Origin of the sequence: Paracoccus saliphilus (assembly GCF_028553805.1) — a bacterium.
Taxonomy (GTDB): domain Bacteria; phylum Pseudomonadota; class Alphaproteobacteria; order Rhodobacterales; family Rhodobacteraceae; genus Paracoccus; species Paracoccus saliphilus.
The window spans coordinates 4,160,001-4,273,005 of the sequence record NZ_CP067140.1 but is presented as its reverse complement, the minus strand read 5'-3'; the positions used below and the strand labels follow the sequence as shown (position 1 = coordinate 4,273,005).

At 60.2% G+C, this 113,005-nt stretch carries 108 protein-coding genes and 2 pseudogenes (2 of these 110 only partly in view); 75 read left to right on the top strand and 35 right to left on the bottom strand.

All coding sequences use genetic code 11. The annotated features are described in order from the left end of the window. A pseudogene (locus JHX88_RS22415) lies at positions 1 to 252 on the bottom strand (NAD-dependent epimerase/dehydratase family protein); its annotated part reaches 123 nt to the left of the window's first position; the annotation flags it as partial. 408 nt (positions 253 to 660) lie between these two features. Between JHX88_RS22415 and JHX88_RS20500 the strand changes: the two are divergent. The 5 genes from JHX88_RS20500 (at position 661) to glnT (ending at position 5,746) form a co-directional block, all read left to right on the top strand. Continuing rightward, positions 661 to 1,305, top strand: coding sequence for a helix-turn-helix domain-containing protein (locus JHX88_RS20500; RefSeq protein ID WP_076527748.1), 645 nt, complete (start codon positions 661 to 663; stop codon positions 1,303 to 1,305). Between the two features lie 155 nt (positions 1,306 to 1,460). Further along, entirely contained in the window at positions 1,461 to 2,348 is an 888-nt protein-coding gene (locus JHX88_RS20495) for a class II glutamine amidotransferase (RefSeq protein ID WP_076527747.1), read from the top strand. 1 nt (position 2,349) lies between these two features. Continuing rightward, a complete protein-coding gene (locus JHX88_RS20490; protein WP_076527745.1) occupies positions 2,350 to 3,033 on the top strand; it encodes a GltB/FmdC/FwdC-like GXGXG domain-containing protein in 684 nt (227 codons plus the stop codon). 12 nt (positions 3,034 to 3,045) lie between these two features. Continuing rightward, positions 3,046 to 4,371: an FMN-binding glutamate synthase family protein gene (locus tag JHX88_RS20485; protein WP_076527744.1), complete on the top strand. Its 1,326-nt coding sequence runs from the start codon at positions 3,046 to 3,048 to the stop codon at positions 4,369 to 4,371. Positions 4,372 to 4,438: 67 nt separating this feature from the next. Continuing rightward, positions 4,439 to 5,746 carry a type III glutamate--ammonia ligase gene (gene glnT, locus JHX88_RS20480; RefSeq protein ID WP_076527819.1) on the top strand — a complete coding sequence of 436 codons (1,308 nt, stop codon included), beginning with the start codon at positions 4,439 to 4,441 and terminating at the stop codon, positions 5,744 to 5,746. Positions 5,747 to 5,840: 94 nt separating this feature from the next. Here glnT and JHX88_RS20475 read toward each other — a convergent pair whose 3' ends face one another. Beyond that, entirely contained in the window at positions 5,841 to 6,830 is a 990-nt protein-coding gene (locus JHX88_RS20475) for a GlxA family transcriptional regulator (protein ID WP_272848129.1), read from the bottom strand. 223 nt (positions 6,831 to 7,053) lie between these two features. On the opposite strand from JHX88_RS20475, the gene folD reads away from it, so the two are divergent. From folD to JHX88_RS20460, 3 genes are all read left to right on the top strand, one after another. After that, positions 7,054 to 7,959, top strand: coding sequence for a bifunctional methylenetetrahydrofolate dehydrogenase/methenyltetrahydrofolate cyclohydrolase FolD (gene folD / locus JHX88_RS20470; protein ID WP_176011484.1), 906 nt, complete (start codon positions 7,054 to 7,056; stop codon positions 7,957 to 7,959). A 78-nt stretch (positions 7,960 to 8,037) separates the two neighbouring features. Then, positions 8,038 to 8,922 carry a formyltetrahydrofolate deformylase gene (purU, locus tag JHX88_RS20465; RefSeq protein ID WP_076527742.1) on the top strand — a complete coding sequence of 295 codons (885 nt, stop codon included), beginning with the start codon at positions 8,038 to 8,040 and terminating at the stop codon, positions 8,920 to 8,922. Positions 8,923 to 9,008: 86 nt separating this feature from the next. After that, the gene (locus JHX88_RS20460) at positions 9,009 to 9,734 is read left to right on the top strand and encodes a FadR/GntR family transcriptional regulator (RefSeq protein WP_084203263.1); all 726 of its coding nucleotides are present in this window, start codon (positions 9,009 to 9,011) and stop codon (positions 9,732 to 9,734) included. Here JHX88_RS20460 and JHX88_RS20455 read toward each other — a convergent pair. Next, complete coding sequence (locus JHX88_RS20455) at positions 9,682 to 10,995, bottom strand: ABC transporter substrate-binding protein (protein ID WP_076527740.1); 1,314 nt, start codon at positions 10,993 to 10,995, stop codon at positions 9,682 to 9,684. The genes JHX88_RS20460 and JHX88_RS20455 overlap by 53 nt on opposite strands. A gap of 171 nt (positions 10,996 to 11,166) precedes the next feature. On the opposite strand from JHX88_RS20455, the gene JHX88_RS20450 reads away from it, so the two are divergent. From JHX88_RS20450 to JHX88_RS20415, 9 genes are all read left to right on the top strand, one after another. Beyond that, positions 11,167 to 12,510, top strand: a complete 1,344-nt coding sequence (locus tag JHX88_RS20450) for an NAD(P)-binding domain-containing protein (RefSeq protein ID WP_076527738.1) — start codon at positions 11,167 to 11,169, stop codon at positions 12,508 to 12,510. Positions 12,511 to 12,572: 62 nt separating this feature from the next. Then, the gene (locus JHX88_RS20445) at positions 12,573 to 14,939 is read left to right on the top strand and encodes a trimethylamine N-oxide demethylase (protein ID WP_076527736.1); all 2,367 of its coding nucleotides are present in this window, start codon (positions 12,573 to 12,575) and stop codon (positions 14,937 to 14,939) included. 37 nt (positions 14,940 to 14,976) lie between these two features. Further along, on the top strand, positions 14,977 to 16,110 hold the full coding sequence (locus JHX88_RS20440; protein ID WP_076527734.1) for an aminomethyl transferase family protein: 1,134 nt from the start codon (positions 14,977 to 14,979) through the stop codon (positions 16,108 to 16,110). 66 nt (positions 16,111 to 16,176) lie between these two features. Beyond that, positions 16,177 to 16,779 carry a dimethylamine monooxygenase subunit DmmA family protein gene (locus tag JHX88_RS20435; RefSeq protein WP_076527732.1) on the top strand — a complete coding sequence of 201 codons (603 nt, stop codon included), beginning with the start codon at positions 16,177 to 16,179 and terminating at the stop codon, positions 16,777 to 16,779. After that, positions 16,776 to 17,723 carry a PDR/VanB family oxidoreductase gene (locus JHX88_RS20430; protein ID WP_076527730.1) on the top strand — a complete coding sequence of 316 codons (948 nt, stop codon included), beginning with the start codon at positions 16,776 to 16,778 and terminating at the stop codon, positions 17,721 to 17,723. Before JHX88_RS20435 ends, JHX88_RS20430 begins: the two co-directional genes overlap by 4 nt. Positions 17,724 to 17,828: 105 nt before the next feature. Then, entirely contained in the window at positions 17,829 to 18,872 is a 1,044-nt protein-coding gene (locus JHX88_RS20425; protein ID WP_076527728.1) for a heme-dependent oxidative N-demethylase family protein, read from the top strand. A gap of 79 nt (positions 18,873 to 18,951) precedes the next feature. Then, positions 18,952 to 20,586, top strand: coding sequence for a sodium:solute symporter family transporter (locus tag JHX88_RS20420; RefSeq protein ID WP_076527726.1), 1,635 nt, complete (start codon positions 18,952 to 18,954; stop codon positions 20,584 to 20,586). A 9-nt stretch (positions 20,587 to 20,595) separates the two neighbouring features. Next, on the top strand, positions 20,596 to 20,736 hold the full coding sequence (locus tag JHX88_RS22410) for a putative transporter small subunit (RefSeq protein WP_366928661.1): 141 nt from the start codon (positions 20,596 to 20,598) through the stop codon (positions 20,734 to 20,736). Between the two features lie 148 nt (positions 20,737 to 20,884). Continuing rightward, positions 20,885 to 22,282, top strand: coding sequence for an ammonium transporter family protein (locus tag JHX88_RS20415; RefSeq protein ID WP_084203262.1), 1,398 nt, complete (start codon positions 20,885 to 20,887; stop codon positions 22,280 to 22,282). A 63-nt stretch (positions 22,283 to 22,345) separates the two neighbouring features. Here the strand turns inward: JHX88_RS20415 and JHX88_RS20410 are convergent, their stop codons facing one another. After that, positions 22,346 to 23,113 (bottom strand): IclR family transcriptional regulator, encoded by a 768-nt coding sequence (locus tag JHX88_RS20410; protein ID WP_076527723.1) that lies wholly within the window; start codon positions 23,111 to 23,113, stop codon positions 22,346 to 22,348. A 176-nt stretch (positions 23,114 to 23,289) separates the two neighbouring features. Here JHX88_RS20410 and JHX88_RS20405 point away from each other — a divergent pair, with 176 nt between their 5' ends. The 8 genes from JHX88_RS20405 to JHX88_RS20370 are packed head-to-tail and all read left to right on the top strand — an operon-like array spanning position 23,290 to position 31,450. Beyond that, a complete protein-coding gene (locus JHX88_RS20405; RefSeq protein ID WP_076527812.1) occupies positions 23,290 to 24,819 on the top strand; it encodes an ABC transporter substrate-binding protein in 1,530 nt (509 codons plus the stop codon). 59 nt (positions 24,820 to 24,878) lie between these two features. Further along, complete coding sequence (locus tag JHX88_RS20400; protein WP_076527722.1) at positions 24,879 to 25,820, top strand: ABC transporter permease; 942 nt, start codon at positions 24,879 to 24,881, stop codon at positions 25,818 to 25,820. Between the two features lie 12 nt (positions 25,821 to 25,832). After that, positions 25,833 to 26,690, top strand: coding sequence for an ABC transporter permease (locus JHX88_RS20395; protein WP_076527720.1), 858 nt, complete (start codon positions 25,833 to 25,835; stop codon positions 26,688 to 26,690). 1 nt (position 26,691) lies between these two features. Then, positions 26,692 to 27,807, top strand: a complete 1,116-nt coding sequence (locus JHX88_RS20390; RefSeq protein WP_076527719.1) for an amidohydrolase/deacetylase family metallohydrolase — start codon at positions 26,692 to 26,694, stop codon at positions 27,805 to 27,807. Further along, positions 27,804 to 28,805, top strand: coding sequence for an ABC transporter ATP-binding protein (locus tag JHX88_RS20385; protein ID WP_076527717.1), 1,002 nt, complete (start codon positions 27,804 to 27,806; stop codon positions 28,803 to 28,805). Before JHX88_RS20390 ends, JHX88_RS20385 begins: the two co-directional genes overlap by 4 nt. Then, positions 28,798 to 29,763: an ABC transporter ATP-binding protein gene (locus JHX88_RS20380; RefSeq protein WP_076527715.1), complete on the top strand. Its 966-nt coding sequence runs from the start codon at positions 28,798 to 28,800 to the stop codon at positions 29,761 to 29,763. The genes JHX88_RS20385 and JHX88_RS20380 overlap by 8 nt, the downstream gene beginning before the upstream one ends. After that, the gene (locus JHX88_RS20375) at positions 29,750 to 30,241 is read left to right on the top strand and encodes a RidA family protein (RefSeq protein ID WP_076527713.1); all 492 of its coding nucleotides are present in this window, start codon (positions 29,750 to 29,752) and stop codon (positions 30,239 to 30,241) included. Before JHX88_RS20380 ends, JHX88_RS20375 begins: the two co-directional genes overlap by 14 nt. Positions 30,242 to 30,250: 9 nt before the next feature. Further along, positions 30,251 to 31,450 (top strand): aminotransferase class V-fold PLP-dependent enzyme, encoded by a 1,200-nt coding sequence (locus JHX88_RS20370; RefSeq protein WP_076527711.1) that lies wholly within the window; start codon positions 30,251 to 30,253, stop codon positions 31,448 to 31,450. Between the two features lie 80 nt (positions 31,451 to 31,530). Here the strand turns inward: JHX88_RS20370 and JHX88_RS20365 are convergent, their stop codons facing one another. From JHX88_RS20365 to JHX88_RS20355, 3 genes are all read right to left on the bottom strand, one after another. Continuing rightward, positions 31,531 to 32,772: a glycerate kinase type-2 family protein gene (locus JHX88_RS20365; protein WP_272848128.1), complete on the bottom strand. Its 1,242-nt coding sequence runs from the start codon at positions 32,770 to 32,772 to the stop codon at positions 31,531 to 31,533. 18 nt (positions 32,773 to 32,790) lie between these two features. Next, positions 32,791 to 33,765 (bottom strand): HpcH/HpaI aldolase/citrate lyase family protein, encoded by a 975-nt coding sequence (locus JHX88_RS20360; protein ID WP_076527707.1) that lies wholly within the window; start codon positions 33,763 to 33,765, stop codon positions 32,791 to 32,793. Between the two features lie 116 nt (positions 33,766 to 33,881). Next, positions 33,882 to 34,532, bottom strand: a complete 651-nt coding sequence (locus tag JHX88_RS20355; protein ID WP_272848127.1) for a response regulator transcription factor — start codon at positions 34,530 to 34,532, stop codon at positions 33,882 to 33,884. A 197-nt stretch (positions 34,533 to 34,729) separates the two neighbouring features. On the opposite strand from JHX88_RS20355, the gene JHX88_RS20350 reads away from it, so the two are divergent. From JHX88_RS20350 to glyA, 6 genes are read left to right on the top strand one after another with little or no spacing between them, the layout of a single operon-like run. After that, complete coding sequence (locus JHX88_RS20350) at positions 34,730 to 35,977, top strand: pyridoxal-phosphate-dependent aminotransferase family protein (protein ID WP_076527703.1); 1,248 nt, start codon at positions 34,730 to 34,732, stop codon at positions 35,975 to 35,977. Between the two features lie 23 nt (positions 35,978 to 36,000). Next, a complete protein-coding gene (locus tag JHX88_RS20345) occupies positions 36,001 to 37,200 on the top strand; it encodes a malate--CoA ligase subunit beta (protein WP_076527701.1) in 1,200 nt (399 codons plus the stop codon). Then, entirely contained in the window at positions 37,197 to 38,078 is an 882-nt protein-coding gene (sucD, locus tag JHX88_RS20340) for a succinate--CoA ligase subunit alpha (protein ID WP_076527699.1), read from the top strand. The genes JHX88_RS20345 and sucD overlap by 4 nt, the downstream gene beginning before the upstream one ends. A gap of 9 nt (positions 38,079 to 38,087) precedes the next feature. Next, positions 38,088 to 39,059, top strand: coding sequence for a 2-hydroxyacid dehydrogenase (locus JHX88_RS20335; protein ID WP_076527696.1), 972 nt, complete (start codon positions 38,088 to 38,090; stop codon positions 39,057 to 39,059). Next, on the top strand, positions 39,059 to 41,725 hold the full coding sequence (locus tag JHX88_RS20330; protein WP_076527694.1) for a phosphoenolpyruvate carboxylase: 2,667 nt from the start codon (positions 39,059 to 39,061) through the stop codon (positions 41,723 to 41,725). The genes JHX88_RS20335 and JHX88_RS20330 overlap by 1 nt, the downstream gene beginning before the upstream one ends. 20 nt (positions 41,726 to 41,745) lie before the next feature. Next, positions 41,746 to 43,041, top strand: coding sequence for a serine hydroxymethyltransferase (glyA, locus tag JHX88_RS20325; RefSeq protein WP_076527691.1), 1,296 nt, complete (start codon positions 41,746 to 41,748; stop codon positions 43,039 to 43,041). Here the strand turns inward: glyA and JHX88_RS20320 are convergent. From JHX88_RS20320 to JHX88_RS20290, 7 genes are read right to left on the bottom strand one after another with little or no spacing between them, the layout of a single operon-like run. Then, complete coding sequence (locus JHX88_RS20320) at positions 43,026 to 44,042, bottom strand: NAD(P)H-dependent flavin oxidoreductase (protein WP_076527689.1); 1,017 nt, start codon at positions 44,040 to 44,042, stop codon at positions 43,026 to 43,028. The two genes, glyA and JHX88_RS20320, sit on opposite strands and share 16 nt — an antisense overlap. Positions 44,043 to 44,057: 15 nt before the next feature. Next, positions 44,058 to 44,339 carry a hypothetical protein gene (locus JHX88_RS20315; RefSeq protein WP_076527687.1) on the bottom strand — a complete coding sequence of 94 codons (282 nt, stop codon included), beginning with the start codon at positions 44,337 to 44,339 and terminating at the stop codon, positions 44,058 to 44,060. Further along, complete coding sequence (locus JHX88_RS20310) at positions 44,336 to 45,031, bottom strand: hypothetical protein (RefSeq protein ID WP_076527685.1); 696 nt, start codon at positions 45,029 to 45,031, stop codon at positions 44,336 to 44,338. Before JHX88_RS20310 ends, JHX88_RS20315 begins: the two co-directional genes overlap by 4 nt. A gap of 57 nt (positions 45,032 to 45,088) precedes the next feature. Then, a complete protein-coding gene (locus tag JHX88_RS20305) occupies positions 45,089 to 46,510 on the bottom strand; it encodes an APC family permease (RefSeq protein WP_076527683.1) in 1,422 nt (473 codons plus the stop codon). Positions 46,511 to 46,521: 11 nt separating this feature from the next. Continuing rightward, positions 46,522 to 46,689, bottom strand: a complete 168-nt coding sequence (locus JHX88_RS20300; protein ID WP_176011483.1) for a hypothetical protein — start codon at positions 46,687 to 46,689, stop codon at positions 46,522 to 46,524. 9 nt (positions 46,690 to 46,698) lie between these two features. After that, entirely contained in the window at positions 46,699 to 47,079 is a 381-nt protein-coding gene (locus tag JHX88_RS20295) for a hypothetical protein (RefSeq protein WP_076527681.1), read from the bottom strand. A 1-nt stretch (position 47,080) separates the two neighbouring features. Beyond that, entirely contained in the window at positions 47,081 to 47,374 is a 294-nt protein-coding gene (locus tag JHX88_RS20290; RefSeq protein ID WP_076527678.1) for a hypothetical protein, read from the bottom strand. 407 nt (positions 47,375 to 47,781) lie between these two features. Between JHX88_RS20290 and JHX88_RS20285 the strand changes: the two genes are divergently transcribed. From JHX88_RS20285 to JHX88_RS20275, 3 genes are all read left to right on the top strand, one after another. Beyond that, complete coding sequence (locus tag JHX88_RS20285) at positions 47,782 to 48,186, top strand: group II truncated hemoglobin (protein ID WP_076527676.1); 405 nt, start codon at positions 47,782 to 47,784, stop codon at positions 48,184 to 48,186. Positions 48,187 to 48,279: 93 nt separating this feature from the next. Beyond that, the gene (locus JHX88_RS20280) at positions 48,280 to 48,984 is read left to right on the top strand and encodes an ABC transporter permease (RefSeq protein ID WP_076527674.1); all 705 of its coding nucleotides are present in this window, start codon (positions 48,280 to 48,282) and stop codon (positions 48,982 to 48,984) included. Then, positions 48,978 to 49,694 carry an ATP-binding cassette domain-containing protein gene (locus JHX88_RS20275; protein WP_076527672.1) on the top strand — a complete coding sequence of 239 codons (717 nt, stop codon included), beginning with the start codon at positions 48,978 to 48,980 and terminating at the stop codon, positions 49,692 to 49,694. Before JHX88_RS20280 ends, JHX88_RS20275 begins: the two co-directional genes overlap by 7 nt. A gap of 174 nt (positions 49,695 to 49,868) precedes the next feature. Here JHX88_RS20275 and JHX88_RS20270 read toward each other — a convergent pair whose 3' ends face one another. The 3 genes from JHX88_RS20270 to JHX88_RS20260 all read right to left on the bottom strand — a co-directional run bounded on the left by JHX88_RS20270 (position 49,869) and on the right by JHX88_RS20260 (position 55,146). Beyond that, a complete protein-coding gene (locus JHX88_RS20270) occupies positions 49,869 to 51,593 on the bottom strand; it encodes an OFA family MFS transporter (RefSeq protein WP_272848126.1) in 1,725 nt (574 codons plus the stop codon). Between the two features lie 229 nt (positions 51,594 to 51,822). Next, positions 51,823 to 53,790: a sensor histidine kinase gene (locus tag JHX88_RS20265; protein ID WP_076529182.1), complete on the bottom strand. Its 1,968-nt coding sequence runs from the start codon at positions 53,788 to 53,790 to the stop codon at positions 51,823 to 51,825. Positions 53,791 to 53,793: 3 nt separating this feature from the next. Beyond that, the gene (locus JHX88_RS20260) at positions 53,794 to 55,146 is read right to left on the bottom strand and encodes a sigma-54-dependent transcriptional regulator (RefSeq protein WP_076529184.1); all 1,353 of its coding nucleotides are present in this window, start codon (positions 55,144 to 55,146) and stop codon (positions 53,794 to 53,796) included. Between the two features lie 203 nt (positions 55,147 to 55,349). Between JHX88_RS20260 and JHX88_RS20255 the strand changes: the two genes are divergently transcribed. Further along, a complete protein-coding gene (locus JHX88_RS20255) occupies positions 55,350 to 56,507 on the top strand; it encodes an NAD-dependent epimerase/dehydratase family protein (protein WP_076528055.1) in 1,158 nt (385 codons plus the stop codon). Between the two features lie 45 nt (positions 56,508 to 56,552). Here the strand turns inward: JHX88_RS20255 and JHX88_RS20250 are convergent, their stop codons facing one another. Further along, positions 56,553 to 57,593 carry a LacI family DNA-binding transcriptional regulator gene (locus JHX88_RS20250; protein WP_076528053.1) on the bottom strand — a complete coding sequence of 347 codons (1,041 nt, stop codon included), beginning with the start codon at positions 57,591 to 57,593 and terminating at the stop codon, positions 56,553 to 56,555. Positions 57,594 to 57,697: 104 nt separating this feature from the next. Between JHX88_RS20250 and JHX88_RS20245 the strand changes: the two genes are divergently transcribed. From JHX88_RS20245 to serB, 6 genes are all read left to right on the top strand, one after another. Then, positions 57,698 to 58,753 carry a sugar phosphate isomerase/epimerase family protein gene (locus tag JHX88_RS20245; protein ID WP_076528051.1) on the top strand — a complete coding sequence of 352 codons (1,056 nt, stop codon included), beginning with the start codon at positions 57,698 to 57,700 and terminating at the stop codon, positions 58,751 to 58,753. Continuing rightward, the gene (locus tag JHX88_RS20240; RefSeq protein ID WP_076528049.1) at positions 58,750 to 59,847 is read left to right on the top strand and encodes a Gfo/Idh/MocA family protein; all 1,098 of its coding nucleotides are present in this window, start codon (positions 58,750 to 58,752) and stop codon (positions 59,845 to 59,847) included. The genes JHX88_RS20245 and JHX88_RS20240 overlap by 4 nt, the downstream gene beginning before the upstream one ends. After that, positions 59,844 to 61,328, top strand: a complete 1,485-nt coding sequence (locus tag JHX88_RS20235; protein ID WP_076528047.1) for a sugar ABC transporter ATP-binding protein — start codon at positions 59,844 to 59,846, stop codon at positions 61,326 to 61,328. Before JHX88_RS20240 ends, JHX88_RS20235 begins: the two co-directional genes overlap by 4 nt. Beyond that, entirely contained in the window at positions 61,325 to 62,296 is a 972-nt protein-coding gene (locus JHX88_RS20230) for an ABC transporter permease (RefSeq protein WP_076528045.1), read from the top strand. The genes JHX88_RS20235 and JHX88_RS20230 overlap by 4 nt, the downstream gene beginning before the upstream one ends. 18 nt (positions 62,297 to 62,314) lie before the next feature. Beyond that, entirely contained in the window at positions 62,315 to 63,280 is a 966-nt protein-coding gene (locus tag JHX88_RS20225) for an ABC transporter substrate-binding protein (RefSeq protein WP_076528043.1), read from the top strand. Positions 63,281 to 63,584: 304 nt separating this feature from the next. Continuing rightward, a complete protein-coding gene (gene serB, locus JHX88_RS20220; protein ID WP_076528040.1) occupies positions 63,585 to 64,463 on the top strand; it encodes a phosphoserine phosphatase SerB in 879 nt (292 codons plus the stop codon). On the opposite strand, the gene JHX88_RS20215 is transcribed toward serB, so the two are convergent. Then, positions 64,453 to 65,460, bottom strand: a complete 1,008-nt coding sequence (locus JHX88_RS20215; protein WP_076528038.1) for an NAD(P)H-dependent flavin oxidoreductase — start codon at positions 65,458 to 65,460, stop codon at positions 64,453 to 64,455. The genes serB and JHX88_RS20215 overlap by 11 nt on opposite strands. 142 nt (positions 65,461 to 65,602) lie before the next feature. Between JHX88_RS20215 and JHX88_RS20210 the strand changes: the two genes are divergently transcribed. Further along, positions 65,603 to 66,361, top strand: a complete 759-nt coding sequence (locus tag JHX88_RS20210; RefSeq protein WP_076528036.1) for a TSUP family transporter — start codon at positions 65,603 to 65,605, stop codon at positions 66,359 to 66,361. 170 nt (positions 66,362 to 66,531) lie between these two features. Here JHX88_RS20210 and JHX88_RS20205 read toward each other — a convergent pair whose 3' ends face one another. Beyond that, positions 66,532 to 67,518, bottom strand: a complete 987-nt coding sequence (locus JHX88_RS20205) for an asparaginase (protein ID WP_076528035.1) — start codon at positions 67,516 to 67,518, stop codon at positions 66,532 to 66,534. A gap of 154 nt (positions 67,519 to 67,672) precedes the next feature. On the opposite strand from JHX88_RS20205, the gene JHX88_RS20200 reads away from it, so the two are divergent. Both JHX88_RS20200 and rlmN read left to right on the top strand, forming a co-directional pair. Continuing rightward, on the top strand, positions 67,673 to 68,197 hold the full coding sequence (locus JHX88_RS20200) for an invasion associated locus B family protein (RefSeq protein WP_076528033.1): 525 nt from the start codon (positions 67,673 to 67,675) through the stop codon (positions 68,195 to 68,197). Between the two features lie 116 nt (positions 68,198 to 68,313). Continuing rightward, positions 68,314 to 69,486 carry a dual-specificity RNA methyltransferase RlmN gene (gene rlmN / locus JHX88_RS20195; RefSeq protein WP_076528031.1) on the top strand — a complete coding sequence of 391 codons (1,173 nt, stop codon included), beginning with the start codon at positions 68,314 to 68,316 and terminating at the stop codon, positions 69,484 to 69,486. 87 nt (positions 69,487 to 69,573) lie between these two features. On the opposite strand, the gene JHX88_RS20190 is transcribed toward rlmN, so the two are convergent. Together JHX88_RS20190 and JHX88_RS20185 are read right to left on the bottom strand one after the other, a co-directional pair. After that, positions 69,574 to 70,254, bottom strand: a complete 681-nt coding sequence (locus tag JHX88_RS20190; protein ID WP_076528030.1) for a ZinT family metal-binding protein — start codon at positions 70,252 to 70,254, stop codon at positions 69,574 to 69,576. 170 nt (positions 70,255 to 70,424) lie between these two features. After that, positions 70,425 to 71,252, bottom strand: coding sequence for an LOG family protein (locus JHX88_RS20185; RefSeq protein WP_076528071.1), 828 nt, complete (start codon positions 71,250 to 71,252; stop codon positions 70,425 to 70,427). A gap of 114 nt (positions 71,253 to 71,366) precedes the next feature. On the opposite strand from JHX88_RS20185, the gene dapD reads away from it, so the two are divergent. The 10 genes and pseudogenes from dapD to JHX88_RS20135 all read left to right on the top strand — a co-directional run bounded on the left by dapD (position 71,367) and on the right by JHX88_RS20135 (position 81,900). Then, a complete protein-coding gene (gene dapD, locus JHX88_RS20180) occupies positions 71,367 to 72,188 on the top strand; it encodes a 2,3,4,5-tetrahydropyridine-2,6-dicarboxylate N-succinyltransferase (RefSeq protein ID WP_076528028.1) in 822 nt (273 codons plus the stop codon). A gap of 30 nt (positions 72,189 to 72,218) precedes the next feature. Next, the gene (locus JHX88_RS20175) at positions 72,219 to 72,674 is read left to right on the top strand and encodes a YaiI/YqxD family protein (protein ID WP_076528026.1); all 456 of its coding nucleotides are present in this window, start codon (positions 72,219 to 72,221) and stop codon (positions 72,672 to 72,674) included. 264 nt (positions 72,675 to 72,938) lie between these two features. Beyond that, a complete protein-coding gene (gene cysQ / locus JHX88_RS20170; protein ID WP_076528024.1) occupies positions 72,939 to 73,736 on the top strand; it encodes a 3'(2'),5'-bisphosphate nucleotidase CysQ in 798 nt (265 codons plus the stop codon). 2 nt (positions 73,737 to 73,738) lie between these two features. Next, positions 73,739 to 74,539 (top strand): 3-deoxy-manno-octulosonate cytidylyltransferase, encoded by an 801-nt coding sequence (gene kdsB, locus JHX88_RS20165; RefSeq protein ID WP_076528022.1) that lies wholly within the window; start codon positions 73,739 to 73,741, stop codon positions 74,537 to 74,539. A 212-nt stretch (positions 74,540 to 74,751) separates the two neighbouring features. Further along, positions 74,752 to 75,648, top strand: coding sequence for a UTP--glucose-1-phosphate uridylyltransferase (locus JHX88_RS20160; protein ID WP_076528020.1), 897 nt, complete (start codon positions 74,752 to 74,754; stop codon positions 75,646 to 75,648). A 4-nt stretch (positions 75,649 to 75,652) separates the two neighbouring features. Next, a pseudogene (gene galE, locus JHX88_RS20155) lies at positions 75,653 to 76,640 on the top strand (UDP-glucose 4-epimerase GalE). 185 nt (positions 76,641 to 76,825) lie between these two features. After that, entirely contained in the window at positions 76,826 to 77,752 is a 927-nt protein-coding gene (locus JHX88_RS20150) for a glycosyltransferase family 2 protein (protein WP_336389962.1), read from the top strand. 133 nt (positions 77,753 to 77,885) lie between these two features. Beyond that, on the top strand, positions 77,886 to 78,815 hold the full coding sequence (locus tag JHX88_RS20145; RefSeq protein WP_272848125.1) for a glycosyltransferase family 2 protein: 930 nt from the start codon (positions 77,886 to 77,888) through the stop codon (positions 78,813 to 78,815). After that, the gene (locus JHX88_RS20140; protein WP_076528017.1) at positions 78,812 to 80,497 is read left to right on the top strand and encodes a DUF5927 domain-containing protein; all 1,686 of its coding nucleotides are present in this window, start codon (positions 78,812 to 78,814) and stop codon (positions 80,495 to 80,497) included. Before JHX88_RS20145 ends, JHX88_RS20140 begins: the two co-directional genes overlap by 4 nt. Beyond that, positions 80,497 to 81,900, top strand: a complete 1,404-nt coding sequence (locus JHX88_RS20135; RefSeq protein WP_076528015.1) for a sulfotransferase family 2 domain-containing protein — start codon at positions 80,497 to 80,499, stop codon at positions 81,898 to 81,900. The genes JHX88_RS20140 and JHX88_RS20135 overlap by 1 nt, the downstream gene beginning before the upstream one ends. Positions 81,901 to 81,936: 36 nt before the next feature. Here JHX88_RS20135 and JHX88_RS20130 read toward each other — a convergent pair whose 3' ends face one another. Beyond that, positions 81,937 to 83,328 carry a phosphohexomutase domain-containing protein gene (locus JHX88_RS20130; RefSeq protein ID WP_076528013.1) on the bottom strand — a complete coding sequence of 464 codons (1,392 nt, stop codon included), beginning with the start codon at positions 83,326 to 83,328 and terminating at the stop codon, positions 81,937 to 81,939. Positions 83,329 to 83,468: 140 nt separating this feature from the next. Between JHX88_RS20130 and JHX88_RS20125 the strand changes: the two genes are divergently transcribed. The 3 genes from JHX88_RS20125 to JHX88_RS20115 are packed head-to-tail and all read left to right on the top strand — an operon-like array spanning position 83,469 to position 85,308. Further along, positions 83,469 to 83,870, top strand: a complete 402-nt coding sequence (locus JHX88_RS20125) for a ketosteroid isomerase-related protein (RefSeq protein ID WP_076528011.1) — start codon at positions 83,469 to 83,471, stop codon at positions 83,868 to 83,870. After that, positions 83,867 to 84,451 (top strand): GNAT family N-acetyltransferase, encoded by a 585-nt coding sequence (locus JHX88_RS20120; RefSeq protein ID WP_076528009.1) that lies wholly within the window; start codon positions 83,867 to 83,869, stop codon positions 84,449 to 84,451. The genes JHX88_RS20125 and JHX88_RS20120 overlap by 4 nt, the downstream gene beginning before the upstream one ends. Then, positions 84,448 to 85,308, top strand: a complete 861-nt coding sequence (locus tag JHX88_RS20115; RefSeq protein ID WP_076528007.1) for a carbon-nitrogen hydrolase family protein — start codon at positions 84,448 to 84,450, stop codon at positions 85,306 to 85,308. Before JHX88_RS20120 ends, JHX88_RS20115 begins: the two co-directional genes overlap by 4 nt. A 31-nt stretch (positions 85,309 to 85,339) precedes the next feature. Here JHX88_RS20115 and JHX88_RS20110 read toward each other — a convergent pair whose 3' ends face one another. Continuing rightward, positions 85,340 to 85,759, bottom strand: coding sequence for a Fur family transcriptional regulator (locus tag JHX88_RS20110; protein ID WP_076528005.1), 420 nt, complete (start codon positions 85,757 to 85,759; stop codon positions 85,340 to 85,342). A gap of 145 nt (positions 85,760 to 85,904) precedes the next feature. Here JHX88_RS20110 and JHX88_RS20105 point away from each other — a divergent pair, with 145 nt between their 5' ends. The 4 genes from JHX88_RS20105 to JHX88_RS20090 are packed head-to-tail and all read left to right on the top strand — an operon-like array spanning position 85,905 to position 89,440. Next, on the top strand, positions 85,905 to 86,807 hold the full coding sequence (locus JHX88_RS20105; RefSeq protein WP_076528003.1) for a metal ABC transporter substrate-binding protein: 903 nt from the start codon (positions 85,905 to 85,907) through the stop codon (positions 86,805 to 86,807). A gap of 37 nt (positions 86,808 to 86,844) precedes the next feature. Further along, on the top strand, positions 86,845 to 87,738 hold the full coding sequence (locus tag JHX88_RS20100; RefSeq protein ID WP_076528067.1) for a manganese/iron ABC transporter ATP-binding protein: 894 nt from the start codon (positions 86,845 to 86,847) through the stop codon (positions 87,736 to 87,738). Beyond that, positions 87,735 to 88,601 (top strand): metal ABC transporter permease, encoded by an 867-nt coding sequence (locus JHX88_RS20095; RefSeq protein WP_076528001.1) that lies wholly within the window; start codon positions 87,735 to 87,737, stop codon positions 88,599 to 88,601. The genes JHX88_RS20100 and JHX88_RS20095 overlap by 4 nt, the downstream gene beginning before the upstream one ends. Further along, positions 88,598 to 89,440 (top strand): metal ABC transporter permease, encoded by an 843-nt coding sequence (locus JHX88_RS20090; protein WP_076527999.1) that lies wholly within the window; start codon positions 88,598 to 88,600, stop codon positions 89,438 to 89,440. Before JHX88_RS20095 ends, JHX88_RS20090 begins: the two co-directional genes overlap by 4 nt. An 11-nt stretch (positions 89,441 to 89,451) precedes the next feature. On the opposite strand, the gene JHX88_RS20085 is transcribed toward JHX88_RS20090, so the two are convergent. After that, positions 89,452 to 89,952 (bottom strand): MarR family winged helix-turn-helix transcriptional regulator, encoded by a 501-nt coding sequence (locus tag JHX88_RS20085; protein WP_076527998.1) that lies wholly within the window; start codon positions 89,950 to 89,952, stop codon positions 89,452 to 89,454. Between the two features lie 201 nt (positions 89,953 to 90,153). Between JHX88_RS20085 and JHX88_RS20080 the strand changes: the two genes are divergently transcribed. Both JHX88_RS20080 and JHX88_RS20075 read left to right on the top strand, forming a co-directional pair. Next, entirely contained in the window at positions 90,154 to 91,344 is a 1,191-nt protein-coding gene (locus JHX88_RS20080) for a hypothetical protein (protein WP_076527996.1), read from the top strand. Next, positions 91,344 to 92,579, top strand: coding sequence for a Zn-dependent hydrolase (locus tag JHX88_RS20075; RefSeq protein ID WP_076527994.1), 1,236 nt, complete (start codon positions 91,344 to 91,346; stop codon positions 92,577 to 92,579). Before JHX88_RS20080 ends, JHX88_RS20075 begins: the two co-directional genes overlap by 1 nt. Positions 92,580 to 92,603: 24 nt before the next feature. Here JHX88_RS20075 and JHX88_RS20070 read toward each other — a convergent pair whose 3' ends face one another. After that, positions 92,604 to 94,184, bottom strand: a complete 1,581-nt coding sequence (locus JHX88_RS20070; RefSeq protein ID WP_076527992.1) for an SEL1-like repeat protein — start codon at positions 94,182 to 94,184, stop codon at positions 92,604 to 92,606. 197 nt (positions 94,185 to 94,381) lie between these two features. Between JHX88_RS20070 and queC the strand changes: the two genes are divergently transcribed. The 6 genes from queC (at position 94,382) to JHX88_RS20040 (ending at position 99,204) form a co-directional block, all read left to right on the top strand. Then, on the top strand, positions 94,382 to 95,083 hold the full coding sequence (gene queC / locus JHX88_RS20065; RefSeq protein ID WP_076527991.1) for a 7-cyano-7-deazaguanine synthase QueC: 702 nt from the start codon (positions 94,382 to 94,384) through the stop codon (positions 95,081 to 95,083). After that, entirely contained in the window at positions 95,083 to 95,436 is a 354-nt protein-coding gene (locus JHX88_RS20060) for a 6-pyruvoyl trahydropterin synthase family protein (protein ID WP_076527989.1), read from the top strand. Before queC ends, JHX88_RS20060 begins: the two co-directional genes overlap by 1 nt. Next, the gene (gene queE, locus JHX88_RS20055; RefSeq protein ID WP_076527988.1) at positions 95,433 to 96,140 is read left to right on the top strand and encodes a 7-carboxy-7-deazaguanine synthase QueE; all 708 of its coding nucleotides are present in this window, start codon (positions 95,433 to 95,435) and stop codon (positions 96,138 to 96,140) included. The genes JHX88_RS20060 and queE overlap by 4 nt, the downstream gene beginning before the upstream one ends. Positions 96,141 to 96,341: 201 nt before the next feature. Then, entirely contained in the window at positions 96,342 to 97,322 is a 981-nt protein-coding gene (locus tag JHX88_RS20050) for a TRAP transporter substrate-binding protein (protein ID WP_084203280.1), read from the top strand. Positions 97,323 to 97,384: 62 nt separating this feature from the next. Further along, the gene (locus tag JHX88_RS20045) at positions 97,385 to 97,894 is read left to right on the top strand and encodes a TRAP transporter small permease (RefSeq protein ID WP_076527986.1); all 510 of its coding nucleotides are present in this window, start codon (positions 97,385 to 97,387) and stop codon (positions 97,892 to 97,894) included. 5 nt (positions 97,895 to 97,899) lie between these two features. Continuing rightward, positions 97,900 to 99,204 (top strand): TRAP transporter large permease, encoded by a 1,305-nt coding sequence (locus JHX88_RS20040; protein WP_076527985.1) that lies wholly within the window; start codon positions 97,900 to 97,902, stop codon positions 99,202 to 99,204. A 126-nt stretch (positions 99,205 to 99,330) separates the two neighbouring features. Here the strand turns inward: JHX88_RS20040 and bla are convergent, their stop codons facing one another. After that, positions 99,331 to 100,203, bottom strand: a complete 873-nt coding sequence (gene bla / locus JHX88_RS20035) for a class A beta-lactamase (protein ID WP_076527983.1) — start codon at positions 100,201 to 100,203, stop codon at positions 99,331 to 99,333. A 237-nt stretch (positions 100,204 to 100,440) separates the two neighbouring features. Between bla and JHX88_RS20030 the strand changes: the two genes are divergently transcribed. Next, positions 100,441 to 101,313, top strand: a complete 873-nt coding sequence (locus JHX88_RS20030) for a LysR family transcriptional regulator (protein ID WP_272848124.1) — start codon at positions 100,441 to 100,443, stop codon at positions 101,311 to 101,313. A 7-nt stretch (positions 101,314 to 101,320) separates the two neighbouring features. Here the strand turns inward: JHX88_RS20030 and JHX88_RS20025 are convergent, their stop codons facing one another. Further along, a complete protein-coding gene (locus tag JHX88_RS20025) occupies positions 101,321 to 101,677 on the bottom strand; it encodes a winged helix-turn-helix domain-containing protein (RefSeq protein WP_076528063.1) in 357 nt (118 codons plus the stop codon). Between the two features lie 131 nt (positions 101,678 to 101,808). Here JHX88_RS20025 and JHX88_RS20020 point away from each other — a divergent pair, with 131 nt between their 5' ends. Beyond that, positions 101,809 to 102,990: an acetyl-CoA C-acyltransferase family protein gene (locus tag JHX88_RS20020; protein ID WP_076527981.1), complete on the top strand. Its 1,182-nt coding sequence runs from the start codon at positions 101,809 to 101,811 to the stop codon at positions 102,988 to 102,990. 667 nt (positions 102,991 to 103,657) lie between these two features. Here the strand turns inward: JHX88_RS20020 and JHX88_RS20015 are convergent. The 5 genes from JHX88_RS20015 to JHX88_RS19995 all read right to left on the bottom strand — a co-directional run bounded on the left by JHX88_RS20015 (position 103,658) and on the right by JHX88_RS19995 (position 108,064). Then, positions 103,658 to 104,260 carry a queuosine precursor transporter gene (locus tag JHX88_RS20015; protein WP_076527980.1) on the bottom strand — a complete coding sequence of 201 codons (603 nt, stop codon included), beginning with the start codon at positions 104,258 to 104,260 and terminating at the stop codon, positions 103,658 to 103,660. 98 nt (positions 104,261 to 104,358) lie between these two features. Next, the gene (locus tag JHX88_RS20010) at positions 104,359 to 105,255 is read right to left on the bottom strand and encodes an esterase-like activity of phytase family protein (RefSeq protein WP_076527978.1); all 897 of its coding nucleotides are present in this window, start codon (positions 105,253 to 105,255) and stop codon (positions 104,359 to 104,361) included. Then, positions 105,228 to 106,091 (bottom strand): penicillin-insensitive murein endopeptidase, encoded by an 864-nt coding sequence (mepA, locus tag JHX88_RS20005; RefSeq protein ID WP_076527976.1) that lies wholly within the window; start codon positions 106,089 to 106,091, stop codon positions 105,228 to 105,230. Before mepA ends, JHX88_RS20010 begins: the two co-directional genes overlap by 28 nt. Then, the gene (locus tag JHX88_RS20000) at positions 106,088 to 107,458 is read right to left on the bottom strand and encodes an MFS transporter (RefSeq protein WP_076527974.1); all 1,371 of its coding nucleotides are present in this window, start codon (positions 107,456 to 107,458) and stop codon (positions 106,088 to 106,090) included. The genes mepA and JHX88_RS20000 overlap by 4 nt, the downstream gene beginning before the upstream one ends. A gap of 45 nt (positions 107,459 to 107,503) precedes the next feature. After that, positions 107,504 to 108,064: an acyl-CoA thioesterase gene (locus tag JHX88_RS19995; protein ID WP_076528059.1), complete on the bottom strand. Its 561-nt coding sequence runs from the start codon at positions 108,062 to 108,064 to the stop codon at positions 107,504 to 107,506. A gap of 134 nt (positions 108,065 to 108,198) precedes the next feature. Between JHX88_RS19995 and JHX88_RS19990 the strand changes: the two genes are divergently transcribed. Further along, on the top strand, positions 108,199 to 108,492 hold the full coding sequence (locus JHX88_RS19990; protein ID WP_076527971.1) for a YggT family protein: 294 nt from the start codon (positions 108,199 to 108,201) through the stop codon (positions 108,490 to 108,492). Next, the gene (gene recQ / locus JHX88_RS19985; RefSeq protein WP_076527969.1) at positions 108,492 to 110,525 is read left to right on the top strand and encodes a DNA helicase RecQ; all 2,034 of its coding nucleotides are present in this window, start codon (positions 108,492 to 108,494) and stop codon (positions 110,523 to 110,525) included. Before JHX88_RS19990 ends, recQ begins: the two co-directional genes overlap by 1 nt. A 2-nt stretch (positions 110,526 to 110,527) precedes the next feature. Here recQ and JHX88_RS19980 read toward each other — a convergent pair whose 3' ends face one another. Together JHX88_RS19980 and JHX88_RS19975 are read right to left on the bottom strand one after the other, a co-directional pair. Then, the gene (locus JHX88_RS19980) at positions 110,528 to 111,256 is read right to left on the bottom strand and encodes an alpha/beta hydrolase (RefSeq protein ID WP_076527967.1); all 729 of its coding nucleotides are present in this window, start codon (positions 111,254 to 111,256) and stop codon (positions 110,528 to 110,530) included. Between the two features lie 23 nt (positions 111,257 to 111,279). Beyond that, complete coding sequence (locus tag JHX88_RS19975; RefSeq protein ID WP_076528057.1) at positions 111,280 to 111,738, bottom strand: DUF302 domain-containing protein; 459 nt, start codon at positions 111,736 to 111,738, stop codon at positions 111,280 to 111,282. Positions 111,739 to 111,813: 75 nt separating this feature from the next. Between JHX88_RS19975 and msrP the strand changes: the two genes are divergently transcribed. Then, positions 111,814 to 112,710: a protein-methionine-sulfoxide reductase catalytic subunit MsrP gene (gene msrP / locus JHX88_RS19970; RefSeq protein ID WP_076527965.1), complete on the top strand. Its 897-nt coding sequence runs from the start codon at positions 111,814 to 111,816 to the stop codon at positions 112,708 to 112,710. Then, positions 112,710 to 113,005, top strand: the 5' end (the start) of a protein-coding gene (locus tag JHX88_RS19965) for a protein-methionine-sulfoxide reductase heme-binding subunit MsrQ (RefSeq protein WP_084203279.1). Its footprint extends 340 nt past the window's final position; 296 of the gene's 636 nt are visible here — the first part of the coding sequence; its start codon is at positions 112,710 to 112,712; the stop codon falls past the right edge of the window. Before msrP ends, JHX88_RS19965 begins: the two co-directional genes overlap by 1 nt.

The window sequence follows — 113,005 nt, the reverse complement described above, 5'->3', positions numbered from 1 at the left end:
CAGGAGCACACGCGATACGCCCGTGTCATGGGCGGCGCGCAGAATGGCTTCGGCCAGATCGCGGTTAAGGCGCAAATCCGATCCCGTGCCGGGCACTATGCCCGCAAGAACGATGAAGCATGAAAACGCGCCATGTTCTTGCGGAAAGGAAGACAGCAAGGGATCCCACCTCACTTCCGCCGGATCTCCCCGACTCTGCCGAACGAGTTCTGCCTGCTCGGGCGGGCATTCGTCCCAGTGGCGCGCCAGCATCCGGCCGACACGCCCTGTCGAACCGATCAGAAGCCAGCGATCAAGCACGGGTTGCCAAGAGGTCTGGGTCCATTGCCATCAGGATTGTGCCGGGAATACCGTTGTTACCAAATTTGGATGTGGATAATCAGCCCGGCCCCGACAGGCAAGAACTGAAAGACCGCAAGGTTGAACGATTGCCGCGCATAGCAGGTTACGGTTTTCGTAACCCCGGGAGTATGGCCTTCGCTTTTACGAATCGACCCACGTCTATAGGGTTCGAAAGACATGACGTCGCCTGTGCGTCGTTAGGTCATGTAATATCGGTGGTTTCTAAGCGCGGTGAAACCCCCCTATATTGAACCTGGATTCGGCTGTTTTTTGCCGAACCGCCATTTTGTGACCAGAGAGCGCGCAGGGAATAACAATATGACCAAGATCGTGAATCCCGAGATCAAGCTGACCCAGGATCCCCATGCCCTGCGCGAAAGCCGCGAAAAGAATCTCGAGGTCGCTATCGGCCGGCAGGTGCGCGAGTTGCGCAAGCGCCAGCGCATGACGGGATCAGAACTGGCCAATCAGGCCGGGCTGTCGGTCGGCATGTTGTCAAAGATCGAGAATGGGGTGATTTCGCCATCGCTGACGACATTGCAGACGCTTGCCAATGCCTTGCGGGTGCCACTGGTGCAGCTTTTTTCAGGATATGAAGAGCCGCGTGGGGCGATGCATGTAAAATCCGGCACTGCCGTCGAGGTGGAGCGGGCAGGGACCCGGTCGGGGCACCAGTACCACCTGCTGGGGCATATCGGATCGAATAATTCCGGCGTGGTGGTCGAACCCTATCTGATTGTTCTAAGTACGGAAAGTGACCGGTTTCCGACATTCCAGCATGAGGGGATCGAACTGATCTACATGCTGGAGGGGCATCTGGGCTATCGGCATGGCGACCGGCTTTACGATCTGGAACCCGGCGATAGCCTGCTTTTCGACGCTGATGCTCCGCACGGCCCTGAACAGATGCGCCAACTGCCGATTCGGTACCTGTCGATCATCACCTATCCTCAAGCAAAGTAGGGATGGCAAGACATCGCTCGGCAGGCTCTGCTTGAAAGCCGATAAGCAGGAAAAACGGGCGGAAAAGACAAAATTCAAAAAATATCTTGTCAGGCAATAAATTTTCCTATTAGTTAATCCGTGAAGGCTTTGAGCCAAGCTGAACGGAGGTGACTATGTGTGGCATTGTTGGCCTGTTCCTGAAGAAGGACGATTTACGTCCGCGTCTTGGGGATCTTCTGACGGATATGCTGATCACTATGACTGATCGTGGTCCGGACAGTGCCGGAATCGCGATCTACGGTGATGATGCCGATGGTCTGAAGATGACCATTCAATCCGCGACGCCGGATGAGGATTTCGATGGGCTGGAAGAAAACCTGACGGCGCTTTTGCGCGGTCCCGTCCGGATGCGGGTGATCGACACTCATGCTGTCCTGACCCTGCCCGAGGGTAGCGAAGCCGAGGTGCGGGCCTTCATGGCCGAAAAGGGCATCCGGGTGATGGGCGTCGGCAATTCGATGGAGATCTTCAAGGAGGTTGGCCTGCCCAAGGACGTGGCCTCCCGCTTCGGCATCCGTCAGATGGCCGGCAGTCATGGCATCGGCCATACCCGCATGGCGACGGAGAGCGCGGTAACCACTCTTGGCGCCCATCCTTTCTCGACCGATGGCGACCAGTGCCTTGTCCATAATGGTTCGCTGTCGAACCACAACCGGATGCGCCGGGAACTCGCGCGCAAGGGCTTTGCGCCGCAGACGCAGAACGATACCGAGGTTGCGGCCTGCTACATCTCGTCCCGTCTGGCCGAAGGCGCCAATCTGGGCGAGGCTCTAGACGGCACGCTACAGGATTTGGACGGTTTCTTTACCTTCGTCGTCGGCACAAAGAACGGTTTCGGCGTGGTGCGGGACCCGATCGCCTGTAAGCCAGCGGTCATGGCCGAGACAGACGATTATGTCGCATTCGGCTCGGAATACCGTGCGTTTGCCAACCTGCCTGGCATAGACAACGCCCGGGTCTGGGAGCCTGAGCCTGCAACCGTCTATTTCTGGGAGCGCTGATATGCAGACCATAGATATGGCTTCGACCGAACTGCGCGAGCTGAACAGCATGCTTCAATCGCAGGAAGGAAATGGCGGTGACGCCGAGTGGGTGATCGAGAATACACGCGGCTCGCATGCGCTGGCTGTGGGGCTGAACGCTCCGATCAAGGTGACCGTAAAGGGTTCGGCCGGCTATTACTGCGCAGGCATGAACAAGGAGGCCACCGTACATGTGACCGGCTCGGTCGGGCCGGGTGTGGCCGAGAATATGATTTCGGGCTCGGTGATCGTCGAAGGTGATGCCAGCCAATATGCCGGGGCGACCGGGCATGGCGGGCTTCTGGTCATCAAGGGCAATGCCAGTTCACGCTGCGGGATCTCCATGAAGGGGGTTGACATCGTGGTGCATGGCAATGTCGGTCACATGTCGGCCTTCATGGCGCAGTCGGGCAACCTAGTCATCCTGGGAGATGCCGGGGACGCCCTGGGCGACAGCCTTTACGAGGCACGGCTTTTCGTGCGCGGAAGTGTCAAATCCCTGGGCGCTGATTGCATCGAGAAAGAGATGCGTCCCGAACATCTGGAGCTGTTGGCCGATCTGCTTGAGCGCGCCGGAGCGGATGCCAGCCCGCAGGAATTCCGCCGCTATGGCTCGGCCCGCAAGCTTTACCATTTCAACGTCGATCACGCAGACGAATACTGAGGAGAGAAGGCGATGGACAAGACACCGCAAACCCTGCCTCGGCAGAACTGGACCTTCTCGAACGAGATCAATTCCGAGATTCGCCGTGCTGCCGCGACCGGTATCTACGATATTCGCGGCGGTGGGGCAAAACGCCGGGTGCCGCATTTCGACGATCTGCTGTTTCTTGGCGCCTCGATCAGCCGCTATCCGCTGGAAGGCTATCGCGAGAAATGCGACACTTCGGTCGTGCTTGGCACCCGCTTTGCCAAGAAGCCGATCGAGTTGAAGATTCCCATCACCATTGCCGGGATGTCCTTTGGCGCTCTTTCGGCCAATGCCAAGGAAGCGTTGGGGCGCGGGGCGACATTGTCGGGAACCTCGACCACGACCGGCGATGGCGGCATGACCGATGAAGAGCGTGGCCATTCCGAGAAACTGGTCTATCAGTATCTGCCGTCGCGCTATGGCATGAACCCCGACGATCTGCGCCGTGCGGATGCCATCGAGGTGGTGGTCGGACAGGGTGCCAAACCCGGCGGCGGCGGGATGCTGCTTGGGCAGAAGATCACGGAACGGGTTGCCGGTATGCGCAACCTGCCGGTAGGGATAGATCAGCGTTCGGCCTGCCGTCACCCGGATTGGACCGGACCTGACGATCTGGAAATCAAGCTTCTCGAAATACGCGAGATCACCAATTGGGAAAAGCCGATCTATATCAAGATCGGCGGTGCGCGCCCCTATTACGACACTGCTTTGGCGGTGAAGGCTGGGGCCGATGTGGTTGTTCTGGACGGGATGCAGGGTGGCACGGCGGCAACGCAGGACGTGTTCATCGAACATGTCGGCCAACCGACGCTGGCTTGCATCCGTCCGGCAGTGAAGGCGCTGCAGGATCTGGGCATGCATCGCAAGGTACAACTGGTCGTCTCGGGCGGGATCCGTGGCGGTGCCGATGTCGCCAAGGCGCTCGCGCTTGGTGCCGATGCGGTGGCCATCGGGACCGCGGCCTTGATCGCACTTGGCGACAACGATCCGCGTTGGGAAGAGGAATACCAGAAACTGGGCTCCACCACCGGCGCCTATGACGACTGGCACGAAGGGCGGGATCCTGCCGGGATCACCACGCAGGACCCGGAGCTGATGAAACGGCTTGATCCCATTGCGGCCGGACGCCGTCTCCGCAATTATCTTGCCGTCATGACATTGGAATGTCAGACGCTCGCTCGTGCCTGTGGCAAGAGCCATGTCCACAACCTCGAGCCTGAGGATCTTTGCGCGCTCACCATCGAGGCGGCGGCAATGGCTGGTGTACCGCTGGCAGGAAGCAACTGGATCCCCGGGCAATCCGGGTTCTGATCGTCACCCAGAAGGGCGGGGCACCGACCCCGCCCCGGGGATTCACATATACGCAACAGGGGAGCCGCTGATGACAAATCTTGCCGCCTTTGCCCGTGAAAACGGGATCAAGTATTTCATGATTTCCTACACCGATCTGTTCGGTAGCCAACGGACCAAGCTGGTGCCGGCAGCTGCGATTTCGGACATGCAGGAAGATGGCGCCGGTTTCGCGGGTTTCGCGACCTGGATGGATCTGACGCCCGCGCATCCCGACATGCTGGCCATGCCGGATGCTTCCTCGGTGATCCAGTTGCCATGGAAGAAGGAAGTGGCCTGGGTTCCCTCGAATTGCGTAATGGAGAACAAGGGGCTTGCCCAGGCTCCGCGTAACGTGCTGGCGCGGTTGGTTGACGAGGCTGCGCAGATGGGATTGACCGTCAAAACCGGCATCGAGGCAGAGTTTCATCTTCTGAATGCCGAGGGGACCGAGGTGGCCGATCCAGCGGATACGGCCGTCAAGCCCTGTTACGACCAGCTCGCCATTCTGCGCCGTTATGACATGATCGCCGAAATCTGCGATTACATGCTGGAACTGGGCTGGGAACCTTATCAGAACGACCACGAGGACGCGAACGGCCAGTTCGAGATGAACTGGAAATATGACGAAGCGATGGCCACGGCTGACAAGCACAGCTTCTTCAAGTTCATGGTCCGTGCGATCGCGGAAAAGCATGGGCTGCGCGCAACCTTCATGCCCAAACCCATCATGGGGCTGACCGGCAATGGCTGCCATGCCCATATTTCGGTTTGGGACAGCAAGACCGGTGAGAACGCCTTTGCCGATGACAGCAAAGAGCTGGGCCTGTCGGATCGTGGGCGGCATTTCCTGGGTGGAATCATGAAGCACGCCGAAGCGCTGGCGCTGATCACCAACCCTACGGTAAACAGCTACAAGCGGATCAACGCGCCGCGGACGACCTCGGGGGCGACCTGGGCACCGAACAGTGTCACATGGACCGGCAACAACCGCACCCATATGGTCCGCGTCCCCGGACCGGGCCGGTTCGAGCTGCGCCTGCCGGACGGGGCGGCAAACCCCTACCTGCTGCAAGCTGTCATCATCGCGGCTGGTCTGTCGGGACTGAAATCAGAAGCCGATCCCGGCCCGCGCCACGACATCGACATGTATGCCGAGGGTTACAAGGTCAAGGATGCGCCGAAACTGCCTCTGAACCTGCTCGACGCAATTCGGACCTATGATGCCGATGAAGAGCTGAAGGTCGCGATGGGAGAGGATTTTTCATCGGCCTATGTCAAGCTGAAGACTCAGGAGTGGAACAACTACTGTTCGCATCTTTCCGAATGGGAACGGGCCAACACTCTCGACATCTGAACGACGATCAAGCAATTCTCCTCTCTCCCCCAAAGCTTTGATCGTCTCTCAAATCCGCCGACCCTCTTTTCTTCCTGTCGGCGGATTTGGGCATTCATGATGCGATTTGATTTCTCTCTGGGCGGGGTTGGGTTCGCCGAGCCGATGGCGTCTGTCCGAATTGCTCTCGGAAGGTGCGGGAGAAATGGCTGCGGGAAGTAAAGCCCGTTGCCAGTGCGATTTCGGTCAGCGGCAGGCTGGACTGGGTGAGCAACTCATCGGCTTTTTCCAGCCGCAGGCGGCGATAAAGCTGCATGACGCTGTGACCCAGCCGCGCCTGCGTCAGCCTTTCCAGTTGCCGGGGGCCGATACCGCAAAGATGACCCAGATCATCGAGCCGCAGGGGATCGGCCAGGTGGCTGGTCATCAGATCGATCATTGCCACGAGTGCCGGATGATGCAGGTCATATTTCCGTGCCGGGTCGAGTTGCTGCGGGGCCTCTGCTTCGCGAATGCCGGTATGGATGAACCAGTCACTGACCGATCGCGCCAAGGCGGATCCGTGATCCGCTGCGATCAGCGCATGCATCATGTCCAGAGGCGCCATGCCGCCCGCGCAGGTGAAGCGGTCGCGATCGATGACGAAAAGCCGCCGTTCGATCAGTGCGTCGGGATAGGTTTCGCGCATCGCGTCGATATGCTGCCAGTGAATGGTAAAGCGGCGTGCGGTCATCACGCCCGCCGCCGCTAGGATCGCCGCCCCGCCCGAGATTCCGCCAAGGGACACGCCATGCCGGGCCAATCTTCGCAGGATGGCGAACACACGCTCGTCCCGTTGCGCTAGCGGATCTCCCCCGGCGACGACGAAAAGAATATCGAATTCCTCGGTGGCATCGGCAACAGGAACGGTATGGAATGCCCCCGCGCCGGAGCTTTGCATCCAGCCGCCGTGGACAGAGAGGAACCGAAGATCATACAGCACTCTTCCGCTGAGCAGATTCGCGGCCCGCAACGGTTCGATGGCCGAGGCAGTGGACATGAGCGCGTAATCCGGCAATAGCAGAAATCCATAACGCGCTGGGCGCTGCGGATCGGAAGCGGGCAAGGTGACATCCTCTTTCTGTGCATGTCGAGCCTGTCATGAATGACCTGTTTGAGCAATGGAATGTCGCATACAGGCACATTATTCGTCCGGTGCTGTGCCAGATTGAGCATTGAACAAGGAATACCGTGCGATGTTTTCCTCCGGTTCCGCACCATGGGCAACATCGCGATGAATTCTGGAGCGCGTGGAAGATTTCCGCAAAACGCCTGAAGGGAGAGTTGGAATGAGTGACTCAATCACCGACCGTGAAGCCTTGATCGACGGAAAGGCGTTTTCCGCGGATGTTCGGCAACGAGTTGCTGCACAGGTCGCCAAGCTGAAAGAACACGGGATTACCCCGGGTCTGGCGGTGGTATTGGTGGGCGAGGATCCGGCCAGCGAGGTTTATGTTCGCAACAAGGGCATTCAGACCCGCGAGGCGGGAATGAATTCGTACGAACATAAGTTGCCCGCCGATACCACGCAAGAAGCGTTGATGGCGCTGGTCGCTCAACTCAATGCCGATGAGGCGGTACATGGGATATTGGTGCAACTGCCGCTCCCTGGCCATCTGGATGCCGAGGCGGTGCTTAATGCGATCGAGCCGGCCAAGGATGTCGATGGTTTCCATATTCTTAATGTCGGGCTTTTGGCGACGGGGCAGAAAGCCATGGTGGCTTGCACGCCGCTCGGTTGCCTTATGATGCTGCGTGATCGTTTGGGCGACCTGACAGGGCTGAACGCGGTAATCGTGGGGCGCAGCAATATCGTCGGCAAACCGATGGCGCAGCTGTTGTTGCGCGATAGCTGCACCGTGACCGTTGCTCACAGCAAGACCAAAGACTTGGGCGAGGTCTGCCGCCGCGCGGATATCCTTATCGCCGCGGTGGGACGGCCACGGATGATCCCCGGTGACTGGATCAAGCCCGGTGCCACGGTGATCGATGTGGGCATCAACCGGATCGAAGAGGGCGGCAAGACTCGCCTTGTCGGTGATGTCGATTTCAACAGCGCCCGTGCCGTTGCCGGTGCGATCACTCCGGTGCCCGGCGGCGTGGGTCCAATGACCATCGCCTGCTTGTTGGCCAATACGCTGACCGCTTGCTGCCGCGCGGCGGGTTTGCCGGAACCCGAAGGGCTGACTGCCTGAGACCGAATTTCGGACAATAACATAGAGAAAATGGCGGGCTTGCGAGAACCTCCATCCCGCTCACGACAGGAGATGCAAATGACCAAATTCTGCCTAACAGTTGCCTGCGATTCCACGCGGGGTATCGTTGCCGCGATTTCCGGCTATCTCGCCGATCAGGGCTGCAACATCACCGCCAGTTCACAATTCGATGACCCGGAGACGGGCAAGTTCTTCATGCGCGTCAGCTTTGCCTCGGAAAAGGGCGCGACGCTGGACAAGCTGAACAAGGGCTTTGCCGAGACCGCGAAGACATGCGGGATGACATATCAATTCCACGATGAAGCGCGGAAGATGAAGGTCATCGTAATGGTTTCGGGCTTTGGACATTGCCTGAACGACTTGCTGTATCGCTGGCGTATCGGCGCGTTGCCGATCGACATCGTTGGTGTGATCTCGAACCACCTGACCTATCAGAAAGTGGTGGTGAATCACGATATTCCCTTCCACCACATCAAGGTCACGAAAGAGAACAAGCCCGAAGCCGAGGCCGCGCAGATGCGGATCGTCGAGGAGACCGGGGCAGAACTGGTCGTGCTGGCGCGCTACATGCAGGTGTTGTCGGACGAGATGTGCCAGAAGATGTCGGGGCGGATCATCAATATCCACCATTCATTCCTGCCCAGCTTCAAGGGCGCCAACCCCTACAAGCAGGCCTATGAGCGCGGCGTGAAGCTGATCGGGGCAACTTCGCATTACGTCACTGCCGACCTGGATGAAGGTCCGATCATCGAGCAGGACATTATCCGCGTGACGCATGGACAGTCGCCCGAAGACTATGTCAGCCTCGGGCGTGACGTGGAGAGCCAGGTTCTGGCGCGTGCGATCCATGCCCATGCCAACCATCGCGTGTTCCTGAACAACAACAAGACGGTGGTCTTCCCCGCTTCGCCGGGATCGTATTCAAGCGAGCGCATGGGATAGGACGCGGATTGACGGCTGGATTCTCCGGCGGCGGGTAAGCTATTCTTCCTTTGCCCGCATGAACGGGCGTATCGGAGGAGTACAAGGTGCCGCCTGCCAGCCATATCACTACGAATCCGGGACGGGCCGAGCCCGTCCTTGGCGCGACCGTTCAATATGTCATCGACACGCTGACGATGCGGATCGTGTCGCAGGAATACGGGCTGGACGAGCGCCTGCCATCCGAGCGGCAACTGGCGCAGGATTTGGGGGTCGCTCGTAATACCGTGCGCGAGGCCTTGGACATGATCGAGGCGCGCGGCATGATCCGTCGCCGCGCCGGGGCCGGTTCCTTCGTCATTTATGATCCGGACGGTGCAAGTGAATCGCTGGCGCCGGTCGCGGCTGAAACGGGTCCGCTGCAACTTCAGGTGATGCGCGGCATCATCGAGCCGGAGATGGTCCGGCTGGCCATCGTCAACATGTCGCCGCGTCAGATCGAGGCTCTCGGCAAGATCCTATCGCAGATGGAGGCGGTGCAGATCGATGCGATGGCTTTTGTCCGGCTGGAGGAGGAATTCCACCGCCAGATCGCAACGGGCACGGGAAATCCGTTGCTGATCGCTTGTTATAATCTGGTGATCGACGCTCGCCGCCAGGCATTTCGTGCGCCGATGTATCGCCGTCATCTGACGCCGAGTCGCATCGCCACCTATCAGCGTGGCTACAATTCTCTGTTCAACGCGATTGCCGCGCGCGATATCGACGAGGCCTGTGAGTTCATGAAGCTGTCCCTGATCGAAGATCAGAAGCTGTTGCTGCAGGATGGTTAAGCGGCTCGCCAAGCCGTTGGTGCCAGAGCTGGCCCAGATCCTCCAACTGCCGAACCAGCTTGTCACCATGCTTTTCGAGCCAGTCTGGAACCGAACCGAATTCCTGGATCCGGGCGCGACCTTCGCGGATCGCTACCACTGGCCAATCACCGACCAACGCGTTGTCGATTCCGAAAAGATCACGCCCGCTCCAGATCGCGGGGCCGAAGGCATGGGGCATTTGCTGGGCGTGTTTCATGGATGCAAGAACCGAAACCGGTTCGACCGTATCTGCGATTTCGACCGCGTTGTGCCACAGATCTAGGATCGAGGCGTATTCCCAGCTGACGGCGCTCCATTCCCCTGGAAAGCGCGTGTTGTAGGCGTCGAAGAAGGCGCGTGGCTGGCGAAAGAAAAAGGCGGTATCGGCCAGTTTCGGATCGTCGAAATCCGGAAACTGGAAGATGTAGCGCTCCATGAAGCCCGGCGAGGTGCGATCGATCATCTGTGGATAATCATCGGCCGTGCAGGCGAGTATATGACCATCAAAACCCAATCGGTATGCAGCTTCCGTCAAGGCAAGCATCATTGGCGGTGTGGAAGAGCACCAGCAAAGAACATCGGGCTTGTCGGCCATCATCGCGGTGACGATGGCTTCGGCATCGGTCTCGTCCGGGTCGTAGCGTAGTTCCTTGATGCGGGACCAGCCCACGACATCGAAAGCCGCGCGGTATACCGCGAGAGAGGGCAACCCCAGGCTGTCGCGCTGACTGCACAAGGCGACGCGGCGGGAGGGTGGCAATTGGCGGGCCAGGTATTCAACGCCGGTGACGTTGAACAGGGGGTGTACCTCGGCTGGCGCGATCAGGAATGGTGTGTCGGGGGTCAGATCCGAGGGTAACAGCGTGGCAACCAGCGCACGTCGTTCCATCAGATAGCGCAGGGCGGGGGCAAAACTGTCGCCGCCGAGGGTCAGGATCAGCCTCACATGAAGCCGCTCGATCATGTCGCGGGCGGCTTCCAGCGTTTGTTCGGCCCCTTGGGCGCTGTCGAATTCGACGATCTCGACGCGGTGACGTTTGCCCGACACCATCATGCCGCCACGGTCATTGATCCAATCCTCCCATATCCGGCAGCCGTCCAGACCGGGGCGCCCCCAATATTGTTCGGCTCCGGAAAGAGGGGTCAGGGCTCCGATCCGGACGGGAGAGCGATTCGTGGCGCCAAGGCGGGGTAAGGAACCGCTGACGGCTAGTCTTTGGGCAAAGGTCGATCTGTTCATGAAACCGCTTATAGCCTGATTCTCCCATGGAAATACGCAAGAAAATGCAAAATTAAATTCTTGTGAAGAAAAAATGTTGCTTAAACGAGTGATCCCATGTTTGTATAGGTTCAAACCGAATGAACCAGTTTCCAATACTGGTCTGACCGCAAATAGGGAGAAGCAAGGATCATGACCAAGCGTGTTGCCATTATCGGTGCGGGGCCCTCGGGGTTGGCGCAACTGCGGGCATTCCAGTCGGCCGCCAAGGAGGGCGCCGAGATCCCCGAGATCGTCTGTTTCGAGAAGCAGTCCAATTGGGGCGGGCTCTGGAACTACACTTGGCGCACCGGCGTCGATGAGAATGGCGATCCGGTTCACGGATCGATGTATCGCTATCTGTGGAGCAATGGTCCGAAAGAGGGATTGGAATTCGCCGACTATTCCTTTGAGGAGCATTTCGGCAAACAGATCGCATCGTATCCGCCGCGGGCCGTGCTGTTCGACTATATCGAGGGCCGGGTGCTCAAGGCCGGTGTGCGCGACTGGATTCGTTTCAGAAGCGTCATCCGCTGGATCGACTACGATCCCGGGACCGAGCAGTTTACCGTCACGGTCCATGACATGGCGAAGGACCATGTCTACAAGGAGCAGTTCGACTACGTGATCTGTGCCTCGGGCCATTTCTCGAGCCCGAACGTGCCGGAATATCCCGGTTTCACGCAGTTCAATGGCCGGATCGTTCATGCCCATGATTTCCGAGATGCCCGCGAGTTTGCCGGCAAGGATGTGCTGCTCATGGGGTCGTCATACTCGGCCGAAGATATTGGCTCGCAATGCTGGAAATACGGCGCGAAGTCGGTGACGACATCCTATCGAACCGCACCGATGGGGTTCAAATGGCCGGACAACTGGGAGGAACTACCCGCCCTGGAAAGTGTCGAGGGCCGGACTGCCTATTTCATCGACGGCACCAGCAAAGAGGTTGATGCGATCATTCTTTGCACCGGCTATCGGCATTATTTCCCGTTCCTGCCCGATGATCTGCGCCTGAAAACAGCCAACCGGCTGGCGACAGCCGATCTGTATAAGGGCGTCGTCTATGTTCACAATCCGAAGATGTTCTATCTGGGCATGCAGGATCAGTGGTTCACCTTCAACATGTTCGATGCGCAGGCATGGTGGGTGCGCGATGCAATCCTTGGCCGGATTGACCTGCCCACGGACAAGCAGGAGATGGTCGCCGATGTGGACGAGCGTGTTACACGTGAAGAAGCGTCAGATGATGCGAAATACGCGATCCAGTACCAGGGCGACTACATCAAGGAGCTGATCGCCGAGACGGATTATCCCAGCTTTGATGTCGATGGCGCCTGCGCGGCCTTCTTTGAATGGAAGAAGCACAAGGCCGAGAACATCATGACTTTCCGTGACAACAGCTATCGTTCGGTCATCACGGGTACGATGGCACCCGTTCACCATACGCCGTGGAAGGATGCGCTGGACGACAGCAAGGAAGTCTACCTGCAGAACTGACGATGAACAGCCGGAGGCGCCAGCCGGCGCCTCGGAACCTTTTTCTCAAGGTGAGGCGAAACATGTTGTCACTACCTCCAGAAAATCTGCTTCGGCCTGGACCGCCGACTGCCACGCGACCGCGCCGGGCGATGGGCTACAACCTTTCGTCCGCGACCGAGCGATATGCGATCCCCGGCAGCGGCGGCGTTCTGGTCCAGATTGCCGCCGGAGATCAGATCAAGATCGTGAATGACGAGGGCGGGCAGCATGCCGAACTACTGGCAGCGCATCGCGATGGCCGAGTGGATAGCCAGATCCTGGGGGTCAAGACGGATCAACCAGCAATGGGATTGCAGGCATTGCTCTCCTCGGACAACGCCGGACTGGCAGGCTTGCGCAAGGGGCTGGCCGCGCGCGGGATCACGGTTGAACGCTCGATCGGTTTGTTTGGTGCGGATTCTGCTCCGGGCGACGAGGCCGATTTCACCGCCACCACCGAGGGTTGGCTGGTGGTCGCGGCACCCGGATTGCCCATGGATTTCGAGCGACAGAATACCACCACGCCGCTGACTCTTTGCATCACCCGTGCCACGCCGCGCCGGAGTGCCGGATTCGACCTGCCCGATCCGCTGGCCGATCCGATCCTCGATCTGCGAGTAAAATCGTCAACCGCCGAAGCCTATCTGGTTCGCAAGGGCGAATTCATCCAGATCATCGATGTCGATGGCCGCCAATGCACCGATTTCCAGTGTTTCGACGCGCGCAAGCTGGATCGCGGCATTGCCCATCCGCTGGATGTGACGACGACCCGGACCTATCAGCACCACGCCTATCCCATGCCGGGGCTGCATGCGAAATATTTCGACCAGGACCTGACACCGCTGGTCGAGGTGATCCAGGATACCTGCGGGCGCCACGATGCCTTCGCCATGGCCTGCTCGGCCAAGTATTACGACGATATCGGCTATCCCGGCCATGTGAATTGCACCGACAATTTCAACGCGGCGCTGGCGCCCTATGGCGTGCCGGGACGGCCGGGTTGGATGGCGGCGAATTTCTTCTTCAACACCGAGATAGACGCGCATGGCGTCTTGTTTGTGGACGAGCCATGGTCACGGCCCGGCGACTACGTGCTGCTCAGGGCGCTGACCGACATCGTATGCGTATCGTCGGCCTGTCCCGATGATACGTCACCGGCCAATGGCTGGATGCTGACCGATATTCACATGCGCAGCTATGCCGCGACCGAGCGCCTTCAGCGCGCCGTCGCATGGCGAGCCACACCAGATTCGGAGCCGATCATGACGCGCGAAACCGCCTTTCATCAGAAATTCGCCGGAATGACCCGCGATTTCGTCGAGTATCGTGGCTTCTGGCTGCCGAACTCCTTTCCCGAATGCGATCCGGTAGAGAGTTACTGGGCCTGCCGCGACGGCGTCGTGGCGGTGGACTTGTCGGCGCTGCGCAAATTCGAGGTTACGGGGCCGGATGCCGAAGCCCTGCTGAACTGGGTTTTGACCCGCAATGTCAGCAAGCTGGGTCATGGGCAGGTCGTCTATACCGCGATGTGCTATCCCCATGGTGGCATGATCGATGACGGCACGCTGTTCCGCGTGGGCGAACAGAATTTCCGCTGGATCGGGGGCTCGGATGAGGGCGGCGTCTGGATGCGCGAAGAGGCCGCACGGCTTGGGCTGAACGTGATGATCCGCTCGTCCACCGACCAGATGCATAATCTGGCGGTGCAGGGGCCGAAATCGCGCGAATTGCTGTCGGATATCATCTGGACTCCCCCGCATCAGCCCGCCTTGCCCGAGCTTGGCTGGTTCCGTTTTGCCGTCGGCCGGATCGGCGGAGAACAAGGCGTGCCGGTTGTCGTCTCTCGCACCGGCTATACGGGAGAGTTGGGTTACGAAGTGTTCTGCCATCCGAAAGACGGCGAGGCTGTGTTCGACGCTGTCTGGCAGGCCGGGCAGCCCCTGGGGATAAGGCCAATGGGTCTGGCCGGGTTGGACCTGGTGCGGATCGAATCCGGGCTGATCTTTGCGGGTTATGATTTCGACGACCAGACCGATCCGTTCGAAGCGGGGGTCGGCTTTACCGTGCCGCTGAAATCCAAGACCGCAGATTTCGTCGGGCGCGATGCGCTGATCCGGCGCAAGGAACATCCTTCACGCAAATTCGTGGGGCTCGAGATCGACGGCCAGGAGCCGGTGGCGCATGGCGACTGCATCCGTATCGGCCGTGCGCAGGTGGGCGAGATCTGCTCGGCCATGCGGGTGCCTCGGACGGGGCAGATGATCGCATTGGCACGCGTGGATGTCGCCCATTCCGAACCGGGCACCGCCGTCGAGGTGGGCCGGCTGGACGGGCATCAGAAACGCATCGCGGCGAGGGTATCCACCTTCCCGCATTACGATCCCGAGAAGAAGCGGCCCCGGTCGTGACGGGATCAGGAATCAACAGGACAGGAGGACAGACATCATGACCGCATCATGGAGATTTTCGGCGCTGGCCGACCGGCACCGTGCGATGGGCTCGGAGCTCGAGGATTGGAGTGGCATGGGCACCGCGTGGAGTTATGACAAGGATCAGCTCGAGGAATACATGGCGATCCGCACCAAGGCGGGTGTCATGGACGTGTCTGGCCTGAAGAAGGTTCACGTGATCGGCCCTCATGCAAGCCATGTGATCGACCGGGCGGTGACCCGCGATATCGAAAAGCTGAAACCGGGCCGCTCGACCTATTGCTGCATGCTGAACGATGCGGGCAAGTTCGTGGATGATTGTGTGGTCTACCGGATGGGACCGCATAGCTTCATGGTCGTGCATGGCGCGGGCCAGGGCCATGAGCAGCTGACCATGGCGGCGACCGGGCGCAACGTGAACGTGCTGTTCGATGACGACCTGCACGACATCTCGCTGCAAGGACCGCTCGCGGTGGATTACCTGGAAAAGCACGTGCCGGGCATCCGCGATGTGGTCTATTTCAGCCATATTCACACCACGCTGTTTGGCAAGCCGGTGACCATCTCGCGTACCGGATATACCGGCGAGCGCGGCTACGAGATCTTCTGCCGCCGCCAGGACGCACCCGAGATCTGGGACACCATCGTGGCCGAGGGCCGGGAGATGGGCATCATCCCGACCCGTTTCACCACGCTGGACCTGCTCCGGTCGGAAAGCTACTTGCTGTTCTTCCCCTATGACAATTCCGAGATGTATCCGTTCGAGAACGAGTCCTGTGGTGACACGCTGTGGGAACTGGGTCTCGATTTCACTGTCTCAAAGGGCAAGACCGGTTTCCGTGGCGCCGAGGAGCATTACCGCCTGCAGGGCAAGGAGCGCTTCAAGATCTATGGCGTCAAGCTCGAGGGCACCGAAGCCGCCGAGGAAGGCGCGGCGATCCTCAAGGACGGCAAGGAGGTCGGCGTCGTCACCATCGGCTTCTACAGCCCGCTGAACGAGCACAATGTCGGCATCGCCCGGATGCCGGTCGATTGCGCGGTGGAGGGCACGAAGCTGACAATCCGCAACTCGGGCGGCGAGATCCGCGCCGTCGCCCATCCGATGCCCTTCTATGACCAGGACAAGAAGCGCCGCACCGCGAAGGGCTGAACCATATCCGGGCGAGAGGCGGCGTCAGATCGCCCCGCCCCCCGACCGACAGGGAAGATGTAGCCGATGTCTGCCACGAAATTTACCCCTTCAATTATCAGCCGCCCCGTTTATGGCGGGCTGAAGCCGCATGGTGCCGTGCCCTCGTTGATGCTGGCCAATGGTCCGGGCGGCGAAGCGCTGCTGGAACTGATCAAGGCCGATCCGACGATACCGGGCCAGGCCCATGTGATCTATATCCCAGAGGGCTGCGGCTTGGGAAAAACGCTCGAAACCAAGGGATTCGCCGGTTATTTCGAGGGTGCCAGCTATCCCTCGATCCTGCCGCGTTTTCGCAAGCTGCTGGCCGATGCCGGGATGAACACCCGGCTTTACCTTGCCGGAACCGAAGGGCTGATCGGTCAGGCGACCTCCGAGGCGCTGGCGGCGGGAATGCTGCCCGAGGCGATCGATGCCGAGCATCGCGGCAGCCTCGCGCGGCGGATGCAATGCGTCCACTGCAAGGGCATTACCGAGAACGTCATCACCGACCCGTTCACCTGCTTGCATTGCGGGCTGTCGCTGTTCGTGCGTGACCATTATTCGCACCGCCATGCCGCGTTCCAGGGCGTCTGCGTGGATGCCGAAGCTCCCGGCGAAATCCCCCCAAGGCAGGAGATCAAGGCATGAGCGCCCAGATGCTGCGAGTCACCGAGATCGAGGCGCTGTCGCCGCTGGTCAAGCGCTTCCGCTTCGAACACCCCAGGGGCGAGAAGTTGCCGTTATTCTCGGGCGGAGCGCATGTCGTGGTCGAGATGTCTGATGGCGATGCGCTGCGCCGCAACGCCTATTCGCTGATCTCCGATCCGCAGGACGGCTCGGGCTATGAGATCGCGGTGCGCCGCGAGGATGGCGGACGGGGCGGCTCGCGCTTCATGCATGCCTGCGTCAGGCAGGGCGACATGCTGCGCATCTCGACGCCCTTGAACCTGTTCTCGCTGGACATGCGGGCGCGCAAGCATGTGCTAATCGCGGGGGGAATCGGCATCACCCCGATCATCGCCCAGATGCAGCAGCTTCTGCGGATGCAAGGCCGGTTCGAGATACACTACGCCGCCCGTTCGCGCCGCGAGGCGGCCGGGCTGCGGCTATTGCCCAGCCTTCCGCATATCCATGCCCATATATCGGATGAGGGCAAGCGGATGGATTTGGGGGCTATCCTCGACCGCCAGCCGATCGGCACCCATGTCTATACCTGCGGCCCGGAAGGCCTGATCACCGCGGTGGCGCAATGCGCCGAGCGCTTGGGATGGCCGTGCGGCTCGTTGCATTCCGAGGTGTTCCTGGCTCCGCCGCCCGGCCGTGCCTTCGAGGTGACACTGGCGAAAACGGGGCAGCGCGTCTCGGTCAGCCCGCATCAGAGCCTGCTCGAAGCTCTCGAGGAGGCGCAGGTCGATATGGACTGGAGCTGCCGGGGCGGCGCCTGTGGGCGCTGCGAGACCGAGGTGGTCTCCTGCCATGGCCGGATCGAGCACAATGACCATTGGCTCTCAGAAGACGAACGCAGCTCACAGACGAAGATCATGCCCTGCGTCTCCCGATTCCGGGGCAAGGAACTGATACTCAACAGGTAATCCCATGTCCCGCAATCACCTGCCCCTTCTTCTTCATGCAAATATCCCGGGGTCCGGGGTGGAACCCCGGCTCTCACCTCACCTATTCCGATCCAGGAGGTTGCCATGACCATCCAGTTCAACGACGAGACCTTCCGCGACGACTACAGCTATCACAACTCGGCCGAGGCGATCCGGCGTTTTCCGTTTCCCTTTGACAAGGACGACTACATGTATGCGGTCAATATGGAGCCGCATGCCGGGGGCCGCGAGGGCAGCCCCTTCGAGAACCGCTTCGATGTCGATGAACACTACGTCGCCGAGATGCGGGACCGCGAGATCACCCTGAACGAGGATCCGCTGCGCTGTCAGTCTCTGCCGCATATGGAGCTGGCGGGTTGGGACTTGCTGGAACTGATCATGGTCTCGAAATCCGAGGACTATCCCGAGCTGTTCAGCCTGCACCGCGACGGCGATCGCTGGCATTGGATCAACCGTCCACTGGGGATCGACCACAAGTTCACCTTCCTCGACCCGACCACGCTGCCCTACGGACCGATGGAATACATCACCCGCCAGGCACAGGGCGATTTCGCGGTGCTCGATCAGCGCGAGGGCAATCTGTGGATGGAGGCCGGGATGGTGACCAGTCAGGCAGACTGGAGCCTGGATTTCGACATCGGGATGAATTTCTTCGAATGGCATGCGCCAGTGCCCAAGGCGCACGAGATGGGGATTTTCCAGCGGGCGCTGAAATTCCTGCTGGCGATACAGCAGGATTCCCCGTCGCGGCGGTTGAACTGGACGATGACGGTCAATCCGCGTCTGGATACAAGCCCCGAGAATTACCACAAATGGGGTCCGGAAAAGCGCACCCTGACCCCCGAGAATGTCGGCGAGAAGCAATATCTGCGCGTCGAACTACAGACCTTTTTCCGGCTGCCGCGCTCGAATGGGCTGGCCTTCCCGATCCGCTGCTACCTGATCTCGCTGCAGGATCTGGTAACGGTGCCGAAATGGGGCCGCCGCCTGCACCGCGTGATCCGTGATCTGCCCGACGAACTGGCCGACTACAAGGGCTTCGCCGTCAATCGTCAGCTTATCATCGACTACCTCGCGCAGTTCGATGATGGGAAGCCGACCTCACCGGGGATATTCCCCGACGAATAGGTAAGTATCCGCAAACCAAATGAGGCGTTCTTCGTAACTAACTGTCCGTGTCCCGTAACCTGATCATAGGATTTGACGAATGCAGCTACTGGAGCTTGGAACTACCCTGACGCTCGTGCTCTTGCTCGCCTTTTTCGGGGTGACGTTCCTGATATCGTTATCCATTAGCAAGAAGCATGAAAATGCCGACAGTTACATGAATGCCGGCAACAATGTCGGTTTCGGGATCTCGGCCGCGTCAATGACGGCCACATGGATCTGGGCGGCGTCGCTCTATGCCTCGGCAACCTCGGGTTATACCTATGGACTGTCCGGGCCGATCCATTATGGGCTTTGGGGAGCACTGATGATCCTGTTCATCTACCCCTTTGGCAAGCGTATAAGATCACTGGCGCCTAACGCTCATACGCTGGCAGAGATCCTGCATGCCCGGCATGGTCAGTCGAGTCAGCTGCTTCTCGCCGGATCGAACCTGCTCGGGAGTCTTCTCAGCCTGACATCGAATTTCATCGCCGGAGGCGCGTTGATCTCGATGATGTCGCCTCTATCCTTCTCGACCGGCATCCTACTGATCGCGGGGGGTGTCCTGATCTATACGCTCTGGTCGGGCATTCGGGCCTCGTTGTTGACGGATTTCATCCAGGTTTGCGCCATGCTGGGCGCGGTCATCATCGTTGTGCCGATGATCTTCTTCGCAGCGGGGGGAAGCTCGATCTTTGCCGATGGCGCACAAAACCTGACCGCCCAGCAACAGAGCTTTTTCTCGTCCGAAGCCTTCTTCAATCAGGGAGCGCCCTTCATCGCCGCTGTGCTGGCCTATGCAATCGGCAATCAGACAATTGCGCAGCGTCTTTTCGCCGTGCGCGAGGACATGATCAAGAAAACCTTCATTACCGCGACAGTGGGTTACGGCGCGACGGTAATCGGAATTGGGGTATTGGGCGTTCTTGCCCTCTATCTCGGGATCGAACCGGCAGATGGGGATGTGAACAACCTGATCCCGCAGCTTGCGGCAGGCTATCTGCCCTTGGGCCTCCTATGCGTGTTCTTCATCATGATCATCGGTTCGCTCGCCTCGACAGCGGATTCTGATCTGTCGGCCATGTCCTCCATCGTGATGACCGATATCTATGGCCGCAATATCGCGGGAGCAGCGGGCGCGAAGCCGCAGCTCATGCTGCTTATCGGTCGCGTCACGATGATCGCCGCAACCGGAATGGCGATGTATTTCGCCAGCAGCCGCTTTGATATTCTTGATCTTCTGGTGCTGGTTGGCGCGATCTGGGGCGCATTGGTCTTTCCTGTCATCGCCAGTTTCTACTGGAGCAAGGTCAACAATACCGGGTTTACCGTCTCGGTCGTCGCGGCATTGGTGGCATTCACCTTGGTTCGCACCGGCTGGTTGCCACTGGAGGGTATCGTTGCCGTTGTCAGCGACTTTCTATCCGTTGTCGGCATCGGTGTCATCGCCGGCTTGATGATCTTTGGGTTTTTCGGGGTGAGAGCCGGAGTGGCGGTGGCGCTGGCGGTAATGCTGATCACGCTGCCCTTCGCGATCGGTTTTCTGCATCTGTACCCGGTCCTGACCGCATCGCTTCTGGCCTATGCGGTTTCCACGATACTTTGCGTCGCGCTCTCCTGGTTCAACAAGGTTGAGTTCGATTTTGATCAGATCGCGCGTCATGCCGGCCAATTCGACACGCGAAACACCTGAGGGAAAGGAATGACGACCATGACCGAAATCCTTCTGAGCGCATATGTTCTTGTCTGGCCACTCATCGTTGCCTGTGTGTTTTTCGTTCTCGTTCGCGCATTCCTGCGAGAAATACGGGAGGCGCGAAGGAACGGAACGCCGATCATCTGATCCGGCGAAGCGAATAGCACCCCTTGAACCCCGGGACCGGTAAGCGAAGCCGGTCGATTGAGGGCTACGTAGCGAGACGAGTTCTCATCTGTTTCATGCAAAAGAAAGACCTCAACAAGCAACGAAACTTAATAACAGGGAGTAAGAAATGGAACACGCAGCCATGCTCTATCCAGAGCAAGTGACGCTGAATTCGCTTGTGCAGAACCTCGTGTATGGTTCGGGCACGGTCGGTGCCATCCTTGTCGTCGTCGGGCTTCTGATGATCGACGCTGGCACGACCCGCAGCGAGAATCTCTATAATTCCACCATTGAAAAGCTGGTGGGGTTTTTCCTTGGCTTTACCACCTATTTCGTCATCGGTTTCGGCTTCTGGGCGGCGCAATACTACATCATGGAAGGTGCGACGCTTGGCAATGCCATCAGTGACTGGTGGCTGGGCGGTGCGCTTGCCAACAGTCTGGCGCAGCATACCGATCCGGCGGTTTTTCCGGGGCTGAACAACTTTCAGATATTCGTGTTTTTCCTCGCTTGCTTTGCGGGGATCATCAACGTGCTGCTCCATTTCTCGGTATCCGAGCGAATGAAGGCGTCCGCCTACTACATCACCGCGGTCGTGGCTACTGTCGTGTCTTCGGCGTTAAGCTGGATGACCTGGGGTTCCGTCGGTCCGCTGACGAATGCCGGGTTCCATGACTTCTTCGGGGTCGGGTTCGTCTACTTGTTCCCGGCAGGGATGGCATTGGTCCTGGTGCCGAAACTGGGGCAGCGGCCAGGCATGTTCGAGCCTCATCCAAAGGTGCCGTCCTATAACGCGCCCAGCATTGGCCTTGCCGCGACCGGGCTGATCACGATCTTTGCCGGCTTGCCGATGGTGATCCTGTCCTGCCTGTTCTTCTTCGATCCCGAAGCTTTGGCTGTCAGCGTGACGATGGCCGATACCAGCGTTGGCATTGCCTTCAACAATTACGGTCTTGCTTGGGCTGGGGGAGCGGTCACCGGCGCCATCATATCCTACAGGACGAAGAACTACGCCTATCTGTTGCTTGGGCCGCTGGCGGGCTATGTCGCCATTGCATCCGGCTTTGACGTCTATCTGCCGTGGCAGGCATTCCTTGTGGCATTGTTCGCCCCCATCACCTCATGGGCCGTGTACGAGTTCACGCTGAAGCGTGGCATCGACGAACACAAGCTGTTCCCGCTGTTTATCGGCGCGGGCATATATGGCTTGATCATGGTCGGCTTGATCAAGGCGGGGACGCCTCGTGGCGGATACTTCGGCATCGAAGAGGGTGCGTTTGCTTTCCAGCATGGTCAGATCGGCATTGTCATGCAGCTTGCAGGCATTGCCGTTTGCATCGGAGCTGGCGCCCTGACCGCGGTCATTCTTGCCTTTGTGCTTGAGCGGACGGTGGGACTGCGCGTACCGGTCGAGGATCAAGCTTCCGGGCTGGACGAGCTTTACTGGGGCCTGCAATCCGATGAGAAGAAAGTCGGACAACCGGCGACCGAAATCCCTTCGGATTTGGCGGGATCACTCAAATAAGGCATCTCTCCCAGGGGTGCTTGCGCCTTCAGGGTGATTTCAGGGCAACGAGGGCAGGCGGGTTCAACCCCGCCTGCCCAATGCCGTTTCGATGGTTCTCGCAGAATTCTGCACCTCGCGAGTGAGTTCATCGTAAGCGGTGCGAGCGCGGGTTTCGGGGAGCACGATGGAGATGGTGGCGAGACAACTGCCATTTTCATCACAGATCGGAGCCGCGATACACGCAACCGCGAATTCAGACGCACTCATCTGCACCGCAAGCCGCGCCTCGAACTCTTTGCGTGCCTGCCGTGACAATACCGCCGGGTCTGTTTCGGCCTGTCCGGTCTCTGACGGCAGCGCACTCTGGGTGAAGATGCGCAGCCGCTCCTCGTCATCGAGATGCCCAAGCAAAAGCCTGCCCGACGCTGTCCAGTTGAGCGGGACCCGTGTGCCGACATCAGAGGCGACGTTGAAATGTCCGGCGGCGCGAGCCATGCCGATCACCGTCATCATGCCCTCGTCTCGGGCACAGATCTGTACCGTCTCGCCAAGATTTTCCGATAATCTGGTCATTTCGCGCCGTGCCTCGGCAAAGACATCCATGCGGGCGCGATAGGTAAGACCGTAGCGCATCAACCTTGGGCCCAGCCAGATGCCGTTTTCACCGATTCGCGACAGCATGGAGCGGTCAAGAAGCTCTTCCACGAGCTTGTAAATCGTCGAGACCGGTGCGCCTGTGCTGCGCGCCAGATCATAGGTTGTCATCGGTTGGTGACGCTCTGTCAAAAGATCGAGAATTTGCAGGCTGCGATCGATCGCGCCGACTCGTGTTCTGGTTTTGTCGGTCATATCAACATCCTATGGAATAACTTCTACAGTTATGGAAATGCTTATAATCCATTAACTAGGAGGGCAAGTCAGAAATGATCTGTCGTCGTTTGCGACGTATACGACATTATCTTGACATGTTTCTGCTCTAGGACTATCAAAGTAAAGGAATATATTACATAATAATGGAGGTATGGATGGAATCCCGGTTGCTCACGCGCGCTTCGCTGTTGGCTGCCTTTATGGCTGGTCCTGCCATGGCCGCCCCGCTTGCCGCGCAAACCACGCTCGACGTGGCTATCATTGGTGAGGCGGATACATTCGATCCGATGATGTCGACCAAAGATGTCGTTTCCATCGTGACCCAGCATTTCGTCGAAACGCTCTATACTTTCGACTCGGGTTGGAATGTCGCGCCACTGCTGGCCACGGAAATGCCGCAGATCAGCGATGACGGGTTGACCTATACGATTGGAATCCGTGAGGGTGTGACCTTCCATGACGGATCATCCATGGATGCCAAGGATGTCGTGGCGTCGCTGGAACGCTGGCTCGAAGTCGCTTCACGCGGGAAATTGGTGGCGGACAAGGTCGCCTCGATCGAGGCAACCGGCGATTACGAGGTCACGATCACCCTGACGGAAGCATATTCGCCGCTCCTCTCACTGTTGGCCTTTTCCAATTCTGCTGCTGCGATCTATCCTGAAGAGACCATTGCCGAGACAATCGATCCCGTCATCGGCACCGGACCCTACAAGATTGCCGAGCATGTGCCCGACCAGTATCTGCAACTGGTACGTTACGATGACTATAGCTCGCGCTCCGAGGAACCTGACGGCGCGGCAGGTGCACGCAATCAGATCGTTGACGAGATCCGCTTTGTTCCGGTGCCCGATCCCAATACCCGTGTCGAGGGGTTGCTTTCGGGGCAATTCGATTTCGCCGACGGGTTGCCAGCCGAAAGCTATGACCGGCTGGATTCCTCGGATGTTGCCGATCCGATGTTGCTGCAGCCTTTCGGTTGGCCGGTCTTTGCGATCAACCACAAGGAAGGGTTGTTGACCGACAAGACCACCCGCCAGGCTTTACAGGCTGCGCTTCCGATGGATGACATGCTGTTTGCAGCCTTCGGCGACGACAAGTTCTTCCTGACCGACGGGCCGCTTTATCCCGAAGGTTGGGCCTGGCGTAACGATGCCGGCGCCGAGCTGTTCAACCAGAACGATCAGGCACGAGCAGCCGAATTGCTGCAAGAGGCCGGTTATGACGGCACACCCTTGCGAATCCTAACCTCGCGGCAGTACGAGTTCCATTTCAAGATGGCCGAGGTGGCGCGGATGGCGCTTGAGGCGGCCGGGTTCACCGTGCAGATGGATGTGGTCGATTGGGCGACCTTGGGCGAGCGGCGCAACGATCCGGCGCTGTGGGACATCTATATCTCCCATTCGCCTTTCCTGCCCGAGCCCTCCCTGACCGACATGTATTCCAAGACCTCGCGCCTTGGCTGGTCGAATCCGGAAAAGGACGAAATCCTCGCCGAATTCACCAGCGAGACCGACCCCGAGAAACGCAAGGAGCTTTATGCCCAATTGCAGGGCCAGGTCTTCGAGGATGTCGGTTTCATCAAGATCGGCGCGTTCAACGCGCTGTCGGGCATGGCCGAAGGGTTGACGGGTGTGACCGAGACTCCGTGGCCGTTCTTCTGGAATGCTGAGTCCGCCGAGTGATGTGATCGGGGCGGGTTGCTGCCCGCCCCTTTTTTCAAGCCAGCGACCGGAGTTCTCGGATGGCCCGCTATATCTTCAAACGCCTGATCGGCATGATGATCGTGATCTTCATCGTGCTGACCATCGCCTTTATCATCGTGCGCCTGGCGCCCGGAGACCCGGCGACCCTGATGCTTGGCCCCGATGCGACGGCCGAGGATGCCGCGGCATTGCGACAACGCCTCGGGCTGGACCGGCCGATCCTGGTGCAATATCTGTCATTCGTTGGAAATGCGGTGCAAGGCGATCTGGGCGAGTCGCTGTTCTTCAACCAGCCAGTGACCCAAGTGTTGGCCGCCAGGTCCGAACCGACGATATTCCTGTCGCTGTTTTCATTGCTGATCGCGCTGGTGATCGCCACGCCCATCGGGATCTATGCAGCTTACCGGCGGGGATCATTTCTGGATCAGGCGGCAATCACCACGGCGATGCTGGCAGCATCGATCCCCAGTTTCTGGACCGGGTTGATGCTGCAACGCTATCTCGCCACCGATCTGGGCTGGTTCCCGGTGTCCGGCTATGGTGGCCCTGATACAGGTTTTCTGGAGAGGATGCGCTACCTGCTACTGCCCTCCATCGTGCTGGGCATCGTCAATTCCGCGCTGATCCTGCGTTTCACCCGCGCCTCGATGCTGGATATTCTGGGAGAGGATTATATCCGTACTGCCCGCTCCAAGGGGATGGGAGAAAGACGGGTGGTGCTGCGCCACGCGCTGAAGAATGCCGCCATTCCGATCATAACTGTCGTGGGTCTGACCTTTGCCCTGCTGGTGTCGGGAGCGGTGGTGACCGAACGGGTGTTCAACATTCCCGGCATGGGAAACCTAGTCGTGAGTGCCGTGCTGCGCCGAGACTATCCGGTGATCCAGGGAGCGCTGATCGTCGTCGCATCGCTTTACGTGCTCATCAACCTGTTGACAGACCTGCTTTACCTGGTCGTCGACAAACGCGTGAAATACTGAGGGAGGAATGCCGTGACTGCCGCAAGCGTTACGAATGAACCGAAATTCCTTGCCCTGCTGTTTTCGCGTCGGGCTGTGTTGATCGCACTGATCGTCTTTGTAGCAATTGCCGGATTGTGCCTGTTGGCTTCGCTCGTGGCCCCGGCGGATCCGGCCAAGATGTCGGTGCGCGCGCGCCTGACGCCGCCGGGTGGAGATTTCCTGCTGGGCGCCGACGCCTTCGGGCGCGATGTCCTGTCGCGGCTTCTCTTCGCCGGACAGGTGTCGCTGAGCATCGGGCTGGGGGTGGCCGCGCTGTCATCGGTGATCGGCGTGATTATCGGGCTCATGGCAGGGTTCTTCCGCAAGCTCGATGCGCCGATGTCGCGGCTGATCGATGCGATGATGGCCTTTCCCGATATCCTGCTGGCGATCGCGCTGGTCTCGATCCTCGGGGGGTCGATCATCAACGTGGTCGTCGCACTGTCCATCGTCTATGCGCCACGTATCGCCCGGATCGTGCGGGCCTCGACGCTGGTGATCCGCGAATTGCCCTATGTCGAGGCCGCCGTGGCGCTTGGCTCATCGACGCTGACCATCATGGTGACGCATGTGCTGCGCAACATCCTGTCGCCGATCATCGTGCAGGCCACCTTCATCTTCGCCTATGCGATGCTGGCCGAGGCGGGGCTGTCCTTTCTTGGCGTCGGGCTAGACCCCACGACCCCAAGCTGGGGCACGATGATCAATGAAGGACGGCAATATATCGATCAGGCGGCTTACCTGATCCTCTTTCCGGGGCTAGCGATCTCGATCTCGGTCCTGTCCCTGCAACTGATTGGCGACGGGTTGCGCGATGCGCTCGATCCGCGGCTGGCGAAGGATATGTGACATGGCTCTGCATCTCATCAATTACCACCCCCTCGGGCTGGACAATGCTCCCGACGAAATTTTCGTCGGTGATGACGGGCTGATCTCACCCGGTCCGGTCCCAGGGGCCGAAACCGTCGATTGCGGCGGCTCCTACCTGTCGCCCGGCTGGTGCGATCTGCATGTCCATGTCTGGCATGGCGGTACCGATATCTCGATCCGTGCCTCCGAGGCCGGGCGGGCCACGGGCGTGACGGCGATGGCAGATGCTGGCTCGGCGGGCGAGGCGGCGTTCCACGGGTTGCGCGAATATGTCATCGAGGCGCAGCAGGAAACCGTGCGGGCATTCCTGAATATCGGTTCCATCGGGCTGGTCGCCTGCAACCGGGTGCCGGAGCTGATCGATCTACGTTCGGTCGATGTAGACCGGACGCTTGAGGTGGCCGAGGCCAATCGCGACGTGATCTGCGGTATCAAGGTGCGAGCCAGCGGAGTCATTTCCGGAGCCTGGGGGATTACCCCGGCCAAGATCGCCAAGCGGGTGGCGGAAATCCTGAACCTGCCGCTGATGGTGCATATCGGTGAGCCGCCCCCACTGATCGACGAGGTTTTCGATATCCTGAGCGAAGGCGATATCGTCACCCATTGTTTCAATGGCAAACGGGCCGGCTCGATCCGTGACACGGCGGCGCTGTTCAAACAGGCCAAGCAACTGTCCGAAAACGGGGTGCGGATGGATATCGGCCATGGTGTGGCCTCGTTCAGCTTCGATACCGCGCGGGACGCCCTGGCGGATGGGCTGAAGCCATTTTCCATTTCGACCGACCTGCATCTGCGCAATATCGGCGGCCCGGTTTACGATCTGGCCACGACGATGTCCAAGCTGCTGGCGGTTGGCATGGATTTCGACGAGGTGATTGCGGCAGTGACGGAACGCCCGCGCAGCGTGCTGGGCCTTGGTGCGCGGAACGGGGCCGCGCCGGGGCAGAAGGCGGATTTCACCCTGTTCGACTTGAAAGACAGTCAGGCCGAAACCATTGACTCCCAAGGTGCCCGATTGTCACTGGATCAGCTTTTCGAGCCGCGTCTGACGGTGCTTGGTGCAAGCGTCCAGAAGGCGCAGCGGAGGGGCGGATGACCGACCCGGTTCTGGATGTCAGCAATCTGCAGGTGTCGTTCCGCGCGCGCGGGCGTAGCGTGACGGCGCTGCGCGATGTCAGCTTTACACTCCACCCCGGCAAGACGCTTGCCCTGGTCGGTGAATCCGGATCGGGAAAATCGGTGTCGTCACTGGCGATCATGGGGTTATTGCCCAAGAACGGTGCGGTGGCCGGAGGCGAAATCCGTTACCGTCGCCCCGATGGTGCAGTCAGCGATCTGACAACCATGCGCGAGCGAGAAATGCGCAAGCTGCGCGGACCGAGTATCGCGATGATCTTTCAAGAACCGATGTCATCGCTCAATCCGCTGTTCACCATCGGGGACCAGATCGGTGAAATGCTGCTGCTGCACAGTCCGCTCGACGCGCAGGCGCGACGCAAGCGGGTGCTTGAGATGTTGGAACTGGTGGAGATCCCCGGCGCCGCCTCGCGCCTGGACAACTATCCGCACGAGCTTTCCGGCGGGATGCGGCAGCGGGTCATGATCGCGCTTGCGCTGGTATGCAACCCGGCCCTGCTGATCGCGGATGAGCCGACCACGGCGCTGGACGTGACCATTCAGGCGCAGATCCTCGACCTGATGCGGCGGCTTCAGAAAGAGATGGGAATGTCCATTCTGTTCATCACCCATGACATGGGCGTGGTGGCGGAAGTGGCCGATGATGTGGCGGTGATGTATGCCGGCGCCATTGTCGAGCAGGCCTCGGTGGGCACATTGTTTGCCCGGCCTTCGCATCCCTATACGCGCGGGCTTCTCAATTCGATCCCGATGCCCGGACGTCCCGAGGGCGAGCGGCTGGTGCCGATTTCCGGTGCGGTGCCCCCCTTGCATGCCATGCCGCCCGGTTGCGCCTTTGCGCCGCGTTGCGAGCGGGCCGATCATGCATGCGAGCATCCGGTGACATTGTCGGAACTGGGGCAGGATCACCGGATCGCCTGTTTCCATCCGGTCTCGCAGGAGGTGGAGCATGTCTGAGCCGCTGCTTCAAATTCACAACCTTTCCAAGCGGTTCGAGACGCCGCGCGGAACGGTGCATGCCGTGAACGATGTCAGTTTCGACATTCGCCGCGGCTCGATCACCGGCTTGGTCGGCGAGTCCGGCTCGGGCAAGACTACATTGGGACGTTCCCTGTTGCGCTTGATCGAACCGAGCGAGGGGCAGACGATCTTTGACGGCACGGATTTGAACAGGCTGGACAAATCCGGGCTACGGGCTGCGCGCCGACGCATGCAGATCATCTTTCAGGACCCGGTTTCGTCCCTTAACCCCCGCCTTCGTGTGCGCGACGTGATCGCCGAAGGTCTGCGCGCCCATGGCATCGGCAATACCCGTTCCCGCCGCGACAAGGTCGCTGAACTGCTGGAAGAGGTCGGCCTGAGCGCCGATCACATGAACCGTTTCCCGCATGAGTTTTCCGGGGGGCAGCGCCAGCGTATCGGTATCGCGCGCGCCCTGGCGCTCGAACCCGAATTCATAGTCGCGGATGAAAGCGTTTCGGCCCTGGATGTGTCGATCCAGGCGCAGGTGCTTAATCTGCTGCTGGAGCTTCGGGAAAAGCGCAACTTGACCATGCTGTTTATTGCGCATGATTTGTCGGTGGTGGAATATCTCTGTGACCAGATCGTGGTAATGTATCTGGGCCGGATCGTTGAAAAGGGGCCGTCGCGGCCGCTCTATCGCAATCCGTCGCATCCTTACACTCAGGCGTTGCTGTCGGCGATCCCGATGCCCGATCCGGGGCTGACACGCAGCAGAACCCTACTGAAGGGCGACATCCCCAGCCCGTTGCAGCCGCCCTCGGGCTGCGTTTTCCGGACGCGTTGCCCCAAGGCTGCGGAAATCTGCGCCAATGGAACGCCTGAACCTGTCACCGTGGGTCAATCCCATCAAAGTTACTGCAAACGATTAGAAGGACATCATGTCACAACCTGAGATTCTGGGGTCCGTCCCGGTCGCCACCCGGCTGGTTCGTCTTGGCGTTGAGTTGCCCGAAGCGGCACCAGCTCCGATCGGCGCGTTTCGCAATGTGCGGCAGAGCGGCAATCTGGTTTATGTCTCGGGTCAGGGGCCTGTGCTTGCCGATGGCACATTGCTGTGTGGCAAGGTGGGCGCAGATGTGACCGCCGAAGCCGCGCGTGAACATGCGCGGCTGGTGGCGGTCAACATTCTGGGCGCATTGCGCGATCATTTTGGCGGATTCGACCGGTTGCGGGGCGTGGTCAAACTTTTGGGGCTGGTCAATGCCGTGCCCGAATTCGACCGCCATCCATTCGTGATCGACGGCGCCTCGACCTTGCTGGCAGAGGTGTTCGGTGAAGGGGGTGTCCACGCTCGTTCCGCCTTTGGGGTCGGATCACTGCCCAACAACATCACCGTCGAAATCGAGGCGATATTCGAAATTGACGCATAGGAGATCGAGATGACTGAAGCTTTGTGGGACTGGCATGATGCAAACGGGTTCACCCGGGTGATCAATGTTAGTGGAACCATGACCGGGCTTGGGGCCTCGGTCACCGGTTCGGCCGCGCGGAAGGCGACGGCCGAGGCCATGGGCCATTTCGTCAAGATGCACGAGTTGCAGGAGCATGCCGGGCAGGTGATTTCCCGCCTTACGGGGGCCGAAGCAGGCTGCGTGACCGCCTCGGCAAGCGCGGGGATCTCGCTTTGCGTCGCGGGCTGCATGACCGGGCTGAACCCGAGCCGGGCAGAGGCATTGCCGGCAGTTCCAGGATCGCGCGACACGGTTGTGGCCCAGGCCGGTCACCTGTGCCATTACGGCGCGCCGGTCGAGACCGCCGTTGGCCTGACCGGGGGCAAATTGCGCGTCATTGGCCAGTCCACGCAATGCGCAGATCATCAGCTTGAAGGCGCGCTGGACGAAAACGTGGCGGCAGCGCTTTATGTCGTGTCGCATCACGTGGTGCATTACGGCCAGATCCCCTTTGCCCGCTTTGTCGAGATCGCCCATCGCGCCGGAGTGCCGGTGATCGTGGATGCTGCATCGGAATATGATCTGACCGGCTTCATCGAGCAGGGTGCGGATCTGGCGATCTATTCGGGGCACAAGTTCCTGTCCGGACCGACCAGCGGCATCATTGCCGGGCGCCGTGACCTTGTGCGAGCCGCCTATCTGCAGAATATCGGCATCGGACGCGGCATGAAGGTCGGCAAGGAAAGCATCATGGGGCTGATCGCCGCCATGGAAGACTGGATGACCCGCGATGCCGCCGCGATACGTGCCGCCGAGCGTGCTGCGCTCGAAGAATGGCAGGCTGCAGTGGCTGATCTGCCGGGCATTACGGCGCGCGTGGTTCCCGATCCGACGAACAATCCGCTTGACCGCTTGCAGATCGAAATCGATCCGCAAGAAGCCGGAGCAAACGCGGCTATCTTTGCCGCTGTCTTGGGGCGGCAGGATCCGGCGATCATTGTGCGCGATCACGAGGTGGAACTGGGCTATTTCCAACTCGATCCCTGTAATCTGTTACCGGGTCAGCAAGTTTTGGTGGCCGATACGCTTCGCCATGTGCTTGGTTCCGGGGGTGATGTGTTGGATCATGCCGAGGCAGATCCGCGCAACGGCTCTATCCGGGCCTATCTGGATTGGGGGCAGGGTTGACGCATATGGCGCCGGGCGGCTGGATTTTCATGATATCCAGCCGCCGCGGGCCTAGTTCATCGACGGGCTGCAATCATGTTTCAGGGTAGCAAAAGCACCTGAACATCAGCGACATTGGTGCCTGTCGCGCCAGTAATCAGCAGGTCTCCCGCCGCTTTCAACGCGGCAAAGCTGTCGTTATTGGCGAGCAAGGCTTCGGGATCGTTGCCGCTGGTTCTGATGCGGGCGATGGTGCCGCTATCGACGATCCCGCCCGCCGCATCGGTGGGACCGTCCCGGCCATCGGTGCCGCCGCTGAGAAAGACCCAACCCTCGGGCAGGCGGTCGCCCTGCATCGCGATCCGCAGGGCAAGTTCCTGATTGCGGCCGCCACGCCCGGTACCTTGAAGATGCACGGTCGTTTCGCCACCGAAAATCAGGGCGGTCGGACCCTTGCGATCGATGTCGCCGGCGGCTTGGACGATCCTTGTGGCAGCGTCTCCCACATCTCCGATCAGCCTGTCGGACACGATTCGGGTAGTCCATCCGTTTGTCACGGCGGCGCGCATCGCCTCCAGCGATTTTTCGTTGCTACCGATCAGGTTATTGTCCGAAACATACCGCGATCCGGGCAGCTCAGGACTTTCCAGAAGCGTTCGGACAGAGGAGGGCAGTTCCTCCAGCAGCCCACGGTCTTGCAACAGGGCCAATGCTTCGGCGTGGCTGCCGAGAGGCGCGGTCGTCGGACCGCTGGCAATGGCGCTCAGTTCATTGCCGATCACATCCGACAGGATCAGCGCAGTGACCGAAGCAGGAGAGGCGTAGCGCAATAAGCCTCCGCCTTTCAGTTCGGAAAGCTGCTGACGGATCAGGTTCATTTCGGTGATGCCAAGCCCGTTTTCCAGCAAGAGCCGGTTGACCGCCTGCTTGTCCGCGAGTGTCAGTGGCGGTTTCGGAGCAGGCACAAGGGCCGAGCCGCCACCGGAGATAAGCGCAACGACATGATCGTTATCACCGGCCTTTTGCAGTAGGGCGACGACTTCCCGAGCGGCCCGCAACCCATCCTCATCTGGTTCAGGATGGCCTGCCGTGAGGATGCGGGCACCGGGAATGTCCTGGGCATTTTCGTGATGGGTGACCCCCAGTGCCGTGACTGGAGCGGGGATATGATGCAATGCCTCGCCCAGCATCGCCGGGGCGGCCTTGCCAATGGCGATGACATAGCTATGCCCGCCGGCCGGAAGGCGGGCGGGCCGATGTTGAGCAAAGTATTCCCGCACGGCGCGAGCGGGATCAGCCGCTTCGACCGCGCGGTCATAAAGCTGTCGTGCCAACGCACGCATATCAGCTGCTTCCTTCATTTATGCGGCGATCTGCCGGGCTTTCTCGACAAGCACCTCGGCTTGACGGATCGAGGCATAGTCGATCAAGCGGCCATCCAATGACACGGCGCCCTTGCCTGCTGCTTCGGCCTCGGCCATGGCGGCGAGGATTTTCTCCGCGCGGGCGACTTCCTCTGCAGAGGGGCTCATCACCTCATTGGCAAGCGCGACCTGACTGGGATGGATGGCCCACTTGCCTTCACAGCCGAGGACGGCGGCGCGATAGGCGGCCGCCTTGTAGCCGTCGGGATCCGAGAAATCGCCGAAGGGGCCATCGATCGGGCGCAACCCGTTGGCGCGGGCGGCGACCACCATGCGCGAGATTGCGTAATGCCACATGTCGCCCCAATGGACCTGCCGGCTGCCGTCCTGGTCCGGGTCGGTCAGTACGGCGTAATTCTCGTTCACGCCCCCGATCACCGTGGTGCGGGCGCGGGTGCTGGCGGCGTAATCGGCCACGCCAAAATGCAGGCTTTCGTTGCGCTTGGACGCAGCGGCGATCTCGCTGACATTCTGCATGCCGAGTGCGGTTTCGATGATATGCTCGAATCCGATCCGCTTCCCGTAGCCCTTGGCATCCTCGATCTGGGTCACCATCATGTCCACGGCGTAGACGTCGGCTGCGGTGCCGACCTTGGGAATCATGATCAGGTCAAGGCGTTCACCGGCCTGCTCGACCACGTCGACGACATCGCGATACATGTAGTGCGTGTCCAGGCCGTTGATTCGAATCGACATGGATTTCTTGCCCCAATCGATCTCGTTCAGGGCCTTGATGATGTTCTTGCGAGCCTGCACCTTCTCGTCTGGTGCGACCGCATCCTCAAGGTCGAGGAAGATCACATCAACGTCGGATTCTGCTGCTTTTTGAAACATTTGCGGCTGACTGCCCGGAACGGCGAGTTCGCTCCGATTAAGACGCGCGGGGGCTTGTTCGATGGGAAAGAAACTCATGGCGGAGTGCTCCTGCGGTGAAGTTTTGGTCGATGCGGCTCATACAAAGGGGAAATAATATTTCCTGTCAATAAATAATATTTCCCAAAAGTTTCGTGCCGGATGTTGATTCACGGTTACTCGTTGTCCTCGAAATTGCGCCCACCGGGTATTCGACTTGAGTAGTAGAAGGCGATGGCTTGGGCCCGATTCTTGACCGAAAGCTTGTCATATAGATTTGACAAGTGGAATTTCACAGTGTTGGTCGAGATACCCAGTTCCTGCGAAAGTTCACGATTGGTCAGCCCCTTGGACAGGGCTTCCAGCATGGCTGCCTCGCGGCGGGACAGGGAGTGGATGGGGTCTTTCTGCAGCTCGCGGACATCGAGATAGGGGAAAACCATTTTTCCCGCGGCAACGGCAACACAGGTGTCCAGCAAGGTTTCGACCGGGCCGTTGCGAGCCACGAAACCGGCGGCGCCCGCGCTCATCGCCGCGCGGTGGGCATCGCTCCCTTCATCGGCATAGACCACGATGCGTGGCGCGCTTTCCTGTTCGCGCAGAACTTCGAGAAGCCTTGCTCCGCCAAGGACTGGCAGACCCCAATCGATGATTCCGACTTGGCAGGGGATGCGCATAACCGTTCCCAGGAAACCCTCGGCGGTCGCAGAGGTGGCCACGAGAGAGAATCGGGTGTCGCGCTCGAAAACTTCCGACATGGCCGACAGGACCAGTGGATTACTGTCCGCCAGCATGACTGAAACCTTGGTATTAGAGCTGCCAGTCATTTGCATTTCCTTGGTTTTTCGCAAAAACCTACCCGTCCAGGCAGGGCAGTTTGCAGTATACCTTCGCATTCTTACCAATATGGGTGGGTATTTTCCCATCCATATAGATACCTGAAAGCAGGAGTAACTTACGTTGCGGAACTTGTCGAGATGGCATCCCCTAGGTGAAATCAAATTCACTTGGAGGAAATGGACCGATGGCCGAAATCAAGATCTTCCCTCAGCTAGAGATTCCCGAAACGATCGCAGCGGGCCCTGGTCCAGGCAATACCGACCCGCGGGTCCTCCAGCGTTTTGCGAGCGCCGGCATTGCCGACCACATGCAAGCGGACGTGCTTCGCGGCATGATCGAATCCAAGTTGATGCTGCGAGAGGTGATGGGCACCCGCAATATCCATACTTTCGGCGTGGCCGGAACGGGGTGGAGCGGTCTCGATGTCATGTTCAGTGCCGTGATGCCCGGCGACAAGGTGGTGATGTTCACCAACGGAACCTTCTCCAGCATCGACGGCCTTACTGTCCGGATGAAAGCGGCCACCGCCGAAGAACTGGCCGCTAATCCGCTGGACCCGAAGCCCGCTTCGGTCACCATCATCGATGTGCCGCATGGCAAATCCGTCACCGGCGAGACCGTCGAGGCTGCACTGGCCAAGCACAAGCCGAAATGGGCCGCGATGGCGCATTGGGAAACCGGGTCGGGCCGGATCAACGACCTGCGCGGATTCTCTGACGCTTGTGAGAAGCACGGAGTAATGGGGCTGGTCGATGCTGTTTCGTCGCTCGGGGTGGAAGATTTCCGGATCGATGACTTCCCGGGCGTGCATGGTTGGGCTTCCTGTCCACAGAAGGGCATCTGCTGCCTACCGCTGACCTATGCACCGGTGTCGTTCACCGACCGTTACATCGAGACGCTCAGGGCGAGTGGCACTCGCACCTTTGTGCATCACCCGATCCTCGAGGCGCGGCATTGGGGCATCATCGACGGCAAGGATGTCGAGAAAGGTACCTATCACCGCACCCATAGCGCCTATGCAGTCGCGGCTTTCCACGAGGCGCTGCGCATCCTGTTGCAGGATACTGTTGCCCGGCGTGCCGAGGATTATTCTTTCCACGAAGCGGCGCTGTGCGATGCGGTCACGGCGATGGGCTGCAAGGTGACGTCGAACATGACCTCGCTGGTGGTTCTCAACCTGCCCGACAAGCTGGCCGGTCGCGAGATGGAATTGGTGCAATCGTGCCGTGCCGCCGGTTTCGGCATCTGGCCGACACTGTCCGAGCCGGTTCAGGTCCGCATCGGCATTCTGAACCTGCTGACCCAAGCCGCGATCACCGACATCGTTACCCGGTTCGGGGCAGCGATGAACGAAATGGGTGCAGGTATCGACATGGACGAGATCAGCGCTCGGCTGGACCGCCATTTCGAGACTGCAATGGCCGCTCAGTAACGGCGCTCAAGGGAGGAGCAAAGATGGATATCCACGAATACCAGGCCAAGGAAATTCTCAGTAATTTCGGGGTAACAGTCCCACAGGGCGCATTGGCCTACAGTCCCGAGCAAGCCGCCTACCGTGCCCGCGAAATGGGTGGCAACCGCTGGGTGGTCAAGGCGCAGGTTCATGCCGGTGGCCGGGGCAAGGCCGGGGGGGTCAAGGTCTGTGACAGCGATGCCGAAATCCAGGCCGCGACCGAAGGCATGTTCGGGCAAAAGCTGATCACGCATCAGACCGGGCCTGAAGGCAAGGGCATCTACCGCGTCTATGTCGAGGCGGCCGTGCCGATCGAGCGCGAAATCTATCTGGGCTTTGTCCTAGACCGCGCAAGCCAGCGGGTGATGATCGTCGCCAGTGGCGAAGGCGGGATGGAGATCGAGGAGATCTCTGCCGAACGTCCCGACAGCATCGTTCGTGCCACGGTGGAGCCCGCCGTCGGTCTGCAAGAGTTCCAATGCCGCGAGATAGCCTTTGCACTGGGCATCGAAGCGCGCATGACACAGCAGATGGTGCGCACGCTGCGCGGCTGCTATCGTGCCTTCCGCGAACTCGACGCCACCATGGTCGAGGTTAATCCGCTGGTGATTACAGGCGATGATCGCATCCTTGCCCTCGACGCCAAGATGACCTTTGACGACAATGCCCTGTTCCGACACCCGCAGATCTCGGAATTGCGTGACAAGTCGCAAGAGGATCCGCGGGAATCCCGTGCCGCCGACCGTGGTCTGTCCTATGTCGGGCTGGACGGAAATATCGGCTGTATCGTCAACGGCGCCGGACTGGCGATGGCGACGATGGACACGATCAAGCTTGCTGGCGGCGAGCCGGCGAATTTCCTGGATATCGGCGGTGGCGCCACACCCGAACGGGTCGCCAAGGCGTTCCGGCTGGTAATGTCTGACAAGAATGTGCAGGCGATCCTCGTCAACATCTTTGCCGGGATCAATCGCTGTGACTGGGTCGCCGAGGGCGTCGTTCAGGCGCTGCGCGAAAACCCGGTCGACGTGCCGGTCGTGGTCCGCCTTGCAGGCACCAATGTCGAGGAGGGGCAGAAGATCCTCGCGCAAAGCGGGTTGCCCCTGATCCGCGCAACGACACTTAACGAAGCCGCCGAGCGGGCAGTTGCAGCCTGGCAGAGCGACGTGAAGAACAATCCCAACCTGAGGGCTGTCCAATGAGCATTTTTCTGGATCGCGATACAAAGATCATCGTTCAGGGGATTACCGGCAAGATGGCCCGGTTCCATGCGCGCGAAATGATCGAATATGGTTCGAATGTCGTGGGCGGCGTCGTGCCGGGCAAGGGCGGCGAAACCGTCGAGGGCGTACCGGTGTTCAACACGGTCAAGGAAGCCGTCACCGAGACTGGGGCCGAGGCCACGCTGGTCTTCGTGCCGCCTCCCGCTGCCGCCGACGGGATCATGGAGGCCGCCGATGCAGGCATCCGTTACTGTGTCTGCATCACCGACGGCATTCCCGCGCAGGACATGATTCGGGTCAAACGCTACATGTACCGCTATCCCAAGGAGCGGCGCATGGTTTTGACCGGCCCGAACTGCGCCGGAACGATCAGCCCCGGAAAGGCGCTTCTGGGGATCATGCCCGGTCATATCTATCTGCAGGGCAATGTCGGCATCATCGGCCGGTCGGGAACCTTGGGCTACGAAGCGGCGGCGCAGTTGAAAGAACGCGGGATCGGTGTGTCCACCAGTGTCGGTATCGGCGGCGACCCGATCAACGGGTCTTCCTTCAAGGATATCCTGGAACGTTTCGAGAATGATGACGAGACGCATGTGATCTGCATGATCGGCGAAATCGGTGGCCCGCAAGAAGCCGAGGCTGCCGAATATATCCGTGATCACATCAGCAAGCCGGTAGTGGCTTATGTCGCGGGTCTGACCGCGCCCAAGGGCCGCACGATGGGTCACGCGGGAGCGATCATTTCGGCATTCGGCGAAAGTGCCAGCGAGAAAGTCGAAATCCTCACCGCTGCGGGTGTCACTGTAGCCGAAAACCCGGCTGTGATTGGCGAGACCATCGCCAGTGTCATGCAATAGGAGGGGCGGATGGCAAAACCGAAGGTTCTCGTAACCCGGCGCTGGCCAGTAGCGGTCGAAGCGCAGCTATCGGAATTGTTCGACACGGAACTCAACACGTCGGACAAGCCCCTGACGCCGGAAGACTTCAAATCGGCACTGCAGAACTACGATGCGGTGCTGCCCACGGTGACGGACAAGATCGGTGCTTCGGCGCTGGAGCTGGCCAGGCCGCAAACCCGGATTCTCGCGAATTACGGGGTCGGATATAGTCATATCGATCTGGACCGGGTTGGGCAGCATGGCATGGTGGTGACCAACACGCCGGATGTCCTGAGCGAATGCACTGCCGATCTGGCCATGACGCTTATGCTTATGGCGGCGCGGCGCGCCGGAGAGGGCGAGCGTGAATTACGCGCCGGCGACTGGACGGGATGGCGGCCGACGCATCTGGTTGGCAGCAAGGTGTCGGGCAAGACCCTGGGCATCATCGGCTATGGCCGGATCGGTCAGGAGATGGCCAAGCGGGCGCATCACGGCTTTGGCATGAAGATCATCGCCTATAACCGCAGCAAGATCGCACCCGATATCCTTGCACAATGCGATGCCACGCAGGTGGACAGCATCGACGAATTGTTGCCGCTTTGCGATTTCATCTCGTTGCATTGTCCGGGCGGGGCGGAAAACCGGCACCTGATCGACGCCAGGCGCCTGAACCTGATGCGATCCGATGCATTCCTGATTAACACCGCCCGCGGCGAGGTCATTGACGAGATGGCCCTGTCACAAGCGCTGTGGTTCGAAACCATCGGTGGTGCCGCGCTCGACGTGTTCGATGGAGAGCCGAACATCAACCCGGTGCTGCAGAATTGCGACAACCTAGTGATGCTCCCACACTTGGGCAGCGCCACCCGCGAAGCGCGCGAGGCGATGGGTTTTCGGGTTCTCGACAATCTGCGCGACTTCTTCGATGGCCGCGAACCGCGCGACAGGGTGAACTGATGCAGGGGGACGCCTCTCATATCGATACCGGGCAACCGGATGGGGCGGACCGTTCCTATGCCGGTCGGCTGCGCATGGAACTGCGTCGGCTTTGGCTGAATGTCATTGACCGGCGCGCGCCCACCATTCTGCCGTTATTGTCCGGCGATTGCGAAGATCTGCCCGAGGATTCTGATCTGACGGCCTATCTTCAGGGACTGAACATCTGGTTCCAGCTTATGAAGATCGTCGAGGAAAATGCCGGAATGCGCGCGCGGCGCATGACTGAAACGCATGAAGGACCGGCGGCGATCGAGGGCAGCTTTGCCAAGGTGTTGCAAGGCAACCCGGATATCTCGCTGAGCGCATTCCGGCGGGTGGCCGACAAGCTGTCGGTCGGACCCACCCTGACCGCACATCCGACCGAGGCCAAGCGGGTCACGGTCCTGGAAATCCATCGACGCATCTACCGGACATTGGTGGCCCTGGAAACACAGCGCTGGACGCCTCGGGAACGGGCCGAGCTTTTGTCCGATATCGAGAACGAGATCGATCTGTTGTGGCTCACCGGCGAATTGCGCCTGAAGCGGCCGTCCCCGGTGGATGAAATCGATTGGGGGTTGCAATTCTTCCGCGACGGCCTGTTCGACGCGGTGCCCAATCTTTATCGGCAGTTCAAGGACGCTGTGGCGGATCACTTCGGGTATGCCGAGGATTCCAAGCCGTGCCTGCAGTTCCATTCATGGATCGGTGGCGATCGTGACGGCAATCCCAATGTGACGATAGAGACCACCCAAGCCGCCCTGACGCGGAATCGGGCGACGATCCTCGAAAAATACCTGTCCGCGCTTGCTCTTGCTGCACAGCATCTAAGCATAAGCAGTTCGATTTCCCATCTGCCCGATGCTGCCCACGGACAGTTGACGAAGGTTATCAACAATGCACCGCCGGGTGAGACAGATCGACATCTTAATCCGGGCGAGTTGTTCCGTCAGGCCTTGAGCGCGATGCACAGACGCATCAATGCCATGCTTGAGGGCCATGGACCCGGCTATACGCATCTGGAGGAATTCACGGCGGAACTCCGCATCGTCGAGAGCGCCCTGTCGGCGATTGATGCCGACGGTCTGGCAGAGCGTTTTGTCCGCCCACTCCGCTGGCAGGCCGAAGTCTTTGGATTTCGGACCGTCACGCTTGATGTGAGGCAGAACTCGTCAGTCACGACACAGGTCCTTGCTGAAATCTGGAGCCTGAGCGACGCGGCGCCCGATTATGGTACGGCAGAATGGTCCAAGCGTCTCCGCACCGAGTTGGTGAGAGCAGGATTGTCCTGGATCGACCGGGACCGTTTGAGCGATCAGGCCCAGGAGTTGCTTGGCCTGCTTGAACTGATGCACAAGACGCGATTCGGCCCGGACCCGCAGGCGATGGGGCCGTTCATCCTTTCGATGACCCGGTCCTGCGACGATCTGCTGGGGATTTTCCTGCTGGCCCGCTATGCAGGTTTCGGTGCGGAACGACTAGATTTGCAGGTGGTGCCGCTGTTTGAAACCATCGACGATCTGCGCGCAGCGCCCCAAATACTGGACGAATTGTTGCGCGTGCCTTTGGCGCGGCGCAGCCTGGCTGCCGGAAACAGCCGGATCGAGATCATGCTGGGCTATTCCGACAGCAACAAGGATGGCGGTTTCCTCTGCTCCAGCTGGGAATTGGAAAAGGCGCAGCGCAGCATTACTCGCATACTGGCGACGCATGATCTTGTCCCCGTCTTCTTTCATGGCCGCGGTGGTTCGGTCAGCCGTGGCGGCGCCCCGACCGAGCGTGCCATTGCCGCACAGCCCCTGGGCACGATAAACGGCCAACTTCGCACGACTGAACAGGGCGAAGTCGTATCCTCGAAATTTGCCAATCGCGGCACGGCACAGCACCAACTGGAGTTGCTGGCTTCGTCGGTGCTTGCGCATTCGCTGAACTCGCAGCCGGAACCTGCGTGTCCCGAATTCAACGATACGCTCGAAGCGCTATCGGGCATGTCGCAGACGGCTTACAGCACTTTGCTGCACGAACCCGGCTTCATCGATTATTTCCAACAGGCCAGCCCGGTCGAAGAGCTGGCAATGCTCAAGATGGGATCGCGCCCGGCCCGGCGGTTCGGGGCGCAAAGCCTGGATGATTTGCGGGCAATCCCCTGGGTTTTCGCCTGGTCGCAGAATCGTCATCTGATTACCGGTTGGTATGGTTTCGGCTCGGCCGTGAGCTCGTTCCGCCGCTTCCGGAAGGACGAGGGCGACGAATTGCTGCGCCGGATGTTCAGCGAGTCACGGCTGTTTCGCCTGATCGTGGACGAGGTCGAGAAGTCGCTGTTCCAGGCGGATATGCGAATTGCCGGGAAATACGCGGATCTGGTGTCCAACCACGTGATCCGCAGTGAGATCTTCGGGCGTATTCAGCGGGAATACGAGCAAAGCTGTGCGGCGATTTCGTTCCTGAACGACGGCGCGGAAATCGGTGCGCGTTTTCCGAACATGTCCGCCCGCTTCGGTCGGGTCCGCCATGACCTCGACCGTGTTCACGCCCTTCAGATCAAATTGCTGCGCGGCATTCGCGGCAACACGGAACGCGGCCTATCTGTGCCGCTGATGCAATCGATGAACAGCATCTCGGCGGCGCTTGGCTGGACCGGGTAGATATCAACAGGAGGAATGACATGAACGAACAGAAAATGATTTCCGGTTTTTTCACCGAGGATCTCGCGGCGAGCGATCCGCAGATTTTCGACGCAATCGGAAAGGAATTGGGCCGTCAGCGCAATGAAATCGAGCTGATCGCCTCCGAAAACATCGTCAGCCGCGCGGTGATGCAGGCGCAAGGCACGGTGCTGACCAACAAATATGCCGAAGGTTATCCGGGTCGGCGCTATTATGGCGGCTGTCAATTCGTTGATATTGCCGAAAACTTAGCCATCGATCGTGCAAAGCAATTGTTCGGGTGCGATTTCGCCAATGTTCAGCCGAATTCGGGCAGTCAGGCCAATCAGGGTGTCTTTCTGGCGCTGTGCAAACCCGGCGACACGATCATGGGGATGAGCCTCGATGCTGGCGGCCATCTGACCCATGGGGCCGCTCCGAACCAGTCGGGGAAATGGTTCAACGCAGTGCAATATGGTGTTCGCAAGCAGGACAATATGATCGATTACGATCAGGTCGAGGCGTTGGCGAAAGAGCATAAGCCGAGACTGATCATCGCCGGCGGCAGCGCTATTCCGCGGCAGATCGATTTCGCGCGGATGCGGCAGATCGCCGACATGGTCGATGCCTATCTTCTCGTGGATATGGCGCATTTTGCTGGTCTCGTCGCTGCGGGCGAACATCCAAGCCCGTTCCCGCATGCGCATGTCGCCACCACCACCACGCACAAGACCCTGCGCGGCCCGCGTGGTGGAATGATCCTGACCAATGACGAAGGCATCGCGAAGAAGGTGAATTCGGCGATATTCCCCGGCCTTCAGGGCGGTCCCTTGATGCATGTGATTGCGGCCAAGGCGGTGGCATTCGGTGAGGCGCTGCAACCCGGTTTCAAAACCTATATCCGCCAGGTGATCAGCAATGCCCAAGCCCTGAGCGACCAGTTGATCAAGGGAGGTCTGGACACGGTGACGCATGGCACCGACACGCATGTGGTGCTTGTGGACCTGCGCCCCAAGGGCGTGACCGGCAAGGCGACCGAGGCGGCATTGGGCCGTGCCAACATCACCTGCAACAAGAATGGCGTGCCTTTCGATCCGGAAAAGCCCACCATCACCAGCGGCATCCGCCTCGGCAGTCCGGCAGGCACGACCCGAGGCTTCGGCGAAACCGAATTTCGGCAAATCGCTGATTGGATCATCGAAGTGGTCGACGGCTTGGTGGCCAATGGCGAAGACGGCAATGGCGAGGTTGAGGCAAAGGTCAAGGCCAAGGTCGCCGAACTATGCGAGCGCTTTCCGGTTTATCCGGGCCTCTGAGATTCCTGTGTCAGGATTTGTCGCGCCGTCGTGGCCATAGCGCGAAGGCGTGATCCTGCGGGCACGATCTCGTTGATCCTGCCCGCTCCCTGACCGGCAAAGAGGGCCATGGCTTCGAGATCGCCGCTTGTTGTCCGCAACGGGGAATCCGTACTGAAGCGCAGACGGGGCTCGTTGCCGTCCCAAGCGATGGTTTCACGCGGCAATGTGGCAGGATCATGACCGAAATGACGGCCCTGAAGCGCTTCGGTCACGCTGTTGCCGATTACGCGCACGGCGGCGCCTTTGGGCCAGTTCAGTACGAAGGCGTCGGTCAGAACCGTGTCGGTGCCGGTTGCGGTCGTCACGCGGATCTTGTGATAATCATGGGCGAAGGATTCTTCGGTGGCCAGAAAGGCGGTGCCGCATTGCACACCGTCCAACCCGGCGCGAATTGCGGCGGCGAGATCCTCGCCTGTCGAGATGCCGCCAGCGATGGCGACGGGCAGGCTGCTGGTATCGCGGATGGATTCGGCCAGTTCAAATCCGGCACTCCGTCCATGGACATGGCCTCCGGCTTCAACGCCCTGCGCGATAAGGACATCTGCCCCGGCCTGCTCGGCCATTGAGGCGGCTTCCACCGTGCCGACCTGGTGCAGCACGAGGCATCCAGCCTGTTTCACGCGAGCGATGACATCTGGCATGATATCCCAGAAAAAGGAAAATGCGCGGACTTCCAGATCGAGGCAGCATTGGATCTGGGCATCCAGCAAGGCCGGATCGGTGGCGGCGGGGATAAGGTTGACCGCAAAGGGGCGGTTGGTGGCGGCACGCAGGGCGTTGATTTCTGATGCGATCAGCGCCGGATCTTCGCGAACCATCCCGAGTGTTGCAAAGCCCCCGGCTTCGGCGACCGCGGCGGCCAGCTCCCACCGCGCGACCCCGCCCATGCCTGCCAGCACAATCGGCAGGTCGCAACCGAGCGTTTCGCAAAGCGGTGTGTGAAGTGGATCATCCGTCATACCTGACCCTCTGGCTTAGCCATTCCTGTGCTGCCAGACCGCGTATCTGATGCGAGCATGGCGATAGGCGTCGAATATCGCCATCGCGTAGACAAAGACGCCCCCGGCGAATTTGCCCAGAAGCGAAACATCCGGCGCGGCGGTCTTGAGCGTATAGCCCCCAAGCAGGAACATGAAGAAAAGAAACAGCAATCCGCGATAAGGCTGCCTGTTCAGGACCTGTCCGGTTCCGGGCAGGATAATCGCGGAGGCGAGAACGAGATAGGGGTTCGGGGGGCGATCGGGAACGAATTTCATGCGGCATCTCGCGTGGCGTGGCGGCTGTGGCGCTCTATATCGGCCTTGATCGCCAGCAACCGGTCCAGCAATGGCGCGATCCGGTGCGGAGATATCGGTGTCCGGCCCATCTCGGCGTCGCGGAATATCAGATAGCGTGAGCGGTTCGCCTCTTCGGCCAGGAACACGATCCGCAAACCCTGGGGAGAGATCACCAGCTCCTTGATCAGGGGGTCGTCGAATAGCGGAAGATGCGGGCGAAGGATATGCTCTGGCAGCAGATGCCGAGGCTGATCCGTCCGGATTGCGCAATCCTCGGGATAGTTGTCGGGAATGGCGATCTGTTCGGGCAGGCGGTGAAAACCCGAGAAAGACTCGACGCCGGTCGGCCGTATCATCAGGTCAAGGCTTGCCCGGATCGGCAGGGGACAAGGCAGGGATATCAGGAACCACAAGGCGGGCAGCTTGCGAAAGGTCAGCGTGTCGGGAACGACTTGCAGATCGCATTCGCTGCCCTTGTAGATACCGGACAGGCGCGGAAAGCCGGTTACGCTCTGGCCCAGCCGGGGCGTGGTCAGTAATGATTTGCAGCGGTTGAAATAAGCGAGGCGCGACAGGCGTCGCGCATTTGCCGCACGGAAGGTGCGATGAACGAGCAAAGCAAGGCCCGCGCCGGCCAGAGCCAGCAATATAGTCAACCCGATTTCCGGCATGTTGCAACCTCTGGAATGAGTTGGCCGCCTGCCTTGCGGCAAGCGACTAATGGGGTTTCAGTAGCCTTTAGGCTTCGGCCAAGGCATGGTGAACTGGGCCGCCCGGTATACGAAACGGTAACGCCAGAAATGGAACCACAGCGAGACGATGATATAGAAGGCAATCATCGCCACCAACTGTGTCCCGTAACCCAGGAAGACCGCGAAGAAGGTAATCCCGCACAGGCACAAAAGCGTGATGGCCGGAATCGGGTGGAACGGATGTTCGTAGCCGCGCTTGATCGAGTCCAACGGCCATTTGCGACGGAACAGCATCATGTTCAACGGCATGAAGGTATATCCCAACAGCCCTGACAGGATCGAGAAGGTGATCACCTGATCCAGCGGTGCGCCAAGCGCAAAGATCAGCGCGATGGGCACGAGGAAGATGATCGAACGGTAGGGCGTCCGGTAAACCGGATGCACCGCGCCGAACCACGAGGGCAGATAGTGGTCGCGGCCCATCGCGAACCATGCGCGGGAGGCGTCGTTGATGCAGCCATTGGCCGAGGCCAGCGTGGCGAACAACGTCCCAACGCCCAGGAGCACCGCCAATGCGGTCGAGCCCGACAGTCGTGCTGCGTCGAACAACGGCACGCCCGACTGACCGAGATATTCCCAGGGCATCAATCCGACACAGACATACCATGTCAGGGTCGCTGCGATGGCCAGCGTCATCACGCCTGCCAAGGTCCCGAACGGCAGAGACCGGGCCGGAGAGCGAACCTCTTCTGCGGCCTGACAGGTGCCTTCGATGCCAAGGTAATACCACAGCCCGAAATGCATCGCTGCCAGAACCCCGAGCCAGCCATAGGGAAGATCGGTCATCAGCTCGGCATGTTTCAGCGGGCTCTCGCCAAAGACCGGCGAGGTGGCCAGGAACAGGATCAGGATTGCTGTGAAGGCAATGGCGGTGATCACCAGGTTGAATGTCAGCGTTGCAAGCACACCGCGATAATTGAGCCATGCCAGGAACATGATGGCCAGAACGATGAAGGGTTGCGGATTAAGCCCCTCGTGACCGCTCATTCCCGCGACGGTTTCGAACAGGAAGCCCACGGTGATCGCATTGGCGGCTTCCAGCATCGTATAGGCGAAAACGAGATAAAGTCCGACATTGAAGGCCATCAGTGGCCCGATGATATGCTTGGCTTGCGTATATTGCCCACCTGCGGCGGCAACGGTCGAGGTGACCTCGCTGTCGAGCATGGCGACGCAACTGTAAAGGATGCCTGCGAACCAGCAGGCGATCAAGGCCGCATAAGCCCCGCCTTTGCCGACCGCAAAGTTCCATCCCATATATTCGCCGACAAGCACGATCCCGACGCCAAGCGCCCAGATATGTGCCGGCCCCAGGACCCTGAGAAGGCCCCCGTTCTGCACGGCTGCGCTTTCGGCCTCGCCGGCGATGCCGGGAGTATTGCTGGCTGTATCCGACATATGCGTATTCCTTAAAGCTCGTGCTGTTCGGTCATCGCTTCGATCTGCCCTTCATGTGAGGAGGTCAGCTGTTCCTCACTGTAGCGGCTGTCGGTCCGAAACCAGTCGATAACGATATAGGCGCCGAGCACGGCAGAGAGTGCCCATGCGACATATTCTGCGAGATTCCAGATAAGCATGTCTGTCCCCTATTCCTCTCCGAATTTTTCGGCGATGACTTCGCGATATTCCTTCTCCGACAATCTCAGCATGATTGTGTAATAGCCAAGCACGGCAATGATCACGACAATCAGAGCCAAGATATTGAAGGAATAGTCGAATCTGGCGGTGATCAGTGGCGCGGCCGCTTCGGCATCAGCGAAGCCCAGCTTGCCCCATTGCTCGACCATCGCGGCGTTCTGCCCGAGCTTCTCCCATGTGGGGTTGTCAACCGCCTGGATCACCTGATCGCTGCCAGCCAGTCCCAGCCAGAGCGGGATGTAAAGCGCGCCGATGGTCAGGATCAGCAGCACGAGCACGTCAAAGACTTGTGCCAGCTTGCTTTGCGGTGGAGGGGTGTATCGGGCCATCTCACATCCCCTTCCGCTTGGCGCGGGCGGCGTCGAGAAACTTGATATCCAGCCCATACATGAAATCGCGATCCTCGCGGTAATGGCGCAGCATTGCCACGATCGCGGCTGTGTTGAACAGCAATACAACAGCGCCTCCGATCAGCAGGACAATACGTGCGGCGCTGCTTGGGGCGAGTGACCAGGTTGCGATGGCGACGAAGATAATGGCGAACCATAGTCCGGCGACGAAGGCCCATGCCACGATGACGTCGAGTCGATGCATGGCCATGATCCGTCGGGTGAGATCAGACATAGCGCTCCTCCCTATGTTGATGCTCCACGGAAGACCGCCAGAAAGGCGACCCCTGTCGTTCCGCGGAATTTTTGTCCCGGCGCAGGGAATCTGTAGTGGTCATGAAACACCATCGATGCCTTGGGGGGCAAGAAAAAATTTACAAGGGAGAAAAATTACTTCCTACGCATCAATTTTATGGAAATTGGGACGGTAAGTAGAGGATTGGAGGAAGCGTATCCTTATCCTGCTGACGGAATGGAGCGTGTTGGTATTCAGTGTATTGAATTATAATGATATTGAGGTGTCTGGCGATGTTTCGGAAGATGGATTTTGCCGAAAGAAGTTTCTTAAAAAGAATGACAGTATCCTTGAGGGAATATCCTTCCCGGTGATACCTTCGGGATGAAATTTCCAGGGAGGATATCTTGTATTTTGCCGCACAGGAGAAGCAATCGCTTTACCAGAAGTTGGGAGGAGATGACGGGATTCGCGCTCTGGTCAAAGAATTCTACGATATCGTCGAGCGGGACGAGGAGGCCGGGGAATTGCATCTGCTCCATCTTCAGGGGGCCGGAATAGCCCAGTCCAGGGAGGAGCAGTTCAACTATCTTTGCGGCTTCTTTGGAGGCCCCCAATACTATGTGATGAAGCATAGGCATTCGCGGCTCAAACAGATCCACGAGCATGTGCCTATCGGCCCGGAAATGCGCGATCTCTGGTTGAGATGCATGGCAAAGGCCATCGAGAAGATGGGAATCGGGGATGATCTTGCCCGAATGGTGATGCGGAACTTCACCACGGCTGCCGAAACTGCCAGAAATCTGGACTAACCAACGAAAAACAAAGCGCGATCAGTCGCAATGGGGTTGGAAATCGCGTTGCGATCCTGCAGCTTGTGCGCAAATTCGGGAGGTGGTCGGCGCATGGTCGATCTTTGGGACGGTCTCGCGCAGGCATTCTGGCTGGTGGTGACGCTAGATGCGGAGTTGATCGAGATTTCGTTGCGATCTTTGCAGGTGACGATCAGCGCGGTGGTCATTGCCGCGCTCGTGGCCATGCCGTTGGCGGCCTATCTTGCCGTTTACCGTTTTCGGTGGCGACGCAATGTCGTGGCTCTTCTGAATGCGTTGATGGGCCTGCCCCCGGTCGTGGTGGGGCTGATCGTCTATGTGCTCCTGTCACGCTCCGGGCCTTTGGGAGTGTTTGGCCTCCTGTTCACGCCGACGGCGATGATCATCGCGCAAGTCGTTATTGTCGTGCCCCTGATTGCCAGCATCGCTCATCAATCCATTCGCGAACTCTGGCAGGACTACCATGACCTGCTGATCTCGATGAATGTGACGCAGGTGCAGAAGATCCGGACCTTACTATGGGATTCGCGCAGGGGCCTTCTGACTGCCGCTCTTGCCGGTTTCGGTCGTGCGATCGGTGAGGTGGGTGCCATCATGATTGTCGGTGGCAATATCGACAACGTTACACGAGTCCTGACCACTGCCATCGCGCTGGAAACCGGCAAAGGCGAATTCGCCCTGGCGTTGGCGCTTGGCTTTGTCCTGATCGCATTGGCTATCTCTGTCAATATCGCGATCCATTGGGTGAGCGGAACCGAGCGGGAGGCGGGATGGTAAGCGAGCTTTTCCCGGTAACGATGGCCGGTGCCCGGACATCGCGACGCGGCACCGTGCTTGTCGGTCCGATCGACCTGACGCTGGAGGGGCGGGGAACCTGCGTCGTTATCGGACCAAACGGCTCGGGCAAGACCTCGTTCCTGCGCCTGCTGCATGGCGCGGCCCGGCTGACGGGAGGGTCGATCACTTGGGCCTGCCCGATGCAGGAGGCGCGCCGACAGCAGGCTTTCGTCTTTCAGCGCCCGGTCATGCTACGTCGAACGGTTGAGCAGAACCTGATCTATCCGCTTGTGATTCACGGTACATCTCGTCTTGACGCAAGGGCACGGGCGCGGGAATGGGCCGAAAAGGTCGCTCTGGACAGGATGCTTGATCGACAGGCCTCAATTCTGTCGGGTGGAGAACAGCAGAAACTGGCCCTGGCCCGGGCGCTGATCTCCGATCCAAGGCTTGTGTTCCTCGATGAGCCCTGTTCGTCTCTGGATGGGCGGGCGACACGGGAAATCGAGGATATTTTGCAATCGGCCAAGGCGCGGGGAACCCGTTTGATCATGTCGACCCACGATATGGGACAGGCGCGGCGTCTGGCCGATCAGGTCGTATTCCTCTTACGTGGCAAGGTTCACGATCAGGGCGACGCCCCGGAATTTTTCGACGGGCCCTCTACCTCTCAGGCGCGGGCATTCCTTAAGGGCGATATCGTAGAGTGACGCGCACGCCTTGCCACCAAGGACAAGTTCCTTGCGGATGGTTTCGGCACGCATCGGCTATCTCATGCGATATCCGTACTGGGCCCTGTCCGGAAAGGAGGTGGGGAGCGCATGGCCCCCAATGGCCTGCGAAAGGGAAGAATCAGCCAACCTCCGGATAACCGAGCGCGCCCCTTATTCAGCCGGTATGGCCTGCAATTCCGGCTCGTCGTGATGATGGTGTTCCTTAACGGGACGCATCAGCAGATTGGCGAAGAATGCGATGACGAGCAGTCCGGCCATGGCGTACATGGTTGTGTTGTAGAGGCTTGAGGTCGGATCGATGGTGCCTTCTGGAGCGATCTCCATCAGCTTGGCGATGGTCACGGTCTTGGCGGCGACAAGCTGGTCGAGCTGCTCGATGGGCGCACCGAATTTCTCGGCGAATGCCGCCGGATCGATCCTGCTGGTCAGGTCGGTGACCGCCTTGCCCACCGATAAATCCCGCAGCGAGGTGATCGCCAACGGCCCGAGCACCCCGGCCGCCGACCATGCGGTCAGGAGCCTGCCGTGAATGCCGCCCACATGCATGGTGCCGAACATGTCGGCCAGATAGGCCGGGATGGTCGCGAACCCGCCGCCATACATCGAGAAGATGATCATCGTGGCGACATAGAAGCCGACCAGGTAGATCACGTTCGGGCTCTCGGCCCCTGCCGAGGCGAAGAACGGGATCGACAGATACAGCAGCGTGCCCAGCACGAAGAAGCAGTGATAGGTCATCTTGCGGCCGATGTAATCCGAGGTCGAGGCCCAGAAGAACCGCCCGCACATGTTGAACACCGAGATCATCAGCACATAGGTCGAGGCGAAAGCCGCGGTGACGATGCCGGGCATGGTGGTGCCATAGATCTCGGACATCATCGTCTTGGCGACACCGATCACCCCGATCCCGGCGGTGACGTTGAAGCACAGCATCAGCCACATCTGCCAGAATTGCGGCGTCTTCAGCGCCTGGTCGATATGCACGTTGTTCTGCGTGACCAGCCCGGATTTGGCGGGTTTGGGCACCCAGCCCTCGGGCTTCCAGTCCTTGGCAGGCACGCGATACATGAAGGAGGCCAGGATCATCACGCAGAAATAGACGATCCCCAGTGTCATGAAGGTTTGCGCGGCCCCCGTGTTGCCGGTGCCGATGGCATACAGGCCGGCCTCTCCCCCGATCTCGGCGGCCTGGGCGGCATTGGCGATCACCACCTCCACCTTGCCGGCAGCGGTCTCGGCGAACACCCGGCCGTTCTCGACCATGGTCTCCACCGTGCCCTGCGCGCCCAGGTAATCCGGCGCCTTCTCGTACAGGTTCAGCAGCCAGCCATTGACGGGCGCGCCGATCATCGCGCCGCCGCCAAAACCCATGATGGCCATGCCGGTCGCCATGCCGCGGCGGTCGGGGAACCAGCGCAGCAGGGTCGAGACCGGAGAGACGTAGCCCAGTCCCAACCCGCAGCCGCCCAGCACACCGTAACCCAGGTAGATCAGCCAGAGCTGATGCAGCGAGATGCCGAGAGAGCCGATGAGGAAGCCGCCGCCCCACAGGAAGGCCGCCAGCACCCCGACCATGCGCGGGCCGACCTCTTCCAGCCATTTGCCGGCAAAGGCCGCGGCAAGGCCGAGAAACACGATCGCCACCGAGAAAATCCAGACGACCGAGCCGAGGCTCCAGTCCTCGGCACTTGATGCGACGACACCGAGTTCGCGGGTCAGCGGCGGGTTGAACACCGACCACGCATAGACCGAGCCGATGCAGAGATGAATGGCAATGGATGCGGGGGGTACGAGCCAGCGGTTGAAACCGGGCTTGGCGACGATGTTCTCTTTGCGCAGGAATGCGAGCGCGCCGCCGGGCTTGGCGTTTTCCATGAATCCTCCTCCCAAGGTCGTGGTTCGCGCCGGTTTCACTCGACGTCCCCCACTGTTCATGCCAAGGGATTGTGGTCATGCCGATGTCGCGCGTCAATTTATTTTTATAGCAATATCAATTAGTTAATAGACATTCTGACCGACGGAAACGGCAATGGCGCCGATAATCGCGACAATCTGTCCGCCGCCTTGGTCGAAAGGCGGCCGGAATTGGGACATTCTGTCCTTCTCAGGAATTTTCGGCGGCTGGCAGAATGATGTCGAAACGGCTGCCCTGACCGGGCTCGGACGCCGCCACGATGCGCCCGCCGATTCGGCCGACCAGCTGCTGGCTGATCGACAGGCCAAGCCCGGTACCCTGCGCCTGCTTGGTGGTGAAGAACGGATCGAAGATGCGTTTCAGCGTCTCGGACGGGATGCCTGATCCCGTGTCCTCGATCCGGATGACGACATGGTCGTCCTCGTCCAGGACGCTCATTGTCAGGATGCCGCCACCCGGCATGGCGTGAACGGCGTTGAGGATCAGGTTGACAACCACCTGCTGAAGTTCGGTCCGTTCCATCAGCACCGCGCGCGTCGTGGCGAAATTCGTGCGGCTCTCGATCCGGGCCTTCTCGATCTGTTGACGGGTCAGAACCAGGCAGTCGCGCGCGACCTCTGCCGGAACGATCAGGTTGGCGGCGCCGGAATATTCGGCCGGGCGCGCGAATTGCAGCAGCTTCGAGACGATCACACCGACACGATAGACCTGGTCGTCGATCAGCCGGAACTCCGTTTCCACCTTCTTCGCATCCTCTCCAAGCAGGTCGCGCGCCACGTCCAGGTTGCCCTGGATTACCGCGATGGGATTGTTGATCTCATGCGCGACACCGGCGGTGATTTCTCCCACTGCCGCCAGTTTCTCGGACATGATCAGGCGTTCGGTCGCGCGTTCCAGCTTGCTGTTGGCCTCTTGCAGGTCACGGGTTCGCTCCTCGACCTTCTGCTCCAGGCTTTCGCCCCAATCGCGCAGCTGCCGATCACGCTCTTGCACGGCGTTCAGCAACCCGTCCAGATGCTGTGCGACCTGCGCGATCTCACCGCTTTCCTCATGAGGACCGTTCCGCGCGTCCAGATTTCCGGCTTCGACCTCGGCGATGGTCTGGGTCATTCGCTCCAGCGGCCGAAAAATCCGCCCTGCCCACCGCAGGAAAATCGGGACCGAGATCGCGGCAACGAAGACAAAGATCAGCGACAGCGCCACGATCGTGTTGATTTTCTGGCGCTGAAACGGGGCTTCGAGAAAGCCGACATAGAGCATGCCGACATTCTCGCCCTTGCTGTCGGTGATCGGCTGATAGGCAGAGATATACCAGTCATTGACCACGAAGGCGCGATCCAGCCATGTCGCTCCATCGTCAAGCACCCGCTGACGCACCTCGGCGGAGACACGGGTGCCAAGGGCGCGGACATTCTCGAACAGCCGGACATTGGTCGAGATGCGCACATCGTCCAGGAACAGCGTCGCTGTGCCCTGACTGCCTTCGGGCAGGGAGCGTTCGCGATAGACAAGCGCATTGATCGTATCGATGAAATCGAGATTGCGGTTCAGAAGCACCCCGCCGACCAATGCCCGGCGCGTGCCATCGGGCATGGTCACTGGCGCGGCGGAGTGGATGATCATGCCGCGATCTTCCGTCAAGCGGTCGGTTGGCCGGGCGGCGCGAGTCGGCACAAGCCGGATCGCGGCGCGTTCCGGCAGGCCGGGCGACAGCGCGTCAAGTTGGCCAGCGCTCAGGATATCGATGGCGCTGCGGGGCGCTCCGGCCAACGCGTCCTCGATGACGGGCCAATCCCTCGGGACAAACCCCCGGGGTAACGGGCTTCCATCCGACAGGTAGAGGAAATCCAGCCCGAGCTCCTCCTTGCGTGCCGCGATATAGGCCTTGGCCCCGTCCCTTTGCAGCGCCTCTTCGAAGGCGACCGAACCGGCCAGCGCGTCAAGCCGTTCGACAGAATTTTCCAGCAGGTGCTGCAAATATTGATCGGCGATGGTCAGGTCGCTGTTGACCTTGACGATCAGCAGGTTGTCCATCTTGTTCGACCAACGCAGCATCGCGCCGCCCAGCATGACCGGGAACAGCACCAGCATCGGCAGCAAGGCGATCACCAGCAGGCGCACGCGAACCGAGCGCAGGAGACGTCCCGGACCCGACATTCCTCACAATCCCCACGCCGCGCATTTGCGGTCGATGGTCTTGCGCGAGACGCCGAGCCGCCTTGCCGCTTCCGAACGGTTGCCGCCGGTCGCATCGAGGGCGCGCAGGATTTCCCGTCTCTCGACCTGCATCAAGGGCTCGATAGGGCCCTGTTCCGATGGCGGTGCCAGGGTTTCGAGCGGAAATCGCCCGAAAATCAGCGATCTTTCGATGAAGTTCCGCAATTCGCGAATATTGCCCGGCCAGTTGTGGCGCAGCAAGGCGGCACGGGTGGTGCTGTCGATCTCCAACCGGGGAAGATCGAGACGGGAGGCAATTTCCCGCAGGAACAGGGCTGCCAGTTCTATGATGTCCCCTTCGCGCTCCGCCAGTGCCGGCATTCGCAGCTCGATGACATTGATGCGAAAGAACAGGTCCTCGCGGAAGCGGCCTTCGGCGACTTCCCGGTCCAATGCCCTGCTGGTGGCCAGGACGAAACGCAGGTCAAGCCGCGTTTCCCGCTCCGCGCCGACCGGCCTGACCGTCCCGTCCTCCAGCACCCGCCGCAACGCCGATTGCGCAGAAGGGCTGAGGCCGGCGACATCGTCGAGAAAGACCGTTCCCCCCTGTGCCGACGGCAGCAAGCCCTCTCGTGCCGCCCCCGCGCCGGGAAATGCCCCCGCCACATGGCCGAACAACTCGCTTTCGATCATCTCGGCGGGTATGGCAGAGCAGTTGATCGGCACAAATGGCGCCGCAGAGCGATGCGACGTCACGTGCATATGCCGTGCCGCGACCTCCTTGCCGGTTCCCGACGCACCCGTGATCAGCACCGGCGTGGTCACGTCGCGGATACGGGCCAGCATGTCGCGCGTGGCGGCGATGGCGGGCGACGATCCGATCAGCTCGCGCCGTTGCTGACCGATATCCTGCCCGTCCAATTCGCGCCGGAGCAGCATGTTCTCGCGCCGCAGCTGCGCCATCTGGATGCAGCGGCCCACGGCGTTCAGCAACTGGTTCGAGCGGAACGGTTTCAGCACGAAATCGGCGGCGCCCGCCCGCATCGCCTCGATCGCGGTTTCCAGGTCGGCATAGGCGGTGACCATGATCGTATCTGTGAACCCGCCCTTGCCGCGCTGCTCGGCCAGCCAATCCAGGCCGCGCTGGCCCGGCATCATGTTGTCGAGGATCATGACGTCGAAATGCCGCCGGGCAAGCTCCGCCTCGGCCTCCACCGTGTTTCCGGCCTCGGCGACCGACAGGCAATGCGGGGTCAGCGTCTTGACCAGGAAATTCCGCATGCCCGGCTCGTCATCGACCACCAGCACGCTTGCGCGTGCCAGAAGCCCGGTCAGTTGCTGCTCTCCGCGATCCATTCGAAGTCCCGTTTTCCTCTTGCATCATCGTGACGCGAGCAAACGGAAAAGGCCAGCAGCCCGTGTGAATGGGAATACTCGTACCGCCATCTCGATCCAGATGGGCAAGCGACGGATATCGACGGGCATTCCCGCTTTATCTCATGGGGAGAATGAGACATATATTGCCGCAAATCGGACGGCTAATGCGGGAAGTCCAAGACATGAAGATAGTTATCCTTGGCGGCGACGGTTTCTGTGGCTGGCCGACTGCTCTCCATCTGTCGCGTCGTGGCCACGAGGTCATCATTGTCGACAATCTCAGCCGCCGGGCCATCGATCTTGAACTCGAGGTTGAAAGCCTGACCCCCATCCGGCCGATCGGCGAAAGGTTGCGCGTGTGGAAGGAACTGACCGGCAACGAGATCCGGTTCTACAATTTCACGGTTGGAGAGCATTATCACCGGCTTCTGACCCTCTTCAAGGAAGAGCAGCCGGATGCCGTGATCCATTTCGCCGAGCAGCGCGCCGCGCCCTATTCGATGAAATCCAGCTATCACAAGCGCTACACGGTCAACAACAACCTCAACGCCACCAATGATGTGCTGGCCGCCATCGTTGAATCGAAGCAGGATATCCATCTCGTGCATCTGGGCACGATGGGGGTCTATGGATACGGCACCGCGGGCATGAAGATCCCCGAAGGTTATCTGAAGGTAAAGGTGGAAACACCAAGCGGCGATGCCGAGCAGGAGATTCTTTATCCCACCAATCCCGGCTCAATCTATCACATGACGAAAAGTCAGGATCAGCTGTTCTTCGGCTTTTACAACAAGAATGACGGCGTCAAGATCACCGACCTGCATCAGGGTATTGTCTGGGGAACCCAGACAGAGGACACCAAGCTGGACGAACGGCTTATCAACCGTTTTGACTATGATGGCGATTACGGCACGGTGCTGAACCGTTTCATCATGCAGGCGGCGGTCGATTATCCGATGACCGTTCACGGCACCGGCGGACAGACCCGCGCCTTCATCCATATCCAGGACACCTGTCGCTGTATCGAGCTTGCACTCACGAATCCGCCCAAGAAGGGTGATCGGGTCAACATCCTCAACCAGATGACCGAAACACACCGGGTGCGTGACCTTGCGCAGATGATCAATGAGCAGACCGGGGTCGAGGTCGCCTATCTGGACAATCCGCGCAACGAGGCCTCCGAGAACGACCTGTATGTCATCAATGATCGTTTCATTGGCATGGGGTTGGAGCCGATCAGGTTGCAGGCGGGGATCATGGAAGAGGTGAGCGAGATTGCGCGGAAATATGCGGATCGTTGCGACCGGACCAAGATCCCCTGCGTGTCTCGCTGGCGCTGACGTTCCGGGGGTGCAGCGGCAGGCCGATGACTCCGCTTGCCGATATCAGCCCGCGATCCGGACATTCGTGAAAGGCGCGGTCGTCTCGCGCAGCATCAATTGCGGCGCGAGAAGCGTCACGGGATCGACCTCTGCCCCCGTGATGCGCTGAAGGATCGTACGGGCGGCCTGACGACCAAGCTCTCGCTTGGGCTGCCTGATGGTCGTCAAGGCGGGCGCCAGATGTGAGCCCAGTTCGATATCGTCGAAACCGACAATCGATATGTCGCGCGGTGCAATAATTCCGTTGCGCTGAAGGCTTGCCATGAATGCGCAGGCCATCTCGTCAGAGAAGGCGAACACTGCGCCCGGTCGTTGATCTGGCGAAAGCTCTTCCCAGCATTTCGCCGCTTTTTTGCCGGCCTGCAATGTGAAGTCACCTTCAAAAAGCGTCAGCCGCATTCCGTCGGCGGCATCATGTACGCCTGCAAGTCGGGATTTGTGCAAGACGTTCCGATCAGGTCCGCCGATCACGCCGATATGGCGATGCCCCAGCTCGCGCAGATGTTGGATGGCTAGGCGGGCCCCTTCGCGATTATCCAGCATGACGCGCGGCAGATCGGAATCTTCGACCCATTCACAGGCCGTGATCAGCGGAGGCAGGTCGGTTCGCTCATGTGCATCGCGCAGATGATCCACGGGAACCATGCCATCCATCAAGATGATTCCGTCGGCACGTGAAGCGTCCATGAATCGCTGCAATGTCGTGTGCCTGCCTGCGTCGTCCAGCGTATCCGCCACCAGCAGGTCATAGCCCGCCTGTGCCAATTCCTTGCCCATCCCGTCGAGGATCTTGGCGAAGAAGGGATTGCCCAGATTCGGAACGAGCGCGACCACGCTGCCGGTGCGCTGTTTTCGCAGGTTTCGAGCCGCGTGATTCATGCGATAGCCGGTGGCTGCAAGCGCCTCGGTCACGGCTTGCCGGGTCGTTTCGGCCACCAGATCGGGGCATGATAGTACCCGGCTGACGGTCGAGGTCGAAACTCCCGCCAGTTTCGCCACATCGGAAAGCCGTGCTCGGCCAGATGAAATCAGACCTTTGTCCATTGCAACACCCTATGCCGCCGGGATGCTCCTCGCAAGATGGATCAGAAAATGTTTGCAATCGATTGCAGGCCAGTGCAGATTGACCGAAAGATGGGGGGGGATTCATGCGGACCATCAAGGGGCCGGCGTTGTTTCTGGCGCAGTTCATCGGTGATGATGCACCTTTCGACAGCTGGGACGGAATAACAAAATGGGCCGCCGAATGCGGCTATGTCGGTGTGCAGGTCCCCACGCATGATCCCCGGATGCTCGATCTCGAGCGGGCCGAGACATCACCGGATTACCGGGACGAATTTCTGGGCACCGCCCAACAGAACGGCGTCGAGGTGACAGAGCTGTCTGCCCATCTGCAGGGACAGCTCGTCGCCGTGCACCCCGCCTATGATGCCGGGTTCGACGCTTTCGCACCCGCACGGCTGCGCGGTAATCCCAAGGCAAGGCAGGAATGGGCGACCGATCAGGTCGCTCGCGCGATCCGTGTCAGTCGTTTGTTGGGCCTGGATGCGATGGCGACGTTCTCGGGCGCGCTGGCCTGGCCCTATCTCTACCCGTGGCCGCAACGTGCGCCCGGCCTGGTCGAGGCGGCCTTCGATGCGCTGGCAGATCGCTGGCGCCCATTGCTGAGCTTGGCGGATGAGCAGGGCGTCGATGTCTGCTTCGAGATCCATCCGGGCGAGGATCTGCATGATGGCGTGACATTCGAGATGTTCCTCGAACGCGTTGGCGGGCATGAACGCGCGAACATGCTGTACGACCCATCGCATTACATCCTGCAGCAGTTGGATTACCTGCAGAATATCGACATCTATCACGACCGGATCCGCATGTTCCACGTCAAGGATGCCGAGTTCCGTCCAACCGGGCGGCAGGGTGTCTATGGCGGCTATCAGGGCTGGACGGATCGGGCAGGGCGTTTCCGTAGTCCCGGCGACGGACAGGTGGATTTCGGCGGGGTGTTTTCCAAGCTGACGCAATACGGTTTCGATGGATGGGCCGTGGTAGAATGGGAATGCGCGCTGAAACATCCCGAGGACGGCGCGCGTGAAGGGGCGCAATTCGTGCGAGATCACATCATCCGGGTGACGCCGCACGCATTCGACGATTTCGCGGCAGCCGGTATCGACCGCGCGGCAATCGACAAGGCATTGGGGCTGACATGAAACCGATACGTCTAGGCATGGTTGGCGGGGGCAGTGGAGCCTTCATCGGCGCAATCCATCGCATTGCGGCCCGGATGGACGGGCATTACCAGATCGTTGCGGGCGCGCTGTCCTCTGATGCCGAACGTGCGGCAGAGAGTGCGCAAGAGCTGGGCCTTGACCGCAGCTATGCCGATTTCAACGAGATGGCGCGGGCCGAGGCCGCACGCGAAGACGGAATCGAAGCCGTTAGCATCGTGACGCCCAACCATCTGCATGCCGCTCCGGCGATCGCGTTCCTGAATGCGGGCATTCACGTGATCTGCGACAAGCCCCTGGCCGCGACGTCCGAGCAGGCGCAGGCCATGGCCGAGGCAGCGCGAGCCTCGCGTGCGCGGTTTTTTCTGACACATAATTATTCTGCCCTGCCTCTGGTGCGTGAGGCCCGCGCTCTCGTGGCAGAGGGAGCCTTGGGCCAGATTCGTCTGGTGCAGGCCGAGTATCTGCAGGGTTGGCTTGCCGACGAGGTGGAGAACAAACAGGCCGAGTGGCGCACCGATCCGGCGCGTGCCGGGGCAGGCGCGCTTGGTGATATCGGCACCCATGCTTGGCAATTGGCGCAATTCGTCACCGGCCACACGCCAACTCATCTGTCGGCAGAGGTCTCGAGCATTGTGCCAAGCCGTGTCATCGACGACGATGCCCGCCTGTCCTTGCGCTATGCCTCTGGCGCGAAAGGCGGACTTTGGGCCAGCCAAGTCGCCGTGGGGCAGGAAAACGGGCTGTCGCTGCGGCTATTCGGCACCGAGGCGGCGCTGGAATGGTGCTTGCAGGACAGCGAAAAGCTGATCGTGACACCCAAGGACGGCCCGGCGCAGATCTTGACGCGGGCGCAGGATCGCTCGGAATCCTATCGGACTCCGCCGGGCCATCCCGAAGGTTACCTGGAAGGGTTCGCCAATCTTTACAGCGATATCGCAGCAATCATCCTGGGTGACACCACCGATCTGGAGCGTGTGCCGGGACTGATGGATGGGCTGTCGGGTATGGCCTTCATCGCGGCAGCGAAGGCTTCATCGGCACAGGACGGTGCCTGGGTCGAGGTGGGCGAATGACAGTTCTTGCACTTCAGGACGTTTCGAAAAGCTTTGGCCCCATCGAGGTCCTGCATAATGTCGATCTAGCGCTCGAGCCGGGCGAGGTTCACGCGCTGATAGGTGAGAACGGGGCAGGCAAATCCACGATCATGAAGATCCTCGGCGGGTTCCTTGACCCGACCGAAGGGCAGGTCATGCTGGATGGCCAGCCCGTGACCTTCAGCAGCGGCCCCGAGGCCGAGGCGGCGGGAATCCTCGTCATCCATCAGGAATTCAATCTCGCTTCCGATCTCTCGGTCGCCGCGAATGTGTTCCTGGGGCGCGAGATCGGAGGCTGGCGGCTGGATCACGCCGCCATGCGCAAGCAGACCTCGGCGCTGCTTGAACGCCTGCACAGTCCCATCTCGCCCGAAACCCTGATCCGCGACCTGTCGGTTCCCGACCGCCAGATGGTCGAGATCGCCAAGGCCCTGTCGCGCAATGCCCGCGTTCTGATCATGGACGAGCCAAGCGCCGTGCTGACCCATCGCGAGGTCGGCACGCTTTACGAACAGATTGACCGGTTGCGGGCCGAGGGTGTGGCGATCCTGTATTGCTCGCATCGACTGGACGAAGTTGCGCATCTGGCCGACCGCATCACCGTTTTGCGTGATGGCAGCGTCGTGCGTCGTGCCATGCGCGGCGAGTTGGACGAGGACAGCATGGCCGCCGCGATGGTCGGTCGCGAGTTGCAGGATTTCTATCCGCCGAAGGGCCAGCCATCCGACGAACCCGCGCTGGAAGTCAGCAGCCTGAACGTTCCCGGAAAGGTGCATGATGTCAGCTTCACGCTGCGCAAGGGCGAGGTTCTGGGGATTTCCGGACTGGTCGGATCAGGACGAACCGAGCTCGCTGAAGGATTGGTCGGATTGCGCGCGGCCAGTGGCGAAATTCGGGTGAATGGCCAGAGTGTTGCGATCAATCGTCTGCGCGATGCCTTTGACGCCGGGCTTGCCTATCTGACCGAGGATCGCAAGGAAGCCGGACTGCTGTTGGACAAGGGGCTGCGCGAGAACCTGACGCTGGCCACGCTAGAACGCTTTGGCAAGTTCCGGCTGGATGTCGCCGCCGAGGATGCCGCGATGGACAAGGCCACCGGGGATTTCGACATCCGCGCCCCAAGCCGCGACATGGTGGCGGGCAAGCTGTCGGGTGGGAACCAGCAAAAGCTGCTTCTGGCAAAGACCATGCTGCCCGATCCACAGATCATCATCATCGACGAGCCGACGCGCGGCATCGATGTCGGCACCAAGAGTCAGATCTACGCTTTCATCCGCAACCTGTCGGCAGAGGGTCGCAGCGTGATCGTCATCAGCAGCGAAATGACCGAGGTGATCGGTCTTTCCGACCGCGTGCTGGTGATGCGCGAGGGGCGGCTTGTGGGACAGGTCGAAGAGGACGCAATGACCGAAGACAATATCGTACGCCTCGCCATGGGCGTTTCCGGAGAGGCCGCATGAGCAAACCCGACCTGCATACACTCGGCCCGCTGGTCGCCCTAGTCGCATTGATCGTGCTTGGGGCGCTATTGAACCCTGCCTTCCTGGCACCGGGCAATATCACCAATGTGCTGGCGCGTTCGGCCTTTATCGGCATGATCGCGGTCGGCATGACCTTCGTGATCACGGCGGGTGGGCTGGACCTGTCGGTGGGTTCGATGGCCGCGTTCCTTGCCGGAATCGCCATTATCGGCATGAATGCCGCGCTACCTGGAATGGGCGAGAACTGGGGCACGATCCTGGTTGGCATGGGGGTGGCCATGCTTGGCGGTATCCTGGCCGGTTACCTGAACGGTGCGCTGATCACCAAGGCAAGGATCGAGCCGTTCATCGTCACGCTTGGCACCATGGGCATCTTCCGGTCGCTGGTGACATGGCTGGCGGATGGCGGCACGCTCAGCCTCGATTACGGGCTGCGCACGCTGTATAGGCCCGTCTATTACGGTGGTATCGGCTGGATCACATGGCCGATCATCACCTTCGCCCTGGTCGCCTTTGCGGGCGAATGGGTCATGCGTCACAGCCGTTTTGGACGCCATGTCGAGGCCATCGGCTCGAATGATCGGGTGGCGCGCTATTCGGCCATAGATGTCAACCGGATACGGCTGATGACCTATATGCTTCTGGGCCTGCTGGTCGGCGTGGCGACGGTGCTTTACGTGCCGCGCCTCGGCTCGGCCTCGGGCTCGACGGGTGTGCTGTGGGAGCTGGAGGCCATCGCGGCGGTCATCATCGGCGGCACGGCGCTCAAGGGCGGCACGGGGCGTGTCTGGGGCACGGTCGTCGGTGTGCTGATCCTGTCGCTGATCGACAATATTCTCAACCTGGCCGACCTGGTCAGCCCCTATCTCAACGGGGCGATACAGGGGGTCATCATCGTTCTTGCTGTGGTTCTGCAGCGGGAGAAACGCACCGCCGAAGAGCGGTAACAACCGGGAGGAAGACTGATGAAACGCAGAAGCCTGATGAAGGCCGCCGCATTGACGGCGGTGATGGGGCTGACGGCTGGCGTCGCTTTGGCGCAGGACGAGGCCGAAAAGAAGGTGATCGGTGTATCGATTCCGTCCGCGACGCATGGGTTCATGGGCGGGCTGAACTGGCACGCGCAGGATACCATCGAGCGGATGGGCGAAACCTATCCCAACCTTGAATTCGTGCTGGCGACGGCGGGGGATGCTGCCAAGCAGGTCAGCGATATCGAGGACATGATGGCCACCCGCAATATCGATGGGCTGGTGGTTTTGCCTTTTGAATCAGAGCCTTTGACCGGGCCGGTCGCATCTGTGAAAGAGGCGGGCAAATTCGTGACCGTCGTTGATCGCGGCCTGAGCCAGGACGGGATCGAGGACCTTTATGTCGCGGGCGACAACGCCGCGTTTGGCCGGGTCGCGGGTGAATATTTCAGCGAGAACCTCGAAGCAGGCTCGAAGATTGTGGTGCTGCGCGGCATTCCGACCACGCTGGACAATGAACGGGTCGAGGCGTTCCAGGCCGCCTTGGAGGGCTCGGACATCGAGATCCTCGACATGGAGCATGGCAACTGGAACCGCGACGATGCCTTTACCGTCATGCAGGACTTCCTGTCGAAATACCCTGAAATCAACGCGGTATGGGCGGCCGACGACGATATGGCCATCGGTGTGCTTGAAGCCATCGCGGCAGCCGGACGCGAGGACGAGATGTGGGTGATCGGCGGTGCCGGCATGAAGGAGATCGTCAAGCGGATCATGGATGGCGATCCGCAGCTGCCGGTGAACGTGACCTATCCGCCGGCGTTGATTTCCTCGGCCATCGAGATGACGGCGTTGAACTTTGTGTCGAACGCGCCGATGACCGGGCGCTTCATCATCGGTTCGCAACTCATCACGCCCGAGAACGCCGAGCAGTTCCACTTCCCGGACAGCCCGTTCTGATCAGGTTTCCGTGGCGGCCGGGTTCATCGCCTGGCCGCCATGAATGCGTGTTGCGCAACAGCAGCGCGCGTTGCTAAAGCACCGCCGCGCAACAGGAAGCGGACTGGCCCAGCAAATGCTGGGTTTTTGCCTGTGACATCCGTACACCGAACGTACACAGCGCGTACACAACCTGTACACAGGCAGCGTACGCTGAATGGCATTTCGGGGTGATTTCCCTGGCCGCCGAAAGCTCTTGTTAACGATTTCCATTCGACGGTGCTTTGGTTTAGAGCATGGCGGCCACCCAAGCCGGAGCATTGCCATGTATACCGTTTCGTTGATCGCCTCCCCGAAGCTCGCCAATCTGCAGACCGAGTTGCTGGAAGAGCTGGCGAAGCGTTGGCAGGGCGGATCGGCATCATGGCTCAATCCTGGCATCGCCGGAGAGTTCGAGATCCAGACCATGCCCGAGGATCTCGATCAGGTCTGGGGGGATTTGCAGACCATCGGGCTGGACCTGGTCATCCGGCCCAGCAGCGGTCGGCGCAAGAAGATCCTGCTCGCCGATATGGACTCGACCATGATCGAGCAGGAATGTATCGACGAGCTGGCCGATATGGCGGGGGTCGGCGCGCGGGTCGCCGATATCACTGCGCGAGCAATGAATGGCGAGCTGAATTTCCACGAGGCGCTGGTCGAGCGGGTCGGCCTGCTGGCGGGTTTGAAGGAAGACATCATCGGCGAAGTGCTGAAGACGCGGATCACATTGGCTCCGGGCGGGCGGGAGCTTGTCGGCACGATGCGGGCGAATGGCGCTTATACGGCGCTGGTTTCGGGCGGATTCACGGCATTCACCCGCGAAGTGGCGCAATGGCTGGGCTTTGACGAGCACCGCGCCAATACCCTGCTGGCCGATGACGGGGTGCTGACCGGTCATGTCGCCCTGCCGGTGCTTGGACGAGAGGCCAAGTCCGAGGCGCTGGAAGAGATCACCGTCGCACGCGGCCTGACTTTCGGGGAGGTCATCGCCGTGGGTGACGGGGCCAATGATCTGGGGATGTTGCAGCAGGCCGGGGCGGGCGTGGCCTTGCATGCCAAGCCCGCGGTGGCTGAGCAGGCGGGCATCCGGATCAATCACGGCGACCTGACGGCGCTGTTGTACCTGCAGGGCTATTCCGTGGCGGATTTCGTCACAGGCTGATCGCTGCCACGGTCTCGGCTGCGGGGCGGGCAATGGCGCTTGCCGCGCCCGTTCCGGCCCAGAAGGCGCCATAGCCCGTTTCCCCCGCCGCCAGCGCTGCCGCGTTCAACGCCTTGCCGGCATCATAGGCGACCGGATAATCTGCGGCATCCGTGCCGTCGATGGCGGTGAACAGGTTTTCCATGCCGCGCGCCGGGCGGCCCGAGATCGCGCGGGTCATCACCGTTTTGCCACTGGACAGCGCGGCATGATGCGCCGCCGAGGTCGCGGCTTCGGGCGCCAGAAGGAAGGCCGTTCCGCATTGCACGGCGATGGCCCCGGCCTGTATCGCCTGCCGGGCATCTTCACGGGTCATGATTCCGCCCGCCGCGATCACCGGTAGGCCCAGCCCGGTCAATTGGCGGGTCAGGGGCAGGGTTTCCAGCTGTTCATCGCCAAGCTCGGGGTCGAAACTGCCGCGATGCCCGCCTGCCTGCCATCCCTGCGCCACGATCCCGTCCAGCCCGGCATCCGCGATGGCCCGGCCCTCGGCCTCGCTGGTTGCCGTGGCCAGCAGGACGGCACCGGTTGCGCGCAGGGCCTGAAGCTGATCGGGCTCGGGCAGTCCGAAGTGAAAGCTGATCGCGGCGGGACGCGCCTCGACCAGCATGTCCAGCATGGCCGGGTTGGCGCGGAAGCTCTGATAGATTTCGGTCAGGTGATCTGGCGGGGTGCTGTCGAAACGGCGAAATTCGGGGCGCAACCGCTCGAGCCACGCCATTTCGCGCGCGTGGTCGCGATGCGCGGGCCGATGGCAGAACAGGTTCACCGCAAAGGGCCGCCCGGTCAGCGCCCGTGTCCTTGAGATCGCGTCCTGCGCTCTCGCTGTGTCCAATGCGCCCAGCGCCACCGAGCCCAGCGCACCTGCTTCGCTGACCGCCGCCGCCAGTTCGGGCGTCGAGACGCCAGCCATCGGCGCCTGTATCAGCGGATGCCGCAATTCCAACCTGTCCAGCATGAGTCTATTCCTTCTTCTTCATGCAAGTATCCCACGGGGGTGCGGGGGTGTGAAACCCCCGCTCTTGGCGGATCTTTACAAGGCCCGACAATGGGCGCATTGCCGCGCCGGGAACCGATACCCGCCACGCCGAAAGTTGCCTATGCTTGATTTGTCATTCGATCTGATCCTGATCCTGCTTGCCGCCGGGTTCGCTGCCGGTTTCGTCGATGCCATCGCCGGCGGAGGCGGCCTGATCACGGTCCCGGCGTTGATGCTGGCCGGTGTGCTGCCCGCGCAGGCTCTGGCCACCAACAAGGTCCAGGGCGTGTTCGGCTCGGCGACGGCGGCAATCAGCTATGCGCGGCGGGGATTGGTCGATCCGGCGACCCAGTGGCGGGCGGCGTTGATCGCGGGCCTGGGTGGGATCGTGGGTGCGGCCCTGGTCACATACCTGCCGACCGATGGTTTGCGGCTGGGGCTGCCGGTGATCCTGATCGGCATCGCCGTGTTCTTCGCGGTCAAGCCCGGCCTGGACGATCTTGACCGGCGGCAGCGCGTCGCTCCGGCGATCTTCGCGGCCTGCATCGTGCCATTGATCGGGTTCTATGACGGATTGGTGGGACCGGGGGCCGGATCGTTCTACATGATCGCTTTCGTGACGCTCGCCGGATATGGCGTCCTGAAGGCGACAGCGCATACCAAGCTCTTGAACCTGTTCTCCAATCTGGGAGGTTTGCTGAGTTTCGCGCTGATCGGGCAGCCCTTGTGGCTGCTGGGCGTCATGATGGGCCTGGCGCAGATCGCGGGTGCGGCTTTGGGGGCGAGGCTGGCCGCGCGGATCGGCGCCAGGCTGATCAAGCCGCTGCTGGTCCTGACATCGGGTGCGTTGGCATTGCGCCTGATCTGGGAGCTGCTTTGAGGGCATGCCCCGAGAGGACCGGGTTCGGGATCCAGATGCGCGAGATGGGGAGGGGGCCGACACCCGCTCTGCCAAAGGGGTGCCGGCCGAACGGTATTTCAGAGGGACGATTGGGGGCGCGGCCCTCATGGCGGTATTCAAGCAGAAAAATGCGTCGGATTCGTGACGAATCAGTCGGGGAAGCCCGGCGCGGTCCGCATTTCCCCGGTGACGGTTCCACGCCAGTTCCGGATCGGACCTGTCAGGTAGGTCGAGACGACCGGATTGTCTTTGTCCAAGACATCCAGATGCAGCAGAAGCGCAATGATCGCCGCTTCGCTGGCACGGGTGGCGCCGTCCAGGGCCTTGAGCGCGATGCCTAGCCCCTGTTCGGGCAGGATGGCGACGAAGACGCCCTCGGCGCCGGTCTTGACCGCGACCTTGCCTTGCATCGCGCGCATGAGGGTGGTGCAGGCGCGTCCTTCGCCTGCCACCATCTCGGGATGGGTGCGCATTGCAGCGACCAGGCGTTGCATTGCCTGCCCCCTCCGGTCGCCGCCGGGTTTGGCAAACCTGGCCATGGCACTGGCGAGTCCGGTGAGGCTGCAGGCATGGTTGGGTGCCGAGCAGCCGTCGATGCCATAGCCCGGGCTGGTTTCCCCGGTGACCTCTTCAAAGGCGGCTTTCGCGGCTTGTTGAACCGGGTGCTCTGGATCGACATATTCCGGCCCGCCGCCCAGATGGCGGTTGAGGGTCAGGAAACCGGCATGTTTGCCTGAGCAGTTGTTATGCCGCTGGTCCGGCTTGTGGTCCGAACAGGTCAGGCGCCGGTTCTCGTCCGGGTCCTTGGGCATGTGGCAACCGCAGCGCAGGTCCGTTTCCTGCAGGTCAAGCGTGGTCAGCCAGCGATCCACCGCCTCGACATGGATATGGGCGCCGTTATGGCTGGCACAGGCCAAGGCAAGCTGGCGGTCGGTCAGGCCCGCAGCGTCCGCCGCGCCGCTTTCCAGAAGCGGCAATGCCTGGACCATCTTGCACGATGATCGCGGAAAAATCACCTCGCTCGGGTTGCCCCAGGCTTCGAGCACCCCGGTGCTGTCGCAGATCACGGCATGGCCCAGATGAAGGCTCTCGCGCCGGCCTCCGCGCCACAATTCGATCATTTCTGCTGCTCGCATCACAATTTTCCCCCTGACAATTGCGCGATTTTACGCATGTTCCCCTTTTTCATGCAGTGATTTTCGTTATCCTGTCCACAGGTGGTTGAAAAGACCAACGCAATCGGGAAAAGAACGTCGAACTGAGCGGCGAAACATGGCAGGAGACCAGAGCATGAAGAATATCACGCTGCGCGGCATGGCCGCAGTCGCACTCCTGATGGCTGGGCTGGGGACAGCGGGCGCACAGGAATCCAACAATGTCGTTGCAACCGAAGGGGACTGGACCGTGTTCGCGGCAACAGATCCTCAGGAATGCTGGGCGGTGTCGCCTCCGAAATCCACGGTGAACACGGATTCTGAAGGGAACCCCAAGGAAGTGACGCGTGGCGATATCCGCCTGTATGTCGCTTACCGTCCGGGTCAGAATGGCGAAGTGTCGTTCACCGGCGGCTATCCCTTCGCGCCCGATTCTACGGTCGAGCTCGATGTGGGGGGGCAGAAATTCAACCTGTTCACCGAGGGCGAAAGTGCCTGGACCGGTAGCCCCGACGAAGATCAGAAGCTGATCGGCGCATTGCGGGCCGGGTCGGATACCACGATCACCGGGCGTTCCTCGCGCGGGACGGTGACCAAGGATACCTTCAGCCTTTCGGGCATTACCGCAGCGACCAATACTGCGAAAGAACGCTGCCAGTAAGGCAGGGGACCAAAGCTTGTCGATGCAGGGCCGAGGGTCCTGCACGGGGCCTGTTGATTTACGGCCCCGTTTAGCTTATTTCCGGGTCCTTCAATCAATTTGCCGGTGACCCTGACATGTCCGCTCCGATCACGCAGGATGTTCTGACCATCCCCCGAAAGCTGCCCGAAGGTGGCCGGGTGAATATTGTCGGCCTGACACGCGATCAGTTGCGCGATGCGCTGATTGCCGCGGGCACGCCCGAGAAGCAGGCAAAGATGCGGGTCGGGCAGGTCTGGCAGTGGATCTATCATTGGGGTGTGCGCGATTTCGCGCAGATGACCAACCTGGCCAAGGATTACCGGGCGCTGCTGGCCGAGACGTTCGAAATCGCTCTACCCGAGATCGTGAGCCGTCAGGTCAGTGCCGATGGCACCAGGAAATACCTGCTGCGAATCGCCGGTGGGCATGAGGTCGAGGCGGTCTATATCCCCGAAGAGGGGCGGGGCACGCTTTGCGTTTCCTCGCAGGTGGGCTGCACACTGACCTGTTCCTTCTGCCATACCGGCACGCAGAAATTGGTGCGCAACCTGACCCCGGGCGAGATCGTCGGCCAGCTGATGGTGGCGCGCGACGATCTGGGCGAATGGCCGGTGCCGGGTGCGCCAAGGGACGAGACGCGGCTGGTCAGCAACATGGTGCTGATGGGTATGGGCGAGCCCCTGTATAATTTCGAGGGCGTTCGCGATGCGATGAAGGTCGTCATGGACAACGAGGGGTTGAGCCTCTCGCGCCGCCGGATCACCCTTTCGACCAGCGGCGTCGTGCCCGAGATCGCCCGCACCGCCGAAGAGATCGGCTGCCTTCTGGCGGTCAGTTTTCACGCCACCACCGACGAGGTGCGCAACAAGCTGGTGCCGATCAATCGCCGCTGGAATATCGAGACGCTTTTGGCGGCGCTGCGCGAATATCCGCGATTGTCGAACAGCGAGCGGATCACCTTCGAATATGTGATGCTGGACGGGGTGAATGACAGCGACGAGGATGCCCGGCGCCTGGTCAAGCTGATTCGCGGTATTCCGGCCAAGATCAACCTGATCCCCTTCAACGAATGGCCCGGCGCGCCCTACCAGCGCTCGAGTTGGGAGCGGATCGAGAGCTTTGCCGATATCGTCCATAAGGCGGGTTACGCCAGCCCGATCCGAACGCCGCGTGGCGAGGATATCATGGCCGCTTGTGGTCAGCTGAAATCCGCGACCGAGCGGGGCCGCAAGAGCCGGGCAGAGATCGCCGCCGAAGCGTCGGGGTGAGTTTTCTCTTTTGCGGCTTGGATCGGCAGAACAGAATCCGGCCTGAAGCAGGCTGCCCAGAAGAAAGCGGGCAGCCTGAAAATCGCGTCAATGCGCCAGCATTTCCTCGACGATTTGCTCTTTGCTGAGTGACGAGGGATAGTAGGTCGGCCAGTTGGTCAGTTCTTCCAGCAGAGCCGCGCGGTCATCTCCCCAGTAAAGGTGGTAATGATCGGACTTCTCGGGGGCGATGCGGTGATCGCTGAACTGGAAGAAGTCAGGGGCCTCGTCATCGCCCGCGGTCTTCTTGAAGATGAACCGAACGCCGCGATTGCCCTTTTCATAGGTCAGGATTTCGTAGCCGTCGCTTTCGTAGGTTCCTCGCACTGATGCGTCGCCTTCGTAGAAGGTTACGCTGTCGCCCTCGATCACGATCCGGTCGGTGTCGGTTTTGTATCCGGTCTCGTAATAGGCGCGGTATTCCTCGACGGACTTGTCGCCATGTGCGGCCTTGTCAGCCATCACCGGGTCAAGCGTGCCATCCACCAGATAGGGGTAGACGGACTGCCAGTCGCCTTCCCAATCCGAAAGCGGGCGGTCTTCGACCTGGCTATCTTCGAAATAGCCCTTGTAGACGGATTTGTCGGTGTCATGCGCGTGATCATGTTCATGCGAATGATCATGTGACGAGGATTTGTCGGCGCTTTCGTTCGCCTGCGCCTGTGCGGCGAAAAGCAGCATCGAACCGACCGCCACTGCGCCAAGATATCTGGTGATTGCCATTTGCATCGTCTTTGACCTCTTCCGGTTACTGCATCCTGGGAGGGATGTTTCCTGATTGTTACGTTATACTGTAACAATCAGGGCGTAACGAAATCCGATCCCGCTGACAATCGGGAATTGAGGCTGTCTCGATGTAAATTATCGCCGTGGAAAGGCGGCGCGGTGGGTGGTCCCGCTCAGTCGCGGGGCAACTCCCATTCGTCTATGATCTGCACTGCCTCATCGGCGGTTTCGACATAGCGGAACAGGTCCAGATCATCGTCGCTGATCGTTCCGGCCTTGGCCAGGGCCTTCCAGTTGATGACCTCGTCCCAGAACTCCCGTCCGAACAGCAGGATCGGAACGCGTTTCATCCGCCCGGTCTGGATCAGGGTCAACGTCTCGAACAGCTCATCCATCGTGCCGAAACCGCCGGGAAAGACGGTGATCGCCCGCGCCCGCATCAGGAAATGCATCTTGCGGATGGCGAAGTAATGGAAATTGAAGCACAGATCGGGGGTGACATAGTCGTTGGGCGCCTGTTCATGCGGCAGCACGATGGATAGTCCGATGGATTGGCCGCCGGCCTCTTCCGCGCCCATATTGCCCGCCTCCATCACGCCGGGACCACCGCCGGTGCAGATCACGAATTCGCGGCCATAGGTCGCAAGGCTGCGTTCGGTCATGATGCGAGCGAAGCGGCGGGCCTGTTCGTAATATTTGGACAATGCGCCAAGGGTCGGCGTGCGGGCAGTATCCGCATGTTCCGGCGCAGGAATGCGTGCGCCGCCGAACAGGACAACGGTCGATTCTATCCCCCGCTCATCCATGATCATCTCGGGCTTGAGCAGTTCGAGTTGCAGTCTTACGGGGCGTAGTTCTTTGCGCAAGAGAAACTCCCGGTCTGTGAAGGCGAGCCGATAGGCCGGGGCGCGGGTCTGGGGCGTGTCCGGAATACGTTCGGCGCGCGCGGCATCTTCGTCGCTATGGGGCATGGAATGGGCGCGTTCTTCCTTGTCGGTCATCGGGTCCTCGGCGCAATTGGCAGCCTGTGCGGATTGCACGGGGCTTTCCCTACGCTTATAGCGCTGAAGAAACAGTTTCCACCCGAACGCGACAGATCAAGGAAAAAGCCAAAGATGACCCAAGCTCTGGAAAAAGCCATCGAAGCCGCGTGGGAGAAGCGGGCCGAGATCACTCCCGCCACGCAAGGTGAAGCCCGCGAAGCGGTAGACGAGACCCTGCAAAGGCTCGATAGCGGAATGCTGCGTGTCGCCGAGAAACAGGGCAATGACTGGCATGTGAACCAATGGGCCAAGAAGGCGGTCCTGTTGTCGTTCCGGCTGCGGGACATGGAGGAGATGGCCGGCGGTCCCCAGCGTGCGAACTGGTGGGACAAGGTCGATAGCAAGTTCAAGGACTGGGGCGACAATCAATGGCGCGCAGCGGGATTTCGCGCGGTGCCGGGCGCCATCGTGCGCCGCAGCGCCTTTATCGGCAAAGGGGCTGTCCTGATGCCGTCCTTCGTCAACCTGGGCGCCAATGTGGGCGAAGGGACGATGGTCGATACATGGGCCACGGTCGGCTCCTGCGCGCAGATCGGCAAGAATGTCCATCTGTCCGGCGGCGTCGGTATCGGCGGTGTGCTGGAACCGCTGCAGGCCGGGCCGACCATCATCGAGGATGAATGCTTCATCGGTGCGCGTTCCGAAGTGGTCGAAGGTTGCATCATCCGTGAAGGTTCGGTCCTGGGCATGGGCGTCTTCATCGGCCAGTCGACCAAGATCGTTGACCGCGAAACCGGCGAGGTCATGTATGGCGAGGTTCCGGCCGGTTCGGTGGTGGTGTCGGGCTCTATGCCGTCGAAGAACGGGGTGAACCTCTATTGCGCCGTGATCGTGAAGCGGGTGGACGCCAAAACCCGTGCCAAGACCTCGGTCAACGAATTGCTACGTGACTGATCGCGGGCCTCGACAGGGCGGGCTGTTCGCATGACGAGCTTGTATATCGATGCGGATGCCTGCCCGGTCAAGGCAGAGGCCGAGCGGGTCGCCACCCGGTTGCGCGTCCCGATGATCCTTGTCTGCAATGGCGGATTGCGTCCCTCGGCAAATCCGCTCGTGTCGCTGGTCATCGTTGACGAGGGGCCCGATATCGCCGACCGCTGGATTGCCGAGAGATGCGGGCCGGGCGATATCGTGGTGACGGCGGATATCGTGCTGGCCGATCGATGTCTGAAGGCCGGGGCGCAGGTCATGCAGCATGATGGCGAGGCACTTACCATGGCGAATATCGGTTCGCGCCTCGCGACGCGCGATCTGATGAGCGATATCCGCGCGGCGGATCCGTTCCATCGAGGCGGTGGGGCGGGTTTCACGAAGGCGGATCGGTCACGTTTCCTGCAGGCTCTGGACAAGGCAATTCAGGCGGCGCTACGCGGCGGGTGAGATGCGCAGCCCCACCGGCAGATACCATGACAGGAAGATGGTCACGAAAAGAGTCGCGACGGCTGTTCCCGACAGGTTGCGGTTTCGGCATCGGATAAACGATGTCAAAATTGGTCATGAGGAGATTCGGGCAATCGAAAAAATGCGATATCACGCCAAGTTTGGCGGAACCTTGCCCAACCGATATTGCGCGAGCATAAGTGAATATGTAAGCCCGCACGATCGGGACGGGGGATGGTTGGTAACGAAGTGAAGGAAAGCCAGATGCAATATGATCGACTAATCACCGAAATGCGCCGTCTCGCGTTGCAGGCCGGGCAGAAGATCATGGAGATCTACGAGGCGGATGATTTTGATGTTCGTGCCAAATCCGATGATTCGCCGGTCACCGCCGCTGACGAGGCCGCGGATGCGCTGATTTCCGCCGGGCTGCGCGAGGCGTTCCCCGATATCCCGCTTGTGACCGAGGAGCAGGCCGAGACCCATGCCCAGACTGGCGGGACTTTCCTGATCGTCGATCCGCTGGATGGCACGAAGGAATTCGTGCAGCGGCGCGGAGATTTCACCGTCAATATCGCCTATGTCGAGAACGGCGCTCCGGTGCGTGGTATCGTTTACGCACCAGCAAAAAACCGTCTCTTCTACACGACTGCGGATGGCCGTTCTGTCGAGGAGCGGGGCCCGTTCGGAGATCAGCCGGGGGAGTTGCATTCGGTGGGGGTGAACCCGACACCCGATAACCGTGGGCTGATGGTGGTGGCCTCGAAATCCCATCGTGACGCGGCGACCGATGACTACATCGCCCAATACGGGGTTCGGGACATGACGAGCGCTGGCTCGTCCCTGAAGTTCTGCCTTGTCGCGACAGGCGAGGCGGATCTGTATCCACGGCTCGGCCGCACGATGGAGTGGGACACGGCCGCGGGTGATGCTGTATTGCGCGGTGCCGGCGGAGAAGTGGTGCGTTTCGACGATCACAGCCCGCTTGCCTATGGGAAACCGGGTTTCGAGAACCCGTTCTTCATCGCATATGCGCCCGGGGTGCTGCTGGTGAAAGCCTGAAGATGTCTGTCCTGATCGTCATTCCGGCGCGCCATGCCTCGACGCGGTATCCGGGCAAGCCGTTGGTCGAGTTGAAAGGAGCTTCCGGCGAGGCTCGCAGCCTGATTCGTCGCAGTTGGGATGCGGCGACGGCGGTATCAGGTGTGGATCATGTCGTCGTGGCGACCGAGGATGAGCGGATTCGTGATCATGCTCAAGATTTTGGCGCCGAAGTGGTCATGACGTCGGAAAAATGCCGAAACGGGACGGAGCGTTGCGCCGAAGCGGTGAAGGTCTTAGGGGTCACACCGGAAATTATTGTAAATTTTCAGGGTGATGCCCCGCTTACGCCGACATGGTTCGTCGAGGATCTGGTGGCGGGGTTGCGCGCAGATCCCGATGCGGATGTTGCAACCCCGGTACTGCGTTGTACGGGCCGGATGCGCGCGGATTTGTTGGCGGATCGCAAGGCCGGACGTGTCGGCGGGACAACCGCGGTATTCGGTCATGACGGGCAGGCACTGTATTTTTCCAAAGAGGTCATTCCCTATGCCGCGGACGAGTTTGGCCCGGACGATCTCAGCCCCGTCTACCATCATGTTGGGGTCTATGCCTATCGGCCCGGTGCCTTGAATGCCTATCCCCAGTGGTCAGAGGGGGTGCTGGAGAAGCTGGAAGGACTGGAACAATTGCGTTTTCTGGAGCGCGGTGGCAAAGTTCTGTGTGTCGAAGTAAAATCGCGCGGCCGCCAGTTCTGGGAACTGAACAATCCCGGGGACGTTTCAAGATTGGAAGCGATGATGCGGGCCATGGGGCTCGACTGACGGTGTATGCCTGACCTGTGCGTGAAGTGTATTTGTGTGATGAGTGGAAACCGGCTTATGCCTAAAATTTAAAATATCCGTTGTCTTTCTTTGATCAATTGAACGAACTATCGTGTGTGCGACGCGTTGAGGCGCGATGCGGGCTATACGCCCCGAACTTTGCCGCATCACATGTGTGATTAAGCAAACTGCAATAAAAAAGGGTACTATGCATGAGTCGTAAAGTAACCAAAGCCATTTTCCCGGTGGCCGGTCTGGGAACGCGCTTTTTGCCCGCGACCAAAAGCATTCCGAAAGAGATCATGACGCTGGTCGACCGACCGCTGATCCAATATGCCATCGACGAGGCACGGGCGGCCGGTATCAAAGAGTTCATTTTCGTCACGTCCAGGGGCAAAGGTGCGCTGGAGGATTATTTTGACCACGCGCATGAGCTGGAATCGAACCTCAAGAAAGCTGGCAAGGATGCGCTGCTGAGCACGCTTCGCGAGACGAACATGGAATCGGGTGCCATCGCCTATATCCGACAGCATAAGGCTCTGGGATTGGGTCATGCCGTCTGGTGTGCTCGCCGTCTTCTGGCCGATGACGAGCCGTTTGCGGTCATTCTGACCGACGACGTCATCATGGGCGAGCCTCCCTGCCTTCAGCAGATGATCGAGGCTTATAACGAGACCGGCGGCAGCATGGTCGCAACGATGGAAGTTCCCGAGGAAAAAGCGTCCTCTTATGGCGTGCTGGATGTGGCCGAGGATATGGGGGCCATCGTTCGGGCAAAAGGCATGGTGGAAAAACCTGCCCAGGGTTCCGCTCCATCGAATCTTGCCGTCATTGGACGTTATATCCTGGCGCCGAGCGTGATGAAAAACCTGAACAGCCTGAAACAGGGTTCGGGCGGGGAAATCCAACTGACCGATGCGATCGCCGATGAAATCGAGAATGGTCGCGATGTCTTTGGCCTGCGCTTCCGCGGACAGCGGTTCGATTGTGGCTCCAAGGCAGGATTCCTGCAGGCGACGGTAGCCTTCGGACTGGAACGCGATGATCTGCGGGATGAGTTCCTCGATTATCTGAACGGTGTTTCGGCGACACGCCGCGCGGCGGAGTAATTGCATGTCCGATAAGGTTTTGGTTACCGGCGGGGCCGGTTACATGCGGCTCGCATGCTTGCAAGGCGTTGGCGCAGGCTGGCTATGTGCCGGTTACCTTGGATAACCTGTCGACCGGCTGGGCCGATGCGGTGAAATTCGGGCCGCTGGTCAAGGCCGACCTGATGGACCGGGCGGCGCTGGACGCGGCCTTTGCCGAGCACAAGCCGGTTGCGGTGTTGCATTTTGCGGCACTCAGTCAGGTGGGCGAGGCCATGGCGGAACCCGGCAAGTATTGGCGCAACAACGTCTGTGGCTCGCTCAATCTCATCGAGGCGGCAATTGCGGCAGATTGCTTGGATTTCGTTTTCAGCTCGACTTGTGCGACCTATGGCGATTGCGATGGCGAGATGCTGGATGAATCCTCGGTGCAGGCGCCGCTGAATGCCTATGGCGCCAGCAAGCGTGCGATCGAGGATATGTTGGTCGATTTCGGCGCAGCGCATGGCATGCGGCACGTGATCTTTCGCTATTTCAATGTTGCGGGTGCCGATCCGGAAACGGAGGTTGGCGAGTTTCATCGTCCCGAAACCCACCTGATTCCACTGATCCTCGATGCCGTGGATGGTCGCCGCGACGCATTGACGATCCATGGCACCGATTATCCGACTGCCGATGGAACCTGCATCCGCGACTATGTCCATGTGATGGATCTGGTCGATGCCCATGTGAAGGGACTGGAATGGCTGCGGTCGGGCAAGGAAAGCCAGGTCTTTTGTCTGGGAACGGGCGACGGTTTCTCGGTCCGCGAGGTCGTGGATGCCACGCGCCATGTGACCAACCGCCCCGTGCCGATGGTCGATGGGCCGCGCCGCGGTGGTGATGCGGTCAAGCTGGTCTGTGGCAGTCAGCGGGCCAAGGATGAGTTGGGCTGGCGACCTGACCGTTCGACCATGAAGCAGATGATCGGTGACGCCTGGCGCTGGCATCAAACCGGCAATTACCGGGCTTGAGCGCAGAATCCGGTCAGACAAGGAGCCGCTTGCACCGGGCCTGGATCGCATATCGCCTGCGCTGGAAACGGCGTGAATTGTTGTGGCGGGCGATCCGGACCGGTCGCAGGCTGTCGCCGCTTTCGGATCGCACGGCGTCGATCCGAAAGGATGATGTCTTGTTGTTCGCTTCGATCCGGAACGAGGTGGCCCGTTTGCCAGAGTTCCTGGCGCATTACCGGAGGCTGGGTGTTCAACATTTTCTGATCGTGGATAACGACAGCGATGACGGTTCGACCGGGTTTTTGCTGCAGCAATCCGACCTCTCGCTATGGCGCAGCCGTTACAGCTACAGGACAAGCAGGTTCGGCATGGACTGGGTGGGGGCGTTGTTGCTGCGCTATGGCCATGATCATTGGTGCGTCACGGTCGATGCCGATGAACTGCTGGTTTATCCGGAATGGGATCGTCGGAATCTCGCAGATCTGACCGGCCGCTTGGATCGTCAGGGCGTGCACGGTATGGGTGCATTGATGCTGGATCTGTATCCGCGCGCGCCTCTCGGGCAGGCGGATGCCGCGGAAGATGCCTCTGTGACCGAGCGCTTGCCGTGGTTCGATGCCGGTCCTTATCGGACCGTGATTGCCCAGCCCAAGGGTAATCGTATCGTCCGAGGCGGAGTCCGTGAGCGGGCATTCTTTGTGTCGGAGCCAGATCGTGCCCCGACACTGAACAAGCTGCCGCTGATCCGTTGGCATTGGCGATATGTCTATGTCAATTCAACCCATTCCCTGCTGCCTGCTAGGTTGAACGATTTGTATGATGGCCCCGGTGATACCCGGCTTTCAGGTGTGCTGTTGCATAGCAAATTTCTGCCCGAAATTGTCGTGAAATCAGAGGAAGAGCTTTGGCGTCGTCAACATTTCGCGGATCCTGACAGTTTCGTGGATTATCATCAGGCCATCACAGACGCGCCGATTCTGTGGTGCCGCGATTCGCTGCTATATATGGGGTGGAAGCAATTGGTTGAGCTGGGGTTGATGGGGGTCGGCGAGCAGCCACCTATAGCACCGAACGATGTGGAGACAAGCTTGCCTCCTACCGAAGCGAAAACCATGACGGAAAATGAGTAAGTATCGATTCGATCACATTGATAGGTGCCAGAACGTGCAGAATCTCAAACGTCTGCCAATACCAGGTCGACTTCGCCGCCGTATAGAACGGCAATGGCTGATTGGGCGCGCGATCAAGCGTCGACATACATTGATGTTGCTGACGGATCGAACCAAACAGATCGCGCCGCGTGATATCCTGGTTTTCGTCACCCAACGCAATGAGCGGGTGCGGCTGCCCTATTTCCTCGACTATTATCGCAAGCTCGGTGTCCGGCATTTCCTGTTTGTCGACAACAACAGTGATGATGGAAGCACCGAGTATTTATGCGAGCAACCGGATGTTTCCCTGTGGTGGACGAAAGCCAGTTACAAGCAGTCTCGTTTCGGTATGGACTGGTTGGGTTGGCTGTTGTTCCGCTACGGGCACGGACATTGGTGCCTGACCGTCGATCCCGACGAGTTCCTTGTCTATCCCCGTTGCGACGATCGCCCGTTGACGGCGCTGACAGATTGGCTGGCGGATTCAGGCCGGCGGTCATTTCCGGCGATGCTACTGGATATGTATCCCAAGGGCGCGCTGGACGAGAAGATATACCGGGAAGGGCAGAATCCGTTCGAGATCGCACGCTGGTTTGACCCGGCCAACTACTCAATGCGCAAGAACAGTTATCTTGGCAATCTGTGGATACAGGGCGGCCCGAGAACGCGAACCTTCTTTTCATATGATCCGAAATCGGGACCAGCATTGAACAAGATCCCGTTGGTGAATTGGAACCGGCGATATGTATATTACAGTTCGACCCATATGCTGCTGCCACGATCCCTGAACTGGGTTTATGATGAGGATGGCGGTGAGATGGCGTCCGGATGCCTGCTGCATGCCAAATTCCTGTCCACATTCGCGGATAAATCGGCGGAAGAGCTGGACCGTGGCCAGCATTATGCGAATAGCCAGGAGTATCGGGCCTATCACGCCGGATTGCAGGAGGGCGCGCATCTATGGTGCAGCGAGTCGCGTGAGTATCAAGATTGGCGGCAGCTTGAAGATCTCGGCCTGATTTCGAGTGGAAACTGGCCATGACCGACGGGGGGAAGCTGGGCGTGGTGCTTCTATGCCACGCGAATCTGCCGATGGCCGCACGGATGGCGCGGATCTGGGCCGATGGTGGGGCGAAGGTCGTGATCCATATCGATGCCAAGGTTCCCGCCGCCAAGGCTGCCGAAATGAAGCGCAACCTGTCGGACCTGCCGGACATCCTGTATTCGCAGCGGGTACGTTGCAATTGGGGCCGGTTCAGCCTGATCGCGGCGACGCAACACGCTGCCGGCCAGCTGCTCGAGGCATATCCCGAGTGCACGCATGTCTATCTGGCCTCGGGGTCTTGTCTGCCATTGCGCTCGGTCTCCGACTTGACCGCCTTCCTGGCTGCGAATCCCGGGCGTGACTACATCGAAAGCGTTGATACGAATGAAGTTGGTTGGGTCATCGGCGGTCTGAACGAAGAGCGTTTCACCCTCTATTTCCCGATCGATTGGCGTAAACACCGGAAGCTGTTCGATCGCTGCGTCGCAATACAACGCAAATTAGGTGTCAGGCGTAAATTGCCTCGGGGATTGACGCCGCATCTAGGGTCGCAGTGGTGGTGTCTTACGGCAAGGACCTTGCGCGCGATTCTCAACGATCCGCGCCGCAGGGAGTATGATCGCTTCTTTCGCCGCTGCTGGATTCCGGATGAAAGCTATTTCCAGACATTGGCACGACGCCATTCGAGCGACATTGAAAGCCGTTCGCTGACATTCGCGAGGTTCGACCATCGGGGGCGGCCTTATCTGGCCTATGACGACCATTTGCACGCATTGGAGGAAGCCAATTGTTTCGTCGCCCGAAAGATCTGGCCGGGTGCGGCACGATTGCTTGAATATTTTCCAAGACCAGCAGGTCCAGAACCCGACCTGACACCGCCGCAGCCTGCCAATATCGAGAGAATGATCGCGCGTACTCTGAGCAGACGCATTCTGGGGAGACCGGGGCTTTATATGCAGAGCCGTTTTCCCCGCAAGGATGCGGAAAACGGCAAAACCGCTGCCCCATATGCGGTATTTCAGGGGATGACTGACATATTCCCGGGTTTCGAGGATTGGTTGCGCGAACATATGCCGGGCGATGTTCATGGGCACCTTCTTGGGCCGGAAATGGTAGAGTTTGCTGGCCGTCCCGAAATCGGACCCGGTGCGCTTTCGTCCAGTGCGGTTGTTCGTGATTACGATCCGCAGCGTTTCCTGACCGCGCTGATCCGCGTGACCGAGCGCATGCAGGTATTTCAGTTCAGCCCGCGCGACAACCAAGAGCTGAACTGGTTCATGGCAACGGATCCAAACGCGTATCTGGTTGTCGTCACCGGGGCGTGGAATTTGCCCCTGTTGGATATGGATATGCCGTTCGACGATGTTCGTCGTATTACCGCTATGCTGCAACGCACTGAAATGGAGCAGTTGCAGGTGCTGAATTCAGTCTGGGTAAAGGCGCGTGTGCAACTCTGGGAATTCAACGATTTCATTGCCCGACCGCAGGCGATACTGGATAAGGTGTTGAGTCAGATCGATCCGGATGCCAAGCCGGTGACGGAACTGCCCCCAATGCGCGATATAGCTGGATTACCGGAACATCTGCAGCGTCTGCGCAATTCCGGCCTGCATCCTCATCTGACCGGCGATCAGCCGATCACGAAAGCGTCCCATATACTGGCGAGGAACAATATTTGATGGCCGAGAATTTCCGTAGTTTTGTGATTTTTGCCGAGATGCGCACCGGCTCGAACCTCCTGGAAGCGACGCTGAACGCGATCAAGAAGGTCACCTGCTTTGGCGAGGCGTTCAATCCTTACATGATGGGCTGGCCCGACAAGGACGAGTTGCAGGGCATCACGCGTGAGGAGCGTGAGGCAGATCCGATACTGTTGCTAAACAAGCTGTTCGACAAGCCCGGGCATTTGCCGGGGTTTCGCTATTTTCACGATCACGATCCGCGCGTATTCGACGCGATCATGGATGATCGGCTTTGTGCGAAAATCATCCTGACCCGCAATCCTCTGGAAAGCTATGTCTCGACCCGGCTGGCATGGGAAACCAACCAATGGAAACTGAACGAGACTGAAACCCCTATTCCTGCATCGATAAAATATGATGGTGAAGAGTTCCGGCAAATGTTGTCGGATATCCGGGAATTCCAGCTACGTGTCATGCATCGCCTTCAAACTAGCGGTCAAAGCAGTTTTTGGCTGGGATATAGTGACCTGAGGGATAGCGAGGTGATGACCGGCCTTATGCACTGGCTGGGGCGCACCGATCTGCAACGGGTCGATCCGGCCAGCGATCAGGTGCCGCAGAACCCGCGCTCGATGGAAGACAAGGTCTCGAATTTCCAGGAGATGCAGGCCGATCTGCACCAGCTGGACCCTTTCGCACTTGGCCAGGTCCCGAATTTCGAACCCCGGCGAGGTCCAACCGTTCCCAGTTTCACAACCAGCGAGGCGGGGTCAGGGCTGATCTATATGCCGATCAAAGGGGGTGTCACGATCAGCCAGCAGGAATGGTTCAAGGGCTTGGGCCAGGTCACGCGCGACTATACGCAAAGCAGCTTGCGCCAATGGAAGCGTCAGCATCCCGGACATCGCAGTTTCACCATTCTACGGCATCCCCTTCATCGGGCTTGGGATGCATTCCTGCAGCTGCTGTCAGAGGCGAAGCCCGAATTGCGACAATTGATGCGCGAAACCCATCGCGTCCCCTTGCCGGAAGATGCCGCGCTGGCCGAGCTGAACGATGATCAGGTCATGCCCCTGTTCCGCGACTTTCTGGAGTTTCTGGGGCGAAACCTGAGTGGCCAGACGACATTGCCAACACATCCACATTGGGCCACGCAATCGGCCGTTCTTGGTGGTTTCGGACGCTTTGCCCAGCCCGATATGCTTCTGCGCGAGGAACGGCTCGAGGACGACATTGCGTATCTTTGCAAGACAGCTGACATTCCTGATCCGCAAATGGAAAAGCTGGAACCGGGCAATTATCCTGCGTTCCTGTCTGACAAGGATCTGATCTCGGCCGCTCGTTCTGCCTATATGCGAGATTATATCGCCTTCGGTTTTCCCAAATCTCCTAAGCAATAGGCTGCGCCACGGCTGGCGCAGCCTGTTCACCCGGGATCAGCCCTTCAGCAACGCGGCCAATTCGGCCTGTTTCTCGGCCACCAGTTCGGCATCGCCATCGGATTCGAGGTTCAGGCGAACGACCGGCTCGGTATTCGATTTGCGCAGGTTGAAGCGCCAATTGCCGAAATTCAGCGATACACCGTCCAGATCGTCCCTGCTTTCGGCCTGCGCCTCGTAACGCTCGATCAGGCGCGCAATCGCGGCATCGGGGTCGTCGATCGTGTAATTTGTCTCGCCGGAAGAAGGATAGAGTGTCATCCGTTCCGACAGCAATTCGGCCAGCGTCTTTCCTTTGCGCGCGAGAAGTTCGATCATCAGCAGCCAAGGGATCATGCCGCTGTCGCAATAGTAGAAATCGCGGAAATAGTGATGGGCCGACATCTCGCCGCCGTAGATTGCACCGACATCACGCATCTTGCGCTTGATGAAGGCGTGGCCGGTCTTGCTGACGACGGCTTCGCCGCCTGCTGTTTCGATCATGGCGCGGGTGTTCATGATCACGCGGGGATCATGCACAACCTTTTCGCCCGGCGATTTCTCGAGGAACGCCGCGCCCAATAGCCCGACGATATATTCGCCGGGGATGAAGCGGCCATTTTCGTCAAAGAAGAAGCAACGGTCGAAATCACCATCCCATGCGACGCCCAGATCGGCATTCTCGTCCTTGACGGCCTGAACCGTCGGAGGCTGGTTTTCCGGCAACAACGGATTGGGAATGCCATTCGGAAAGCTGGAATCGACATCATGATGCAATCGTACGAAGGTCAGCGGGGCGCCGCGGCGCTGCAATTCATCGGCAATGGCGTCAAAGGTCGGGCCTGCGGTACCATTCCCGGCATTGACCAGGATTTTCATCGGTTTCAGCGCGCCGATATCGACGAAATCGGCCATCGCCTTGGCGTAATCGGCCCTCGCATGGCTGAAATCGGTGATCTCGCCCTTTTTGGAAGCCTGGGTGAAATCGCCCGACGTTGCCAGATCGACGATCGGCGGCAATTCGGTGGCCGGGTCCAGCGGGGCAGAGCCGCGCCCAACGATTTTCATACCGTTGTAATTGATCGGGTTATGCGAAGCGGTCACCTCGATCCCGCCATCCGTGTCGTGGAATCCGGTGTGGAAATACACTTCTTCAGTACCCGCCAGCCCGATATCCAGAACATCCGCTCCGCCATCGGTCAGCCCGCGGATCAGCGCCTCTGCCAATTCAGGAGAACTTGCGCGGCTGTCGCGTCCCACGACAACACGTTTGGCGTTCCGGGCTTCGGCAAAGGCCCGGCCGATCCGGTAGGCGACATCCGGGTCTAGATTGACACCCAACTCGCCCCGCACATCATATGCCTTGAAGCAAGTGATCTCACGGTGACCAAGCTTGTTCTGATCGTTCATGAACGCGTTCCCTTTTTACGCAGAAGTCGTTCGTAGCGCTAACAGCTTATATGCGGAAATCAAGTCTGTCTGGTCCCTTGGGCGGAGGTGACGCGACCGCTCGGGCCCGCTAGATCAGTCAGGAAAACACGGAGATTCGCATGGATACCAAATCGCTGATCGCAGCCTATTTCGACGCCTTCAATGCTGGCCAGACCGACCGGATGCTGGACCTGCTGCATGACGAGATCGAACATCATGTCAACGAGGGGGAAATTCGTAAGGGCAAGGAACTGTTCGCAGAATTCAATGCGCATATGAGTGAATGCTATCGTGAGAACCTGACGGATATGGTGGTTTTCACCAATGACGATGGCGATCGCGCAGCGGCGGAATTCATCGTGAACGGCACCTATCTCAAGACTGATGAGGGGCTGCCGCCCGCGAACGGTCAGAAATATCGCCTGCCCGCCGGGTCGTTTTTCACAGTCCGCGACGGCAAGATTTCGCGCGTCACGACCTATTACAACCTTGGTGAATGGACCCGGCAGGTCGGCGCATGAGCATTGCGACGCGCGTTCTGACCGGCGAAGCGCTTGAAGCGGCGCTGGACGATGTCGCCCGTCTGCGTATCGCCGTGTTCCGTGCCTGGCCTTATCTCTATGATGGCGATCTGGATTATGAGCGGAACTACCTCACCGCCTATCAATCGCCGGGGGCCGTGGTCGTAGCTGCCCTGGACGGAACCAGGATCATCGGGGCGTCGACTGGGGCGCCCATGACCGATCATGCCAATGATTTTGCCGCTGCATTCAAGGGCCGGCCAGAACCGCTGGCGGATATCTTCTATTGTGCGGAGTCGGTATTGCTGCCGGAATATCGCGGACATGGCTTGGGACATGCCTTCTTTGATGCGCGCGAGGCTCATGCCCGAGCGTTGGGCGCGCGTTATTGCGCTTTTTGCAGTGTCGTGCGTCCTGCCGACCATCCGGCGCGGCCTGCGGATTACCGTCCCCTGGACGGCTTTTGGCGCAAGCGGGGATATGCGCCGCTACCGGGTGTCACCGCAAGTTTTTCGTGGAAAGATGTCGGAGATTCGGATCAAACCGAGAAACCACTGCAATTCTGGATGAGGCAATTGTGAAGATCGCCACCGCCGCTTACTCGTTAGACTGGTTCGACAGCTTCTCCGAATATGAAGTCAAGCTGACATCCTGGGTCGAGAAGGCCGAAGGTGCTGACCTGCTGGTATTCCCCGAATATGGCGCGATGGAACTTGCCTCGCTGGGCGGGGCCGAAGTGGCGAGCGATCTGGAAGCATCCCTGCACGAGGTTGCTCGCCATACGGATGCGGTTGGCGATCTGCATCAGAAGCTGGCGGCACGGCATGGCTGTCATATCCTTGCGGCCTCGGGTCCGGTGTTCGCGGGTGACCGGCCGGTGAACCGTGCGGTTCTGTATGGTCCCGGTGGTTGTATCGGCTATCAGGACAAGCAGATCATGACTCGGTTCGAACGCGAAGACTGGAATGTCACAGGCGCCTCGGGCCTGCGCGTTTTCGATACGGATCTGGGTCGAATCGGCATCCTGATCTGTTATGACAGCGAATTCCCCTTGCTGGGACGGGTCTTGGCCGAAGCGCAGATCGAGCTGATCCTCGTGCCAAGCTGCACCGATACGATCGCGGGCTTCCATCGTGTCCGCATCGGCGCGATGGCGCGGGCGCTGGAAAGCCAATGCGTCGTGGTGCAGGCTCCGACCGTAGGTTCCTGCGACTGGATGCCGGCGGTGGACGAGAACCGCGGGCGCGCCGCCATCTACGGCCCGCCCGATGGTTTTTGGCCGGAAACGGGGATCATTGCCGAGGGAGAGATGGACCGCCCCGGATGGGTCACGGCCCAAATAGATTTGTCGCGGGTCAGTCAAAGCCGCAATGACGGCGCCGTACTGCCCTATGCGCATTGGCCCGAATCCACCAAATCCGCGCTGGTTCGGGATTGAGGCATCAAGTTTTCCGAAAGCCGAACTCGCTCTAGCCTGGCTTCTTCCGTGCCCGTATTAACGTATGCTGGCTCAGGATTTCGTATCCCATGCGCTCGACCAGTTCCTGCCGCAGCCGGGTGATTTCCTCGCTGCTTAGTTCGATCACCTCTCCACTGTCGATATCGACCAGGTGGTCATGCTCGGCGACAGGTGTGATCTCGAAGCGCGCGGGCTCATTCTCGAAACTGAGCTTGCGAATCAGGCCAGCCTCTTCCAGCGCCGAGAGAGTGCGATAGACGGTCGCCAAGGATACCGAATCATCGATGGTCTTGGCGCGGGCGTATAACTCGTCCGCGTTGGGGTGATCCGCCGATTCCATCAGGATCGACAGCAGGACCGTTCGCTGTTGGGTTGCCCGCAGACCGGCGTCGCGCAAAGCTTGGGCAAGGTCAGTGATATCAGCGCACATCCTGCGTTCTCCTGTGTCGAATATACTCCTTAACTCGATCCGACCGGGCGGACAACAAAATGCGAATGCGTCGCATTCTTCTTGACTATTGCGAATGCGTTGCATTTACATGGCGGTGATCCCTCAACCCATGAAAGGAAATCAGATGAATTCTTCGGTGAGGCGGCTTCTTGCCACGGCGACGGCTTCGGCGTTGTTTGCCGGTGCTGCATGGGCCGAAGACAGGATGAAGGTGGTGACGACCTTTACCGTTCTTGCTGATATGGCGCGGCATGTGGCGGGCGACGCAGCGGAGGTGGTGTCGATCACCAAGCCTGGCGCCGAGATTCATGGCTATGAACCGACGCCACAGGATATCGTCCGGGCGCAGGATGCGGACTTGATCCTGTGGAACGGGCTGAATCTCGAATTGTGGTTCGAGCAGTTCCTGTCCAATCTGAGCGAAGTCCCTTCGGTCACGTTGACAGAAGGAATCGATCCGATTTCGATCGCGTCGGGTTCCTATGAGGGAAAGGCGAATCCACATGCCTGGATGGGCATCGACAATGCGATGATCTATATCGACAATATCGAAGCCGCCTTTGCAGAACATGACCCCGGCAATGCCACCGCCTATGCGAAGAACGCCGAAACTTACAAGAAAGAGCTGCGGGCCACGCTCGAACCCCTGCGTCAACAGATCACCGAACTGCCCGAGGCGCAGCGATGGCTGGTCACCTGCGAGGGGGCGTTCAGTTATCTCGCCCGCGATTTCGGTATGAAGGAGCTATACCTCTGGCCGATGAATTCCGATCAGATGGGCACGCCGCAGCAGGTGCGGGCGGTGATCGACGGGGTGAGAGAGCACGACATTCCGGTCGTGTTCTGCGAAAGCACGGTGAACACCGCGCCAGCGGAGCAGGTCGCGCGCGAGACGGGCGCGCAATATGGCGGAGTCCTGTATGTCGACAGCCTGTCCGAGCCCGACGGTCCCGTGCCGAGCTATCTGGAACTCCTGACCGTGACCTCCAGGACGATTGCCGACGGTCTTACAGCTGACAAGAATTGAGTCCGGGAGACGGCCTTCCGGCAGAAAGATTGATATGATGCGCGACAATCAAACTGTTCCCGTTGACGCAGAAACCGATCCTGGCAGTGGTATCGATGCCCGCGAGATCACGGTCATTTATCGCAACGGGCACACAGCGTTGCGGCAATCGAGCTTTCAGATTCCCCGCGGAACGGTCACGGCACTGGTTGGTGTGAACGGGGCCGGGAAATCGACGTTGTTCAAGGCCATCATGGGCTTCGTTCGCGTGGCTGAAGGAGAGATCAGCCTGCTCGGAATGGATGTGGCGCGGGCCTTGAAGCAGAATCTTGTCGCCTATGTCCCGCAAGCCGAGGAGGTGGACTGGTCGTTTCCCGTACTTGTCGAGGATGTCGTGATGATGGGGCGGTATGGCCATATGGGCTTTTTGCGCCGCCCTTCGAAAACCGATCGCGATGCCGTGGACTCTGCATTGGCTCGTGTGAACATGCAGGAGTATCGCCATCGTCAGATCGGTGAGCTGTCGGGGGGACAGAAGAAGCGTGTCTTTCTGGCTCGCGCGCTGGCACAGAACGGGCAGGTGATCCTGCTGGACGAGCCTTTCACCGGCGTGGACGTGAAGACCGAAGAGCAGATCATCGCATTGCTGCGCGAATTGCGCGACGAGGGTCGGGTGATGCTGGTTTCCACCCATAACCTGGGTTCGGTGCCCGAGTTCTGCGATCGGGTGGTCCTGGTCAATGGAACGGTGCTTGCCTATGGGCCGACCGAGACGACCTTTACCCGCGACAATCTCGAAACGGCCTTCGGCGGGGTCCTGCGTCACATCACACTGGGCGGAGAGGCGCTTCATGACGATGCCGATCCGCGTCACGTCACCATCCTGTCGGATGATGAACGGCCGCTGGTGCAATATGGCGACCGGACCCATACGCGGGAGGAGTCCGAATGAACCTTCTGCTCGAACCCTTCAGCTATGGTTACATGACCAACGCGATGTGGGTCTCGGCCCTGGTGGGGGGAGTCTGTGCGTTCCTGTCATCTTATCTGATGCTGAAAGGCTGGTCGCTGATCGGCGATGCGCTGTCCCATTCCGTCGTGCCGGGGGTTGCGGGTGCCTATATGCTGGGCCTGCCCTTTGCCTTGGGGGCGTTCCTGTCGGGCGGGTTGGCGGCGGCGGCCATGCTGTTCCTGTCCGACAGGTCGGGGCTCAAGGTCGATGTCGTGATCGGGCTGATCTTCACCTCGTTCTTCGGCCTGGGCCTGTTCCTGGTGTCGATCAACCCGATGGCGATCTCGATCCAGACCATTACCATGGGCAATATCCTCGCGATCACACCCGAAGACACCTTGCAGCTTGCCATCATCGGTTTCGTTTCACTGGCCGTGTTGTTGCTGAAATGGAAAGACCTGATGGTGGTGTTCTTCGATGAAAGCCACGCGCGTTCCATCGGCCTTCGCCCCGGCCTGTTGAAGGCAGTTTTCTTCATCCTGCTATCGGCTTGCGTGGTCGCGGCGATGCAGACTGTGGGGGCTTTCCTGGTCATTGCCATGGTGGTGACGCCGGGGGCCACCGCCTATCTGCTCTGCGACCGGTTTCCGCGACTGATCCTGGTGTCGGTGGCGATCGGTACAATTTCTAGTTTCACCGGTGCCTATCTCAGCTATTTCCTCGACGGGGCAACGGGCGGGATCATCGTCTGCCTGCAGACACTGATCTTCCTGGCAGCTTTCGTCTGGGCTCCGAAGCATGGCCTGCTGGCTGCCAAGGCCAAGGCTGCCGCGTCATTGCACAAGGACGAGGTGGCGTCATGATCGACACGCTTTTGATGCCGTTTCAATTTCCCTTCATGCAGAAAGCCTTCCTGATCGCGGCAATGGTCGCCGTGCCGACGGCGCTGTTGTCCTGTTTCCTGGTGCTGAAGGGCTGGGCATTGATGGGCGATGCTGTCAGCCACGCGGTGCTGCCGGGAATCGTGCTGGCCTATATCATGGGGTTCCCGCTGATCCTCGGCGCTTTCGGTGCCGGCATGCTGACTGCCCTGGCCACGGGCTATCTGTCGAATAACAGCCGGGTCAAGCAGGACACCGTCATGGGGGTGGTATTCTCCGGCATGTTCGGACTGGGAATCGTCATCTATACTTCGATCACCACGGATGTTCATCTCGATCACATTCTGTTCGGCAACATGCTCGGGGTTGGTACTCAGGATCTGTGGACGGCCGGCCTGATCGCGCTGTTCGTGTCGGTGGCGCTGCTGCTAAAATGGAAAGACCTGATGCTGCACGCCTTCGATCCCGCTCAGGCCCAGGCATCCGGCCTGCCGGTCGCGATCCTGCATTACGGCCTTCTGACGATCCTGTCCCTGACCATTGTCGCAACGCTTTCCGCAACTGGCCTCATCCTGGCGGTCGGCTTGCTGATCGCCCCAGGTGCAATCGCCTTCCTGTTGGTGCGCAGTTTCGGCCGGATGCTGGCGGTGGCGGTGTTGGTCTGCCTTGTCGCGATGTTGAGTGGCGTTTACCTAAGTTTCTTCCTGGACAGCGCCCCCGCCCCGACGATCATCCTGATTTTGACCGCACTCTTCATCGTTGCATTCATCCGCAGGACATCGCAAGTGCGGGCGCGGCGCATCGAGGCAGTTAAGAGCTGAGGCCGATACCTCTATGACTCTTTCATCGCCTCGGAGGCACATAACCGATCCCCGGCCGCAATCTTGCGACACAGTTCCAGGAATGTCTGACGCTCTTCATCGTCCAGCACGCTGAACATCTCGTTCTGACGTTCAAGAGCTTTTGCCTTGATTTCGTCCAGCAGCCTGGTTCCCGCCGGGGTCGGCAGCAGGCTTTTGGCACGCCCATCCTGATCGGATACGACTTGGCGAACCAATCCCCGGCGCTCCAGAAGCGCCACCACCCGGCTGATCGTGTTCTGCGGCCGGGGAAAGAGGTGCTGAATATCCTTCGCGCGTAGGCCGGGATAGGTGACGATGGCATAAAGTGTGGACCATGCATGCACCGGCATATCGTATCGACGCTCGATATAGCGGTTGGTCACCTGATTATTGGCTAGCACGATATAGCTGACCGCCATCAGATATCGCAGATCCGAGGATAGCGTCCCTTCCAGCATCTGCTGCCTGTCCAAAGGCGTTCCGGTTCCCATGACACCCTCCACCGCTTCTCAAGCCTCCTGCCTCGATCAAGACCGATACTCACCGGGTAGGCAATTATCCATTGCAAAATACATCCATATGGATCAAAAATCCGGCATTCATGATCGGTCGCGATGCGTGTTCGGCCATCTGACCGTGATCGGCTGCTGGACGACCAGCGGCGTCATCAGCCCTGCGGAGGCTCTCGAACGATGCCACAATTACTGGCCTTTGCCATTCTCGCGTTCATTCTCTATGTCGGCGATGTCGTCTCTACGCGAACAAGATCATGGCTGCCCTCGGTCTTTATCTGCGCCGTGCTTTTCCTGTTCGGCTACTGGACCTTCTTTCCCACTGATATCGTCGAACTGGCCGGTTTCCAGACTCCCATCGTGTTTCTGGCGATGTATTTGCTGATCACGAATATGGGCACGTTGCTGTCCGTCGAAGAGCTGACGAAGCAATGGCGTACCGTGGTCGTAGCGCTGGCGGGGATAGTGGGGATCGTGGCGATCCTGTTCACGATCGGCTTGCTGGTGCTGGACTACCAGACCGTGGTGGTCGCCACGCCACCATTGGTGGGTGGCATCGTTTCGTCCTTGATCATGTCGAATGCCGCGACCGAGGCGGGGTTGGAAAGCCTGTCGGTGCTGGCGATCCTGATCTACGTGATGCAAGGTTTTATCGGCTATCCGCTGACTGCCGTGATGCTCAAGCGTGAAGGCAAGCGGGTGCTAGCCCGCTATCGTGCCGGTGACTGGAAGGCCGAGGGCGCTGCCGTGACGGATCACGGTGGCGAAGCAGATCAGCCGCCGGGACTATTCTCTGCCATGCCTGCCGCTTACAATACCTATTACTTCAAGTTTCTGCGCCTCGGCATTGTCGCGTTGCTGGCATGGAGCGCCGCAGAGCTGGTCAAACCGATCTTCAGCATCAGCCCCTTCGTGCTGTGCCTTGTCTTCGGCGTGCTGGCCACCTCGGTCGGGTTTCTCGAGCGCCAGCCCCTGCGATCCGCCAATGCTTTCGGTTTCACGATCCTGATCCTGATGGTCTTCGTCTTTGACGGGCTTAAACGCGCCACGCCCGAGATGCTGCTTGAACTGGCAGTGCCGATGGTCGGCACGATCGCGATAGGCGTTTTCGGAATGTATCTGTTTGCCTTCATTGCGGGCCGGTTGGTGGGAATGACTCCTGCCATGGCCTTTGCCTGCGCATTGACCGCGCTTTACGGGTTTCCGGCTGACTACATCATCACCAATGAGGTCGTGAATACGCTCACCGACGATCAGGATGAGCGCGAGGCACTGACAGCGCATATGTTGCCGTCGATGCTGGTTGCAGGTTTTGTGACCGTGACCATGGTGTCGGTGGTGTTAGCCGGAATTTTCGTGGGGTTGCTCTGATGACACGCATTGCCAGAACCGAACGTATCCAAGGTCTGATCGAGGGATTGGATCGCTTTACCGCCACGCCGGGCAATGGCACCACCCGGTTGACCTATAGCCCGGAGTTCCGCCAGGCACGCGACTATCTGCGCGATCAGATGGCCAAGGCCGGATTGGTCGTGCGCGAGGATGCCGTGGGCAATATCTTCGGACGATTGGAGGGGCGTGATCCGGGACTTGCCCCGATCATTGTCGGCTCGCATTTCGACTCGGTCCCGAATGGCGGCAAGTTTGATGGCCCCGCGGGGGTGATCACGGGTATCGAGATCGCTTTCCTGTTTCAGGAGCAGGGGCTGGTTCCCAACCGCCCCATCGAATTCATCGCAATGATCGAAGAGGAGGGCGCGCGTTTCGGCGGCGGGCTGTTCGGGTCGCGTATCCTGACGGGCAAGGTCGATACGGATGGCTTGTCCGATCTTCGCGACGATGATGGCATTTCCGTGGCAGAGGCGATGCGCGAATATGGGCTCGATCCGGAAAATGCAGGTCTGGCGGTGCTGCCACCCGGCGCGATTCACGCATTTCTGGAACTGCATATCGAACAGGGTCCGGTGCTGGAAACACATGGCGAGGATGTCGCCATCGTGGACCGCATCGTCGGGCTGTCACAACTGAAGGTGACGATCCGCGGGCAGGCGGGCCATGCGGGCACCACGCCGATGAATGCCCGCCGGGACGCGCTGGTTGGCGCGGTCTCGGTCCTTTCCGAACTGCCCGACCTTGCCCGCAGCATCGGGCAGGACGCCGTTCTGACTGTCGGCAAGATCGATGTCTTACCCGGCGGTGCGAATGTCATTCCCGATCAGGTGACCTTCAGCGTCGATATCCGGGCGCCGAAGGAAGAGGTCGTGCGCGAACTGATCTCGCAAACGCAAGCCGTGGTCGAAAAGGCGAATGGCAATGGTTTGACTAGCGAGGTGGAGCTGCAGCTTTTCGCGCAACCCACGCTTCTGTCGTCAGAAATCCACGGCGCGTTGTCTCGGCATGCGGATGAGCTGGGCCTGAAAAGCCGGGTGATGGTCAGCGGCGCGGGTCATGACGCGATGATCATGGCCGATTTCGCGCCGACCGGCCTGATCTTCGTTCCCAGCCACAACGGTATCTCGCACGCACCGGAAGAATGGACCGATTTCGATCAATTGGCCCGTGGAATCGATGTCATGTTCCGGACCGTGAAAGAAATGGCCGGCTGATATCCATCGGCCATCCTCCATGCCTCATTCTCTGGCCAGCCTACCCGCCAGATCCTGCTCGGACCAGTCCGACATGGCCAGGTCAGCGGCTTCGTCGCGGGTCTCGATCCAGGTGGGCTCCCCACCGAAACGCGCATCGAGCCGGGCCATGAGCGATTGTGCCGGGCTGTCTCCTGCAGCAGCGGCCAATGACGCCAGGCGCCAGGCAAGCGCGTAGCTGCGAGGCGCTCCGTCGCCCTCTTCGCGGGCCAATGCCGCATCGCGCAACGCAACGGCCGAGGCAAAGACAGAGTCCGGCAAATCGCTATCGGCGGCCGGTTGCGCGGCCAGCAGATCGGCGGTGGGCAAGCGGGCCTCGATGCGGTCGAGCATGCTCAGCGCGCCGGGCGTCCCGGTCTCTGCCGCCGTCAGCGCATGTGCATAGGCGGCAGCCGGATCGCTGGCGGTTTTCAGGTCCGCAAGCGCCAGTGCCACCTCTCCCTCGTCCTGTATCGGGGTCAGCAATTCGATGGCGCGGTTGATGTTCTGCGGCACGCCCTGTCCTCGCGCCAGCGCCAGGCCGAGCGCGCGCGGATCTTCGTCATCTTCTGCGGGATCGGCAATCAGCGCGACGGGCGGTGTGGGTAAGGCGTTGGTGAAGCCGGGCTTGAACAGCGTCGCGGCGTCCTGCGGGGTTTTCCATTCGGTGCTGTCGAACGCGATTGGCTGATCGGGCCGGATTTCGGCTGTTACGCGTGTAGGTTCCGCAATGAAGGCCTTGGCGGCATCGGCCAGGTCCTGCTCGATGCCGTGCAACTCGGTTCCGGGTTCGGCGCTGACGATATTGTCGATTGTCGCGGGGTCCAGCATGCCGGGCGGGATCATCGGTTGCATGCGTTCCCACACCCCGAGATTTTCGACCGACAGATGTGCCGAGCGCAGGGTGCCGCGAAGGCCCATCTCAGGTGCCTGATCCGACATGTCATCACCTTGAGAGTCGGAAAAATCGTCGCTCTCGGGATCGGCCAGCGGCGAGGACTGCCCCTCATTCATCATCTCCTGCAATATGCCAGGGGCGAAGAGCGAGACATAATCGAAATCTGCCGTTCCCTCGATCCGGGCGATGCCGGGACTGTTGATCTCGATATCCGCGACCAGGGCACCCCGACCCATGGATTGGCGCGTATCGATGGCCAGATCCGAGACCGGGATGGCATCGCCCCCGGTGACCATGCCGATCATCGCCGCATTCGCGCCGAAACAATTATTCGCCACCGATATATCGGCCGCGTCCAATCGTACGCGCGAATCTTCCGCACCCCAGATGGAAATGCCCGATACACGCATCCTTCCCAGGGACACACGGCAATTGGCATGAGGACCAAGGCCCGCAACCGTCAACTCGCGCATGACCAATTCACCGCGTATCGGATCGACCTCCATTGCGTCATAGCGGATATCCGCAATCATGCGGCCATAGGATACGGCCATGCGCAGCACACCTGCGGCGATGTTCGAGGGCGAGAAAACACTGCTCGAGGAGGGCGTGGATTCTGCCATCGCCGAGGTTGAGAGCAAGGCAGTCAAGGCTGTGCCTGTTGTCAGATGACGAATAATCGGGGGCATCAAAATTCTCCTTGGGCGGGAAATGAAAATCGCGCGCAATCCATAACTGGCGAAAATATGCATGTCCAATGCTCCTGTATTGGCGTTTTCTTGCCTGTGCCCTGATAGGCGTTCTGAAAGTTGCTTTCTGCCCGCGCGTCTTCTAAGAGCGCGCCACCGGTCGCAGCCTACCCGGTCATCAAAACAAGGACTGAAACATGAAAGCCATTGTCATCTGCTCCGGCGGACTCGATTCCGTTTCACTCGCTCATATGCTGGCAGCGCGAGGGGAGCTTTCCCGCCTCGTCTCTTTCGATTACGGCCAGCGCCACCGCAAGGAGCTGGACTATGCGGTCGCTTGCGCCGAGCGCCTGGACGTGCCGCATCATGTCATCGATTTGCGTTCGGTCGGCGCGGCGCTGACCGGATCGGCCCTGACCGGGGATATCGGCGTTCCCGACGGGCATTATGCCGAAGAGACGATGAAGATCACCGTCGTCCCCAATCGCAATGCCATCATGCTGACCATCGCCTATGGCATCGCGGCTGCAAATGGGGACCGCGCCGTGGCCACCGCCGTTCACGGTGGCGATCACTTCATCTATCCCGATTGCCGCCCGGAATTCACCACTGCCTTTGACCGGATGCAACGCGCCGCGCTCGATGGCTATGCCGATGTGACGCTTCTGACCCCGTTCGTGCATCGCTCCAAGGCCGATATCGTTGCCGAGGGCGCGCGGGCAGGCACGCCCTTCGCGGAAACATGGTCCTGCTACAAGGGCGGGGCGGATCATTGTGGGCGCTGTGGCACCTGCGTTGAACGGCGCGAAGCCTTTCACCTCGCCGGGATCGACGATCCGACGGTCTACGAGGATCCGGAATTCTGGCAGCAGGCCATATCAAGCAAGGCGGAGGCTTAATGTACCGGATCGCCAAGGAATTCCATTTTTCTGCCTCGCATCAACTGTCCCATCTGCCGCCGGACCATCAATGTGCGCGCTTGCATGGACATAACTATGTCGTTGTAGTCGAACTGGCTGCGCAGGAATTGAACGCTGCGGGTTTTGTCCGGGATTATCACGAACTCGGGCCGCTCAAGGCCTATATCGACGACAATTTCGATCACCGGCATCTCAACGACATCATCGACGGCCCCTCGACCGCCGAGATTCTTGCCCGGCATTTCTATGACTGGTGCAAGGCGCGCTGGCCGGAAACCGCGGCCGTGCGCGTGTCCGAGACACCGAAGACCTGGGCCGAGTACCGGCCATGACGTTGCGTATCGCCGAGATATTCGGACCCACGATCCAGGGCGAGGGCGCGCTGATCGGAGAGCCGACGGTGTTCATCCGGGCCGGTGGCTGCGATTACCGCTGCTCTTGGTGCGACTCGCTGCATGCCGTGGACAGCCGCTATCGCCATGACTGGACGGTGATGACGCCCGAGGCGATCTGGCAAGAGGTGCGCCGTCTGTCGGGGGGACGTCCGCTCACCATATCCATCTCGGGCGGCAATCCGGCGATCCAGGATTTCGCCCCGGTGATCGCGATGGGCAAGGCGGAAGGGTACCGTTTCGCCTGCGAAACCCAGGGCTCGATCGCCCGGCCATGGTTCTCGGCCCTCGATACGCTGGTTCTCAGCCCCAAGCCGCCTTCGAGCGGTGAAAACGTGGATTGGGTGGGTTTCGGGCGCTGCCTGACTGCCGCCGAGACATGCCCGAATGTGGTAATGAAGATCGTGATCTTCGATGACGAGGATTACCTGTGGGCCAAAGCGGTTGCCGAGAAATTTCCCGACCTCCCGCTCTATCTCCAGCCCGGCAACCCCGAGGTCGATCCGGATCGGCCTATCGATCTGCAGGCCTGCGCCGACCGGCTGCTCTGGCTGATCGAGAAAGTCACCGGCGACGACTGGTTTGCCCCCCGCGTCCTGCCGCAGCTTCATGTGCTGGTCTGGGGCAACAAGCGCGGCGTCTGAAGTCCTAAACTGCCAGTGTCTTGCCGGTTGCGGCGACAGAGGCAGTGAGTACACTGACCTCTCGATACCGGTATTGTCCGCCTTCCGGTTCATGCCGCTTGCGGTTGCGGCTATCGCCGCGCCAGAACCTATCCCATCCCGCGACATATTTCCCGGGTTGGGCAATAATCAAGAAAATGAAGTCCAACCATGGAGTGTAAAATGAACGCCTTCGCGAAACTGGGAATGACCGTCGCCGCCATCTGCCTTGCCTCCACGGCCAGTGCCGAGACGAAATGGGTGATGGCTTCGGGCTATCCCGAGGACAGCTTCTTCACGCAGACCATCCGTCAATTCATCGAAGAGGTCGAAACCGCGACGGAGGGAGAGGTCCAGATCGACCTGCGGCCCAATGGCGAATTGATCAAGCTGGATGCAATCCGCCGCGCGGTACAGTCCGGGCAGGTGCAGTTGGGCGAGATCCGTTTCGGCGTCTACGGCAACGAAAACCCCATGTATACGCTGGACAGCGTGCCGAACGTGGCCAGCGATTACGACGAGGCACGCCTGCTGATGGATGCGCAGAAACCGTGGTTCGACAAGACATTCGCCGATGCAGGTATGCGTGTTCTCAGCTATATGCCCTGGCCGGGGCAAGGCTTTTACACCAAGTTCGAGGTGACTGACGGCTCTGAATTCCAGGACGTGAAACTGCGCATCTACTCTCCCGCGACGCAGCGCATGGGGGAGTTGCTCGGTTTCCAGGCGACGATCCTGCCCTTTGCAGAGGTCCCGCAGGCCTTCTCGACCGGGCTGATCGAGGCGCTGTTCACCTCGGCGCAGACGGGGGTGGATATCCAGGCATGGGATTACGCGTCGCATTTTACCTATTCGGGCTCGATGCATAACAAGAACGCCATCATCATCAACGAACGGGCCCTGTCGCGGCTTGATCCCGAGATGCAGGAGGCGGTGATAGCTGCCGGGGAAAAGGCGACCGAAACGGCGTGGAAGCTGAGTCAGGAGGCCGGCGAGGCGCGGCTGAAGGAACTGGAGGAAAACGGCATGACGACATCGGACGCCTCGCCCGAACTCCAGGCCAAGCTGGCAGGGATCGGCGAGCAGATGACCGCTGAATGGAAAGAGAGTGCATCGCCCGAAGAGGTGGAGGTGCTGGACAACTACCTGGCCTCCAAGGAGTGACCCCGTCCCTGGAGGCGGTCGGCATATGACCGACTACCTCTCCTGCAAGATTGGAGGTGCTCATGTTCAGGGCTATCGCGCATAAGCTTTACCTGTTTTGCGGCTATGCCGCAGGCGCTTTTCTGGCTGCGATCGCGGTGGCGACATTATGGCAGATCGTCGCGCGGCAAATGGGGCAGGCGGTCGAGACCACCGAACTCTCCGGTTTCTGCCTGGCGGCGTCCACCTTTCTGGCGCTGGCCTATACTTTCGTGAATGGCGGGCATGTGCGGGTCGGGATCATCCCGCAGCTCTTTTCTGGCAGGATCAGCCGCGGTTTCGAGATATGGTGCTGTGCCATTGGTATCCTCATCACCGGCTATGCGGCCTATCACATGACGCTGTTCACACTGGAAACCTATCGCTTCGGAGAGCTGAGCCCCGGCATGATGGCGATCCCGCTCTGGATTCCGCAAAGCGCCGTGGCCTTCGGGCTGGCCGTGATGTGCATCGGCATCATCGAACAGGCGGGCCTGATCCTGTCCGGGCGGGCTGCCGATTACGAAACCAATATCGACAGCACGGCGGAGTAGGGCTCATGGATAGCGTAACCGTTTCCGTGGTGGCCCTGCTGCTGAGCCTTCTTGTCTTCCTTGGTTCCGGTGTCTGGATCGCGCTCTCGCTGCTGGCCGTATCGCTGGTGATGTTCTTCTTCTTCACGCCGGTCGAGGCGGGGCCGATCCTTGCCTCGACCATGTGGGACGCAAGCTGGAACTGGGCGCTGACCGCGCTTCCGCTGTTCATCTGGATGGGCGAGATCCTGATGCGCTCGGGCCTGTCGGCCAACCTGTTTCGTGGGCTGTCGCCCTGGGTCGGCAGGCTTCCCGGAGGCTTGCTGCATGTCAATGTGGTCGGCTGCGGGGTCATGGCCGCCGTTTCGGGCTCGTCGGCCGTCACCTGCGCCACGGTCGGGCGGATGACCGTGCCAGAGTTGCGCAAGCGCAATTACGATCCGCGCATGATGGTCGGCTCGCTGGCGGGGGCGGGAACTTTCGGTCTGTTGATCCCGCCATCGATCATCATGATCGTCTATGGCGTGGTTGCGCAGCAATCCGTGGCCCGCCTGTTCGTGGCCGGGATCGTACCGGGGCTGGTGCTGGTCCTGCTGTTCTCGGGCTATATAGCCCTGTGGTCGATCCTGAATCCCGGGCGGCGCGGCGAAATCCCTGAGCGCGTTCCCTTCATGCAGAAGCTGAGGGCGTCCAAGGATCTCTTGCCAGTGGTGCTGCTGATCGTGGCGATCATCGGCTCGATCTATCAGGGGTTGGCCACGCCGACCGAAGCCGCCTCCATCGGTATCCTGGGTGCCTTTCTGTTGTCCTTCCTGAATGGCACGATGAGCCGTCACATGTTCATGGACAGCCTTCTGGCGGCTACCCGCATCTCCTGCATGATCTCTTTCATCATCGCCTGCGCTGCCTGCCTGTCCATCGCCGTCGGGTTCGCGGATATTCCCCGGATGGTGGCGACATGGGTCGAGAGCCTGAAACTGTCGCCAATGATGCTGATCGCGGTGTTGACGCTGTTCTTTTTGATCCTCGGCTGTTTCCTTGAGGGGATCTCGATCCTGGTTCTGTCCAGTTCTGTCGTGCTGCCGATGGTGGATGCAGCAGGGATCGACCTGATCTGGTTCGGGATTTTCGCGGTGATCGTGATCGAATGCGCGCAGATCACCCCGCCGGTCGGGTTCAACCTGATCGTGTTGAAATCGATGACTGGCAGGGGGATCGGCGAGGTTGCCCGGGATACGCTTCCCTTTCTGCTTATCCTGCTTGCCGCGATTGCCCTGTTTACGCTGTTTCCGGGGTTGGTGACCTTCCTGCCCAATCTGATGTATCGGTAGATTGACCGTTGCGCGGGTTTTGCGTTCCGCGATGGCCGGGGGGCCGCCTGCCCCCCGGCACCCCCCCCGGGGATATTTGCATGAAGAAGAAGGGGGGAAACGCTTGCGCGACGGATTCTCTCGCTGTTAATTTTTCGCGTTCCAGTTGGTGACAATGACCTTGGCGATCTTGGCGATCTCGGCATTTCGGGCCTCGATGGAGGCCGAGGTCTCCGTCATGTAGATGGCGACGATCCGCTCGGGCCTGTCTTCTGGACCCAGCACTCCGACGATAGCCCTTGCGCCGCGTGCCCCCGCGCCGCTCTTGTCAGCGATATACCAGCCGTGGGGGAGCGAGACACGGATCAGATCGTCCGCTACAAGATTGTTCTCCATCCAGGTGATCAGGATCTTGCGGGCCGCCTCTGACAGCGCGTCGCCGAACAATAACCGATGCAGGGTCGAGACCATCGCCCGCGGCGTGGTTGTGTCGCGCGGATCGCCGGGCAATGCCTCGTTCAGCCCGGTTTCCCAACGGTCCAGCCGGCTGACCTGATCCCCGGTCGCCCTCAGGAATGTCGTCAGTCCTTCAGGTCCGCCAATCGTCTCCAGCAAGAGATTCGCCGCGGTATTGTCGCTCATCGTGATAGCGGCGTCACAGAGGGCGGACAGGGTCATTCCCTCGCCGACATGCTGCTCGGTCACCGGAGAATATTCGACCAGATCCCCGCTGGCATAGCCTATGCGCCGATCCAGTTCTTCTTCCCCGGCATCGACGCGGGCCAGCACCGCGGCGCAAAGCGGCACCTTGAATGTGCTGAGCATCGGGAAACGCTCGTCAGAACGATAGCCGGTGGCTTTACCCGATGTCAGGTCCACCATGTGATAGCCGACACGGGCCTGCAGTTTCTGTTCCGCCTCGATGACGCGATCGGTGACGGGGTCTTGCGCCTGCGCGGGTTGTAGCCAGAGCAGACCGGCAAGGGCCGCCATCGCAATGCGAATGCAGTTCGTGTTCATCCTATCGCCTTCTGTGCAGAGATTGTCTCAGTGGTTAACCGCCCGATTGCCGATTGCGGCAACGTGCAGGCGGCCGCTGCGCTCAGGCCAATGCACGCGCATTCATAACTCGATTTCATGCCTTTTCCTGTCTTTGAAGGATTCGCGGGCCAATGCTCCGCTAAAAAATGCATAACCTTAGGGTGGGGCAACGAACAAACGACGATACTTCACTTTCGGGATTAGAAAATCTAATACATGGCGATGGATCGTCCACAACTCCCCCTGAACGCACTTCGCGCCTTCGAGGCCGCGGCGCGGCATCTGAACCTGACCCGCGCGGCAATCGAGCTATGCGTGACGCAGGCCGCGCTCAGCCACCAGATCCGGGGGTTGGAGGAGCGGTTGGGCGTGACCCTGTTCCGGCGGGTGCCGCGTGGATTGGTGCTCACCGACGAGGGCGCGTCGCTGGTGCCGGTGCTGACGCGGGCTTTCGACGGCATGTCGGATGCGCTCGACATCGCGGTCAGCGGCGCGTTCCACGAAACCGTCAACCTGGGCGTCGTCGGCAGTTTCGCGACCGAATGGCTGATGCCGCGGCTGCCGGATTTCCGTGCCCGTCATCCCTCTGTCGATCTGCGGATTCATACCAATAACAACCGGGTCGATATCGCCGGAGAGGGGCTCGACCTGGCCATCCGCTTTGGCAGCGGAAGCTGGCACGCCACCGAAGCGACCCCCCTCATGCCGGCGCCGATGACCGTGCTGTGCAGCCCGGCTTGGGCGGCGCGGCTGGCATCGACCGATGAACTGGCGCGCGCCCCGTTGCTGCGTTCCTATCGTGCCGCGGAATGGGAGCACTGGTTCTCCGCGCAAGGGATGACATGCCCTCCGCTGCGCGGGCCGGTATTCGACAATTCGCTGGCCATTGCGGAAATGGCCGCACGCGGACACGGGGTCGGGCTGCTTCCGCTGGTATTGTTCCGGGACTGGGTGGCGATGGGCCGTCTTGCCCAGCCATTCGCCGAACAGGTGAATGCCGGGAGCTATTGGCTGACCCGGCTGCATTCGAATCCCGAAACGGCGGGACAGCGTGCCTTCCGCGACTGGCTTGTGGAGACGGCGCGGTAAGGCCCTGTTACTGACCGGCGATCAGGCGCTGCAATGCTGCGATCTCTGCCGCGCCTTCGCTCAGCAGGACGGCTTCCAGCTTTCTGAAACGGACCAGGACTTCCTGCCCTGTATCGGTCAGCCGCGCCCCGCCGCCGCCCGGTCCCCCTCGGCTGCTCTCGACCACCGGGCGCGCGAAGGCGGCATTCATTTCCTCGATCAGCGACCACGCGCGTTTATAGCTCATCCCCATCTCGCGCCCCGCGGCAGAGATCGACCCCAGGTCGTCGATCAGTTCCAGCAGCCGGGCCTTGCCGGGACCAAGTGTCAGCGGCGCGCCGAATTCCAGGCGCAGTTTCAGGCGGGTGGGAGGGGTTTCGCTCATCCTGTCTTTATTGCGGCGATTGCCCTTGCCGCGCAAGTGCCGCAACGGCACAGCCAGCCTGCCATGGATTATCATTGCCATGTGGGTGCCAGCTCTTAAGATCGCCGCAAATGATCTGTGAGGAGGAAACCATGTCCGCAAATGAAATCGTGATCCTGTCCGGCGCGCGTAGCGCCATCGGCACTTTCGGCGGTAGCCTGGCGGCCATTCCGCCAATCGATCTCGCGGCGCATGTGACCCGCGCCGCATTGGAAAGGGGCGGCGTATCGCCCGATCAGGTCGGCCATGTCGTTTTCGGCCATGTGCTGAATACAGAACCGCGCGACATGTATCTCAGCCGCGTGGCCATGCTGGATGCCGGGATTCCGCATACGGTTCCGGCAATGAATGTGAACCGCCTATGCGGATCCGGCGCGCAGGCCGTGGTTTCGGCGACGCAGGTGTTGACGCTCGGCGATGCCGATTTCGCCGTGGCAGGCGGTGCCGAGAGCATGAGCCGGGCACCCTATGCCCTGACCTCGGCCCGCTTCGGTGCCAAGATGGGCGATCAGAAAATGCTGGACATGATGACCGGCGCGCTGACCTGTCCGATGGGCACCGGCCATATGGGCGTAACCGCCGAGAATGTCGCGGCCGAGCATGACATCAGCCGCGCCGAGCAGGACGAATTCGCAATGGAATCGCAGCGCCGTGCGGCGGCGGCCATCGCGGCGGGCCATTTCAAGGACCAGATCGCACCGTTTGAGATCAAGACCCGCAAGGGTGTGGTCGCGTTCGACACCGACGAGCACCCCAAGGAGACCAGCCTCGACAAGCTTGCGGGACTGAAAGCGGTGTTCCAGAAGGACGGCTCGGTCACGGCGGGCAATGCCAGCGGTATCAATGACGGCGCGGCGGCGCTGGTCCTGGCGCGAGCCGATGCTGCGGAAAAGGCGGGACTGACTCCGCGCGCCCGAATCCTGGGCTATGCTGTGGCCGGGGTGCGCCCCGAGGTGATGGGCATCGGCCCGGTGCCTGCGGTCGAGGCGCTGATGCAGCGCACCGGGCTGAAGGCGGACGAGTTCGACGTGATCGAATCGAACGAGGCATTCGCCGCGCAGGCCCTTGCGGTGAACAAGGGGCTGGGACTCGATCCGGTCCGCGTGAATCCGAATGGTGGCGCCATCGCCCTGGGTCATCCGGTCGGCGCGACCGGTGCGATCCTGACTGTAAAGGCAGTCTACGAGCTGGAGCGGATCGGCGGGAAAAAGGCGCTGATCACCATGTGCATCGGCGGGGGGCAGGGCATCGCCATCGCGATAGAGCGGGTCTGAATCCGGCTTTACAGCGCAAACCGGGCTTGATGCGTCGAGCTTGTTGATGCGTCCCGCGATGGCCGGGGCTCTGCCCCGGACCCCGGGATATTTGCGTGAAGAAGAAGTGGCGACCCGGTCAGTATGTTTTTCGTACTGGCCTTGATGCCGCAATGCCGGATTTATCGTGCGCAGGTCTGCCGCTTGGCGCGAATGCCTCAAAATCACTGGGCAGCGCACGCTGCCTGTGTACGCTCTGTGTACAGGCTGTGTACGTTTGGTGTACGGGAAGATCAGGCAAAAAACCAGCAAATGCTGACCAATCTGCGCCCTGTGTTGCGCGCGGATCCGTTAGCAACGCGCGCCGCCGTTGCGCAACAGTTGGATGGTTGGTTCAGGGCGCCGACAATCGGCTGGAATCGGCGATATGTCTGGGCTGGAAATGCGCTGAAAATGGAAACGGGCCGCCCAGATCAGACGGCCCGCGAGTTCCACGGAGATGGTCCGGTTAGGGTTGGAAAACCGTCCGGGCCCAATCAGGGTTTACGACCTTCGGGACTGCCTTCAGGCCACGGCCCCCCTGACTGTTCCGACACCTCTCTCCAATATCACTCTCGACACTGGACCACCTCCTTTCAATAAGTTGCCGTTGTATTTGAAAGGGTGCCACAGATCGAAAATCTGTCAATCAATTTTCTTGGGGTAGATGCAACAAATTGCGTACAATGATACGGAAAGGCACTAGGGCAAGTAGGGCGAGGCACAATTTGACCAGCCAATCGGCAGCAGCCAGAGAGACCCAAAGCGGGATCGCAGGGCCGTATCCCAGCATCGGCACCGCTTCGTTCGCCCACCCGGTATTGGCGTCGGCGGGCAGGAAAGCCGCGAAGGCGATGCCGAAGAACAGGGCGGTATCGACCGCCGATCCGACCAGGGTCGAGGCCAGCGGCGCGACCCACCACCGGCGGTCACGCAGATTGTCGAAGATCACGACGTCCAAAAGCTGCGCGGTCAGGAAGGCCGCGCCCGAGCCGATGGCGATGCGCAGCGTGGTCTTGTCGAACCCGGCAGCGATGAGGGAGCAGGCGACTCCCACCGCGAAGCCCGCCAGCACGACGCGCCGCGCCGCTGCCGCGCCATAGACACGGTTCATCACATCGGTGACCAGAAAGGCAAGCGGGTATGTAAACGCGCCCCATGTCAGCCAGTCGCCGATGACGAATTGCACGAGGATGTTCGAGGCCACGACGATGGCGGCCATGGCAAGGATGCCGGGCAGGTAGCGGGTCATGCTGAATTTCCGTTTTACAAGGTGGCGGAACAACTCGGCCCTTTGCAGGGCAGCAAGGCGCATACGCCCGGGATGTGGCAGCTGTCAATGGTCTGTCGTCACTCGCGCAGCCGGTATTCAACCAGTTCCGTTCGTTGCACGAACAGGAAATTATCGTCCGAGATCATGGTTAGCCTAATGCCTTGGCCGTCATGCCAGACTGACAATCCTTCGAGGTTGTCATATTGCAGGGGGCTGGTTTCAAGCAGCAATTGTTCTTCCGCGACGCCGGTTTCGTCGAAGCGGAAGCGACTGACGCGGGACGAAAACCCCAGAAGTCCCTGAAAGCCGCGCTCCAGCAGGTAGAACCAGCCATCCGGCCCGAAATCCGAACCGACCGGCAGCCAGCGTCCATCGCGCCGGAGAGTGAAAGGCTGCTCCCATGTGCCATCGCGAAAGCGCAAGACGGGGTAGGGTTGATCCGGCCCCATAGAGCGTTCGGGGATGGTGAAGAACGCGCCATCCGCCTGGATCGCGAGGGATTCGAAACCCTGATTGGGCCTGAGTTCGGGCAATGCGGGCGGGCGCGGAAGGGGCTGTGCGGGCGCGTCGGGATCGGGATAGGAGACGACCCGGTTCAATCCTTCGAAGCTGACCCAGATTTGACCGTCATCGCCGATTGCCAGCCCTTCGCTGTCGCCCAGGTATCCCTTGGAAAGCGGTTCGTCGCTGCTGGCTTTCAGATGCGCCCGACCGGCAATGTTCATGTGTCGGATACGGCCTGCGTCGTCGCGCTCGATACTTCCCCAGAACAGGTTGGTGCGGTCCGAGACGACATGAAAACGGCTGCCGCCTTCGGTGATCTCGATTCCGGAAAAGCCGCCAAAGCGTGGATCGTCATCGGTCCAGACATAAGTCCCAATGTAATCCAGCGTTACGGCCGGCGCAGGGGCGCCGGCCGCGATCAGGATTGCCGTAACGGCCGCGATCAGGGTGCGGCGGCGACGGTGCGGCATTGATTGGGCAGTTCGCTCAGCCGATAGCTGCGCGGATGACGGTAATTCGGATCGGGGGGTGTGGGTTTGACGCGGCTCGGGTCGATCCGGTTCTTGATCCATTCCGCAGCTTCGGCGCAGCCATCGCCCGGAGGGGGCGGATCCTGCTCGCGGCAGATCGAGCCCTTGGGGCAGGAGAGCCGGACATGAAAGTGATAGTCATGGCCATTTAACGGGCGAATCTTGCGTAGCCAGCTGCGATTGCCACGCTCCATCTGGCACATCGCGACCTTCACCACGGGATCGGTGAAAATCCGTTCGACCCGGGGATCGCGGGCGGCGGCGCGCATGATCGCCATATGGCCCGGATTCCAGTTGCCGGAGAGCTGGGTGCCGCCTTTCGCCACCACCGAGACCGATGAAATGCTTTCGCGCTGCGCGGGAGTCAGGTTCAGCGAGGAAGGCGGAAGCATCCAGATATCGGCATCGAGCCCGATCTGGTGGCTGGCATGTCCCGATATCATCGGGCCGCCGCGCGGCTGGCTGATATCGCCCACATACAGCCCTTTCCAGCCTGCTTGTTGCGCGGCTTGGGACAGTCCGACCAGGAAACTGATCAGTTCGGGATGGCCCCAGTTCCGATTGCGAGACAGGCGCATCGCCTGCCAGCTTGGACCGCTTTCGGGAAGTTGCTGGAATCCCTGGCCACAGCCCTTGGAATAGAAACCGATAGAGACTGCCGGACCTTGCGAGGCGCCTTTGAAATGGCCGAACACGTCCTTGGCCAGAGGTTCGGCCAACGCGGGCGATACCAGCCCCGCGATCAGGGCCGCTGTGGTTAAAAATTTACGGATCACTGCTTTGCCTCTCCTTCAGGTTTGACCCAGATTAGCAGAACCAACGCGAGAAGAAACATCAAGATCAGGGGAGAAATGCCGATGCGCTGATTTCCGGTAAGATCGGTGACGGTGGCGATCAGGAACGGGGCGAGGAAGGCCGTGGCCTTGCCCGACAAGGCATAGAGACCGAACCCTTCTGTCGCGCGCTCCTCGCTCGTGTGACGCACCATCATGGTGCGGCTGGCTGCCTGAAGTGCTCCACCCGCCCCGCCGATCAGGGCACCGCAGGCGAAAAAGATCACGTCAGGCAGGCGTAGATTCGCGATCAGAGGCGTGTCGGGAACGGGCATGCCGAACAGGGTTTCCCGGTCCATGCCTACCACTGTAACGCAAACACCCATCAGCATCAGCGTGCAGCCGATGATCACGGGTTTCGGGCCCCACCTCCGGTCGGCCTTGCCGCCCAGCCAACTGATGACAGAGGCAGAGATTGCGCTGACGACCCCGAACACACCTGCAAGGACCACCGGCCAACCCAGCACCGTGCCTGCATAGACTCCGCCAAAGCCGTAAAGCGCGTTCAGAGCATCCCGTGACAGCATCGACGAGACCAGCCAGCTTGCGAGGCTGCGTCGGTGGCGCAGACTGCGGATCAGCACCCAGAGATCGCGAAGGGCGTATCCGATGCGGATGGGGCGGCGGGGACCGGGCGGCTCCTTGACCCAGAGGAAGAAGGGGATCATGAAAAGGACATACCAGAGCGCCGTGAACGGGCCGACAAAGCGCGTACCTTCGCGCTGCGCCGGATCGAGACCGAAGAGCGGTTCCAGCCCCGCCAATGTCTTGCCGCTTGGCGTTTCTGCGAACAATGCCAGCATCACGGCCAGCGATACCACACCGCCCAGATAGCCAAAGGCATAGCCCGAACCGGACAGTCTGCCGATCTCGTCTCGCGGGGCGAGGCTGGGGAGCAGTGCATTGGTGAATATGGTGGCGAACTCGACCCCGATCATGCCGATGCCGAACAGGGTGACCGCACGGATCAGTGCGGGTTGCTCGGGCATCAGGTACCACAGGCCGGCCGCGCCCACGACATAGAAGGTCGAGAAGAGCCATATCCATGGCATACGTTTGCCGGATGTATCGGCAATTGCGCCGAGGATGGGTGCCAGAACGGCAATCACCACGCCGGTGATAGAGAGGCCGTAGCCCCACAATGTCTGTGCATGTGCACCAGCCATTGTCGCGCTCTCTCCGAGGGTGATGAAATGGCGCTTGGCGACCTCGGCGAAGTAGATCGAGAAGATAAAGGTCACAAGCAGCGTGTGATATGGCTGGCTGGCCCAATCGAAAAACCACCAACCCCAGATGCGCCTGCGGTTCATATCCCGCCCCTCTTTCTTTTGCGCGCCTATAAGGCCTGAGGCCGGTCAGCCTGACAAGTGCCGTTTCGCCTCTTCGGGGAGTTCAGGCGGCCAGGGCCTGACGGCGTCGGCTTCGATCCACGCCTTGACCCATTCGGGCATTTCGGGGCTATCGGCCTCGTGACCCAGAGCGGCTATCACCTCGGATGGCGGCACGATCCCCCTGGCCGAAGTCACGGCGGAACGGATCAGGACCTGATTGCAGCACTCGCCGCCCTTCCACATGGATTGATCCATGTAGATGAAACGATGATCCCAACCGATCATCCGCGAAATCATTGTGAAGCGGTTGAATACTCGGATGCGGCGGCGGTAACGGGTCGAGTTTCCGGCCACGGTTATGCCCCAGCCCTTCTGCTTCAGGATAGGGATCAATCCGCTGCGCATGGCCAACGGGATGCGGCCCAGATCATACAATGTCAGAGTGCGGCCGTTGTTCAGCTCGATCCAGGGGTCGAGGTCCCAGGGCCAGCAGATATGAGTTGAAATATGCGGATCGACCGGCCCAAGGGCAGGCGCGTTACGATATTTCAACATTTCCTTGGCAAAGCGGATCAACGGATACATCGGCCACCCCATGTCTGGTTCGGAACAGGGGTGACCTTTGCCCGCATTATCGTCAAGCCGGACGCTGCGGCAACCGGCTTGCACGCAGACGCCTGCAAGGTCATACAGGGCGCAATCGCTACGAAGAGGGGAAGATGGGAACGCTATACGAAGCCTTGCAACTGATCCTGCAAGTGGTGTGGTTCGTGATGATCGTCCATATCATCATGTCGTGGCTTATCAATTTCCAGGTCCTGAACCTGCGCCAGCCCCTGGTCGCGTCGATCTGGGACGGGCTGTCCCGATTGCTGGAGCCGATCTATCGCCCGATCCGCAATATCCTCCCGAACACCGGCGGGTTGGATCTCGCGCCTCTGGTCCTGTTCGTGATCATCATCATCCTTCAGCGCGCATTGGCCAATAACGCGGGCTTCTTCTACGGAATGTGATGCCGACAGATCTTCTGCGACAGGTTTGGGGCTTTGGCGGCTTCCGTCCCGGCCAGCGCGAGATCGTCGAGGCCGTGGCTGGAGGTCAGGAAGTGCTGGCGATCATGCCGACGGGGGGCGGCAAATCGCTGTGCTACCAGTTGCCTGCCCTGATGCGGGATGGCGTGACCGTTGTGATTTCGCCGCTGATCGCCCTGATGCGCGATCAGGTCCGGGCACTCAGCGAGGCGGGGGTCGCGGCGGGTGCCCTGACCAGCGGCAATACACAGGAAGAAACCGACGCGGTGTTTCAGGCCCTGGGGCAGGGCGATCTGAGAATCCTCTATATGGCGCCGGAACGTCTGGCCTCGGGCGGCACGATGAACCTTCTGCGCCGGGCGGGCGTGACGGCAATTGCCGTGGACGAGGCGCATTGCGTCAGCCAATGGGGTCATGATTTCCGCCCCGATTATTTGCGCATCGGGGAATTGAAGCGGGTGCTGAATGTGCCGCTGGCTGCCTTTACCGCCACGGCCGATGCCGAGACGCGGGCCGAAATCGTAAGCCGCCTGTTCGATGGTCAACAACCGACAACCTTCCTGCGCGGTTTCGACCGTCCCAATATCCGGCTGGCCTTTCAACCCAAGGACAGCCCGCGCAAGCAGGTCCTGAGTTTCGTCGGGGCTCGGCGGGGGCAATCCGGCATCGTCTATTGTGCCAGCCGCGCCCGAACCGAGACTCTGGCCACTGCCCTGAACGAGGCCGGTCATAGTGCCGTTGCCTATCATGGCGGCATGGAGGCCGGACCCCGTCGCGAGGTCGAAGGCAGGTTCCAGCGAGAAGACGGGCTGATCGTTGTGGCGACGGTGGCTTTCGGCATGGGGATCGACAAGCCGGATATCCGTTGGGTGCTGCATGCGGATCTGCCGAAAAGCATCGAGGCCTATTACCAGGAAATCGGAAGGGCGGGCCGCGATGGCGATCCGGCCGATACCTTGACGCTCTATGGACCCGACGATATCCGCTTGCGCCGCATGCAGGTGGATGAGGGGCTGGCCGAATCCGCTCGCAAGACTGCCGATCACACCCGGCTGAACGCGCTTCTGGGCTTGGCCGAGGCGACCAGTTGTCGCCGCAAGCGTCTGCTGGCCTATTTCGGCGAGGAATTGGCCGAGGATTGCGGTAATTGCGATTTGTGCGAGACACCGCCCAAGCTGTTCGACGGGACGCAATCGGTGCGTAAAGCCCTATCGGCGATGCTTCGGACCGGCGAATGGTTCGGCGCGGGGCACCTGATCGATATCCTGACCGGGAATGCGACCGAAAAGGTCCGGGGGCGGGGTCATGAACAGTTGCCGACTTTTGGTGTCGGGCGCGATCACAGCCGCGGGCAATGGCAGGCGATTTTTCGGCAGATGATGGGGCTGGACCTGTGCCGTCCCGATCCCGAACGCCACGGCGCGTTGCATCTGACCGACGCTGCCCATCCGATCCTGCGTGGCGAGGAAAGCGTCACCCTTCGCCATGATACCACATTGCGGGCCAAGAGCAGCACGGTCCTGCGCACGCAGGTGGCGGAGGAGGATGAACCCTTGCTATCCGCGCTCAAGGCCAAGCGGCGGGCGCTGGCCGAGGCTGCCCGCGTTCCCGCCTATGTCATCTTTCCCGACCGCACCTTGATCGAGATGGCCGAACGGCGCCCCCAGAACCTGGACGAGATGGCGCAGGTGAACGGGGTCGGGGCGAAGAAGCTTGAAAGTCATGGCCGCGAGTTCCTGGCGGTGATCGCTGGAGAGCAGCCCGAGATGCATCCTCATCGCCGCGCATTGGCTGGGCGTCCCGCCGGAGAGCTGTTCGACCGCCTGATAGACGCGCAGAACCGCCTGATGCGTGGAGAGGATGGTACCGGAAAACCCCTGTCATGCTCTACCACTCAGATTCGCCGCATCGCCGAGGCGCGGCCTGCGGATTCGGCGGCACTTTCTCGACACCTGGATTCCGCCCGGATGGAGCGTTTCGGCGCGGCGTTCCTGGGCGAGATTTCCGGCAACTGAGGCTATTGCGGGAATATCGCCGTTATGGCTTCGGTAAGCGTCATATCATGATCGAACCGCCCCTCGCGCAGGAAGGTCAGGGTCTGGGCGATTACCACCGGGTTATTCATTATGAATGTATGGGTGGCATGCACCACGAGGTGATCGGTCATGCCGTCAAGTCTTGTGCTTTTGACCGAGACCTTGCCGTCGTTCGGACCGTTGAAGCTGGTTGACAGGATCGGGTTCACAGTCCGGTCGCCGGCGATGATCCCAAGCTCGAAATCGGCTTTGGGCAATCTGTTCGGCATACTGTCCGCATCGGTGCCAAGCTGCATTCCCGCAGGACCGTTCAGGTATTCATAGATCGCGAGGTCGCCGTAATCATCGGTGACTTCCGATCCATGATTGGGTGGGGCCAGCATGACCGTCCTGCCCAGTTCCTTGGGGTGACGATCACGCAGCCAGCCTCGCACCAGTATGCCGCCCATGGAGTGGGTGACGAAATGGAACCGTTCGCCGTCACATTCGGCAACCGCATTGCCGACATATGCCAGCAGCGGCTCGATCGGCAGATCGGTCGAGGGGTAGTCGTTACTGACGACGTGATATCCTTCGCGTTCGAGCACATGCTCCATCACTGCCAATGATACGTCGGTTCGGGCAAGTCCGTGCAATAACACGACGCATTCTCCGGCAAGAGCCGATGTTGGAAGCAACAGGAAGAGCAATCCGACAAGATGTCTGAACATATGTGACGGTCCGGTTGCCGGGCCTATTCCAGCATCAGCGCATCGGCCATGATTCCGTCCAGCAATTCCTGCACGGGCGCCATCGATCCGCCATAGTGGGGATGACCGACCGTGATCCTGCCCGGTGCATCCGGTGTTTCGAACAGGAAGATCGAATAGGGACAGAACTGGATATTCATCGGATCGATCTCCATTACCTCGCGCGAGATTTTGGCCGAGCAGAATGTGAAGATTTCCGCATGGGTATAGATATCCCTTTTGCCGCCGACATCCTCTTTCGTCCGGGCCAGCATCTCTCCCGCATGGCTGCGTGTTTCGATAACCAACCCTGCATTTATGATCGCGTTCTCGACCCCGAAGGCGATATCGTCGAAATCGCCTTCGACTTCGTGGATTACCGGCGGGCTCACCGGAATGTCATCGGCGCTGGCTGTAACGCCCAGCCCCGCCCATACGAACAGTAAAGCGATTGTGATGCGCATATCGGCCTCCATCAGCGTGACTATGCGATGATGGGTCAGCAAGCCCGGCCGAGCAAGACATATCGGAGAGAGAATATGAAACTTAACTGGTCCGACGTTACCCCCAAGGCCGATTGGCTGAACCGGCGTAGCTTCATTGCCGCAGGGGCCGCGTTCGCCGCATCGCCTGCTGCCGCGCTGACAGGGAAGGCTTCGCCACTATCCACGGATGAAAAGCCGAACAGTTTTGAAGAAATTACCAATTACAACAATTTCTACGAGTTCGGCACCGGGAAGGAGGATCCGGCCCGTTACGCAGATGCGATGACTATAGATCCATGGTCGATTGAAATCGGCGGAATGGTCGAGCGGCCCGGCAGTTATGGTGTCGAGGATCTCGCCCCCGACAATGCGTTGGAAGAACGGATCTACCGGCTGCGCTGCGTCGAGGCGTGGTCGATGGTGATTCCCTGGATCGGCGTGCCATTGTCCTCGGTGCTGAACAAGGCGGGCGTGCAGCCCTCGGCCAGGTTCGTATCCTTCGAGACCCTGATGCGTCCCGAAGAGATGCGCGGGCAGAGCTACCCGATTCTCAAATGGCCCTATCGCGAAGGGCTACGCATGGATGAGGCGATGCATCCGCTGACGATTCTGGCGACGGGTCTCTATTCCGATCCGATGCCCAAGCAGAATGGTGCGCCGATTCGTCTGGTCGTGCCGTGGAAATACGGGTTCAAGTCGATCAAATCGATCGTGAGGATCACCCTGACCGACAAGCAGCCATTCGCGACCTGGCAGGATACGGCCCCGTCGGAATATGGTTTCTACGCCAATGTGAATCCCGAGGTGGATCACCCCCGCTGGTCGCAGGCGACTGAACGCAGGATTGGCTCTGGCCTTTTTGGCGGGCGGCAGGAAACGCTGAAATTCAACGGCTATGGTGAGCAGGTGGCCTCGCTCTATGCCGGAATGGATCTGACGAAGAATTACTGATGAAACGACAATTGAACGATACGCTGCGCCGCTTGCCGGTCTGGGCGGTGTGGATGGGCGGGCTGATTCCCCTGTGCCTGTTGGTCTGGGATATTTTCACCGGGGGGCTTGGGGTCGAGCCGGTCCGCGATGTCGAACATCGGTTGGGCCGCACCGCGCTATATTTCCTTATCGCGAGCCTGGCGGTGACACCCTTAGTGCGAATCGCGGGGATCAGCCTGATGAAATTCCGGCGGGCACTTGGTCTGCTGTGCTTCACCTATGCAGGGCTGCATCTTCTCAGCTGGGTGACGAT

Coding starts and splice junctions, on each gene's coding strand:
- JHX88_RS20020 (WP_076527981.1), top strand. CDS start 101,809: ATGTCCGCAAATGAAATCGTGATCCTGTCCGGCGCGCGTAGCGCCATC.
- JHX88_RS20280 (WP_076527674.1), top strand. CDS start 48,280: ATGGTCGATCTTTGGGACGGTCTCGCGCAGGCATTCTGGCTGGTGGTG.
- JHX88_RS20300 (WP_176011483.1), bottom strand. CDS start 46,689: ATGCTTATCTGGAATCTCGCAGAATATGTCGCATGGGCACTCTCTGCC.
- JHX88_RS20370 (WP_076527711.1), top strand. CDS start 30,251: ATGACTGAAGCTTTGTGGGACTGGCATGATGCAAACGGGTTCACCCGG.
- JHX88_RS20360 (WP_076527707.1), bottom strand. CDS start 33,765: ATGAGTTTCTTTCCCATCGAACAAGCCCCCGCGCGTCTTAATCGGAGC.
- JHX88_RS20380 (WP_076527715.1), top strand. CDS start 28,798: ATGTCTGAGCCGCTGCTTCAAATTCACAACCTTTCCAAGCGGTTCGAG.
- JHX88_RS20250 (WP_076528053.1), bottom strand. CDS start 57,593: ATGGACAAAGGTCTGATTTCATCTGGCCGAGCACGGCTTTCCGATGTG.
- JHX88_RS20105 (WP_076528003.1), top strand. CDS start 85,905: ATGAATTCTTCGGTGAGGCGGCTTCTTGCCACGGCGACGGCTTCGGCG.
- JHX88_RS20305 (WP_076527683.1), bottom strand. CDS start 46,510: ATGTCGGATACAGCCAGCAATACTCCCGGCATCGCCGGCGAGGCCGAA.
- JHX88_RS20245 (WP_076528051.1), top strand. CDS start 57,698: ATGCGGACCATCAAGGGGCCGGCGTTGTTTCTGGCGCAGTTCATCGGT.
- JHX88_RS20290 (WP_076527678.1), bottom strand. CDS start 47,374: ATGTCTGATCTCACCCGACGGATCATGGCCATGCATCGACTCGACGTC.
- JHX88_RS20440 (WP_076527734.1), top strand. CDS start 14,977: ATGACCGCATCATGGAGATTTTCGGCGCTGGCCGACCGGCACCGTGCG.
- JHX88_RS20110 (WP_076528005.1), bottom strand. CDS start 85,759: ATGTGCGCTGATATCACTGACCTTGCCCAAGCTTTGCGCGACGCCGGT.
- JHX88_RS20365 (WP_272848128.1), bottom strand. CDS start 32,772: ATGCGTGCGTTGGCACGACAGCTTTATGACCGCGCGGTCGAAGCGGCT.
- cysQ (WP_076528024.1), top strand. CDS start 72,939: ATGCAATATGATCGACTAATCACCGAAATGCGCCGTCTCGCGTTGCAG.
- JHX88_RS20455 (WP_076527740.1), bottom strand. CDS start 10,995: ATGAACAGATCGACCTTTGCCCAAAGACTAGCCGTCAGCGGTTCCTTA.
- JHX88_RS22410 (WP_366928661.1), top strand. CDS start 20,596: ATGACGACCATGACCGAAATCCTTCTGAGCGCATATGTTCTTGTCTGG.
- folD (WP_176011484.1), top strand. CDS start 7,054: ATGAGTGACTCAATCACCGACCGTGAAGCCTTGATCGACGGAAAGGCG.
- JHX88_RS20210 (WP_076528036.1), top strand. CDS start 65,603: ATGCTTGATTTGTCATTCGATCTGATCCTGATCCTGCTTGCCGCCGGG.
- JHX88_RS20385 (WP_076527717.1), top strand. CDS start 27,804: ATGACCGACCCGGTTCTGGATGTCAGCAATCTGCAGGTGTCGTTCCGC.
- bla (WP_076527983.1), bottom strand. CDS start 100,203: ATGAACACGAACTGCATTCGCATTGCGATGGCGGCCCTTGCCGGTCTG.
- JHX88_RS20160 (WP_076528020.1), top strand. CDS start 74,752: ATGAGTCGTAAAGTAACCAAAGCCATTTTCCCGGTGGCCGGTCTGGGA.
- serB (WP_076528040.1), top strand. CDS start 63,585: ATGTATACCGTTTCGTTGATCGCCTCCCCGAAGCTCGCCAATCTGCAG.
- JHX88_RS20145 (WP_272848125.1), top strand. CDS start 77,886: ATGTTGCTGACGGATCGAACCAAACAGATCGCGCCGCGTGATATCCTG.
- JHX88_RS20415 (WP_084203262.1), top strand. CDS start 20,885: ATGGAACACGCAGCCATGCTCTATCCAGAGCAAGTGACGCTGAATTCG.
- JHX88_RS20125 (WP_076528011.1), top strand. CDS start 83,469: ATGGATACCAAATCGCTGATCGCAGCCTATTTCGACGCCTTCAATGCT.
- JHX88_RS20405 (WP_076527812.1), top strand. CDS start 23,290: ATGGAATCCCGGTTGCTCACGCGCGCTTCGCTGTTGGCTGCCTTTATG.
- JHX88_RS20425 (WP_076527728.1), top strand. CDS start 17,829: ATGACCATCCAGTTCAACGACGAGACCTTCCGCGACGACTACAGCTAT.
- JHX88_RS20330 (WP_076527694.1), top strand. CDS start 39,059: ATGCAGGGGGACGCCTCTCATATCGATACCGGGCAACCGGATGGGGCG.
- JHX88_RS20270 (WP_272848126.1), bottom strand. CDS start 51,593: ATGGAAAACGCCAAGCCCGGCGGCGCGCTCGCATTCCTGCGCAAAGAG.
- JHX88_RS20265 (WP_076529182.1), bottom strand. CDS start 53,790: ATGTCGGGTCCGGGACGTCTCCTGCGCTCGGTTCGCGTGCGCCTGCTG.
- JHX88_RS20400 (WP_076527722.1), top strand. CDS start 24,879: ATGGCCCGCTATATCTTCAAACGCCTGATCGGCATGATGATCGTGATC.
- JHX88_RS19990 (WP_076527971.1), top strand. CDS start 108,199: ATGGGAACGCTATACGAAGCCTTGCAACTGATCCTGCAAGTGGTGTGG.
- JHX88_RS20260 (WP_076529184.1), bottom strand. CDS start 55,146: ATGGATCGCGGAGAGCAGCAACTGACCGGGCTTCTGGCACGCGCAAGC.
- JHX88_RS20015 (WP_076527980.1), bottom strand. CDS start 104,260: ATGACCCGCTACCTGCCCGGCATCCTTGCCATGGCCGCCATCGTCGTG.
- JHX88_RS20045 (WP_076527986.1), top strand. CDS start 97,385: ATGTTCAGGGCTATCGCGCATAAGCTTTACCTGTTTTGCGGCTATGCC.
- JHX88_RS20075 (WP_076527994.1), top strand. CDS start 91,344: ATGACACGCATTGCCAGAACCGAACGTATCCAAGGTCTGATCGAGGGA.
- recQ (WP_076527969.1), top strand. CDS start 108,492: ATGCCGACAGATCTTCTGCGACAGGTTTGGGGCTTTGGCGGCTTCCGT.
- JHX88_RS20315 (WP_076527687.1), bottom strand. CDS start 44,339: ATGAAATTCGTTCCCGATCGCCCCCCGAACCCCTATCTCGTTCTCGCC.
- JHX88_RS20295 (WP_076527681.1), bottom strand. CDS start 47,079: ATGGCCCGATACACCCCTCCACCGCAAAGCAAGCTGGCACAAGTCTTT.
- JHX88_RS19980 (WP_076527967.1), bottom strand. CDS start 111,256: ATGTTCAGACATCTTGTCGGATTGCTCTTCCTGTTGCTTCCAACATCG.
- JHX88_RS20050 (WP_084203280.1), top strand. CDS start 96,342: ATGAACGCCTTCGCGAAACTGGGAATGACCGTCGCCGCCATCTGCCTT.
- JHX88_RS20445 (WP_076527736.1), top strand. CDS start 12,573: ATGTTGTCACTACCTCCAGAAAATCTGCTTCGGCCTGGACCGCCGACT.
- JHX88_RS20375 (WP_076527713.1), top strand. CDS start 29,750: ATGTCACAACCTGAGATTCTGGGGTCCGTCCCGGTCGCCACCCGGCTG.
- JHX88_RS20090 (WP_076527999.1), top strand. CDS start 88,598: ATGATCGACACGCTTTTGATGCCGTTTCAATTTCCCTTCATGCAGAAA.
- queC (WP_076527991.1), top strand. CDS start 94,382: ATGAAAGCCATTGTCATCTGCTCCGGCGGACTCGATTCCGTTTCACTC.
- JHX88_RS20135 (WP_076528015.1), top strand. CDS start 80,497: ATGGCCGAGAATTTCCGTAGTTTTGTGATTTTTGCCGAGATGCGCACC.
- JHX88_RS20070 (WP_076527992.1), bottom strand. CDS start 94,184: ATGCCCCCGATTATTCGTCATCTGACAACAGGCACAGCCTTGACTGCC.
- JHX88_RS20190 (WP_076528030.1), bottom strand. CDS start 70,254: ATGCAAATGGCAATCACCAGATATCTTGGCGCAGTGGCGGTCGGTTCG.
- JHX88_RS20335 (WP_076527696.1), top strand. CDS start 38,088: ATGGCAAAACCGAAGGTTCTCGTAACCCGGCGCTGGCCAGTAGCGGTC.
- JHX88_RS19995 (WP_076528059.1), bottom strand. CDS start 108,064: ATGTATCCGTTGATCCGCTTTGCCAAGGAAATGTTGAAATATCGTAAC.
- JHX88_RS20350 (WP_076527703.1), top strand. CDS start 34,730: ATGGCCGAAATCAAGATCTTCCCTCAGCTAGAGATTCCCGAAACGATC.
- JHX88_RS20450 (WP_076527738.1), top strand. CDS start 11,167: ATGACCAAGCGTGTTGCCATTATCGGTGCGGGGCCCTCGGGGTTGGCG.
- JHX88_RS20010 (WP_076527978.1), bottom strand. CDS start 105,255: ATGCCGCACCGTCGCCGCCGCACCCTGATCGCGGCCGTTACGGCAATC.
- JHX88_RS20095 (WP_076528001.1), top strand. CDS start 87,735: ATGAACCTTCTGCTCGAACCCTTCAGCTATGGTTACATGACCAACGCG.
- JHX88_RS20235 (WP_076528047.1), top strand. CDS start 59,844: ATGACAGTTCTTGCACTTCAGGACGTTTCGAAAAGCTTTGGCCCCATC.
- purU (WP_076527742.1), top strand. CDS start 8,038: ATGACCAAATTCTGCCTAACAGTTGCCTGCGATTCCACGCGGGGTATC.
- JHX88_RS20175 (WP_076528026.1), top strand. CDS start 72,219: ATGACGAGCTTGTATATCGATGCGGATGCCTGCCCGGTCAAGGCAGAG.
- JHX88_RS20225 (WP_076528043.1), top strand. CDS start 62,315: ATGAAACGCAGAAGCCTGATGAAGGCCGCCGCATTGACGGCGGTGATG.
- JHX88_RS20500 (WP_076527748.1), top strand. CDS start 661: ATGACCAAGATCGTGAATCCCGAGATCAAGCTGACCCAGGATCCCCAT.
- JHX88_RS20140 (WP_076528017.1), top strand. CDS start 78,812: ATGACCGACGGGGGGAAGCTGGGCGTGGTGCTTCTATGCCACGCGAAT.
- msrP (WP_076527965.1), top strand. CDS start 111,814: ATGAAACTTAACTGGTCCGACGTTACCCCCAAGGCCGATTGGCTGAAC.
- JHX88_RS20410 (WP_076527723.1), bottom strand. CDS start 23,113: ATGACCGACAAAACCAGAACACGAGTCGGCGCGATCGATCGCAGCCTG.
- JHX88_RS20205 (WP_076528035.1), bottom strand. CDS start 67,518: ATGCGAGCAGCAGAAATGATCGAATTGTGGCGCGGAGGCCGGCGCGAG.
- sucD (WP_076527699.1), top strand. CDS start 37,197: ATGAGCATTTTTCTGGATCGCGATACAAAGATCATCGTTCAGGGGATT.
- JHX88_RS20215 (WP_076528038.1), bottom strand. CDS start 65,460: ATGCTGGACAGGTTGGAATTGCGGCATCCGCTGATACAGGCGCCGATG.
- JHX88_RS20390 (WP_076527719.1), top strand. CDS start 26,692: ATGGCTCTGCATCTCATCAATTACCACCCCCTCGGGCTGGACAATGCT.
- JHX88_RS20275 (WP_076527672.1), top strand. CDS start 48,978: ATGGTAAGCGAGCTTTTCCCGGTAACGATGGCCGGTGCCCGGACATCG.
- JHX88_RS20040 (WP_076527985.1), top strand. CDS start 97,900: ATGGATAGCGTAACCGTTTCCGTGGTGGCCCTGCTGCTGAGCCTTCTT.
- JHX88_RS20120 (WP_076528009.1), top strand. CDS start 83,867: ATGAGCATTGCGACGCGCGTTCTGACCGGCGAAGCGCTTGAAGCGGCG.
- JHX88_RS20430 (WP_076527730.1), top strand. CDS start 16,776: ATGAGCGCCCAGATGCTGCGAGTCACCGAGATCGAGGCGCTGTCGCCG.
- JHX88_RS20185 (WP_076528071.1), bottom strand. CDS start 71,252: ATGACCGACAAGGAAGAACGCGCCCATTCCATGCCCCATAGCGACGAA.
- JHX88_RS20130 (WP_076528013.1), bottom strand. CDS start 83,328: ATGAACGATCAGAACAAGCTTGGTCACCGTGAGATCACTTGCTTCAAG.
- JHX88_RS20030 (WP_272848124.1), top strand. CDS start 100,441: ATGGCGATGGATCGTCCACAACTCCCCCTGAACGCACTTCGCGCCTTC.
- JHX88_RS20345 (WP_076527701.1), top strand. CDS start 36,001: ATGGATATCCACGAATACCAGGCCAAGGAAATTCTCAGTAATTTCGGG.
- JHX88_RS20000 (WP_076527974.1), bottom strand. CDS start 107,458: ATGAACCGCAGGCGCATCTGGGGTTGGTGGTTTTTCGATTGGGCCAGC.
- JHX88_RS20490 (WP_076527745.1), top strand. CDS start 2,350: ATGCAGACCATAGATATGGCTTCGACCGAACTGCGCGAGCTGAACAGC.
- JHX88_RS20355 (WP_272848127.1), bottom strand. CDS start 34,532: ATGACTGGCAGCTCTAATACCAAGGTTTCAGTCATGCTGGCGGACAGT.
- JHX88_RS20495 (WP_076527747.1), top strand. CDS start 1,461: ATGTGTGGCATTGTTGGCCTGTTCCTGAAGAAGGACGATTTACGTCCG.
- JHX88_RS20100 (WP_076528067.1), top strand. CDS start 86,845: ATGCGCGACAATCAAACTGTTCCCGTTGACGCAGAAACCGATCCTGGC.
- kdsB (WP_076528022.1), top strand. CDS start 73,739: ATGTCTGTCCTGATCGTCATTCCGGCGCGCCATGCCTCGACGCGGTAT.
- JHX88_RS20200 (WP_076528033.1), top strand. CDS start 67,673: ATGAAGAATATCACGCTGCGCGGCATGGCCGCAGTCGCACTCCTGATG.
- JHX88_RS20420 (WP_076527726.1), top strand. CDS start 18,952: ATGCAGCTACTGGAGCTTGGAACTACCCTGACGCTCGTGCTCTTGCTC.
- JHX88_RS20485 (WP_076527744.1), top strand. CDS start 3,046: ATGGACAAGACACCGCAAACCCTGCCTCGGCAGAACTGGACCTTCTCG.
- JHX88_RS20435 (WP_076527732.1), top strand. CDS start 16,177: ATGTCTGCCACGAAATTTACCCCTTCAATTATCAGCCGCCCCGTTTAT.
- JHX88_RS20060 (WP_076527989.1), top strand. CDS start 95,083: ATGTACCGGATCGCCAAGGAATTCCATTTTTCTGCCTCGCATCAACTG.
- JHX88_RS20080 (WP_076527996.1), top strand. CDS start 90,154: ATGCCACAATTACTGGCCTTTGCCATTCTCGCGTTCATTCTCTATGTC.
- rlmN (WP_076528031.1), top strand. CDS start 68,314: ATGTCCGCTCCGATCACGCAGGATGTTCTGACCATCCCCCGAAAGCTG.
- JHX88_RS20320 (WP_076527689.1), bottom strand. CDS start 44,042: ATGACGGATGATCCACTTCACACACCGCTTTGCGAAACGCTCGGTTGC.
- JHX88_RS20310 (WP_076527685.1), bottom strand. CDS start 45,031: ATGCCGGAAATCGGGTTGACTATATTGCTGGCTCTGGCCGGCGCGGGC.
- JHX88_RS20085 (WP_076527998.1), bottom strand. CDS start 89,952: ATGGGAACCGGAACGCCTTTGGACAGGCAGCAGATGCTGGAAGGGACG.
- queE (WP_076527988.1), top strand. CDS start 95,433: ATGACGTTGCGTATCGCCGAGATATTCGGACCCACGATCCAGGGCGAG.
- JHX88_RS19975 (WP_076528057.1), bottom strand. CDS start 111,738: ATGCGCATCACAATCGCTTTACTGTTCGTATGGGCGGGGCTGGGCGTT.
- glyA (WP_076527691.1), top strand. CDS start 41,746: ATGAACGAACAGAAAATGATTTCCGGTTTTTTCACCGAGGATCTCGCG.
- JHX88_RS20230 (WP_076528045.1), top strand. CDS start 61,325: ATGAGCAAACCCGACCTGCATACACTCGGCCCGCTGGTCGCCCTAGTC.
- JHX88_RS20255 (WP_076528055.1), top strand. CDS start 55,350: ATGAAGATAGTTATCCTTGGCGGCGACGGTTTCTGTGGCTGGCCGACT.
- JHX88_RS20240 (WP_076528049.1), top strand. CDS start 58,750: ATGAAACCGATACGTCTAGGCATGGTTGGCGGGGGCAGTGGAGCCTTC.
- dapD (WP_076528028.1), top strand. CDS start 71,367: ATGACCCAAGCTCTGGAAAAAGCCATCGAAGCCGCGTGGGAGAAGCGG.
- JHX88_RS20025 (WP_076528063.1), bottom strand. CDS start 101,677: ATGAGCGAAACCCCTCCCACCCGCCTGAAACTGCGCCTGGAATTCGGC.